At 52.6% G+C, this 115,343-nt stretch carries 83 protein-coding genes and 1 pseudogene (1 of these 84 running past the window's edge); 13 read left to right on the top strand and 71 right to left on the bottom strand.

What is annotated here, in order from left to right; translation table 11 throughout:
- The 5 genes in view from AC0YNV_RS04070 to AC0YNV_RS04050 are tightly spaced (at most 31 nt apart) and all read right to left on the bottom strand, a layout consistent with a single transcriptional unit that may run on beyond the window.
- A protein-coding gene (locus AC0YNV_RS04070; RefSeq protein WP_475766033.1) for an AMP-binding protein crosses the window boundary here: on the bottom strand, positions 1-753 show its beginning. 930 nt of this gene lie to the left of the window's left edge; the window shows 753 of its 1,683 coding nt (coding positions 1-753); its start codon is at positions 751-753; its stop codon lies off the left edge, out of view.
- Between the two features lie 31 nt (positions 754-784).
- Positions 785-2,566 carry an acyl-CoA dehydrogenase family protein gene (locus tag AC0YNV_RS04065; protein WP_475766031.1) on the bottom strand — a complete coding sequence of 594 codons (1,782 nt, stop codon included), beginning with the start codon at positions 2,564-2,566 and terminating at the stop codon, positions 785-787.
- Between the two features lie 24 nt (positions 2,567-2,590).
- The gene (locus AC0YNV_RS04060) at positions 2,591-3,775 is read right to left on the bottom strand and encodes an acetyl-CoA C-acyltransferase (RefSeq protein ID WP_475766029.1); all 1,185 of its coding nucleotides are present in this window, start codon (positions 3,773-3,775) and stop codon (positions 2,591-2,593) included.
- 29 nt (positions 3,776-3,804) lie between these two features.
- Positions 3,805-6,201 carry a 3-hydroxyacyl-CoA dehydrogenase/enoyl-CoA hydratase family protein gene (locus AC0YNV_RS04055; protein WP_475766027.1) on the bottom strand — a complete coding sequence of 799 codons (2,397 nt, stop codon included), beginning with the start codon at positions 6,199-6,201 and terminating at the stop codon, positions 3,805-3,807.
- Between the two features lie 29 nt (positions 6,202-6,230).
- The gene (locus tag AC0YNV_RS04050) at positions 6,231-8,408 is read right to left on the bottom strand and encodes a heterodisulfide reductase-related iron-sulfur binding cluster (protein WP_475766025.1); all 2,178 of its coding nucleotides are present in this window, start codon (positions 8,406-8,408) and stop codon (positions 6,231-6,233) included.
- A 169-nt stretch (positions 8,409-8,577) separates the two neighbouring features.
- On the opposite strand from AC0YNV_RS04050, the gene AC0YNV_RS04045 reads away from it, so the two are divergent.
- From AC0YNV_RS04045 to AC0YNV_RS04025, 5 genes are all read left to right on the top strand, one after another.
- Positions 8,578-9,162 carry a TetR/AcrR family transcriptional regulator gene (locus AC0YNV_RS04045; protein ID WP_475766023.1) on the top strand — a complete coding sequence of 195 codons (585 nt, stop codon included), beginning with the start codon at positions 8,578-8,580 and terminating at the stop codon, positions 9,160-9,162.
- Between the two features lie 41 nt (positions 9,163-9,203).
- On the top strand, positions 9,204-9,974 hold the full coding sequence (locus AC0YNV_RS04040) for an electron transfer flavoprotein subunit beta/FixA family protein (protein ID WP_475766021.1): 771 nt from the start codon (positions 9,204-9,206) through the stop codon (positions 9,972-9,974).
- Positions 9,971-10,951: an electron transfer flavoprotein subunit alpha/FixB family protein gene (locus AC0YNV_RS04035; protein ID WP_475766019.1), complete on the top strand. Its 981-nt coding sequence runs from the start codon at positions 9,971-9,973 to the stop codon at positions 10,949-10,951. The genes AC0YNV_RS04040 and AC0YNV_RS04035 overlap by 4 nt, the downstream gene beginning before the upstream one ends.
- A 4-nt stretch (positions 10,952-10,955) precedes the next feature.
- A complete protein-coding gene (locus tag AC0YNV_RS04030) occupies positions 10,956-11,810 on the top strand; it encodes an SDR family oxidoreductase (protein ID WP_475766017.1) in 855 nt (284 codons plus the stop codon).
- 164 nt (positions 11,811-11,974) lie between these two features.
- Positions 11,975-12,442: a hypothetical protein gene (locus AC0YNV_RS04025; protein WP_475766015.1), complete on the top strand. Its 468-nt coding sequence runs from the start codon at positions 11,975-11,977 to the stop codon at positions 12,440-12,442.
- A 99-nt stretch (positions 12,443-12,541) separates the two neighbouring features.
- Here AC0YNV_RS04025 and AC0YNV_RS04020 read toward each other — a convergent pair whose 3' ends face one another.
- Positions 12,542-13,972, bottom strand: coding sequence for an MFS transporter (locus AC0YNV_RS04020; RefSeq protein ID WP_475766013.1), 1,431 nt, complete (start codon positions 13,970-13,972; stop codon positions 12,542-12,544).
- 215 nt (positions 13,973-14,187) lie between these two features.
- Here AC0YNV_RS04020 and AC0YNV_RS04015 point away from each other — a divergent pair, with 215 nt between their 5' ends.
- Positions 14,188-14,553 (top strand): ArsR/SmtB family transcription factor, encoded by a 366-nt coding sequence (locus AC0YNV_RS04015; RefSeq protein ID WP_475766010.1) that lies wholly within the window; start codon positions 14,188-14,190, stop codon positions 14,551-14,553.
- Between the two features lie 330 nt (positions 14,554-14,883).
- On the opposite strand, the gene AC0YNV_RS04010 is transcribed toward AC0YNV_RS04015, so the two are convergent.
- The 6 genes from AC0YNV_RS04010 to AC0YNV_RS03985 all read right to left on the bottom strand — a co-directional run bounded on the left by AC0YNV_RS04010 (position 14,884) and on the right by AC0YNV_RS03985 (position 24,334).
- A complete protein-coding gene (locus AC0YNV_RS04010; RefSeq protein WP_475766008.1) occupies positions 14,884-17,931 on the bottom strand; it encodes an efflux RND transporter permease subunit in 3,048 nt (1,015 codons plus the stop codon).
- Positions 17,932-18,086: 155 nt separating this feature from the next.
- Positions 18,087-18,824 (bottom strand): hypothetical protein, encoded by a 738-nt coding sequence (locus AC0YNV_RS04005; protein WP_475766006.1) that lies wholly within the window; start codon positions 18,822-18,824, stop codon positions 18,087-18,089.
- A gap of 285 nt (positions 18,825-19,109) precedes the next feature.
- Positions 19,110-20,342, bottom strand: coding sequence for a Ger(x)C family spore germination protein (locus tag AC0YNV_RS04000; RefSeq protein WP_475766004.1), 1,233 nt, complete (start codon positions 20,340-20,342; stop codon positions 19,110-19,112).
- A 384-nt stretch (positions 20,343-20,726) separates the two neighbouring features.
- Complete coding sequence (locus AC0YNV_RS03995; protein WP_475766002.1) at positions 20,727-22,106, bottom strand: sensor histidine kinase; 1,380 nt, start codon at positions 22,104-22,106, stop codon at positions 20,727-20,729.
- A complete protein-coding gene (locus AC0YNV_RS03990) occupies positions 22,099-22,782 on the bottom strand; it encodes a response regulator transcription factor (protein ID WP_475766000.1) in 684 nt (227 codons plus the stop codon). The genes AC0YNV_RS03995 and AC0YNV_RS03990 overlap by 8 nt, the downstream gene beginning before the upstream one ends.
- Before the next feature lie 202 nt (positions 22,783-22,984).
- The gene (locus AC0YNV_RS03985) at positions 22,985-24,334 is read right to left on the bottom strand and encodes a PDZ domain-containing protein (RefSeq protein WP_475765998.1); all 1,350 of its coding nucleotides are present in this window, start codon (positions 24,332-24,334) and stop codon (positions 22,985-22,987) included.
- Between the two features lie 236 nt (positions 24,335-24,570).
- Here AC0YNV_RS03985 and AC0YNV_RS03980 point away from each other — a divergent pair, with 236 nt between their 5' ends.
- Positions 24,571-25,080 carry a Crp/Fnr family transcriptional regulator gene (locus AC0YNV_RS03980; protein WP_475765995.1) on the top strand — a complete coding sequence of 170 codons (510 nt, stop codon included), beginning with the start codon at positions 24,571-24,573 and terminating at the stop codon, positions 25,078-25,080.
- Here AC0YNV_RS03980 and hmpA read toward each other — a convergent pair.
- The 3 genes from hmpA to AC0YNV_RS03965 all read right to left on the bottom strand — a co-directional run bounded on the left by hmpA (position 25,077) and on the right by AC0YNV_RS03965 (position 29,705).
- The gene (hmpA, locus tag AC0YNV_RS03975; RefSeq protein ID WP_475765993.1) at positions 25,077-26,333 is read right to left on the bottom strand and encodes an NO-inducible flavohemoprotein; all 1,257 of its coding nucleotides are present in this window, start codon (positions 26,331-26,333) and stop codon (positions 25,077-25,079) included. The two genes, AC0YNV_RS03980 and hmpA, sit on opposite strands and share 4 nt — an antisense overlap.
- 109 nt (positions 26,334-26,442) lie before the next feature.
- Positions 26,443-27,312, bottom strand: coding sequence for an NAD-dependent epimerase/dehydratase family protein (locus tag AC0YNV_RS03970; protein WP_475765990.1), 870 nt, complete (start codon positions 27,310-27,312; stop codon positions 26,443-26,445).
- Between the two features lie 2 nt (positions 27,313-27,314).
- Positions 27,315-29,705 (bottom strand): glycosyl hydrolase family 95 catalytic domain-containing protein, encoded by a 2,391-nt coding sequence (locus tag AC0YNV_RS03965; RefSeq protein ID WP_475765988.1) that lies wholly within the window; start codon positions 29,703-29,705, stop codon positions 27,315-27,317.
- Positions 29,706-29,935: 230 nt separating this feature from the next.
- On the opposite strand from AC0YNV_RS03965, the gene AC0YNV_RS03960 reads away from it, so the two are divergent.
- Entirely contained in the window at positions 29,936-30,808 is an 873-nt protein-coding gene (locus AC0YNV_RS03960; protein ID WP_475765986.1) for a helix-turn-helix domain-containing protein, read from the top strand.
- A gap of 188 nt (positions 30,809-30,996) precedes the next feature.
- Here AC0YNV_RS03960 and AC0YNV_RS03955 read toward each other — a convergent pair.
- From AC0YNV_RS03955 to AC0YNV_RS03875, 17 genes and pseudogenes are all read right to left on the bottom strand, one after another.
- Positions 30,997-32,205 (bottom strand): annotated as a pseudogene (locus AC0YNV_RS03955) (MFS transporter).
- Between the two features lie 372 nt (positions 32,206-32,577).
- Positions 32,578-34,188, bottom strand: a complete 1,611-nt coding sequence (locus AC0YNV_RS03950) for a response regulator transcription factor (protein ID WP_475765984.1) — start codon at positions 34,186-34,188, stop codon at positions 32,578-32,580.
- Between the two features lie 18 nt (positions 34,189-34,206).
- Entirely contained in the window at positions 34,207-35,946 is a 1,740-nt protein-coding gene (locus AC0YNV_RS03945) for a sensor histidine kinase (RefSeq protein WP_475765982.1), read from the bottom strand.
- A gap of 27 nt (positions 35,947-35,973) precedes the next feature.
- Positions 35,974-37,557, bottom strand: a complete 1,584-nt coding sequence (locus tag AC0YNV_RS03940; RefSeq protein WP_475765980.1) for an ABC transporter substrate-binding protein — start codon at positions 37,555-37,557, stop codon at positions 35,974-35,976.
- Positions 37,558-37,686: 129 nt separating this feature from the next.
- Positions 37,687-38,088: a GNAT family N-acetyltransferase gene (locus AC0YNV_RS03935; RefSeq protein ID WP_475765978.1), complete on the bottom strand. Its 402-nt coding sequence runs from the start codon at positions 38,086-38,088 to the stop codon at positions 37,687-37,689.
- Between the two features lie 270 nt (positions 38,089-38,358).
- On the bottom strand, positions 38,359-38,937 hold the full coding sequence (locus AC0YNV_RS03930; RefSeq protein WP_475765976.1) for a cupin domain-containing protein: 579 nt from the start codon (positions 38,935-38,937) through the stop codon (positions 38,359-38,361).
- 67 nt (positions 38,938-39,004) lie between these two features.
- On the bottom strand, positions 39,005-39,847 hold the full coding sequence (locus tag AC0YNV_RS03925; RefSeq protein WP_475765974.1) for a sugar ABC transporter permease: 843 nt from the start codon (positions 39,845-39,847) through the stop codon (positions 39,005-39,007).
- A 1-nt stretch (position 39,848) separates the two neighbouring features.
- A complete protein-coding gene (locus tag AC0YNV_RS03920; RefSeq protein ID WP_475765972.1) occupies positions 39,849-41,153 on the bottom strand; it encodes a carbohydrate ABC transporter permease in 1,305 nt (434 codons plus the stop codon).
- Positions 41,154-41,240: 87 nt separating this feature from the next.
- Positions 41,241-42,572, bottom strand: coding sequence for an extracellular solute-binding protein (locus AC0YNV_RS03915; protein WP_475765970.1), 1,332 nt, complete (start codon positions 42,570-42,572; stop codon positions 41,241-41,243).
- Positions 42,573-42,915: 343 nt separating this feature from the next.
- Positions 42,916-43,983 (bottom strand): undecaprenyldiphospho-muramoylpentapeptide beta-N-acetylglucosaminyltransferase, encoded by a 1,068-nt coding sequence (locus AC0YNV_RS03910; RefSeq protein WP_475765968.1) that lies wholly within the window; start codon positions 43,981-43,983, stop codon positions 42,916-42,918.
- Positions 43,984-44,061: 78 nt separating this feature from the next.
- The gene (locus AC0YNV_RS03905) at positions 44,062-45,051 is read right to left on the bottom strand and encodes an MsnO8 family LLM class oxidoreductase (protein ID WP_475765966.1); all 990 of its coding nucleotides are present in this window, start codon (positions 45,049-45,051) and stop codon (positions 44,062-44,064) included.
- Positions 45,052-45,153: 102 nt separating this feature from the next.
- Positions 45,154-45,801, bottom strand: a complete 648-nt coding sequence (locus tag AC0YNV_RS03900) for an HAD family hydrolase (protein ID WP_475765964.1) — start codon at positions 45,799-45,801, stop codon at positions 45,154-45,156.
- A gap of 39 nt (positions 45,802-45,840) precedes the next feature.
- Positions 45,841-46,404, bottom strand: coding sequence for a 5' nucleotidase, NT5C type (locus AC0YNV_RS03895; protein WP_475765962.1), 564 nt, complete (start codon positions 46,402-46,404; stop codon positions 45,841-45,843).
- A gap of 335 nt (positions 46,405-46,739) precedes the next feature.
- Complete coding sequence (locus AC0YNV_RS03890) at positions 46,740-47,945, bottom strand: MFS transporter (RefSeq protein ID WP_475765960.1); 1,206 nt, start codon at positions 47,943-47,945, stop codon at positions 46,740-46,742.
- 69 nt (positions 47,946-48,014) lie between these two features.
- Positions 48,015-48,296, bottom strand: a complete 282-nt coding sequence (locus AC0YNV_RS03885; RefSeq protein WP_210043998.1) for an ArsR/SmtB family transcription factor — start codon at positions 48,294-48,296, stop codon at positions 48,015-48,017.
- Between the two features lie 91 nt (positions 48,297-48,387).
- Positions 48,388-49,623, bottom strand: a complete 1,236-nt coding sequence (locus AC0YNV_RS03880; protein ID WP_475765957.1) for a winged helix-turn-helix domain-containing protein — start codon at positions 49,621-49,623, stop codon at positions 48,388-48,390.
- Between the two features lie 161 nt (positions 49,624-49,784).
- The gene (locus tag AC0YNV_RS03875) at positions 49,785-50,252 is read right to left on the bottom strand and encodes a hypothetical protein (protein WP_475765955.1); all 468 of its coding nucleotides are present in this window, start codon (positions 50,250-50,252) and stop codon (positions 49,785-49,787) included.
- Positions 50,253-50,497: 245 nt separating this feature from the next.
- Between AC0YNV_RS03875 and AC0YNV_RS03870 the strand changes: the two genes are divergently transcribed.
- A complete protein-coding gene (locus AC0YNV_RS03870; RefSeq protein WP_475765953.1) occupies positions 50,498-51,667 on the top strand; it encodes an MFS transporter in 1,170 nt (389 codons plus the stop codon).
- 139 nt (positions 51,668-51,806) lie between these two features.
- On the opposite strand, the gene AC0YNV_RS03865 is transcribed toward AC0YNV_RS03870, so the two are convergent.
- Positions 51,807-53,267 carry an MDR family MFS transporter gene (locus tag AC0YNV_RS03865; protein ID WP_475765951.1) on the bottom strand — a complete coding sequence of 487 codons (1,461 nt, stop codon included), beginning with the start codon at positions 53,265-53,267 and terminating at the stop codon, positions 51,807-51,809.
- Between the two features lie 139 nt (positions 53,268-53,406).
- Between AC0YNV_RS03865 and AC0YNV_RS03860 the strand changes: the two genes are divergently transcribed.
- Positions 53,407-53,964: a PadR family transcriptional regulator gene (locus AC0YNV_RS03860; RefSeq protein ID WP_475765949.1), complete on the top strand. Its 558-nt coding sequence runs from the start codon at positions 53,407-53,409 to the stop codon at positions 53,962-53,964.
- A 142-nt stretch (positions 53,965-54,106) separates the two neighbouring features.
- Here AC0YNV_RS03860 and AC0YNV_RS03855 read toward each other — a convergent pair whose 3' ends face one another.
- From AC0YNV_RS03855 to AC0YNV_RS03835, 5 genes are all read right to left on the bottom strand, one after another.
- Entirely contained in the window at positions 54,107-55,324 is a 1,218-nt protein-coding gene (locus AC0YNV_RS03855) for an MFS transporter (protein ID WP_475765947.1), read from the bottom strand.
- 738 nt (positions 55,325-56,062) lie between these two features.
- Positions 56,063-58,567, bottom strand: coding sequence for an excinuclease ABC subunit UvrA (gene uvrA / locus AC0YNV_RS03850; RefSeq protein ID WP_475765945.1), 2,505 nt, complete (start codon positions 58,565-58,567; stop codon positions 56,063-56,065).
- Positions 58,568-58,810: 243 nt separating this feature from the next.
- On the bottom strand, positions 58,811-59,680 hold the full coding sequence (locus tag AC0YNV_RS03845; RefSeq protein WP_475765943.1) for an AraC family transcriptional regulator: 870 nt from the start codon (positions 59,678-59,680) through the stop codon (positions 58,811-58,813).
- 299 nt (positions 59,681-59,979) lie between these two features.
- Positions 59,980-60,591 carry a GNAT family N-acetyltransferase gene (locus AC0YNV_RS03840; protein ID WP_475765942.1) on the bottom strand — a complete coding sequence of 204 codons (612 nt, stop codon included), beginning with the start codon at positions 60,589-60,591 and terminating at the stop codon, positions 59,980-59,982.
- A 314-nt stretch (positions 60,592-60,905) separates the two neighbouring features.
- Entirely contained in the window at positions 60,906-61,787 is an 882-nt protein-coding gene (locus tag AC0YNV_RS03835) for an SDR family oxidoreductase (RefSeq protein WP_210044007.1), read from the bottom strand.
- A gap of 97 nt (positions 61,788-61,884) precedes the next feature.
- Between AC0YNV_RS03835 and AC0YNV_RS03830 the strand changes: the two genes are divergently transcribed.
- The 3 genes from AC0YNV_RS03830 to AC0YNV_RS03820 all read left to right on the top strand — a co-directional run bounded on the left by AC0YNV_RS03830 (position 61,885) and on the right by AC0YNV_RS03820 (position 64,144).
- Positions 61,885-62,793 (top strand): helix-turn-helix transcriptional regulator, encoded by a 909-nt coding sequence (locus AC0YNV_RS03830; RefSeq protein ID WP_475765940.1) that lies wholly within the window; start codon positions 61,885-61,887, stop codon positions 62,791-62,793.
- Positions 62,794-62,865: 72 nt separating this feature from the next.
- The gene (locus AC0YNV_RS03825) at positions 62,866-63,819 is read left to right on the top strand and encodes an alpha/beta fold hydrolase (protein ID WP_475765938.1); all 954 of its coding nucleotides are present in this window, start codon (positions 62,866-62,868) and stop codon (positions 63,817-63,819) included.
- Entirely contained in the window at positions 63,800-64,144 is a 345-nt protein-coding gene (locus AC0YNV_RS03820; RefSeq protein WP_475765936.1) for a hypothetical protein, read from the top strand. Before AC0YNV_RS03825 ends, AC0YNV_RS03820 begins: the two co-directional genes overlap by 20 nt.
- 325 nt (positions 64,145-64,469) lie before the next feature.
- On the opposite strand, the gene AC0YNV_RS03815 is transcribed toward AC0YNV_RS03820, so the two are convergent.
- From AC0YNV_RS03815 to AC0YNV_RS03655, 33 genes are all read right to left on the bottom strand, one after another.
- The gene (locus tag AC0YNV_RS03815; RefSeq protein ID WP_475765934.1) at positions 64,470-65,471 is read right to left on the bottom strand and encodes an ABC transporter substrate-binding protein; all 1,002 of its coding nucleotides are present in this window, start codon (positions 65,469-65,471) and stop codon (positions 64,470-64,472) included.
- A gap of 28 nt (positions 65,472-65,499) precedes the next feature.
- On the bottom strand, positions 65,500-66,525 hold the full coding sequence (locus AC0YNV_RS03810; RefSeq protein WP_475765932.1) for a FecCD family ABC transporter permease: 1,026 nt from the start codon (positions 66,523-66,525) through the stop codon (positions 65,500-65,502).
- The gene (locus tag AC0YNV_RS03805; protein ID WP_210044012.1) at positions 66,526-67,578 is read right to left on the bottom strand and encodes a FecCD family ABC transporter permease; all 1,053 of its coding nucleotides are present in this window, start codon (positions 67,576-67,578) and stop codon (positions 66,526-66,528) included. It lies immediately after the preceding gene.
- 460 nt (positions 67,579-68,038) lie between these two features.
- Positions 68,039-69,484: a serine hydrolase domain-containing protein gene (locus AC0YNV_RS03800; RefSeq protein WP_475765930.1), complete on the bottom strand. Its 1,446-nt coding sequence runs from the start codon at positions 69,482-69,484 to the stop codon at positions 68,039-68,041.
- Between the two features lie 89 nt (positions 69,485-69,573).
- On the bottom strand, positions 69,574-70,611 hold the full coding sequence (locus tag AC0YNV_RS03795; protein WP_475765928.1) for a dienelactone hydrolase family protein: 1,038 nt from the start codon (positions 70,609-70,611) through the stop codon (positions 69,574-69,576).
- 75 nt (positions 70,612-70,686) lie between these two features.
- On the bottom strand, positions 70,687-71,907 hold the full coding sequence (locus AC0YNV_RS03790) for a mandelate racemase/muconate lactonizing enzyme family protein (protein WP_475765926.1): 1,221 nt from the start codon (positions 71,905-71,907) through the stop codon (positions 70,687-70,689).
- Between the two features lie 22 nt (positions 71,908-71,929).
- Positions 71,930-74,221, bottom strand: a complete 2,292-nt coding sequence (locus AC0YNV_RS03785) for a helix-turn-helix domain-containing protein (RefSeq protein WP_475765924.1) — start codon at positions 74,219-74,221, stop codon at positions 71,930-71,932.
- A gap of 133 nt (positions 74,222-74,354) precedes the next feature.
- Positions 74,355-75,872 (bottom strand): extracellular solute-binding protein, encoded by a 1,518-nt coding sequence (locus AC0YNV_RS03780; protein ID WP_475765922.1) that lies wholly within the window; start codon positions 75,870-75,872, stop codon positions 74,355-74,357.
- A gap of 67 nt (positions 75,873-75,939) precedes the next feature.
- Positions 75,940-76,818 (bottom strand): carbohydrate ABC transporter permease, encoded by an 879-nt coding sequence (locus AC0YNV_RS03775; RefSeq protein WP_210044017.1) that lies wholly within the window; start codon positions 76,816-76,818, stop codon positions 75,940-75,942.
- Between the two features lie 21 nt (positions 76,819-76,839).
- Positions 76,840-77,700, bottom strand: a complete 861-nt coding sequence (locus AC0YNV_RS03770; RefSeq protein WP_475767290.1) for an ABC transporter permease — start codon at positions 77,698-77,700, stop codon at positions 76,840-76,842.
- A gap of 52 nt (positions 77,701-77,752) precedes the next feature.
- On the bottom strand, positions 77,753-79,087 hold the full coding sequence (locus AC0YNV_RS03765) for a Gfo/Idh/MocA family protein (protein WP_475765920.1): 1,335 nt from the start codon (positions 79,085-79,087) through the stop codon (positions 77,753-77,755).
- A gap of 338 nt (positions 79,088-79,425) precedes the next feature.
- A complete protein-coding gene (locus AC0YNV_RS03760) occupies positions 79,426-80,511 on the bottom strand; it encodes a mandelate racemase/muconate lactonizing enzyme family protein (RefSeq protein WP_475765918.1) in 1,086 nt (361 codons plus the stop codon).
- Between the two features lie 78 nt (positions 80,512-80,589).
- Complete coding sequence (locus AC0YNV_RS03755; protein ID WP_475765917.1) at positions 80,590-82,116, bottom strand: extracellular solute-binding protein; 1,527 nt, start codon at positions 82,114-82,116, stop codon at positions 80,590-80,592.
- 24 nt (positions 82,117-82,140) lie between these two features.
- The gene (locus AC0YNV_RS03750; RefSeq protein ID WP_475765915.1) at positions 82,141-83,019 is read right to left on the bottom strand and encodes a carbohydrate ABC transporter permease; all 879 of its coding nucleotides are present in this window, start codon (positions 83,017-83,019) and stop codon (positions 82,141-82,143) included.
- Positions 83,020-83,074: 55 nt separating this feature from the next.
- Positions 83,075-83,998 (bottom strand): ABC transporter permease, encoded by a 924-nt coding sequence (locus AC0YNV_RS03745; RefSeq protein WP_475767288.1) that lies wholly within the window; start codon positions 83,996-83,998, stop codon positions 83,075-83,077.
- 195 nt (positions 83,999-84,193) lie between these two features.
- Positions 84,194-86,494, bottom strand: a complete 2,301-nt coding sequence (locus AC0YNV_RS03740) for a helix-turn-helix domain-containing protein (RefSeq protein ID WP_475765913.1) — start codon at positions 86,492-86,494, stop codon at positions 84,194-84,196.
- 221 nt (positions 86,495-86,715) lie between these two features.
- Positions 86,716-88,473, bottom strand: a complete 1,758-nt coding sequence (locus AC0YNV_RS03735) for an extracellular solute-binding protein (RefSeq protein ID WP_475765911.1) — start codon at positions 88,471-88,473, stop codon at positions 86,716-86,718.
- A 121-nt stretch (positions 88,474-88,594) separates the two neighbouring features.
- Complete coding sequence (locus AC0YNV_RS03730; protein ID WP_210044024.1) at positions 88,595-89,494, bottom strand: carbohydrate ABC transporter permease; 900 nt, start codon at positions 89,492-89,494, stop codon at positions 88,595-88,597.
- A 26-nt stretch (positions 89,495-89,520) separates the two neighbouring features.
- Positions 89,521-90,495, bottom strand: a complete 975-nt coding sequence (locus AC0YNV_RS03725) for an ABC transporter permease (protein ID WP_475765909.1) — start codon at positions 90,493-90,495, stop codon at positions 89,521-89,523.
- A gap of 274 nt (positions 90,496-90,769) precedes the next feature.
- Positions 90,770-91,954, bottom strand: a complete 1,185-nt coding sequence (locus AC0YNV_RS03720) for an iron-containing alcohol dehydrogenase (protein WP_475767286.1) — start codon at positions 91,952-91,954, stop codon at positions 90,770-90,772.
- Positions 91,955-91,996: 42 nt separating this feature from the next.
- Positions 91,997-94,015 (bottom strand): alpha-amylase family protein, encoded by a 2,019-nt coding sequence (locus AC0YNV_RS03715; RefSeq protein WP_475765907.1) that lies wholly within the window; start codon positions 94,013-94,015, stop codon positions 91,997-91,999.
- A gap of 158 nt (positions 94,016-94,173) precedes the next feature.
- Positions 94,174-96,192: an alpha-amylase family protein gene (locus AC0YNV_RS03710; protein ID WP_475765906.1), complete on the bottom strand. Its 2,019-nt coding sequence runs from the start codon at positions 96,190-96,192 to the stop codon at positions 94,174-94,176.
- A gap of 171 nt (positions 96,193-96,363) precedes the next feature.
- Positions 96,364-97,926: a type 2 periplasmic-binding domain-containing protein gene (locus AC0YNV_RS03705; RefSeq protein ID WP_475765904.1), complete on the bottom strand. Its 1,563-nt coding sequence runs from the start codon at positions 97,924-97,926 to the stop codon at positions 96,364-96,366.
- 44 nt (positions 97,927-97,970) lie between these two features.
- On the bottom strand, positions 97,971-98,852 hold the full coding sequence (locus AC0YNV_RS03700; RefSeq protein WP_210044029.1) for a carbohydrate ABC transporter permease: 882 nt from the start codon (positions 98,850-98,852) through the stop codon (positions 97,971-97,973).
- Between the two features lie 17 nt (positions 98,853-98,869).
- Positions 98,870-99,835 (bottom strand): ABC transporter permease, encoded by a 966-nt coding sequence (locus AC0YNV_RS03695; RefSeq protein WP_210044030.1) that lies wholly within the window; start codon positions 99,833-99,835, stop codon positions 98,870-98,872.
- A gap of 455 nt (positions 99,836-100,290) precedes the next feature.
- On the bottom strand, positions 100,291-101,088 hold the full coding sequence (locus AC0YNV_RS03690) for a DUF817 domain-containing protein (protein WP_475765902.1): 798 nt from the start codon (positions 101,086-101,088) through the stop codon (positions 100,291-100,293).
- A 430-nt stretch (positions 101,089-101,518) separates the two neighbouring features.
- The gene (locus AC0YNV_RS03685) at positions 101,519-103,627 is read right to left on the bottom strand and encodes a hypothetical protein (protein WP_475765900.1); all 2,109 of its coding nucleotides are present in this window, start codon (positions 103,625-103,627) and stop codon (positions 101,519-101,521) included.
- 109 nt (positions 103,628-103,736) lie between these two features.
- The gene (locus AC0YNV_RS03680) at positions 103,737-106,370 is read right to left on the bottom strand and encodes a hypothetical protein (protein WP_475765899.1); all 2,634 of its coding nucleotides are present in this window, start codon (positions 106,368-106,370) and stop codon (positions 103,737-103,739) included.
- A gap of 20 nt (positions 106,371-106,390) precedes the next feature.
- Positions 106,391-107,479 (bottom strand): mandelate racemase/muconate lactonizing enzyme family protein, encoded by a 1,089-nt coding sequence (locus AC0YNV_RS03675; RefSeq protein ID WP_475765897.1) that lies wholly within the window; start codon positions 107,477-107,479, stop codon positions 106,391-106,393.
- A complete protein-coding gene (locus tag AC0YNV_RS03670) occupies positions 107,476-109,674 on the bottom strand; it encodes a beta-galactosidase (RefSeq protein WP_475765896.1) in 2,199 nt (732 codons plus the stop codon). Before AC0YNV_RS03670 ends, AC0YNV_RS03675 begins: the two co-directional genes overlap by 4 nt.
- Before the next feature lie 196 nt (positions 109,675-109,870).
- Entirely contained in the window at positions 109,871-112,201 is a 2,331-nt protein-coding gene (locus tag AC0YNV_RS03665; RefSeq protein ID WP_475765894.1) for a helix-turn-helix domain-containing protein, read from the bottom strand.
- 216 nt (positions 112,202-112,417) lie between these two features.
- Positions 112,418-113,476 carry a TolB family protein gene (locus AC0YNV_RS03660; RefSeq protein ID WP_475765893.1) on the bottom strand — a complete coding sequence of 353 codons (1,059 nt, stop codon included), beginning with the start codon at positions 113,474-113,476 and terminating at the stop codon, positions 112,418-112,420.
- Between the two features lie 28 nt (positions 113,477-113,504).
- Positions 113,505-115,061 (bottom strand): extracellular solute-binding protein, encoded by a 1,557-nt coding sequence (locus tag AC0YNV_RS03655; protein WP_210044039.1) that lies wholly within the window; start codon positions 115,059-115,061, stop codon positions 113,505-113,507.
- Between the last annotated feature and the right edge of the window lie 282 nt (positions 115,062-115,343).

The raw sequence follows: 115,343 nt of genomic DNA, 5'->3' as shown, positions 1-115,343 counted from the left end.
GTAACGTTCTTTGCCGGGCTTGCTCCGGTAAGCCCACAGACTGGTTTGGATCGTGTTGACGATCACATTGTAATGCGTAAGCATGACGCCCTTCGCCAGCCCCGTCGTCCCGCCCGTATACTGGAGCAGGGCCAAATCATTCTCGGCATCCACATCCGTATGCACGGGCGATCGGGAGGAATCATGCATCAGCTTGACGAAGGAATGGACCCCGTCTTCATAGGCGACATCCAGATTCATTCCGTCCTTCTTCGCCTTGAGCGGGTACAGCAGATTCTTCGGGAACGGCAGATAATCCTTGATCGATGTGATAATAACATGCCGAAGCCCCGTTTGCGGTAAAATATCCTTCACCTTCCGGTGCAGCAGATCCAGCGTCAGAATGACGGAAGCGCCTGAATCCCGCAGCTGATGCTGAAGCTCCCGCGGCATATAGAGGGGATTGGTCATCACCACGACGGCTCCGGCCAGCAGAACGCCATAATAGGCAATAACCAGCTGGGGACAATTGGGCAGCATAATGGCCACCCTGTCCCCCCGTGCGACACCCAGCTTGCGGACGACATGAGCGAACCGGTACGCCCCCTCGAGCAAGTCGGCATATTTCATGTCCTTCCCCATAAAATGCAGCGCCGTATGATTCGGATAATTGGCCGTTGACTGAATGAGAAAGTCGGCGAGATTTTTTTTGGGATACGGATAGGTTGACGGTACTTCCTTCGGATAATGAGACAACCACGGTCTATGTGCCATGCCCCTTCACCTCATTGGTATGGAATTCGGGTTAATGCACGTAGCTTTCTGACTGAATGACCAGGGCTGCGATCTGACGTTTCTCCTGAATGGTGTTCAGGGATGTGCGGCGCGTCAGCTTCTTGAGAACCGAGAGCTGGGTGCGGAGCATATCTCCCACCTCAATGGCGGATAAGGTTTCCTTGGCATAACCTTCAATTGCCTGGAAGGCCTCGTGAATAAAGATCCGGGTCATCCGGATTGCCGCGGCCGACTTCTCTTCGCCTCTCCTGGCGATTCTCTGCTGCGTCCGAAGAAGCGCGCTTTCCATGGCATAAAGCTGAATCATGATATCCGCCAGATGGCTGAGCACCTCCTGCTCCTCCTCGAGCTTCGTCTGGAACTTCTGAACGGCCGCTCCGCCTGTCATCAGAAAAATTTTCTTGGCCATGGAGACCAGATGGACTTCCTCCCCCAGGAGACTATCGAACGTTTGTCCCGGCACCAGCTGCAGCAGCTCCGCCTGAAGCGCCTGCGCCTTCTGGAGCAGTGGAAGCTCGCCCTTCATCGCCCGCTTGATCAGCGTCCCCGGAATCAGCAGACGGTTGATTTCATTCGTACCCTCAAAAATGCGGTTAATGCGGGAATCGCGGTAGATGCGCTCGATGGCATATTCCTGAATGAAGCCGTAGCCGCCATGAATTTGTACGCCTTCATCCGCGATTTGATCCAATGTTTCGGAACCGAACACCTTGTTGATCGAATACTCCAGCGCATACTCGGCAATGGCTTTGGCGGACTGGACACCGGCTTCCGGGCTGTCGTGATCGATTTGGCTGAGTCCGGCATCCATCAAGCCGGCAGTCCGGTAAACCATGCTTTCCAGCACATAGGTTCGGATATTCATCTCTGCCAGCTTCTTGCCGATCAATGGGAAGGAGGAAATCGGTTTGCCGAACTGCGTTCGCTGATTGGCATATTGGGCGCTGATCTCAATCGCCTGCTTGCATGCGCCGAGGCATCCGGCAGCCAGCTTGAAGCGCCCGATATTCAGAATATTGAAGGCGATCAAATGGCCTTTGCCAACCTCCCACAGCAGGTTTTGGACCGGCACATGCACATCCTCCAGAATAAGCGGACGCGTTGACGAGCCCTTGATGCCCATCTTCTTCTCTTCGGGACCGAAGCTGACACCCTCCATGGTGCGCTCCACGATAAAGGTGCTGAAATCCTTGCCGTTTACCTTCGCATAGACGATGAAAATATCCGCAAAGCCGGCGTTTGTAATGAACTGCTTCGTGCCGTTCAGCACGTAATGAGTGCCGTCCCCGGACAAGCGCGCCGTTGTTTTGGCGCCAAGCGCATCCGATCCCGAGGAGGGCTCTGTCAGGCAGTAAGCGGCGATTCGCGTGCCCGCCGCCAGATCCGGCAAATATTTCTTCTTCTGCTCTGCCGTACCGAAGTAGACGATCGGCAATGTTCCGATTCCCACATGGGCGCCGATCGTGAGCGCGAATGATGACGCTTTGGACAAGCGCTCGCTGATCAGCGTGGAGCTGACCTTATCCAGGCCCAGCCCCTCATAGGCTTCCGGCACATCCGCGCCCAGCAGGCCGAGCTCGCCGGCTTTTCGCATCAGCTTTACGGTCAGCTCGTAATCCAGCTTTTCGATTTGACCGTCGACCGGAATGATCTCCCCCTCCACAAAATCGGACGTCGTCTGCGCGATCATGCGCTGTTCCTCCGTCAGTTCATCCGGGGTAACGATCAGGCTGTAATCCAGATCGTCGATGACGAAGCTTCCGCCTATTACTTTCTTGCCTGTTTGTTCCATCCTTTTCACGTCTCCCTTCTATGGTTATTCGGGATACACTTCAAATACGCCCGCCGCGCCCATTCCCCCGCCAATGCACATGGAGACCACGCCAAATCCGCCTCCGCGGCGGCGCAGCTCATAAATAAGGCTTGCAGCAAGCTTCGTGCCCGTGCATCCCAGCGGATGGCCTAGCGCGATGGCTCCCCCGTTCACGTTGACCAGCTTCTCGTCAAGCTCAAGCTCTCTGATTATATGCAGACACTGCGATGCGAACGCTTCATTGATTTCAAATAAACCGATGTCCGCTGTGCGCAGTCCTGCCCGCCGGAGCGCTTTCGGAATGGCCTCCACCGGTCCAACTCCCATGATTTCAGGGTCTACGCCCGCCAGAGCAAAGGACTTGAAGGCAGCCAGCGGCTTCAGACCAAGCTCCTCGGCCTTCTCCCTGCTCATCACCAATACGGCTGCCGCCCCGTCGCTCATCTGGGATGCGTTGCCTGCCGTAACCGTGCCGCTCTCCTTGAAGGCAGGCTTCAGCCTTGCCAATCCCTCAGGCGTGGTATCTGCACGGACGCCTTCATCCTTCTCAAGAACAAGCGGTCTCACCCACGGTTTCCCGTCCTCGCCGAAGCCCCTTTGCGATGTGGCTACCGGAATAATCTCATCCCGGAAAATGTCCAACCCCAGAGCCGCCGCCGCTTTCCGGTGGCTTTCCGCAGCAAAACGATCCTGATCCGCTCTGGAAATACCGAACCGCTCGGCAACATTTTCCGCCGTGTGGCCCATTGCGATGTATACCTCCGGCATCTCATCCACGATAGCCGGATGGGGAGATGGCTTGAAGCCGGTCATGGGCACATGGCTCATGCTTTCCACACCCCCGGCGATGACAATATCGGCGCCGCCCGTCATAATCCGTTCTGCTGCGAATGCGATGGACTGCAGGCCGGAGGAGCAGAACCGGTTAATGGTCAGAGCCGGTACGGTTGAAGGAAATCCGGCATACAGCGACATGATGCGGGCAAAATTCAGGCCCTGCTCCCCTTCGGGCATCGCACAGCCGATCATAATATCCTCCACGTCCTCCTTATTCACGCCCGGAGCGCGGTCGATGACGGCCTGAAGCACAACTTTCCCCAGGTCTTCCGCTCTCGTATGAATGAAGCTTCCTTTCTTCGCCTTCCCTACCGGGGTTCGTACAGCGGATACGATAACAGCCTCTCTCATTTATGAACTCACCTTCCTTCTTAAGTGGATTAATTGCGGAGAGCCTTGCCCTTCGCAAGCATATGCTGCATCCGGTGCTGCGTCTTCGGTTCCCCGCACAGGCTGAGGAAGGCTTCACGCTCCAGGTCCAGCAGGTACTGCTCGGTTACCATTGTTCCGGCGGGAACGCTGCCGCCGCTGATGACATGGGCCAGCTTCCCCGCAATGAGCAGATCGTGGTCGCTGATAGTTCCGCTCTGCTTCATGGCAATTGCACCCAGCTTCAGCACGGCTTTGCCGTCTTCGCCGATGACTCTGATCTTCTCCGGCCGTGCTGCCCGATAGCCGGACTGCGCCAGCCGCAGCGCAGACTGCTTCGCTTCATGAATCAGATAATCCTGATTGGCGACAATCCGGTCGCTTGGGCGCAAATACCGCAGCCTCTTCGCGTCATGGGCACTGGTAGAGACCTTCGCCATACCGATGTTCATATACATCTCATTGACGTAAGGCTGCAGATCGATCTCCGGCTGCGGATGAGCCTGGCTGATGCGCAGAGCCATTTCCTTGCAGCCGCCTCCGGCGGGTATGAGTCCGACTCCGACCTCGACCAGTCCGTAATACGTTTCCGCATTCGCGCATACTTCGTCCGCCGGCAGACAAACCTCGACGCCTCCCCCGAGTGTCATGCGATGCGGCGCGGCAACAACCGGCTTCTCAAAATGCTTGAGCTTCATCATCGTGTCCTGGAACAGCCGGATGATATGATCGACCTCATCCCATTCCTCATCCTGCGCTTCCATCAGAAGCAGCATAATATTGGCTCCGACGCAGAAGTTGCGCCCTTCGTTGGCAATAATCAGCGCATCATAATTGCGGCGGACCTCTTCCACGGTTTGCTGGATCATCATCAGAATGTCAGCGCCAATCGCATTGTTCGGCGAATGGAATTCCAGACAAGCCACGCCGCTGCCCACATCGATCAGACTGGCCCCGCTGTTCCCCAGGATCACCCTGTTCTGCTGCTTGAGGCGGGCAAGCGAAATGATTTCCGGAGGCTGCTCTTCCTGGCGGTACCGTCCTTCATGAACATAGAAAGATACTCCCGCTTCCCGCTGATAGAAGGAGCTGTTGCCCGCCGCAATCCAATCCTTCACCCAGGCGGGAACAGCCGTCCCTTCGGCTTCCATACGGGCAGCGGATGGAATGAGGCCGATCTCATCCCACAATTCGAATGGCCCCCTCTCCCAGCTGAAGCCCCATTTCATCGCCTTGTCGACATCGGCAATCGAGCCTGCAATTTCATTGGCCCTATCGGCGGCATACACAAGTGTCTGCTTCAGAATCTCCCATGCCAAGCCGGAGTAGCGGTCCTTCCCGCCAAGCAGCGCCTTCGTCTTATTGCCAGCTCCTTTGGCAGCTCTTGCCGCTTCCAGAGAAGCAGAGGTTATCCTCCTGCTCTTGGCATACGTCATCGTGCTCAGGTCGAGCGACAGGATCTCACTGCCCTGTTCCCCCTTGATTTTCTTGTAAAAGCCCCCTCCCGCCTTCTCCCCGATCCAGCCGCGCTCCACCATATCCTTCAATACCTGCGGCAGCGCAAAAGCTGACTTCTCCGCTTGGCTGTCCGTTCTCTCCGCCACGTTATTGGCCACATGCACGAAGGTGTCCAGCCCAACCAGGTCAAGCGTCCGGAAAGTGGCGCTCTTGGGCCGTCCCATCGCCGGGCCGGTCACGGCATCCACTTCATCGACGGTAAAGCCTTTCTCCTCCATAATCTGCATCGCCGCAAGCAGACCATAGGTTCCAATCCGGTTGGCGATAAAATTAGGCGTATCCTTCGCGATGACGACCCCTTTGCCAAGCAATCTTTCCCCGCATTCCACAATCCGGCTCACAATATCGGGATCGGTGCTTTCACCCGGAATAACCTCCAGCAGCTTCATGTACCGGGGAGGATTAAAGAAATGAGTGCCGAGAAAATGGCTTTTGAACGCCTCGGAACGGCCTTCCGCCATCGCATGGATGGAGATGCCCGATGTGTTGGAGCTGACGATGATTCCCGGCTTCCACCGGCTTTCAATCTTCCGCAGCAGCTCCTGCTTGATGGCCAGATTCTCCACAACGACCTCAATGACCCAGTCCACGTCCCCGATCCGGTCCAGATGATCGTCGATGTTCCCGGGTGTTATCAGGCTCGCCAATGAATCATCATACAGCGGGGACGGTTTGATCCCCGGGAGCTTCGCCAGCGCGCCTGCCGCCAGCCGGCTGCGGACCTCCGGATGCGCAAGCGTCAAGCCGCGGGCCTCCTCCTCCGGCGTCAATAGGGTCGGAACGATATCAAGCAGCAGGACGGATAGGCCGGCATTGGCCAGATGTGCCGCTATGCTTGCGCCCATAACGCCGGAGCCGATAACGGCGGCTTTGGTGATGTTGGCTGTCATATGTTCTCTGCCTCCTTATAGAGTTTTGGTCACTGATGCAACAAAGTCTGGTTAGACGCAGGCCCGAAAACGGCCAGCTCCAGAATTTCCGCGATATCCCGCGCCTTTACATGCTCATCCGCCTCCTTCTGCTTGGTGCCGTCCTCCAGCATCGTGAGGCAGAATGGACAGGCGCTGCTGATAAGCGTCGGCCTGGTTACGAGCGCCTGCTCGACCCTGGCCAAATTCACCCGCTTGCCCGCGGTCTCTTCCATCCACATCATGCCCCCGCCCGCTCCGCAGCACATCCCGTTTTCCCGCGAACGCTCCATCTCCATCAGCTCCACGCCGGGAATCGCCCGCAGAATGTTCCGCGGCTGGTCGTAAACATTGTTGTAGCGGCCCAGATAACAGGAATCATGGTAAGTAATCCGTTCATGCACAGCATGCTCCGGCTTCAGGATACCGGTACGAATCAGCTCGTCAAGAAGCTGCGTATGGTGAAGCACCTCTACCCCCTCCATCCCGAATTCGGGATATTCATTCTTGAGCGTATTGAAGGTATGCGGACAGGCGGTGACAATCCGTTTGACGCCGTATTTGCGGAAGGTTTCTATATTCTCGGCGCATAGCTGCTGGAACAGCAGCTCATTGCCCATCCTGCGCGGCGTATCGCCTGAATTCTTCTCCTCATTGCCGAGAATGGCAAAACGGATGCCTGCCTTGTGCATGAGCCGGACCAGCGCGCGGGTAATCTTGCGGGAGCGGTTATCGTAGGAGCCCATGGAGCCGACAAAGAAAAGCAGCTCGAAATCCGGCGCATCCTTAACCGTCGGGACGGCTATTCCTGCAAGCTCCTCCACCCATCTGCTCCGCTCGCTGCGGCTGATTCCCCATGGATTCCCCTGCCGCTCGATGTTTTGCATGGCGCGCTGACCTTCCTGGGGGATGCTCCCTTCCATGAGCACAAGATGACGGCGCAGATCGATGATTTTATCCACATGCTCGTTGCCCACCGGGCATTGATCCTCGCAGTTGCGGCAGGTTGTGCAGGCCCATATCTCCTCCTCCGTCATTACGTCGCCGATCAATGCCAGCTCTTCCGGCTTCTTCTCCGAGTGCTGCCAGCTTTCTTTATGCCAGTCCATGGTCGGGGAGATATCCGTTATTTCGGCCGTATCCATCATGAAGCGCGGATGCTCTCCTTCCTGTCCGCCTGCGGCAACGGCGTGGGCTCCTCCTCCTGCCGGGAAGGCGAAAGCAGGAACCCAAGGCGATTTGGAGGTGATTGCTGCGCCCTTCTCCGTCAGATGGTCGCGGAGCTTCACGATCAGATGCATCGGGGACAGCGCTTTGCCGGTATTTGAGGCCGGACAGACATTCGTGCAGCGCCCGCATTCCACACAGGCATAGAAATCCAGCATCTGCTTGCGGGTAAAATCTTCGATTTTGCCAACGCCGAACGCTTCTGCCTCCTCATCCTCCAGATCAAGCTTGCGCAGTCTTCCCGGAGGCCGGCTGCGGCCAAGAAACAGATTGAGCGGCGCGGTAATGAGATGAAAGTGCTTGGATTGCGGAATATAGACGAGGAATGCAAGCAGAATGATCAGATGCGCCCACCAGAACAGGAAGAATACAGCCTTGGCCGCCCCCGGCGAAATTCCGGTAACAAGCTGAGCAATCAAGGAGGATGCCGGTGCATATGCGGAAGCCTCATAACCAAGCCAAACGCGGTGAAAGCCAAGACTGAGCAGGACCGACAGCATCAGAAAAAAAATCAGAAACAAAACGATGCTCGGCTTCCAGTCATTCTTCAGCCGCTTCAGCTTCTCGCCGTATCTTCGATAAGCGGCGTAACCGGTCGCAAGCAGAATAAGCAAAACGGTGATTTCCTGCGAAAGCCCAAAGACGGCGTGACCGGGAATCGGAAGCGGATGCCCCCCGGACAGCCCCGTGTAGATCAGATCAAGCGCCCCGAACTGCAAGATAATAAAGCCGTAAAAAATAATCAGGTGCATGATCCCGCTCCTCCGGTCCTTCAGGAGTACGCGGTGACCCAGAGCCTGGGAAACAAGATCCCCCACCCTGCTTTTCCAGTCAAAAGGACGGTTCTCCGGCTGCCCCAGCTTCACATACAAATAACGGTGATAAACCGCTCTGTAAAAGAAAGAAAGGGCAGCACCGACAACAATCAAAAATAAAAGATAATGCAGCCACGACCAGAACATGAGCACACGTCCTTCCGCATAGTTATGGATGTAAGCGCTTAGAATCGGGCTTCAAAAAAATCTTATGTTCTCAGGCGTTGACAATACGCGAAGGATTTCATAAGATGGAACCAGAAAATGAATGATGATTCATTCAGTTTTGTTTAGATTCTAGCATCGGGGTGAATGCATGACAAGTAAAAAAATGGATAAATTCGAAAGGATTATCGGCGCAGCCGTCAAGGTGTTTGCCGAGACCGGCTTTCACGGCTCCCAGGTATCGAAGATCGCACGTGAAGCCGGAGTTGCGGATGGAACCATATATTTATATTTCAAAAGTAAAGAAGATATACTTGTGTCGCTTTTCCGCGAGCGTCTTGGCGAGCTTATCGGCAAGCTCAAGGAAAGCGTTGCGGACTCCGCAACCGCAGCCGATGCGATCCGTAAAATTTGCGAGCTTCATTACACCGAGCTTGAGAAAAATCCGGATCTGGCTTATGTCACCCAGATTGAGCTCCGCCAAAGCTCCCTTGAGCTTCGCAAATCAATCGGCCAGGCGGTCAAACCGTATATACAATTGATCGAAACCGTTCTGATTCAAGGCATGGAGGAAGGAACCTTCCGCAAAGATCTGGATGTTAAATTGACGCGCCTGCTCATATTCGGCGCCATGGACGAAGCCGTTACCTCCTGGCTTATTTCCGGCCGGAAGTATTCCCTCAGCGCCCAGGTGGATAAGTCTGTAGAGTTCTTTTTGATGGCGCTGCGCCCTTAAACGATCTGCCCATTTTCGCAAATTGGAGAGGAGCATCCCTAATGAATGTGTATGTGATTCTAAAGCAAACCTTCGATACCGAGGAGACAATCACCATTCAGGATGGCAGGATATCCGAGGATGGGGTGAAATTTGTCATAAACCCCTATGATGAGTATGCAGTAGAGGAAGCCATCCGGATCAAGGAGCAGGAAGGCGGGCTTGTTGTTGCCGTTTCAGTAGGCCCGCAGCGAAGCGCCGAGGCGCTGCGAACCGCTCTGGCCATGGGGGCGGATGAGGCCGTCCTGGTCTGCGATGAGCGCATTCCAGCTGACGAGTATTCAATCTCGTCCGTGCTTTCGGCCTATTTTGCAGGTCAATCGTATGACCTTATCCTGGGCGGCAACTTCTCCGTGGACAATGGCGCAGGGCAGGTTGCTATCCGTCTGGCCGGACTGCTTGGCATTCCCCATGCCTCTTCCATCACCAGCCTTGCTCTATCGGACCGGAACGCGAAAGCAGAGCGCGATGCCGAAGGCGATCTTGAGCTGCTCGAGATCTCCCTTCCCGCACTGTTCACGGCGCAGCAGGGTCTGAATGAACCCCGTTATCCCTCCCTCCCCGGCATTATGAAAGCAAAGAAGAAGCCTTTTCGGCATCTCACGCTGGATGATCTTGGGATCACCCCTGAGCAGCTGGCGCCGAAAACAATGCGGATCGATCTGAGCCTTCCTCCGGCGAGGGCAGCGGGCCGGATTCTGCAGGGCGAGCTGCCGGAGCAGGCGGCTGAGCTCGTCCGGATGCTTCACAGCGAAGGAGGAATTCATTCATGAGCAGAACATATTTGATTGTTGCGGAGCACCGGGAAGGAAAAATTCGTCAAGTGACGCTGGAGGCGCTTCAAGCCGCTGCAAGCTCAGCCGCAGACGGGGACCGGATGACCGCCGTCCTCATCGGAAGCGGACTTGATTCCATGGCAAATGAGCTGTCCGCCTACCCTTTATCCGAAATTCACCTGATTGAGCATGCAGGTCTGCAGCATTACAACCCTGAGTCTTATACGGCAGCGCTCCTTCCCGTCATAGAAAATATCCGCCCCGACGCGGTGTTCTTGGGACATACCGCTCTGGGACGCGACCTTGCACCTGCCTTGGGAGCGAAGCTTCAAGCGGGCCAGCTTTCCGATGTCATTACGCTTACTGGTACCGGCGAGGATACAGTTTTCACCAGAGCGATCTTTGCCGGCAAAGCATTCGAGAAGAAACGGTTTAACGGTTACCCCTGGGTCGTCACGGTCCGCCCGAACAATTTCCCTGCACTGCCTCCCTCCTCATCCCCGCAACCGGCGCAGATAGTCAAGGCCGATTATGCACCCTCCTCATCACTGCGAACGATCGTACAGGATGTTGTCAGACAAACCGGCGGCAAAATCGATCTGACCGAGGCGAAAATCGTCGTGTCCGGCGGACGCGGCGTCAAAAGCCGCGATGGCTTCAAGCCGCTTGAAGAGCTGGCAGGCGTCCTGAACGGCGCGGTCGGCGCATCGCGCGGAGCCTGCGATGCCGGTTACTGCGATTACGCGCTGCAAATCGGCCAGACCGGCAAGGTGGTCACGCCCGAAATCTATATTGCATGCGGCATCAGCGGGGCGATCCAGCATCTGGCCGGGATGAGCCAATCGCGGGTCATTGTTGCGATCAACAAGGACCCGGAAGCCCCAATCTTTAAAGTGGCGGATTACGGGATTGTAGGTGATTTGTTCGAGGTTGTACCGCTATTGACCGAGGAATTCCGGAAAGTTTTGGGCTGACGGAATGGGACCATTCGATAAAGACCTTCTGGACGGCAGGGTCGTACTGATCACTGGCGGCGCTACCGGCCTGGGCCGCGCGATGGGCGAGAAGTTCCTGTCACTCGGAGCCAAGCTTGCGATAGCCGGCCGCCGCGAAGAGGTTTTGCAGACGGCTGCGGCAGACATGACCGCAATGGGTGGCGAGGTTTTCCATAAAAGCTGCGATGTGCGGGACCCGGCTCAAATCCATGAGCTTGTCGATGCGGTGGAGCAGCGGTTCGGCCGTATCGACGTGCTTGTCAATAATGCGGCGGGAAATTTCATTAGCCCGACAGAGCGTCTGTCCCCGCGCGCGGTGGACGCTGTCTTGAATATTGTGCTGCACGGCACCTTCTATATGACGCTGGAAGTCGGAAAACGCTGGATTGAACAGGGGATCGGCGGCACGATGCTGAATATTGTGACCACATATGCTTCCACAGGCTCGGGGTATGTCGTTCCGTCTGCAGCGGCCAAAGCCGGCGTACTGGCCCTCACCCGCTCCCTTGCAGTAGAATGGGCCCGCTACGGCATCCGCCAGGTTGCCATTGCTCCGGGACCCTTTCCCACGGAAGGCGCCTGGTCGAGGCTTTCCCCCACGCCAGAGCTCGCGGAAAAGCTGATTGGCCGCGTTCCCTTGAAGCGGGCCGGAGAGCCGGAAGAGCTCGCGAATCTTGCGGCGTTCCTGATCTCTGAATATGCCGGATACATTAATGGCGAGGTGATCACGATTGACGGCGGTGAATGGCTGCAGGGAGCCGGTGAATTCAACAGGCTAAGCGATGTTACGAAGGAGCAGTGGGACAGCTTGGCTGAGCTCACCAAACGCGGGAAATAACCTTTTTCCGTTACGGCAGCGGAACTCTGAACATTTTCCCGTGTTTAATGACAAAAAAAGTTATAATCATTATCCAGAATACAGCAAACTTTTCAGGCATAGTTATATAGAATGAACAGCGGATCAAAAAATATACGCAGCCGAAGGAGTTTGTTGTCCACAAGATGATGAAAAATGAAATGATGGAGCACGCAGCGCTGAATGTGACCGTTTCTTATCTGGTTAAGGCAAAAAGCAAAGCACATGCCCTCGACATGGCCCGTTTTCAACTCAATGAAGAGACGATCAGTCTGGATCGGATCCAGCTGGTAAACGATCAGGGAATGAAAAGATTGCTCAAGGTCGAGCATGTGGAATTCATTCATTGGATGGCTGCCGAGTCCTCCGAATTCTGCGATCAATTCAAGGTCATCGGACATTTCCGCCTTGCACTGCGCCTCAGTCATGCTGAGGAGCCGTATGAAGAAAACATCCACAAGCATCACTATCGTCTCCCCAGATCCGCTATTCAGGATAAGACCGTATGGGTGATTCCAACGCTGCATCAGCCCGCATTCACGCAAGTAATCAGCCAGACGCTGGAATGGAAAACGAAAGCCAGGGAAACAACAGCCTTAATAACAGCTGTGTAAAATAGTTCCGTGTCCGCAAAAAATCCCGCCGGCAGAAACAGAAACCGGCGGGGATTTTTGTTTTTCAGACCTGACAATCATCCAGGGCGAGTTGATCCTTCACGCTGCAGCTGCTTTTCTTTGCCGCCTGCCTCCGCGCTGTCTCAGGTACAGGAACGAAAACAGAACACCGAGAGCCGACACGAGCGACATTCCCCAAAAGATATCGGTATAGGCCTGCGAGAGCGGCAGCGAGCCCATCCACACGAGGGCGGTCCCGATTATGGCTGTTGTCAGCGCCCCGCTGAAGAACTGGGCCAACTGGAATAATCCCATGCCTGCTCCGACTTCCCCTCCCGTCAGCAGCACGGACATCTCGTTGGAAACTCCTGCGGTCAGGGCTGACACGGCGAGACTGAGCGGAATATAGATGATCAGAATAGCTATATAAGCATGAACGGCCAGTGTAGCCAGCAAAATGGCGGAGGCCGTCAGCAGCCACGGTCCGAACCGCAGCATGACACCATTGCCCTGACGGTCGATTATCCGGCCGATGCTTCTGGCAGCCAGCATCGAGAGAATGGCCCCGGGAAATATAATCAGCCCGGATTGCAGGGAAGACAGGCCAAACAGATGCACCAGAATTTGCGGCATCAGAAACAGCACCGCGAAATTGTTCATATAGGAAGCCATGCCAAGCGCCGCGAGGCTCAGATATGGACGGTTGCCGAATAAGGATGGAGCGACGAACGGGTTGCTGGCGCTCCGGATGCGCAGAATGAACAATCCTACTGCAACAAGGCCGATAACAAGCATTTCCCATCTTTGCGTCGTCAAAAACAACAGCAGGCCCGTTGTTCCAATACCCGTCAGTAGAGCGCCCCACGCATCGAATGTGCCGCTCCCCGCCTTTTCCCGCGGCAGCAGAATCAGGTACAGCGGAATTAGGGGCAGCACCAGCGCTGTGACCGCAAACAAGTCATTCCAGCCCCAGAATTGCATAATTGCGCCGCCCAGCACCGGACCAAGACCAAAGCCGAGCGAGCTTGAGGATATGACGAAAGAAATCGCTTTTCCCCTTCGCTGCTCCGGAACGTTGCGGGTTATCAGAATAATGGACATACTGAGAATGGAGCCCGCGCCTGAGGCTTGCAGCAATCTGGCAAGCAGCAGCACGGGGAAGCTGCTGCTGAACAAACCAATAAGCGACGCCAGGCCCAATAACAATAAACCGATGGTAAAGAGCGTCCGTAATGGAACAAAATCCGAAAGCCGGCTGTAGGTGATGGACGATATGGCAAATACGATGGAGTATCCCGTTACGATCCATGAGGCTACGGTTGCCGTAAGCTCGAATTGCAGTGTAATGGAAGGCAGGGCCAGATTGAACATCATCGTATTCATAATAACAATCATGACCGTCAATGCCAGCAGCGGCACCGTCCATTTTTCATTAAAAACCCGCTTGCCCATCTGTGCCTGGGCCTCTTCAGCCGGCATTGTCCGAGGCGTGATCGTCTCCGCTTCTGCCGGTGCATTTGTCTGTGACATGTCAAACCCACCTCCAGATTGGTTCTCTTCTCCAATTCGCTCAGCCGCCATCTAGACGGGCAGTCTGATTTCATAAAGGTCATGATCCTTTATGTAAAGTTCGATAATTAACGAACAATAGAAATATAGCATGGAATATGGTATCATTCAAGTATTGATTTATTCGAACGCTTGATCCTAATTAATCCTCCTCTACACGAAAGGTGGCCGCAGCTATGAAATATTTATTCCATCCTGTGCCCGAAGATATACAGCTGTCGTCGGTCCTTAATGCCTTAAGCGATCCGATCCGGCTGAACCTTGCGAAGGAATTGAGCATTTACGGGGAAATGGCCTGTGGCGGCCTGTCTGCTCCGGTTGTCAAATCGACGTTGTCGCATCATGTGCGTACCCTTCGGGAAGCGGGAGTGGTCCGGGTCCGCAGCCAGGGGACGCAGCGGCTGGTGACGCTTCGGGACGTTGAACTCGAGCAGCGGTTTCCCGGCGTCCTCTCCGCTATTCTCCGCTCTACCGAATTCTCCCGGAATTTGACTGCCGATCCCGAACCGGTAGATGTCGACGCGCATCCCCGGCAGCATTAATCAAGGACTGCCCCTGCATATGGGCAGTCTTCATTATAACCGTCATATGAAATATAATTTGCACCAAGATGGATTCCATTATGGATGCGCTTCGGCCCGAAAGCTTTTTTTGCCTTTCCTAACCATTCCCACTGACATGAATTCGCAGTAAGCAGGAACGGCTAAAGCCGTCCCCAGGCTGCTGAAGAAGATGTCTTCCCCTTCATAAAGGTCATTTACAAAAAAGACGCTCCCATCCCCACCGACAAGGTGGTTTTGGAAGCGTCTTTGCATGTTTATCAGGACAGAAGCGCTCACTGTTACTCTTTTGAAACTGCCCCTTATAATGGTCTAGAAAGTTTCCACTTCCTTGACTTTCCGCTTCTTCCAGGCTAATTCATAAATAACCGGAAGAACGATCAGCGTAAGCAATGTCGAGGTGAACAATCCGCCTATGACTGTAACGGCCAGACCGCCTGAAATCAGGCTGGTCGTCGATCCGGACAGCGCGAGCGGAACCAGGGCAAGCATCGTCGCCAGCGCCGTCATCAGAATCGGGCGAAGGCGCGTTTTGGATGCCTCCACTATCGATTCGGTTATCGGCATGCCGGATTTGCGGTTTTTCTCCACCCGGTCAAGCAAAACGACCGCATTGGTGACGACAATTCCGACGAGCATGAGCATTCCGATCATGGCGCTCATCGTCAATGCCTGGCCGGTTACGAGCAGCGCGGTCAGCGATCCGACCGGGATGAATACGAGAGAGGATAATATAATCAGCGGCGTAACCAGCCCGCCGAATGTCATGCTCATGACGAGGAAAACAAGCCCAATAGCCACGGCCATCGCAATTCCGATGCTCACGAAGCCTTCCTGGATCATCTGCTGCCCGCCGCCGATACTCACCTCCACGCCTGCCGGAAACGACATGCTGCGGATCGCCGTTTCGACTTGATTCGTAACGCTTGAAACATTATCCGGGTTCTTGACCGTGCCGCTGATCTGCGCGGCCATCTTGCCGTCATCATGATTGACCTTAACCCAGGCATTCTGCTCGGTGATGTCGGCAACGTCTTTGAGGTTCTTCATTCCGCTTGACGTCATAATCGGGATGTTCTCCAATTCCTCCCTGGATGTGATCTGCTGCCGATAAGACAGCATAATCTCCCGGGCTTCATTATCAATGGTATACATGCCTGCATCAAGCGGGCGCAGCTGTTCGCTTGCAAGCTGCATGACCATGAGCGGATTTACATTCGCGTCAATCCCCTGCCGGTTGAGCGTGAGCACCCATTTTGGCGTCACTTCGTTCATATTATTCGTAACGTCCTTCAAGTCGCTGTTCTGCTTCATGAGATCGCCAATCTGCAGGGCTGATTTCGCGAGCAGATCCGGATCGTCGGCATACACACTCACATCAATCGTATTGCCAGTAGGAGGTCCTTGCTGCTCTCCTGCCTTTACATTGATCGTTGAACCCGCTTCCTCTGCCGCCACAATAGCCGGCAGCTCGGCATTAATACGATCGACGATCATATCCATATCCGTTTCTTTCACGAACTGTGCGGTTATGGTTGCCTTGTTTCTGGCTCCTGAAGATTGGAGCGGATTGCCCGATGAGCTGCCGATGGACGTATCATAGCGCTCCACCCCATCCATGTTTTTCACATAATCCTCCACTTTGCCGCTGACTTGATCGGTACGGGCAAGACTGCTCTTCGTCGGCAAAGTAAGCTCGATGGAAGCCGTCGGGGTTGAGCCTGCCGGCAGAAAAGCGACGCCGAGAAGCGGAATAAGACTAAGCGACCCGACCAGCAGCAGTACGGACAAACTGATGACGAGGCCTTTGCGTTTAAGCGAGCTGCGAATGATTCTCTCGAAGCTGTCCGCAAGCTTTCCGCCCTGCTTGTGAGGCTTGATGTTCTTGAAAAACGCCGCTCCCAATATGGGAATAAGCATCATGGCAACGAGCAGCGAAGTGAGAATGGAGATAACAACCGACAGGGAGAACGGCCGGAAGAACTCCCCGATAATTCCGCTGACAAAAGCGAGAGGCGCGAATACGACAACCATCGCGACCGTAGACGAAGAGACGGCGCTGATGACTTCCCGTGTAGCCTGGTAAGCAAGCGCCTTGCCTTTGAGCTGCTCCCCTTTTTCCTGCCGCCAGCGGAAGATATTTTCGATCACGACTATGCTGTCATCCACAATTCGACCGACCGAAACTGCGATACCGCCAAGCGTCATGATATTGAGCGTATATCCCATTTGATTCATGATGGCAATCGTTGCAAAAATTGATATCGGCAGTGAAAGAATCGAGATAATCGTAGCTCTCACGTTCCGCAGGAAAAGGAAGATAATAATGACGCAGAACAAGGTGCCGAACAAGCCTTCTTTGATCAGCCCGGATACCGACTCTTTGATATCCTCTCCTTGATCCTGAATAACGTGAACATTCAGCTCTCCCTTATCCTGATATGTGCCCAGAACCTCCTTAACCTCATCCGAGACATCCGCCGTATTCGCGTCCTGGTTCTTGACGACCTCCAGGACAAAACTTGGTTCGCCGTTAAAACGGGTAATCTCAGCATGGGTTGATACGGTTTTAATTTCGGCTATGTCCGACAGCAGGGTAACGCCTTGCGCCGCGCCGCCGGCACCCGTGACCAGCCTCAACGACTTGATCTGGCCGAGGGAGCTGACTTTGCCGTTGAGACGAATCGGAATCGCCGTCTCCTCCTGCTGGATCGTTCCAAGCGGAAGCGCATAGTCGAGCGATTGCAGGGCGCTCTGGATGGCGCTTAAGGTAATGCCCCGCTGGGCAGCTTTTGATTTATCGACGGTGATATTTAGTTGTTCGGAGCCTGTTCCCTTCAGATTGACAGAACTGACTCCGTCGAGCTTTTGCAGCTGGGGTACAATCTCGCTCTGCAGCTTCTCGGACAGGGCCTGCGATTGTGCGCCTTCGGTGAACACGGCCGCCTGATAGATCGGCTGCGCCCCGGCCGACAGGCGCTGGACCGTTAATGCCGCCTTATCCGGCAGCTTCACCTTGCTAAGCGCTGATTCAATTTCCCCGGACAGCTTGTCCATATCCGAGCCAAACGGGAATTGAATCACGATGCTGGCGGCATTTTCCGATGACGTGCTGGTGATGGAATCGTAGCCCTTGATGTTTTTCAAGCTGTCTTCCACCGGATTCGTAACGCCGGACTCTATTTCTTCTGTGGATACGCCGGGTTGAACAATCTGCACAAACACGGCCGGAAACTCCAGATCCGGAAACGTCTGCTGTTTGATCTGTGTGGCAGAATACAAACCATAGCCTAATACAAGTATGCAAAGAATAACGACGGCAACGCTATTTTTCAAACTGATCCTCGTTAATCCACTCACTTTTTTCTCTCTCCCTCCGTAACTGAATTCAGTATATAACCTGAATTTGTACTCCCTGTGTACGGAGAGAACTTTTATTGACCAGTCATATTGTTAACCACCTCATTAATATGTCTATATCGTGGTCGGCTGCGGATAAGCGGCGGCGCAGCCGGTTATCCGGCCTGACCTAAGAAGTAAAAGAAGCCGATCAGCGCGGCAGATAGGGCGATCCAACACGACAAGGCAGTGGCCGAAGGTTTGGGACCGTCTCGCAGTACCTTGACGCCGAAAGGCAACAACGCGGCGCACAACCCGATTGTTGCGACGACGGAGAATGTGGTACTGCCCTTCAGCACACCCAGCGGAAGAGAAGACATAAGGGCTAAGCCAATGCATTGGTAAATTGTTAATGCGCGGGATAAATAGGAGCCAATCGCAAGGACAATCCATCCTAACATAACGGCCAAATTAAACGTCTTAAAAATATGGAACGCGCTGTAGGAATCCGCGATGACCTGGGTCGCGGCATCCGCACTTTGCTGGCGAACAAGTTGGAAAGCCAGATGGTCGACGCCGGCGTGAAAGGTGCGAGTGAATAAACCGAAGACCGAGAACGTCGCTCCCCAGAACGCCCAATGCGGTCTGCGGCCGGCGATTCTTTTGGCCAGCAGAATGACCGCCGGCAACATCAACACATTGCCGGCGGCGAACGCGCTGTATGAAGCTGTCAATAAAGCCGGATAATCCTGAAACGCAGCCAGTTGATCCGGGAAGAAAAAATGGAAACGATAGCGGAGAGCGACTCCGGTCAGCATAAGCAGCGGACCAAAAATTAGCGCCGCTCCACCAAGCCATCGACCCGGAAAATCATAGTTTTTTTTTAAGTTTTGCTCTAGGGTTATGTCGGACATTCTGATCTTCTCCTCTTTCTTTTTGGGATATGCCATAATTATAGGAATCCGGCGGGACTGATGATACCCGTCACGGCTTACATTATGCCGCCGAAAGCTTACGATTTTGTCACTTAAGCACCTACTCATTAAGTCAGAATAAAAAAAGCTTCCTGCTGGATGAAATCCAATCGGAAGCGGAAGTAATTATTTGATTGAGAACCTACTTCGGGCTCACGCGCACCCGCATTTCTTCAAAGTCCCAGAGGCACAGATTAATGATTAGTCCTGCTGATTCAAGTTTATTCAGCTTGCCTTCATCCCGACCCTCCGAATATGTACTTCACACTGGATATCAACGGACAATGTTCTGAATACCTCCGTCCATTTCTCATCCGTCCGTATATTGCGATTCCAGTAGCCCGGCATCTTCGCCCGAAACTGTTCGCCAAAGCCGAATATATCCGATCCTGCGAGCTGCAAATTTTTAATTAATTCATTGTAGCCCTTCACTCCCATATCAGCGGATGTTTTGGCAAGCTCTTTCAGGTTTTCCTCTTTGTCGATTCTGAATTTTTCATTAGGATTTTCCTCTATGTTTTCTTCCAGGCTCACATGCACCCGCACCTGCGGCTTTCCATTCTTCATTGACACCTGCGTCGTTGTTTTCCGCCGCATAATTCTGATCATAACCATTTCCTTGCTTCCCGGATGTCTTGGAATAAAGGCAGTGTATCCCCCTTGTTTCTTGCCTGTTACCGCCATATAAAACCCGATTTCAAGCTGTTTGGTCTTTCCAACCATTTTATCCTTTAAAAAATAGGCAAGGCCTGCGATTTCAATGCTTCCTTCCTTATTCATATTGAGTAACGGAAGGATCGGTTCTACCCCTTTGCTTGTACTCTTACTCCAGAACATCCCGATAAATTCTTCGGGGTATTTTCCCATCTCGACAGCATGATCAAACATAGCGAGCAGATAAAGTCCAGGAACCCTTTCCAGTTGGGGCGAGGCCCTCACAACCTTTTCCGCCCTGCCTTTGGAGATACTAAGCCAGGCAAGTCTTCGGACTTCCGTATTTCGTCTTAAATAATCGTTTAAATCCTCAAGTCCTTTACGAGCGACCTTCTCGGAGACGATAATGACACGAAGATGCCCAAGGAACAACTTATCCGCCAACTGCTGCTGCATCACACTGATGGCATCATCCAAGGTATGCCCGCTTGCCGATAGAACCCAGACCGGCGATGAACCGCCTCCCCCTCCTTCATTGCCGGGACCCAGAGGAATACGCCCTGGCACGGCAATCTGCGCGGTAATCTGATAGCCTATTCCCGCTGGTTCGGGAAAGGAATTCTTCACACTCGTTACCTCCGACTCCTCCTCCAAGCCACTTGGGGTCGCAGCATCAACAGCAATTGCAAGAACAACAGCCCGTTCTTCAATTTCCAGACGGTCCCAACAGCCTGTTAGCAACGGACATAAAATGCATGCAAGCAGAATGCATAAATTCAAGCGAATTGATATGGTCTTGAACATTGCCACACTCCAGATAAACGTTTTATTTTTAATGGGGCTTATCTATAATCCATATTCTTCCCGTGATATTTACTGTTATGTATTAATGTCGGGCAGCGAGCTGGAAAATAAGAAGACCAGCTGCAATTAAATGAAGACACTAAACCCTATATAAAAAAATAACCCCGCCAGCCATAGGCCAGCGGGATCTTCATTTTTTTATTCCCCTACAGGATTGTCATATTCATCTACGGTATAAGTCAGAATCTTGTCAAGATCACATTCTCTGTTCGGATGGTAAACGGACCCTTATTCCAAGTTTTATTATACGAATATCGAGACGAGCCGGTGCCGCTTTGACTTTCGGCCAGTAGATTGATCCTTGATTACGGAGAGAAAGAGAAATTATTTTCTTCCTTTATGGAAGAGAGGCAGGGTAACAGTAATGGTCGTTCCCTGACCAATCCGGCTCTTCACGTCAATTTCTCCCTGATGGAGATCGACGATCCGCTTGACGATGGACAAGCCGATGCCGCTGCCCGGAATGGTGCGGTCTCTGGATTTGTCCGCTTTATAGAACGGCTTGAATATATGGTGGATCTCATCTTCCGGTATTCCATGGCCATCGTCCGTCAAGGATACCTCTATGGCATTGTTGTCCTTCTTGGCTTTAATCCAGATGCTGCCTCGTTCCTCTGTAAATTTGATGCTGTTGCCAATAAGATTGCTCCACAGCTGATTAAGCTTGTCCTGATCCCCTTCGATAAGAATTTCATCCAATTCGAGCTCAAAATTTAATCTTTTGGACGACCACTGCGGCTCGTAAGCAATAACGACATTGCGAATTTGTTCATCCAGACGGTACTCGCTCCGGTTTAATTGGAGATGCTCGAATTCCAGCGCGTTTAATTGAAGCAGGTTCTCACTTAATCGGGACAGGCGGTTGCTTTCCTCCTCTATGATGCGGAGCAGCCGCATACGGCTGGATTCATCCATCTGTTTATGCTGGAGCGCCTGGGTAAATCCGATTATGGATGTTAAAGGCGATTGAATTTCGTGTGAGACATCCGATATGAACTGCCGCCTGATGTTGTCCAGCATCCCCAGTTCAAGCGCCATCTGGTTAAAGCTTGCGGTTAATTGGCCAATTTCATCCTTACGTCTGGTGGTCAGCCGGATACTGAAATCGCCTTTTGCCATTCTTCGTGTTGCTTTGGTCAAATGCTGGATCGGCTGGACGATATAACGGGCGGAGATCACAATGAAAACAATACCGAACAGCAGAACAATGAACAGCTGTTTTTTCAGAAATCCGCTAATTAAATCGATGGCGCTCCCGAATTCCGACGCCGCGAATAACGCATAGGGCTTATCATTAATGCTGAAAGGCAGACCCACCATCATATCCTGGAAACCGTGTCCTTCAAGATCGCGATAAACACCGCCGTTTAATACGATATTAATCTGGTCCGCGCTGACTTCCATCGGCCTGTCCGTTGATTCGCCTTCATTTCTGTCTTCAAGCGGTCTGCCGTCGGGATCAAAAACGCGAATGGAATAGTTGGGCAGCGACATCATGCCTTTCATCAAGGCATCCACATTGTCGGGATTGGATTGCTGGTACGACTGAACGATTGCTTTGACATTAATGACCACATTATCCTGTATATAATTCCTGAGCTGATTGCCGTAGAGCCTTCCGTTGATGATAAATCCGAATATCATGCTGATGATCATAGTCGCGAGGAACGTAATGATCAGCCGGATATAGAGGTATTTAATCACGGTATACCTCCAGACGGTACCCCAACCCGCGGAGCGTCACAATGCGGAAGTCTTTCTCGAATGCGGAGAACCGGTCCCGAAGACGTTTGATATGCGTATCGACGGTCCGCTCGTCGCCTTCATAGCCGTATCCCCAAATATTCCGGATCAGCGCGTCCCGCGTATACAGCTTGCCGGGATGGCTTGCCAGTATGATGAGCAGCTCAAATTCCTTGCGCGGAATCGATTCGCCTTCACCGGTATCTTTATAACGGATCTCGTAATTGGTTTTATCAAGTGTCACATTACCGAGCTTGATGGTTTGCGAAATGGAGATCCGGTATCGTTTCAGCAAAGCTTTTACCCGCATGACGAGCTCCATCGGCTCAAAAGGCTTGACCAGATAATCGTCTGTGCCAAGCTGGAAGCCTTTGATCCGGTCCAGAGGCTCACCCTTGGCTGTAATCATAAGAATGGGCTTGTCCCCCGCCTCCCTCAGTCTCCGGCATAATTCCCATCCGTTCATCCGCGGCATCATGACATCAAGCACGATCAAATCTACGGTATGTTTGGTGTAATAGTGCCATGCCTCTTCCCCGTTGGCCTGCTCAATGATATCTATTCCTTCATCCTCCAGATATAAGCGGACCAATTCGCGTATATGCTTCTCATCATCCACCACCATAACCGTCGTCATGACAAATCCCCCTTGAACCTTCAGTATCTCCATTATACGTCTTGAATTTGTACATAGTTTGAACAGATGATGCAAGCAAGGCGGTACGAACAAGGAGAAACAGCTTCGCGAGTCCTCCGGCGGCCAAGCATGGCAATAAAAAAGCAGTCCAAATCCGAAAAAAAAGATTTGGATTGCTTATAAGCCTGAAGCATGAATGATTTTATGCCCTGGGATGTGATTTCAGCCAATTCAGGATCTCATCCAGGGTGTGAACAGGCACAATATTCAGGTCCGGCGCCCCTTTGCGCGCATCCTGCTCCTGACCGGCAGGCACGAAGAAGACGTCGGCGTCTGTCTGGTCGACAGCGTATGCCTTCTGTTCAATTCCACCAATAGGCCCGACCGAACCTGCCGCGTCGAGCGTGCCCGTACCCGCTACCCGATTGCCGTAGGTCACACCGCCGGGCGTGAGCTGATTGATCAGCGTAAGGGCCAGAATCGCGCCATGTGAAGGACCTCCCTGGTAAACCAGGTAAGAGCGAAAATCAACTCTCTTCGGCAGATCGGCCTGAACCCGGTCCTCTACCTGAATGCCAAATACCGCCCGCTTCGGATCGTCTGCGCTGGCCATCGTCTTCACGGCTGCATCCGTGGTATTCCCGTCCCGCTTGAGCTTCACGGCCACCTCTGCGCCCGGGTTCACTTCCCCCATACGGGCAGTCAGCTCCGCAGCGGACCGAACCGGATGTCCATCAATCGCCAGCAGCTGATCGCCAGGCTTGAGCTGCCCTTCGGCCGGACTCTCCGGCATCACTTGTGCAATCTGGACACCGGTCGGAATGATGCCACGTCCAATTCCAAGCTTCCGGAAAGCCACCGCGCTGCTGATCTGGTTTGCATCGGCCCGCTGGTCATTTGCCGCCCGCTGCATCTCGCCAAGCGAGATGCTCGTATCTCTTTTCCCGATCTGAATATGGGGAAGCAGGGCTGCGTACAGCCAATCGATTGGAAAAGCCGGGCGGTCAATGACCAGAACACCCTCGATGGAGCCTTGGGGCACACCGCCCTCCACATGGGCGAAACGGTTCATATTCAATGTAAAACCCGGTGAAGTAATCCCGTAAGGCGTTGGCCAGAACAGCCCTGCCGCGATTATCACAAAGGTAACCAGCAAAGCTGTGATCCGCCGCAGCCATCGATCACCGCGGCGCTTCTCCATGACGATAATATCGAGCATAGTCAGCAGCAGGGTAATCAGAATGATCAGCAGCGCGGCTGCCAAATGGTTCGGAATCTGAAAAATGGCAATTCCCGAGGCTATACTGCCGGCTGCGATCAGGAATCTGAGCGCCAGCTGCCACAGCTGCCCGCGGCGTTCAGCGGCAATACCGGCCGCAGCGCCAAGCAACCAAAGCAGGGGAATCAGCGCCAGCAGGTTGACCAGCCATTCGATCCGGTCAATCCAATAGATATCTCCCGAGCGGATCGGGTCCCCCAGCCAAATCAATTCACCGATAACGGATATAATGGCGGCAAGGCCGTATCCGGCGATGTACAAGCGCTTTCCCATCTTCACCATACTCCCCCTTTTATCCATTAAATGTATCATGATCGGAGCTGACATACTAATACCCCCGATGATTTCAGCCAAAAAAGCGGCGGGTTGAGGAATCGATGCTGTGCCTGTCCGCTTCAGGAGTCATTCAATAGTTTGGTTATTTCCGTCCATATGTACTAGTATAGAAAGAAAAACGCCCGGCGCAATCAAGCGCTGAGCGTTCTGTTATGAGGAAGGTGAGCACTGGCATGCTGCTTCACAAAGGGGAAACCCTTTTTCGCCAAGGAGAGACCGGGCCGCTTTATCATGTAAGGAAAGGCCTGCTCAAAATTATCCGCATTCACGAGGACGGCAGCCCGATCCTCATGAATATTATTGTAGCCGATGAAATGATCCCGCATCATTCCTTAATTACACACAAGCAGTATCATGGAACAGCAATCGCGCTGGTCACCTGTGAAATCGACGTCATTCCGTCCCGAGACTGGTATGATTCCCTGGAGCAAAATCCCCAAAAATGCCTGGAGATTGCGCTGCTCCTGCAGAACAAGCTCCGGATGATGCAGCAGCGGATCGACCAATTGACCCAAACCTCCTCTGCCGAAAAACTGCGCAGCCTTCAGCAATGGTTTGAACTTTATATTGGCCCGGCGGCTTTGGAGGATGTCCTCACCCAGGACGAAATCGGCCAATTGATTGGACTCCGCCGGGAAACGGTCAACCGCCTGCTGCGGGCGCAAGCTGCTGGCGGCCGTTAAGAACTGACTGCGGATTGAGGCTCTTGCTCATCTGTTCCCTCCAGGCTTCCGGAAGGTCCAAAAAACTCATAATGCCTGTCATCGGCCCCCACCCCGCAGGCGGTCAACGCCTGGTTCACCACCTTCATGAACGGCTGCGGACCGCAGAAGTAAAAGCCCGCATCCATCGTAGGAATAACGGATTCCAGCCAGGGCAGGTCGATAGCGCCTTCCCGGTGATAGTCCTGCAATTCCCTGTCCCGCTCCGTCGGCTGGCGATAGCAATAGTGAACCGTCAGCTGAGGATGACGGCGGGCGAGCTCTGAGACATGCTCCTTCATGGCATGAACGTCCCCGTTCGATGCGGCATGGATGAACGTGACCTGACGCTGCGGATCATGGTGCACCAAGGTGTTGAGCATGCTGATCATCGGCGTCAGGCCAACGCCCCCGCTGATGAGCACCACAGGGCGCCGGTCCTCGCGGTCCAGTGTAAAATCCCCGGCTGGGGCCGACAGCCACAGCACATCCCCTTCCTGGAGCGACTGATGCAGCATCACGGAAACTTTACCTTCTGGCCGGTCCTTATTGGCATCCTCACGTTTTACGGAGATCCGGTAATAGGGTTTCCCCGGCGCATCGGACAGGCTGTATTGGCGAATATGCGTAAACCCGTCTTCCTGGGCATCCGTCTTGATGCTGACATACTGGCCGGGCTCAAAAGCTGCAATGGCTCCCCCGTCCCGTGGAACCAGATATAATGAGGTGATGACTTCGCTCTCTTTCACCTTGCTTTCCACTACGAAGGGTCTGAACCCCTCCCAGCCTCCAACCTGCGCCTTCGTCTCTTCAACCATCGCTTGTTCCACGCCGATGAAGGCGTCTGCAATCATGCCGTAGGCTTCCGACCAGGCTTGCAAAATTTCATCCGTCGCAGCAGCTCCAAGCACCTCCTTGATCGCCGCCAGCAAATATTTCCCCACGACCGGGTAATGCTCCGGCTGTACGCCAAGGCTGCGGTGCTTGTGCGAAATTTGTCTGACCGCCGGGAGAATGTTCTCCAGATGGTCAATATGAAGCGCTGCGGCATACACCGCATTGGCAAGCGCCGCCTGCTGTTTCCCCTTTTTCTGGTTCGCATGGTTGAAGATATTCAGCAGCTCCGGATGGTTCAGAAATAATAATTGATAAAACCGGGTCGTAATTGCCGTTCCATGGACTTCCAATACCGGTACTGTCGACTTGATTATGGCTATGCTCTCAATGCTCAGCATCTTGCATTCTCCTCACTTGATTGGGCTGATCTTTCTAAACCCATTATAGGCAGCAAGCGAGGCCATGCCCTGTGATCGAGATCACATCAAAAGTCAACGATCTGTGACATTACAGCATGCTGTTATCTTCAATGGCCCGTGTCAGCTTCACCGGAGAGAAGCCAAACTCTTGCTTCATCCGGCGCATATCATACAAGGGCAAATATTTGCCCTCCGGCTCCCTGTACGCGGAAAGATCAAAATCCGCCGCTTGATCCCCAAGCAGCGCCTCCAGCATCTCAATCGATGAGACGGTTGATCCGCTGTCGGGACCAACAAAATTGCAATTCAGCACCCTGTCTGCAGGCGGCGCCTCCACGATGCGGACAAGCCCCTCCACAATATCGCTGGCAAAGACCCGTCCAAGCAGCACATACGGAGCATTCAGCCTGGCATCCGTTCCGATCACGGGAGGAGTCCAGCTCTCGTCGGGCACGACTGAGCCAAAACGCAGGTTGATGAACTCGCTCCCCGGCGTGATCCGGTGGAAATACCGGGTCACCTCTTCTACCATAGCTTTGCTCAGTCCGTAGGCATCCTTGGCCAGGCACGTGTGATCATCAGTTATCGGAAGCTGTTGGGGAATAAAACCGGCGTCCAGACATCCCACCGCGGCAATCGAGCTGGCTGTTATAAATCTCCGGCAGCCTTGACCGATCAGATACCGGTACAATCTTCTTGTGCCCTGCACATTGACGGCCAGGCCATCCTCTTCGGAGCAGCCCCCGGTCACGGCGGCCAGATGAATAACGGCATCGATCTGCTCGCCGTCCAGCTTCTGCAAATCCTCCGGATTATCGAAGGAGCCCTGCACGAATTGCATGGAAGCCGGCTCTTCAATCGGACTTCGGGCCATTCCCAGAACCGTGTGCGTTCCGGCCAGCCTTCGGGCCAGTCTCTCGCCGATAAATCCGCTTACGCCTGTAATCAAAATTTTCATCTTCATGCTCCCCTTGAATCAGATTGGCTGTGTTTCACGATGCGGATGGTCTCGCCTGCCGTTGTCGGAAGCTCGCCGATTTCACCGCTCAGGCGCTTCTCGCCGAAGGAACCGGTGCAGAATGCCCCTTCCGGCCAAGGAATATGAAAGGTCAATGTGGACCCGGCTTCGCTGATGATCTCCACAGCCTGCACTTCGCCTGCCTCAACAGACGCGCTCACCAGGAAACCGCCAACGGCCCGGAGCGTATGAAACTCCGCCCTCTTGTCCTTGGGCCAGTTCGGGAACAAACGCAGCTCGCCGTTATAGCTTTGCAGCAGGCATTCATTAATGACCGCCGGTAGGGCAAAATTCTCAAACCAGATTCCCATTCCCGACATAAAATCAAAGTTGGTTGCAGCGGCGTAGCGCCCCCCGGTCATCAGCACCCGGTCGGTGCAGGTGCCGTTCGGCAGCAGGCAGTAATGAATTTGCCGCTTGAACCGTTCCAGATCGAGGATGCCAAGCCTGGCTCCGGCAAAATTATAGAATACAAGCTCATTCCCGCCTTCGTTGCGGTGATTCAGGAAGGAGTTGACCGCAATTTGATACGCTTCAGGATCGGAATGCAGCCCATGCTCTTCCCCGGGAAATACCGTCGTGATCGGATTCGGCACATTATAGACCACCTCGGCATCCTCGCCTGTTACGGAGACGAATACGGTCCCCCTGGAGGATTCGGCTGTCGGATAGTCCGGGAAGTTCGCCAGAATGTCCTTCACATCGTGCAGCAGGGCAGTCTCGGCTTCCTCTTCGCCAAGAACGCCGCAGGCCCGGACAAAGGCATGAAATAGAAACTTCGTCAAAGTCAGGTCCACGAGACAGTCGCTGTTCTTGGCAAATCCGGGCGACAGCTCATACAGCTCCGGTACTACAGTAGGGAAAATGTGATAGTTGTCATCTCCCCAGCGCCCGCCCCGGGCCTCGGGCCGTTTCATGTAGTCAACCATGAACAAGGCCGCTTCCTTAATCGGGACATAAGCCCGATCGCGCAGGAAGGTCTCGTCCATGGAATACAGGTAATGCCACCAGAGGCTTTGCACCGTCCATGGCGTTTCACAGATCTCCCATCCCCAGTGGGGCACGGGATAAGGCATCATCGTCATGTCAACCGGATAGGCAGAGTGCGGATAATAAGCGCCGCGCAAGCCGTAATATTCCTGCGCCCATTTGCGGCTGACCGGCAGCACATGATCAACCATATCGACATAAGGCAGATGCTTGTCCAGGTGGTTGCTGGAGAAAGCCAGCCAGAACGGCTGCTGCGTATTATAGTTCATATGATAATCGCCATGCCAGGCGGAGCCGATCGAGCTGAAGCTCCAGTTGGCGAACAACCCCGGACAGGTTACGCCCTCTTTTACCGAACAATTGAAGAAATACAGATTCCAATACCAGGTGCGCTCCAGCAGTTCATCCTCCAGCGCAACCGCGGAACGGCTCCAATAATCTCTCCAGCTTTCCTCCGTACCGGATTCGGCGTCGTTCCAGGCCTCCTGACCGGGGGGCAGCTTGTCTGAAACAGCAGCTATTTCGGAATTCAACCCTTCCCACAGCTCGACACATGCGGAGAAGCCGTTTTGCGTGTCCAGCTTCAGCGATAGCGGCTGGTCCTTGGAGGAAGCAGCGAAGCCGCCGGATGTCCTGACTGCCAGCCGGAAGGCTTTGTCTTTCACATGTCCTCCGTAATCAGCGCCAGGCTTCTCCACATAAGGCAGATGCTGCGTAAAGGCAACAGTGCACGCATCTCCGTCCACGAAGGAAGCAGCTTTGGGGAATTCCTGCGGCGTCTCGGGATCCGGAATGAGCGTCAACGCGTGGAACAACGGAATCTCTCTTCCCGTTTCCGTATCTGCCGCCCGCAGCCAGAGGCGGTCATGCTCCTGCTCCACGAATAACTCCAGCTGCGCGGGATTTCCGCCGGCCAGAAAATCAATCCTGCACCGCCCATTGGAGATATCAAGGGTATGTCCGAGCACTTCGGTTTCGCGCCGGTCGAACTGGAGCAGCAGCGAGCCGCAGGGCATCGGTCTCGGATAGGATTTCCGGTAATTTTCTCCGGTCATTTCACAGTATTCCCGGTACCAGGAATCCTCTGTCAGCGAGGACAAATGGTCCGGAATGTCCTTGAGCCTGTTGTATACGTCCTGGAAGGTGCCGATCTCATCGGCGTGATCCTCTGCAATGCGGATATCCCATACATTATTATGCCCGAAGTGGATCATGACGGCATCGGGCCGGGTGGTAACCACTACGCCAAGTCCGCCGTTCCCGAGCAGCGCTCCTTCGAAGAAATCCGGTGCGGGACCGGTGAACGTAATGGGATGCTTCCTGGCTTGTTCAAATGGCTTCATCTAAGCATCTGCCTTTCTTAACTGGAAATAAATTTGTCTTAAAGCGCTGTCATGGATTTGTTCCCCAGTCCACGATTACCGGTAAGCTTGCAATCTGTACTCCATCTACGATAGTCTTGCAGTACAGTATTTAATCTATCTGAACTGCAGAACAATGTATTTAGCAGCCGGTCATTTATTTGCACAATAGTCAGATCAATTCAGATTTTCAACCATCTGGGGGCAGCCGCATGAATTTTTCCGCATTCCATCCGTATGTCTATTATGCATCCCGCTATCCGTTCTCCAGGGGCCAGTCCAGCGCTCCCCGGATCTGCTATTCCAGCTCCATTTATATGGTCAGCGAGGGCTATGGCGTTCTGCTGACAGGAGGAGAAGCCTACCAGGCCGGACCGGGCTCGCTGATGTATGTGCCTGCCGGGCAGCCGCATGAGTGGGTAGCGGATTCCATCGATCCGATGGTGCATGTCTGCTGTTATTTTGACTGGAGTTATGTGGAGAGAAGAGCTCTTTCCGATTGGTCCACACCCATCTGCTACAACCCGGAAGAGCTGCAGACTGCTTTCATTGGCCCGGACTTCCCTTTTCCAATCCCCGTTGCCGCTGCCGTGGACTCCCTCCGCCCGTGGATCGATCTGTTCCAGAGCTTCTACAAGTCCGGCGATTACACCAGCGATCGGACCTTCATGAGGAGCTTGACGACACAGCGGAATTTCCAAAGCTTCATTGATTATTTCCTTCAGCATATGCTGAAGGACACCCATATCCCGGACCCCAGAATCAGCCATATGCTGGATCGGATGGAAAGAGATCTGCTCAGCGTTCCGCCGAAGCCGCTGGAGCAGTATTACAGCAGCTTGAATATGAGCCGGGGGCATTTTTTCGAGCTCTTCAAGCAGGCGACCGGATATTCCCCCGTCCAGTATATGAACGGGTTCCGGATCGGCCGGGCCATGGAGGATTTGCTCCGTACCTCGTTAACCATTACGGAAATCGCCGACAAGTATCATTTCAGCTCCGTACATTACTTCTCGCGGTTGTTTCACAAGCAAACCGGACAATCTCCGCGGGAATTCCGTGCAGCGGGCAAGCTGAATAAATGAGAATCAGCCTGGTGCAGTTCGTCCCGCTGCGCCATAACAAAGACCGCATGCGGATACTAGGCATGCGGTCAGATACAGGGATAGAGTATATATGTGCAGTTTATTTTGTTCACCTGCAAATCTTTGCTTTCAATGAATATGCACTAGATACCATATATATGGCTCAAGGAATGCTTCTTCCATATGAGCTACAGCGTTTGTGAATGATTTTGAGCGGTACGTTTTTTTTGAATGAGGGGAGCTAACAGAAGGGCACCGATTACAAGCAGGCAGCCGCTTGCGGCAAACACCGCAAGGAGAGAAAATGCATCCTTCAAATAGCCCGAAGCTGCCATGCCCACTACCATCATCCCCATAAATATCGGTGTAATCGCTCCCCCGACACGGCCGATCAGCGCACCCTCTGTATTGGTCATAATAAGCGTCTGGATGCCGACTTGAATACACGGATAAAATAATCCATTCATGATCTGCAGCACCAATGTCAATGCAATGAATGTCGATATACCAACTCCAATTGTACAAAAGGCAGTCACAAGCAGACCGGCCGCAAGCAAAATCTGCGGTTTGACCTTTTTTGCGACGCCCATGATGACAATCCCGCCCGCCAGCATCGCCGCACCGTTCGCCATAAGCAGATACTGCAGGAACTCCTTGCCTTGTCCCAGTTTCTCAATCGATATAAACAGCATCAACGGCTGGATCATGCCTGCTGCAAGTCCCGTAGCTGCGAATGTTGCGCTCAGCGTTCGTAGCGGGCGATTGGTCCATAAATATCGAAGGCCTGTCAGCATTTCCTGCATCAAACCCCCGGATCCGTTTGACTGCGGTTCATCCGTATCCCGCGGCAGCCGCGACAATATTAAAGCCGATCCCAGAAACATAATAGCCGTCAGGATGAGGGAAACCTGAATGCCGTACTGCAAAAAAACAAAAGTGCCGATAACCGGTCCCAGAACCGTAAACACAGCCACCAGGGACTGGGACATCGCCATAACGCCCTGCAGCTGTTCAGCAGGCACATGTCTCATATACAGCTTCATCGCGGAAGGCTGCGAGAATTGGGATAGGCTTGCGGAAACAAACGTGCCCGCCAGCAGCGCATACTATGCACCGCTCTCAAGTACAAGCAGCACGATGAATACAGACAGAGCAGAGATCAGATCGCTTCCTGCCATCGTTCGTTTGGGCTTCCACCGGTCGGCGAATGTTCCTCCAATGATGGCAAATATAAAGATCGGCGCAAATTCAACAACGGAAATGAGAGCTACATAGTGCGGGTCATTATTTGTCAAATCCGTTACATACAGCAGGATAGCAAAATTTCTGATCCAGATTCCAAGCTGCAAGAGCACTCTGGACAGGATGATGGTTCGTACATAGCTGTTTTGAAGCATTCTTTTCATTCCCTTTTTCTTTGATTTAACAGACATCGACGGCCGACATCTATTCTTTTCAAGTTTATGCTGCTCCGGATCAGTACTTCGTTTCATTGCTGCGTCCCTGTATTCGCTGTGCCCTTCTGACTTATGATCAAATAATGGACACGCCCGGAAAATCGAGGTTCACAAAAACCAAACAATATATCGATATATCGTAAATTATATAGACGTTTTATTATATTGTCTATATATTTATCTGAATCCCCGATCAATAAACAAGAAAACCATTCACATTTTTCAGTAAAACAACAAACAACTCCATCCATTGTTTTGTTTTTTTGCTCAATCACGTAAAACAAAAGCCGCCATGAGCGGCGGCTTCGGGATTTATGATCTTCTGAAGGGCTTGCGGTAATCATGCGGCGTTACGCCGTGCACCTTGCGGAATAATCGGGCGAAATAGGAGAAGTTATTGTAATGAAGACCGTCCGCAATCTCGCTGATGCTCCGGTCAGTCGTCGCGAGCAGATCAGCAGCTTTGCGCATTTTCTCCTGAAGGATATAATCCGTCAGCACGATCCCCGTCTCCTTGCGGAACAATCGCGACAGATATGCGGGATTGACGAAGGCGACCGCTGCCAATTGTTCACGGGTCAGGTCCTCGCCAAGATGCCCGGAGATATGGGCTTTCACCTTCTGGACCACGGGACTTACTGCCAGCGGCTTCGAGAACAGACTGCCCGCAGCCTCGCCAATAGAGTGTACCCATGCTTTGAACTGAATCACAGAACGGGTAGCCGGCTCTTTTTCCGGGCTGTTCAAATTCTCATAAAGCTGCTTCGCTTGAAGACCTTTGCGGTGCATGGCATAGTAGATCACCTGCAGAAGAGCGTGATAGGCACCAGTCAGCGTCTCGACCGATGCCGGTCTTGAGTCGAGCCGGCCTGCCCATTCCTCGAGCTTGGCTGTAAACTCCATTAATAAGCCCTGCTCCAGCAGATCCGCCCAATCCAGCATGGAATCTGTCATCATAGGAGCTGGCTTCGGCACAGCGCTTTCCTCCGCGTCCCCGCTCCATATAATTTCATTGGTCAAGCTGACATTGCGGTATTCCTTGTTAAGGAGGGCCAAATAACTACTCAACACCGCTGTCACAGCTGTCAGTTCTCCAATGTAGCAGGACAGCCTGCAGTAGAAATAACGCCTGCTGGCATTCAGGTATTCACGGCACCGGGCCTCGATTTCTTCCCTCGCTGCCTCCCGCTCCCCGAGATGCAGCACTACCAGGATATTGCCCCGGTTATCCTGAATGACATTACCCGGCACGCCGGCGAGCAGCAGTTCTTCCGCCGCTTTGCGCAGGGCGAATTCCATAATCAGCTCATCCCGCTCGTTCAGCGGTTTGTCCCAGCTCTCAACACTTATCAGAATGAGTCTGATCGTGGCTACCGAGCTTAGACTCATCCCATATGGGGCAAGCGAGCTCTCGATCGACGTTGTATGCGGAGGTATCCGCCGCTCGAGAAGATCCTGCCAGAACCTCTCCACCAGCATGGGCCTGCGGCTGTTCCACAGCTCTACGATCTTGTTGTACTGATCGTCCGTCTCGCTTACCCTCCGCTTCTCCGCCACCTTGCCGATTGCCGTCACCAGCACCTGCTCCAGCTCGGAATAGATGACCGGCTTCAGCAAATAGTCGAAGCTTCCCAGATGGATCGCCTTCTGCGCATACGCGAATTCGGAGTGGCAGGTCAGCACGATGGTTTCCGGCGCAAGTCCGGCCCCCTTCACCCACTCCATCAGCTCGAGTCCGCTTGTCTCCGGCATCTCGATATCGCAGATGACGATATCGATATCATGCTCCTGAAGCACCTGCCGGGCCATCGGAGCATGATAAGCCTCGTATACCTCGGCAACTCCAATCAGCTCCCACCTTACTCCCGAGCGGAGGCCCTTAACGGCATAGATTTCATCATCCACAATCAATACCCGTATCATATTTGCTTCACCCTGCCCCTAATTTGCTTTGCTGCCCGGCAGCTGCAATGTAATAAGCGCACCCTGCGGGTCCGCACCGGAGAACTGCATCCTGACCGGACCATTGTAATAGAGCCTGCATCGCCGGACGACATTCCACAGCCCCAGGCTTCCATCGCCCGGCTCCTGCTCATGAACCTTATCCTGCAGCCGGTCAGCCTGCCCCTCAGACAGTCCTTTTCCGTTATCCTCCACCTCGATGAGCAGCCCCTTCACTTCCCCATCCCCCATTGGCGATATTTTTACCCGAATGCGGAACGGGCTTCCGGTACGGATCGAGAAGCCGTGCACCATGGCGTTCTCCACGAGGGGCTGGATAATCAGCGGAGGAATTGCGGCTGATTCCACGGAAGGATCCACTTCAAAATCAAACGCCAGCGATTCGGGAAAACGGTATTTCTGAATCGAGAGATAGTGAAAAATATGCTCGACTTCTTCCTTGACCGTAATCGTGGATAGCTGTGTGCGGGTCGTGTATCTGAAATAACGGACCAGATGCAGGGCCATGCTTTGTATGACCTCATAGTCGCGGATTTGCGCAAGCTGGTACACAATATTCAGGGAATTCATGAAGAAATGGGGATGGATCTGCGCTTGCAAATGCTTAAGCTCGGCCTTCTGGGTGCGGATCTGCTCCTCGTAGATATCAATTTTCAAATATTCGATCTGCTGGGCCATGCCGTTGAAGGTTTCCTTGAGCGCAATAAACTCCAGCAGCTTGTTGTCCTCCATGCGGACGCTCAGATCCCCGGAGCGGATTTTGCGCATTCCTTTGATGAACTGGTGGATGGGCTTCACGATCGAGTTTTGCAGAAACAGCAAATACAAGCCCAGTATAATTGCGGCCAGCATCGGGATCAGATAAGTCAGATTGCGAAAGAACGGCAAGCCCTCCAGCAGCGTCCGCTCCGGAAGCATAAGCAGCAGATCCATGTCCGCCATCCTTGAGCTTTTGGCCACAAGCAGATAGGGTTTATCCAGCTTCACGATATTATAGGCTGCGCTTCCGTCGTCCAGATAGCCGCTTAAATCCAAAGACGCAAGCTCGCCCTGAATATTGGCGCCGATCCCCGACAGCGGCACCCCCTCGCCCGAAACAAGCAGCGCTTCGCCTTTGCCTCCTTGACTGAGCAGCCGCATCGGCTCCATGAGACTGTTCAGATCGACCCAGGCTCCGATATAGGAGTCATAATTCGTATCCACCACTCTAAGCAGGGCGTAGCCGCCGTTCTGCTCCACCAGCTGCCAGCCTCTGCGGCTGCCAAGTTCCTTCCCGGGAAGCATTTGCTTCAGCTTCTGCTGGATGATTTGCTTGCGTTCGTAGGTGACGGACTGCTGCTGGGCGGTGAACAGCTCCCCGTATTTGGAGCTGTAGGCAAACAGAACTTCAGCCGCTTCGTAATAATTGATATTCACGTTCAGATCATTCGCCGCCTGCGTCGTGGACAAATAATACTCCCAGCTGTCCCTGTCGTATTGGCTTAGCGAGATCAGGCTTTGGTCCTGTTCTGCCGTCTTGTATAAATAATTCTCGATTTCCCCGAGCACCTGGTCCATATCGTTCATGTACATGGTGAGCATGTTCCGGTTGGATTGCGCCACCTGCGAATGGACCACCTTCGTCGCGTACAGGTTATTCCACAGCAGCACGATGACAAGAGGGACTGTGACAAGCCCAAAGCCGAGGATCAGTCTGGAACGTATTGTAGCTTGCCTCATCGTTTTCCCCTTCCCTTGCCCGGTCGTCTACCTGCCGCCAGCCAGCCACTGGTCAAGCTGGCGCTGTTTTTCCGCCACGACTTTTGCCGAGCCGGCAGCCTTCAGCTTCTCCAGATACATGGGCATAATCTGATCGGGATCAATTGCACCCGTATTCAAGGCGGGCATAAATTCCTTCTCGACCAGGATGGAAGCCGCAATCTCCGCCTTGACCTTCCCGGGATTGAAGACGAACCCGAGCGCTTTGGATTTGTCGGCCTGCTCGTTGAAGCGGCGGTATTCTTCCCATAAGCCCGGATTCTCGTTATCCCATAAGTAGGAGTTCAACTGATTGCCGAACATCCATGGCTGGTTCAAATTGTAGCCGACCGTCTTGGCGTCCACGCCGGGGGGATATTCGATGACGTTGTTATCTTTCTTGATATAATGGACGCCCTCCACTCCCCAGTCGAGCAGATTCAACAGATAGGGATCGGTATACAGCAAATTCAGCAGCATCATCGATTTCTCCGGATACCTGGCGCTTCGGGTAATAGCGAACATGGCGCTGGTCGTATCGGCTGTTGTCGTGTACGGCTTGGTCAGCTCCACGCTCACCATCGGGTAGCCCGTATCCCGCGAAGCTTGGATCTCAAAGCCGGGCTTGATCGACTCCGCGTAAGAGAATGCATTGCCTGCCTTGACGGCATCGTACTCGTTGTCCTTGGATGTGGTTGCATCCGCGTTCAGGTAGCCGGCACGGTTCCATTCATACATCAGTTTCACGTATTCCCTGAATTCGGCCGTCTCGGCCATATTCACAACCTCCGTCGTATTGCCGCTGCGGTTAAGCACGCCTGGTCCTTCGCCCAGCATATCGAATATGCCGTACTGCATCATGAAGGTGAGCGGGCTTCTGTCCGCACGCACCTGCAGGGGAGCCATGCCCGGCTCCTTCCTCCTGACCTCTTCGAAGACAGGGCCCAGATCAGCCAGCTTCCTGACCTGCGTCAGGTCAAGATCCAGCTTTTCCACGATATCCTGCCGCAGGACCAGCCCTTTGCTGGAGGCAAACTCCTTGTTCGTCACGATCCCGTAGAGGCTGCCATTGATTCTGCTCGCCTCCAGAATGGAAGGATCGAGAATTTCGCGAATCCCTTCCCCATACCGGTCAAGCAGGTCATCAAGCGGCAGATACCGGCCCTTCGCCACCTCGTCTCCGAAGCGCATCCATCCCGCCGTGAAGAGGATATCGATCTGTTCGCCGGAAGCGAACATAAGGCCCGTTTTGTCCCACCAGGCACCCATATCGATCGTGCGGATATCCAATGCTGCATTGATTTTTTTCAACAAATACCGGTTAATCGTCTGCTCGACGAGTGCAAGATCCTTCGGCTCATTGCCGGCGGGAAATACCATGACCAGATTGTCCGGAGGACCTTCGGAATGGATTGCCGTCCCGCTCGCGACCGATGCGGCGGCTGATTGAGCGGCTGACGGCATCGCCGGTTGTCTGCCGCTGCCGGAGCCGGGCCACTGCCCGCCCAGCATGAAATAAACGGTTAGGATTGAAGCGATAAGTACCATCGCAATCGCATATGTAAACGTTTTCCTTTTAGTCCTGTTGAACATCGCGATCCCGCCCTTATATCACTTCGCTCCATCCACCCATCATACAATGGCCCTTCATGATACGGCTACTATAATTGTAACTCCCTATGCTAAGATTGTGACTTTCGCCAAGCGCTGCCGGCTATTGTTCTACAACATTAGTGACATGCCGTATAATTCCGGATACACAAGCTTAAAATCATGCTTTTGATAAAAGGCAAGGTTCGCTGCATCAGCCATTACGATAATATCGGCATCTTTCGGAGCGTTATGATTCAAGTATCCCTTGATCTCATGGATGATGAGTTCGTTCAGCGCCACATCCCGGAATGCGGGATTGACGATAATATCCACAATTTGAAAGGTACAGCCTCCATCGCCGATGACCCGGCCCATCCCCATAAGCTCCGATTCGTTGCTTCTTATGACTATCGAAAAAAGCGAATGGCTTAAAGCCCTCGCCGCCGCGGAGTCGTCCTTTGTGCTGAGGCCGGCAGCCGTTCTTAACGCATGATATTCCTTGACGTCCGGAGCTTCATAATAAAGTTTCATTTGGCATTCTCCTTTTTACCCAAAGTTTTTTTCTGCTCTTTTTTGCCCTGCTGCCTCTAGTCTACAACACTCATGCAAGTGATAAGATTCTGCTCCATGCTGCCTGAAGCTGCATGTAAATAGATGAAATAAGTTTATCGTAGCACTTTAGGCTTTTTCTGCAGAGATTATCCGGCTTGAATGAAAAAGAAACGAAAATCAGCCTGACGGCGAGATTCGTTTCTCTCTCAAGACCTATTCGGATTGCTAACTCCCCCGTATGGATGATTTCTATGCGTAGGGGCCGGCATAAATTGCTTGCTGGACGCCCATCGTATTCTGGAAGCATCCGGGGGGAGGCCCCAGAATGACTGATTCCCTGATTGGCGCGACCGCTTTGGCGTAATCCTCCTCATTGATGCAATAAGCCCGCTGCATCACTTCCTTGGGTATACTGCGCAGGAAATCCGATCCAAAAACAATATCAGGAGTTGGCTGATCAAAAATAGTAAGAATATGAGCGTGGTCGGATTCGCAAATAATCCAGTGGAACCAGCCTTTGGGGAACAAGGACACCTGTCCCGGCTTCAGGCAATAGGTCATCAGCTTTTGTGTAAAGGGGTTAAAAACCGATGTAATCACTTCTCCGCTAATGACAATAACCATCTCCGTCACATTGGTGTGCCAATGAGGCTGGACTATAATCCCCTTGCTCACATGGACGTTGAAAAAACCGTTTTTTATTGCGGGAAACTGCGCGCCGAACAGCTGGGTTATATAATTTTGCGGATCGCGTTTATAATTGAGCACCCGGTTGGAATCGGCCGCCAGGCTTAAGTCGGGGGATTGCAGAACTGCATCTGTCATCATGGTGTTTCCTCCTTAATGGGTATACGTCTATTCAATGTATGCCCTGAAGGGTTAAAACGAAACAACATTAACCTTTCGTGGCCCCGTCGGCCAGACCCGAGATGAGGAACCGCTGCAGCAGAAGGAATACCGTCGCAATCGGAATGGCAATCAGGATTGTTCCCGCCGCGAAAATAGTGAAGTTGTTGGCGAACTTATCATTGATGAAGTTATACAAACCCAGCGCCAAAGTGAATTTCTCCGGACTGCGGATAATAATCCGGGGCGTGAGAAAGTCGAAGAACGGCGCCATGAAGGTGAACAGGGCGACGACCGCGATGATCGGCCTTGCGAGCGGGACCAGTATGCGGAAGAATATCGTCAGATAGCCCGCTCCGTCCATTTTGGCGGATTCGTCCAGGTCGCGGGGTATCGTGTCCAGGTACCCTTTTACAAGGAATACGTTCATCGGCAGCCCGCCGAATACGTAGATCAGAATCAGACCGGTAAACGTATCCAGCAGATTCACTGTATTGAGGAGCAGATAAATCGCCACCATCCCCATCAGCACAGGGAACATCTGCAGAAGCAGAAATGTATATATGCTGTTCTTCCGGCCGACGAACCGGAATCGCGAGAATACATAAGCGATAATGGACACGAGACAGACCGAAGCCAGGCCGTTCGCGAAGGCTACGATCAGCGTGTTTTTGTACCAGAGGGTGTAGTTGCTCTGCGGATCTGTAAACAGCCAAATGTAATGCTCCAGCGACCAGTTGTCGGGAATAAGCTTCAAGGCGAACAGGCTCGTGCCGGGATTCAGCGACATGCTGAACGCCCACACCAGGGGATAGAGAATAACGGCGAACATAATCAGGACCACCAGGTAAATCCCCGATACTTCCACAGCGGATTTCAAGGAGCGCTTCATATCAGTACATATCCTCCTCTTTGAAAGAGCGGGTTTTGCGGAACTGGTAGAAGGCGAACGCCGCGACGACGAGGCCCATTATAATGGAAATGGCCGCTGCCATTTTGTAGTTGTTCTCATTGAAGGTCAGGCTGTACACCCACGAAATCAGAATATCCGTGGCGCCCGAGTTCTGGCCCGGGACAGGCGGACCGCCTTTGTTGAACAGGTAAATAAGATTGAAATTGTTGAAATTGAACGAGTACTGCATGATGAGCAGCGGCGCAGTCGCATATAGAACATGCGGCATCGTGATATAGCGGAATTTTTTGATGCGGGAGCCCCCGTCCACATCCGCTGCTTCGTACCAATCCTTGGAGATGCTTTGCAGCACGCCGGTAATAAGGGTGAATACATAAGGGAAGCCCAGCCATACCTGAATGCCGATTATCGCAATTCTCGCCCATAACGGGTCCGACAGCCACGGAATGACCAACCCGAAGCGGGAGAAAATATCCCGGTTGATAGCGCCGAAGGTATCGTTGAACATCGCCGTGAACACGAGGACAGTCATAAAGGAAGGCACCGCCCAAGGCAGAATGAGAACGGTGCGGATTGCCCGCTTGAATTTCACCCGGCTGTCGTTGACCAGCACGGCCAGGAAGAAGGCAAGCGTGATTTGCAGCGTTGTCGCGACCAGGGTCCAGACGACCGTCCAGGATAATACGGAGAGCAGGCTTTTACTCCAGACCGCTTCCGTGAACAAGGCCTTGAAGTTGGCGAATCCGACCCAATCCAGCAGATGCGCAGGCGGGGAATTGTACAGGTTATAGTTGGTGAAAGCGAGCGAGATCATAAACAGCAGAGGGAAAATAACGATCAGCGCCATCATAATAAAATTGGGGATAACGACGAAATACGGGAAGCCGTGCTCCCAGCTGTCCAGGAACGCCTGCCGTACGGACGGGGTGCGGATACCCTCCTGCCGCTTCCTGGCGTCCTTGTGCGCATCCAATAAATTGAATGCATACAGCCCCAGGACAATGACAAGCAGTATTACGGATAAAATGCCCTGAACAAGCAGACTGCGGGAATCGTCCGTTTCCTGATTATCGCCAAGACTTATTAAGCCTGCGATGCCGTTGAATACCGGTACGTAGAGAGAGTAGATCAGGCTCAAGCCCAGTATGAGGAGCAGAATCCCCTTGATCCAGCGGCGGTTGTACAGCTGCCCAAGACCCGGAATCAGGGATAGCATCGCGGCCATTGCCGGACTATGCTGGCTATAAGTGAGCGTATTCTGACCGGTTGCGTGCTTGATGTTCATGATGGTTGCACCTTTCATAGCTTTCGCAGATAGAGGAAAAGGGACTGCGAAAGAGCCCCTTTTCCCCGCCTGCGGTTCGCAGTATCGTTATTTCACGCCGGCCATCTTCATCTTGTCGTTAATTAATTTGACCGCATCATCGAGCGAAGTTTGTGTATCCTTGCCGTCCGTGATGAATTTCAGGGCGTTCGCCATGGGATCCCATACATGATCGAGCTCAGGGACGGTCGGGAACGGCTGGCCGTATTGGATTTGGCTGGAGAATCCGGAAACCAGGGGATCTCCCGTCAATACAGGGTTGTTCAGCACAGTCTTCACGGGAGGTACCTCGCCCGTCTTCTTGAAGTATTCGAGCGCATTCTCTTCGTTCGTCAGGAATGCGGCGAAGTCGCTTGCCCATTCCGGATTCTTGGAGAATTTGGACAGCATCCAGCCCTTGACGCCGATGAAGGAGGTCGGGTGAGCGCCGTCTTCAAGCGTCGGAAGCGGTGCTACCGCGAGGTCGTCGCCCAATGCCTTCTTGTAATCCGTAATGGCCCACGGCCCGTTGACAACGGCAGCCACTTTGCCTTGCGTGAACAGGCCGCCGACCGTATCGCCGTTGATGCCTTTGGGCAGATAGCCTTTCGTGAACCAGCTCTGGATCAGGTTGGCGCCCTTGACGACGCCTTCCTTGTTCAAGCCGATATCGCTGATATCAAAAACGCCTGCATTGTCCTTGAAAATATAGCCGCCGCTGCCGCCCAGAAAGCCCCAGGCAAAGTAGAAGTCAGTTGCAGCGAACAGGAAGCCGTACTCTTGCTTCTTGTCGTCCGTTTTCTCCTTCATTACCGTTTCGAGTTCGGCTATCGTCGCCGGAGCCTGCGGAATCAGCTTCTTGTTATAGAATAACGCGTAAGTTTCAGTCACGTTCGGAAGACCATACAGCACGCCATCCTGGCTCAGCGCCTGCAGAGCTTCCGGCGTATACAACTCCTTGGCGGCATCATCCGTTTTGACCTCCTGCACGAGACCTTTCACCACAAGACTGCCAATTCCGGGCTGATAGAACAGATCCGGACCTTTGCCGGCCGGCCCGTCAAGCGCCAGCACATCCGGCTGGTCGTTCATCGCCACCGGCTTGATATTGATAATGATGCCGGTCTTCTCCGTGTATTTCCTGGCCGCCTCTTCGATAACGGCAACCTTGTCGGCATTGTCATCCGGCCAGATCGTCAGCTCAGCCGGCTTGGCCGGACCGGTGCTTTCAGCCTCGGCCCCGGCGACATTCGCATTCGTGGATTCGACCGGAGCCTCTGCCGTGTTCGCAGGCTCCTGGGGACTGCTGCCGGATTCGGCATTGTTGTTCGTTCCGCCGCAAGCCGCCAGCGTTAACGCGACGAGCATCAGGCACAGGGTTACAATCATCTTTTTCTTCATGAACATGTTGGAACTCCCTTCTCTTTGCATACCCGTTGATGTTGTCGTTCCCCGGTCATTGCCGGAGTTCTTGTATATCATTGTAAGATCCGGGCGAACCCCCAAACCACCAATCTCGTGACCTGAAAGGCTAAGATTGTGACTTGTCGATGGATATAGAACTCCACTGCCATGAAACAGAAAAAAGCCGGGGAAACCCAGGCTTTTGGCGCCTTGGCTTCTCGCGGCTTAAAAAAAGAACAGAATGATATATGGCATGATGCAGTTGGATAATTGGATGACACCGATACTGCTGTTTCAAAAAAACCTTTCCCTAAAATTCCCTAGATGGTTACCGGACCGATCAGCTCTTGGCAATTCCCTTAATGAAACCAAATACGTCCGCTAGAGCATCCCTTTCGGGATAGTCATTCATTCTGTCGATGAACAGACGTCGTTCATTAAACAATTCCTTGACCCCGGCTGTTAAGGTCTCTGCGGATAATTGTTCTTCGTACAGCACTTTACTAAAGCCTGATTGGTGAAACGATTGCGCATTCAGCAGCTGGTCTCCGCGGCTCTGATTCCGTGTAAGGGGGATAAGCAGCATCGGCTTGCGAATAGCCAGAAACTCAAAGATCGAATTCGCGCCTGCCCGGGAAACCACCACATCCGACATAGCCAGAACATCTGCCAGCTCCTGATTGATGTATTCATATTGTCTGTACTCGCGAATCTGCAGGGATGGATCAAGCTGCCCTTTGCCGCAGAGATGCACGATATTAAAGGTTTGGGCCAGCTCTGTCAACGATTCGCGCACGGCTTGATTGATGGCTCTGGACCCCAGGCTGCCTCCCATGACAAGCAAAACGGGCTTATTCGTACGGAAGCCGCAGAAATCCCTTCCCCTGCGGGCATTCCCCCGCTTGATCTCCTCACGGATAACAGCGCCGACATACCGGGCCTTGCCGCTCTTCAGGTGACCGGCTGTCTCTTGGAAGGTCGTACAAATCCTGTCGGCAAAAGGCATGCACAGCCTGTTCGCCAATCCCGGGGTAATATCCGATTCATGAATAATAACCGGGACCTTGTTCAGCCAGGCGGCGAACACCACAGGCACCGAAACGAAGCCGCCTTTGGAGAACAGGACATCGGGCTTGCTTTTTCGGATCAACCGATATGCCTGATAAGCGCCTTTTATTACCTTGAAAGGATCCTTCAGGTTCTGCAAATCAAAATAACGCCTCAGCTTGCCGGTCTTGATCGCATAATACGTGACATGCTGAATCGGAGTAACCAGCTGTTTCTCGATGCCCGTCTCCGAGCCCATGTATTCGACAGACCAGCCTGATTCAAGAAAACGCGGAATAAGCGCCAAATTTACCGAAACATGACCCGATGAACCCCCGCCGGTAAACAATATCTTTTTCAACCGCGTTCACCTGTGAAGAAGTTAATTCGCTCGTAACATGAACTTGAATCCTCCGGCACAACTCCACCCGGCTCAGAATTACCGGCCATTAAATCCACCTCTCTCTTTGTCTTGATTCTGCAACCCGCCGCTGCTCCACATACTGCGTGCAAGCAGTTCGAACGACCGGAGCCGCTTGCGGTAATCGGGAATCATCGTGACCAGCATAAATTCATCCACCCCGTACTGGAGCGACATCTCCTCCAGCCGCATTGTCAGAGCTTCGGGCGTGCCTGCCAATAATTTGCGGGCTGCAAGCGCAGCAAGCTCTTCCGTGCTGATATTATTCTGGAACAAGCTCATACCGGCAGCTGCCAGCTCCCGGGCTTCTTCTTCCGTATCCGCACAAACAAAACCGACCGTCACGATGGCTCTGGGCCCGGGGCATCTGGGGGAAGGCTTGAACGCATTCCGGTAGGACTGCAGAACCTCTACTCCATCCCGGTCGCTCATGAATTGGCCGAACACATAACCCATTCCAAACTCGGCTGCATAAGCCGCGCTCTTGCTGTTCGTTCCCAGCATCCACAATTCCGGCGGCTGCGGAGGGATCGGTCGGGCGGTTACCGGATAGCCGTCATATTCATAATTCTGCTCTAGCAGCTCCGTTATCGCTCTCAGCTTATCCGGTATCTGCGCTACATTCTCAATGAAATTGCCGCTTAACGCCATGCTTGCATGCGCCTGGCCGCCAGGTGCCCGGCCCATTCCGAGATCGACACGCCCGGGGTACAAGCTGGCCAGCATATGGAAGGATTCCGCCACCTTGAGCGGCTTATAATGCGGCAGCAGCAGCGCTCCCGAGCCGATGCGGATGCGCTCGGTTCTCGCTCCGATATGGGAGAGGAGCACCTCCGGCGAGGTGCAGGCCAGACCCGGCATATCATGATGCTCGGCTGTCCAGTAGCGGGTGAAGCCAAGCCGTTCGGCTGTTTGGGCAAGCTCGGCCGCCTGGCCGAGCGCATAAGCGGCGTCCTTATTTTCGAATAAAGGTACAAGGTCCAGCACACTAAGCTTGATGGATGGCATGGTATTCACCCCTCCTGTTCTTCCATCTTCGTATTCCGTCTTCGTTAAGAAGAAACGGTTTTCTTATACTTTCAGTCCAGGGAAGCTCCCGCTTCCTTTTCATCATATAAATTGAAGAATGTCACGGATGTGCCCGATCCATCCTTCCGGGAAGACGCCTGCTTTATTCATATGTTCCAGCTCCGTCTGATAGGCAATAAAGGTCATTCCCGCCTGCTCCGAAGCCTTCCCGTCAATCCATGCATCTCCAACGGACAGCCATTCCTGCGGCTCCGTATCCGGATAAGCGTTCAGAAGATAGAGAAAACCGTCCGGCGACGGCTTCAGGCTGTTTACCATTTCCCTGCCTACAATATGATCAAAAAAATGCAAAATTTGATGATCCGAGAGCGCCTTATGCGCAGCCTGGCAGGCATTGTTGGTGACGACGGCCAAATGGAACCGGCCATGCAGCTCCTCCAGCAGCTTCGCGGCCCCCGGCTCAAGCTCGGCGCCCTCCATCCCCATCAATTCGTGTCTGCTGACCGTGCTCCACATCTCCTCCATAAGCGCTGCGCTCATTGCCGATGTCCGGACAGCTGCCTGGATCAGGGTTGCGGTCGTATGGAGTGCCAGCGGAAAATCTTCCGGAAGAATTCCTTGGCTAGCGAGGAACCGGAAGGTCTCCGCCTTCATTAATGGAAAGTCGATATGTGACCGCAGCAGGGTATTATCCATATCAAACGCAATGCCTTTATATTTTGACTTCATTAGCAGCCTCACTTTATCGTCTTTCGTGAACCATGGACCTTATTCGGGCAGCAGGCTCATCAATTCATCCCAATTCGTAATCCGTGGAATATCTACATGCCTGTTGTAGGAATTGTCTTTGACGTAAACGTTCATTGCCAAATCTGTGAGCGTCTCCAACACGGCAGGCTTATCGTCAAAATAATAATCCAATCCCAGCCTGCGGATAATATGCACCTTATCCGTATCGCTCATCCCGCAATAAAAGTTACCGTCCTGTACCGGAAATCTCGCCTGAATGAGCCATTTCTTCGTTCTTTCGCAATGCTCGGCTGTCCGTGCGGTAATATAATAGACCTCGTGGCCCAGGCGTACGAGCTCATGCAGAACCTCTACCGCACCCGGAAAAGGCGGACAAGAGGAATAATAAATTTCTTCCCTGCTGCTGTTCCACATTTGTTTTCCCTCTTCAGCCGTCATGCCGAACAGCTCATGGATGGGAATCATATTCAAAGCCTGAAACTTGTTCAGCGCTACCTGCCTGTTCAGCTTCTTATTGTAGAGATGAAAGGCATGTTCCCTTAAATTGATGAGTGTGTCGTCAACGTCAAAGCCAAATTTCATCCAGGGCTCTCCTTCTTCTGCTTCTTTTCCATTTAAGGTCATACTGTTATCTTATCAGAACTCTTTTCCATTTAGTATCGTACGTGGAACCATAGTCAAATACCTCCAGTCTTCATCAGTAATAAAAGAGCATGCAGCCATCTTCGCGGAAAAAATGGCATGCATGCTCTAAAAGTGCGCCAATCGTTATTTTTCAATTCGACAAATGATCCTGATCATAAATGACGACCTCCGCCGCCTGTGTGCCAAAGGCGATACCGCTGATTTCAAGGAACAAAGCCCAGCCGTTTGAACGGCTGGACCTTGTTCAATCATGAATTACCCGGTGAAAGGGATCAGGCGCCCAGCTCCTGCAGGTTTTTCTCCTCCACAGTCTTCTGGAGGGAAGCTGACCGGCTGCGGGAAAGTCTGAGCGATATGGTGGCAATACCCGCAGAGACGGCGACTCCCGCTGCTCCTATCCAGCTGATGGAGGCAAGCGAGGTCTGCTCGACGATGACTCCCCCAATTCCTGCACCTGCGGCCATGGCCAACTGCAGCACGGAGCTGTTCAGACTAAGCATAATGCCGGAAGCTTCCGGAGCAAGCGAAATTAAGTGATACTGCTGGGTTGGCCCTGAAGACCATGCCGAGAATGACCAGAGCATAAGCAGCATGAACACGATAACGGGAGAATGGGCTGCGAGCGTCAGCAGCACCAGAGCCGCCGCATGAAACAGCATTCCGCCGATCAGGGTACGGGGAGCTCCCCATCTGTCCGTACTGAAGCCTCCGAGCTTGGATCCGATCAAGCTAAAGATACCAAAAGCGAACAGGCCGATGCTGACCCACTTTTCACTCATGCCTGTTATTTCAAGCAAAAATGGTGAAATATAAGTGTAAACGATGGAATATCCGCCAATCCAGAAGAAGGTCACGGTTAGAGCGATAGCAATTTTCGGCTGCTTCAAGAGCGCCAGCTGCTGCCGGATAGGGACAGGCTGCTCGCTCTCCGTTTGCGGAATGGTGAAATAAATCATGAGCATGGCAAGCAGCCCAAGAATGCCGATGCCTCCGAAGATCAACCTCCAGTCATAAGCGGAGGCAACTACCCTACCCAGCGGAACGCCGATAATGAGTGCGGTGCTGAAGCCCATGACGAGAGTGGCAATCGCGCTTGCCTGCTTGCCTGCGGGAGCTATCTTGGCTGCCACAGTCAGCGCCGTTACGACGAATACCCCGGTGCCAAGAGCCAATATGATCCGTGAGCCCATAAGAAAGCCAAACCCGGAGAATGCGATGGCTACTCCGTTTCCGATCACGAATACAAGCAGCGAGTACAGGAGCAGCTTGCGCCTCTCCATTCGTGCCGTAACGCCCATCAGGAGCGGCGTGCCGAAAGCATAAGCAAGGGAAAAAACGGTGATGAGCTGTCCGGCTGCGGACAATGAAACGCCGATATCCGATGCCACTTTATCCAGTATGCCCGCGATGATAAACTCGGATGTGCCAACCAGAAAGCTCACAATCGCCAGCATGTATATTTTCCATGTATTCGACATGTTTTAAGTACCTCTCTCCACTTTAATGATTTTATATTTCTAAAAATATAGAAATTAGGAATAAAAAAATTATGCCAGCAGATACGGCGCATATTTATGGGCCATCTCGTGGTTTACACTGTAATAAATATAGGTTCCATCCTTACGGAGATTCAACAAGCCGCAATCTGTCAACTGCTTCAGATGATGCGAGAGCGTCGAGCCGGCGACCGTCTCCAGCTTGCTTCCAATATCGGAGCAGCATAAATTTCTCTCTTCTGTAAGCAGCATGGCGATTTTGAGACGGGTCGGTTCGCCAAGAGCCTTGTATACCCGTACAGCCTGTCGTACTTCCTCCGTATCTTCAAGCATAAATATCTCCTCCTTTGTCTAAGCCTATATTTCTAAAAGCATAGAAATAAGATAGCACATCCGGACGGTGCAAGTAAATAGCTTTTGTTTATTAATTTTCCCGAGAAAACCGTTCTACCGATACGGTTGATGCCCCGTGTGCATGAGCAAACGCTTCGAGCTCCCTGTGCACGTGTTGGCTAAGACGTTCCGTAAAGTCAATTTCCGGATCGATTTGCAATAATTGAACCGATAAATGTCTTTGCTTTTTATCCAGGCGCGGGTCCATGCGTCCGATCAAGCGGTCGCCGGCTAATATCGGCATCGCGTAATAACCGTATTTACGCTTGATGGCTGGCGTATAGATTTCCCACCGGTATTCAAAATCGAATAAATCCTCCAGCCTCTTGCGGCTCCACAATAAGTTGTCCAGGGGCGGGAGAAAGTGAATCGGCACATCATCATCTTCCCCGCTTGTCCGCACGCCATCTTCTTTCTGATGCACGGAGAAGCTTTCTACATCCGAAGCCAACAGGTAATAGTGCCGTTTAAGCCCTTCGACCTCGACAGGTACAACTTCTCCCGATTCAATGTACCGGTCGATGGCTTCCCGCCGTTCTTTTGCGCTTAACCGCTGCCAGCCAAGACGCGGGTCGCTTGGTTCAAATACTCTATAGGCTTGAAAATATTTGCGCAGCATCCTGTCATGCGCTTCCGCGGGGTTGATTTGGTCGGCCAGTTGCTGCAGCGGGGCAGGGATACTGCGGCTGGTCACATCGAAAAGGCGCTGGTTTCCTTCTCTGCCGACAATTCTGATCTGCGCGGCGTCCATTAATAAATTCAGCGCATGGGATGTAGCCTTGGTCTTGGCGTTCACATTATCCCAATACCCGTATACCCGCTGTTCGGATTCGAACGACTTTGCCGGAAGCGGGCCTTCGCTCTCCAGCTTATGCAGCACTTGTTCAATGACCGGCTGAATCAAGTCGATTGAAGCACTTGTCCGCTCCCGCAGACGCTGCCGGACCGGCTCAAAAATAGGGTAATGTTCCATCGGAATAATACAGGCCGCGTTTGCAAAATATTCAAAAACCTCGTTTTCCCGCAGCAGCTCGTTTAGTATTTCCTGATCATAACCGGCAATTCTTGCTGCCAGCGTCAAGTGCTGATTGGGACTGACGGCAGACACCGGATCGATTTGAACGCATTCCAGCTGTCTGATCACATCCATAACACGCTTGCGCAACTCCTCCGCAGAGCTTGCGCGTTCTTCGCGGGGATAAAGCAAAAGCTGCTTCTCAAGCAAAAATCGCCTGAGCACCCGTTTTGACGTCTGTATCGGTTTCATCCCTTCACCTCCGAATCGCATATTTTTTACAATACGGCATGTTATCGAATTCTGCAAATAAGAAACTTTGTTATATGACAAAAAAAGACCACACAGCAGGCATTTGCCGCATGTGTGATCTTCCTCTGGTCCATAATAACAATAGTGCTGGCCTTCTAAAATTAACGTCTTGGAAAATATCCGATAAATTCCTTCGTATTAAAGTTGAAGGCGAGTGTAACGGGACCCAGCAAGGCATCCTGATCCGTGTTGTACGTTACCGTTACCAGCTTGCCGCCCGCGGCTTGAAGAGCTTCCAGGCTTTTCTTCTGTGCATCCGTAGTGGCAAGAACTCCTGAGCCTTGAGCATCCACCAGTTCTACTTTGGCATCATTTTGCTTCGTGGTCAGATGGGATTTGTCTTTAACCAGATGCCATGCCATTCCCCGGTACGCTTTGATCGCGTCCGCGGTCAAAACATTCGTGTTGCCCATCACATGATTGTCCAGTACAACCATATAGTAGAGCGGGCCTTCCGGCATCTTGTTGTCGGTGTAGTTCGGACCATAATAGACACGTACTTTGTTTCCGACCTTCACATCTTCCCCTTGTGCCGCATTCAGGCATACCGATTTTTTGGTGAGCTGCATTAAAAATGCACTTGACGAATCTTTTTTTCAATGAGATAGTTATACATGCATCTAACTGTTATACGGTTATCTAAATGACAAAAAGGAGGATGTCTCGACGTGATCAAGCTGTTTGTACGGCGATAGCGACTTCAAAGAGCTGGCGCCATAACCAAAGGAATCATTCTGCACGCGATCAATTGATCATACCGGGATTTCCCTGACTTGTTTTACCATTCCAGACCTCCAGGAGATGAAATAAAAAGGTGATTAAATCTAAAGCTTTAATTGTATACATTCTCGCTTTCGGTATTTTCGGCATTATCAATACTGAGATGGGCATAATCGGCATTCTGCCTCTGATTGCTGAGAACTTTGAGATAAGCGTATCCCAGGCAGGTCTGCTTGTCAGTCTTTTCGCACTGGCTGTAGCTATAGCCGGGCCGTTCCTGCCATTGCTTTTCTCGGGAATGAACCGCAAGTCGGCCATGTTATTGGTACTCGGATTGTTCGTCGCCACCAATGTTATTTCTATTTTTGCCCCTAACTTTACCATTGCCTTGATCGCCCGGGTTATTCCTGCATTCCTGCATCCCGTATATTTCTCGGTAGCCTTTACGGCAGCCGCCAGTTCCGTCAGCAAGGATCAGGCTCCCAAGGCCATATCCAGAGTATTTATGGGCGTTACTGCCGGAATGGTAATCGGGATACCGATCACGTCTTTAATCGCAGAAGTGTCATCGCTGGAAATAGCCATGTTATTTTTTGCGATCGTTAATGCGGCCGCGTTTGTGGCCATCCTTATTTTCGTTCCGTCTATGCCGGTAACAGAAAGACTATCCTACGGGACACAGCTCGGCGTCTTGAAAAAACCTCTTACCTGGATTGCCATTGCAACCGTCATTTTTATTAATTCCGGCATGTATGCTGTTTACAGTTTTTTTGCCGAGTACATGGATGCCGTCACCCGCATGACCGGAGGTCAAGTGAGCCTTATGCTGGTTTTATTCGGCGCAACTGGCATTGCGGGCAATATTCTTGCCGGTAAATTGCTGACTAACAATGCTATGAAAACAGCAATTGTATTTCCTTTCGTGTTTGGAGCTATCTATTTGCTCGTCTATTTTTTGGGGAATTTCACGGTTCCGATGGCGGTTCTTATTGCGTTTTGGGGCGTCCTATTCACCTTTGGACTCAATATTTCGCAATACTGGATTACTTCTGCAGCTCCGGAAGCACCGGATTTCTCGAACGGCTTGTTCGTCGCTTTCGCTAATTTAGGCGTTACGGTCGGCACGTCGGTCGGCGGTTTTTTTATTTCAGGAATGGGAACACGGCATGTCATATGGGCCGGAATGATTTTCCTTGTGCTTGGTTTATTGACCATTATGCTGAGAACCTCGATTTATCATCCCAAAAAAGTGAAAACCGTTTAAAGCATCATCTTGGCAAATCAGTATTTCCCTTCACTATCCGGTTGAATTTCATAAGGAAATCGCCTTATTGTATTCCTGACATCCCGCAAAATAAAGGCCGTTCCTCAATCGGAACGGCCTTATCTTCATGATATGAAACTTATGATTGAACAGCTTTCTTCTGACTCAATACCGACTTGGCCCTGCTTTGCCGGATAAAATAACTGAGCGGCAGAGCGGCAAGCACGATCACGGTAGCGATGAGATAGACGTCGTCGATACTCATCGTATAAGCCATACCGGGGATTTGCAGCTTGTCGGTCGTGCCGCCGGCAGCAAGCTCCGAGGCATGTTTGCCGGATTGGGAAGAAAGCAGCGAAGTAAACAGCGCAATTGCGAACGAACCGAATACATTGCGCAGCCAGTTGGAAATGGAAGATGCGTGACCGCTGAGTTCCGGCGGAATCTCCTCCATGCCGGCATTGCTTGCGGGCATGATCATCAGCGAAACTCCCACATTGCGTACGATCATCCAGAACAGAATATAGCCATGTGAGATGTCGACGCTGAGCCAGCAGAGCGGCAAACTGCCGCCTGCGAGCAGCACGGTGCCTACAATTAACAGCACCCGGGGGCCAATTTTGGCGTACAGCTTGCCGGTAAACATCGTAATGACCGCCATCATAAGCGAGGCCGGAAGCAGAACAAGACCTGTGTCAAGCGGTGTGACCTTCTGTACATTTTGCAGAAAAACGGGTGTTAGCAGCGTGCCGGAATAAAAGCTGATCGTCGTAATGCACAGAATGGCCGACGTTAAGGTGAACCGTGCATTCTTCAGTACACGCAGTTGAAGCAGCGGCGATTGCGCAGTAAGCTCGCGCCAGATGAACAGGACCAGAAATACAAGGCCCCCTCCAAGCAGCAGCAAGGTCTTCGCCGAGCCCCAACCCCATGAATTTCCTTGCGACAACGCAACAAGAATAGTGGAGCTGCTGATAATGACCGTAATCAGTCCGATGAGATCAAGCTTCTTGGGAACATTAAGCCGGTAATAAGGTATAAACACAAGAACCATGGTGATGGCAATCAGTCCGAACGGCACGTTCACCCAGAACAGCCACTGCCAGGTGAAATGCTGGAGCATCCACCCCGCGAAAGTCGGCCCGATTGCCGGAGCAAGACTCGTTGCAGCTGCCCAAAGGCTTATGGCGACCGGCTGTTTTTCCCGCGGGATAATCTGATAAATGATCGCCATGGCGGTTGGAATAACCACACCGCAGAAAGCACCCTGCAGAATTCGGAAAGCAATCAGCACCGGAGCATTCCACGATATCGCACAAAGTATGGACGCAACCGTCATCCCGATGAGCGCGGTTAGAAATAAACGTTTATAGCTGAACCTCTCGCCAAAATATCCCGTCACCGGAGCGAAAGTGCCCATTGCAAGCATAAATCCGGTCAGCGTCCATTGGACAACGCTGAGCTCGGCGGCAAATTCCTGCTGCAGCACCGGAATAACGATATTGATCGTACTAACGTTCAGGACAGAGACAAAACTGCCAAAAAATATAGCCAAAATAATGGGAGTAGTCTTGATCTGCCTGCCTTCTTCCTGATGCATCGGATACTCTCCTCGCCCTTGTTAGTATGTTGATTTTCACATATAATCAACTGTAGGCAACATCATAACTCCATATCTACTGTTATGTCAATATTAACATATCCTTTACAAGCTAAAATTTTTATTAGGGGATGAATGTATGAGTATAAACACACTTTCCTATGGCCTGCTCAGCGCGATTTCTACCGATTCATGCTCCGGGTATGACCTTATAGCGCGAATGAAGCTTTTCTGGAAAGCTGACCATAGTCAGATCTACCCCCTTCTCGCCAAATTGGTGGATAAGGGTTATGTCCGTTTTGAAACCATGCAGCAGACCGGTAAACCGGACAAAAAAATATACTTTATAACCGACAGCGGCTCGGAAGTCTTGAAAAATTGGATGGCTGAACCAACGGCCGAGCCTGTGATCCGCGATGAATTTGCTTTGAAAATGTACAGCATCCGGATGTTTGACGACGAACAGGCTGTGCGGTTGCTGGAGGAAAGGCGCACGCTGTATGAGCAGCGGTTGGCGGAGCTGGAAGAAACAGCGGAGAAGATCAGGATCAAGCGCGCAAGGCTCGCCGAGGAAGGAAGCGAGCCGGGATCGCATGTATTAGGCGCTTATTTTCTGTTCGACCGGGAAATACGAAATGCGCAAACGGAGCTGCAATGGTGTGATTGGGCATTGGAGACCATACGTCAGGGGATATAAGGGCTGCCTGTCGGCCCTCATTTTGCTGTGGAAGCAATGATGAATAAATTTCCGACGAAGTCTCCGCTTCGCTGCCCATTGAGTCTGGAACAGGATGATTCAAAGTGAATACATCCCCGTCCCTCGAAAAGACCTCCAAAATTTATACTGTATCGGGATCCGTCCCCTTCGTTTCCTTCCCCAGGAACAAGATCGCAAGAGCCCCGATGACAATGGCGATGAAAAATATCATAAATACCGTCGTAATGGCAGTCCCGCCAGCCACGAGAATTCCGACCAGATAAGGGCCGATCACTCCTCCAATACGTCCGAAGGATGCGGCAAAGCCTACTCCGGTCGCCCGGACGGAGGTCGGATACAGCTCCGGAGTGTAGGCATACATCGCACCCCATGCCCCGAGATTGAAGAAGGACAGGCTGATGCCGGCCCCCAGAATCATACCGGTTGTATCCGCATTACTGAACCAAACAGCGCTCACAGCGGTCAGCAGCAGGTATGTAACGAGTACGAATTTCCGTCCGAATTTCTCGATGAAGTAAGCGGCTGTAAAGTAACCGGGCAGCTGGGCGAGGGTAATAATCAGGACATATTGAAAGCTTTTGACCAGATCAAAGCCCTTCAGCACCATAACTGTCGGCAGCCATAGAAATATCCCGTAATAGGAAAAGACGACAGTGAACCATAAAATCCAGAGCGCAATCGTCGATTTTCTGTATTTTTGCGACCATAAGGAGCTCATCCTTTCCTTTAGCGAAAGCTTCCTGTGCCGCTGCTCCAAAAAACGCGGCGAGTCCTGAATAGCTCTTCTGAGGTAGAGAGCATACAACGCGGGCAAAGCGCCGATGACCAATGCGATTCTCCAGCCGTATACCGGAATGATGAAATAGGATATCAGCGCAGCCAGAATCCAGCCGCCCGCCCAGAAGCTCTCCAGCAGGACTATAGCTCTTCCTCTTTCCTTTGCGGGAACCGATTCGGATACCAAAGTCGAGGCTACCGGAAGCTCCCCGCCAAGCCCGAAGCCTGTAACGAAACGCAGTATACAAAGCATCACAAAGCCCGTCGCGAGTGCGGATAGCCCGCTGGCGGCAGAGAAAATAAGCAGGGTCCACAGCAGAATCGTCCTGCGCCCGAAACGGTCCGCCAGTGAACCGGCCACGGCGGCGCCTGCAGCCATCCCGATGGAATTGATGGCCGTCAATAAACCGACCTGTTGGGCTCCAAGCTGCCACTCTACGCTTAGCGCGGCTACGATAAACGAAAGCAAGCCCACATCCATCGCATCAAACAGCCAGCTCAAGCCTGCGCTGAACAGCAGATTGCGTTGTTTTTTATCCTGAAGCAGAGTCGGTTGGTTCACGCCGCATCATTCCCCCTGAAACGCGATTTATGGTTATTATCCATTTGCCGGTCGCTGCAATGGTGGACAGCCTTTAATTCAAAATCCATCACGGAAAAATTTAGCGCCATTCAATTCGGACTATGCTTGAAACAAATTTCATATTTCCTGACTCACTGCTTGGAATACCACTTAAAAAACCCTGCATCCGCTCCTGCCATGGGCCGGACTACTTAGAGATGAACCCAACAAGCACATCATGTGTTTACAACCGCAAATGAACCCGCTGCTCCCGTTTTTTTTCGTGCACACTCACTTACTTAATAACGTATATCCAAATTCCGGTCTTGGCGACACAGGCTATTGGTCCAGGCGACTCCAACAAGGAAAAACCTTACTCCAGCGCCGCTACATTCGCTGTTTCCTTGTTTGCACGTAAAATCGCACATAACGCGCACACCGATCTTGTCCCACATAATGCCATCGGACGTCGCCTTTTACTATTCCTATTTTTAGTATTCCTTAAAAAGGGAATTTCAACAAAGCTTAACCAAACTTCGTTCAATCAAGAGCGGCAAGGCGGACCAGCGGAACAGCAGAACTGGTTTTCCCATATGCTCGTAATTCACGCCTATCAGGGCAGGAGCTGACGGTGCCGAATTACAAGACTTCGACCGGCCCCGCATTTCGTCGTACTCTCACAATAAAATAAAGCCCCCGCTCCGTCGGATGCCGGAAACGTGGGCTTTACAAGAGTTGTTATTGAAGCAAAGCTTCACGCAGGAAGCGTCCGGTATGAGAGGCGCTGACGGCTCCAACCGCTTCAGGCGTGCCTGAGGCAACGACTTCACCGCCTCCGTCTCCGCCTTCGGGGCCGATGTCCACAACCCAGTCGCATTCGCGGATTATATCGAGATTATGCTCTACGACGATCACGGTATTGCCGGCGTCGACCAGCTTGTTCAGCAGCACCAGCAGCTGCCGGGTATCGCGCGGATGGAGTCCGGTCGACGGCTCGTCCAGCAAATACAGCGAGTGGCGTTTGGTTTTGCCGCCCAGCTCCTTGGCGAGCCGGATCCGCTGGCCTTCCCCTCCCGACAGCGTCCGGACCGACTGGCCCCAATGCAAATATCCAAGCCCAACCTCGTTCAATAAAGCGATCTGTCCGTCCATCTTGATCAGGCCCTGAAGCAGCGGCAGGCTCTCCTGGACGGTCATGTCCAGCAGATCGGAGATCGAAAGCCCGCTGCTGGTGATGCGCAGCACCTCTTCCTTGAAACGTTTGCCCCGGCAAACCGGGCAGCGGACCTCCAGCCCGGGCATGAAGAACATATCCATCGGCACGACACCAAGCCCGAGGCAATGCTCGCATCGTCCGCCCGGCGTGTTGAACGAGAAATGCTTGGGAGTAAGCCCCGCCCGCTTCGCTTCCGGCAAGCCTGCGTACAGGTTGCGCATGGAGGTGAACACGTCGGTGTAAGTCGCAACATTGGAGCGGCTCATCCGCCCAATCGGCGACTGGTCAACCGTCACAATATTGCCGATGCCGCCAAAGCCGGTGATGCTCCCGCACCCGCTTCGCTGCTGCTCGTCGCGTCCGCCCGCAGCCACGAGATCGAAGAGCAGCGTCGATTTGCCAGAGCCGGATACGCCCGTGACAGCGACAAGACAGCCAAGCGGAAACTTGACGTCGATATGCTTCAGATTCCGTTCATAAGCATCGCGGACATCCAGGAATGTGCCGTTTCCCGACCGTCTTTCACGCGGCCCTGTCCGGCTTCCCGCTTCCCGCAGGAAAGCGCCCGTGACCGATTCCGGATTGTCCATCAGCTCGCGCAGCGTCCCTTCCCCAACGACGCTCCCGCCAAAGCTGCCAGCGCCCGGCCCCATGTCGATCACATGATCGGCAGCCTGCATCATTTCGATATCATGCTCGATCACAAGCACGGTATTGCCCAAATCCCGCAGCTGCTTCAGCACATGAATCAGGCCCGCCGTATCGCGGGGATGCAGCCCGGCGGTCGGCTCATCGAGAATATACAGCACCCCGGTAAGACCCGATCCGAGAATGGAAGCGAGCCGAAGCCGCTGCGCCTCACCGCCGGACAGTGACACCGACTGGCGGCTGAGCGAAAGATAGCCGAGTCCCACATCGACGATCCGCTTCGTTCGGACGGTCAGATCATGCAGCAGCGTTTCCACCTGCTCCCTTTCATCAGACTGCAGCCTCCCCATCAGTCCGTCCAGCCAGACGAGCGCGTCCTGCAGCGCCCAACCGGAAATATCGGAGATGGAAGCGCCGCCCACGGTTACCCGGCGGATTTCCTCCTTCAGCCGCGCGCCCTGGCATGCCCCGCATATTTGCTCGCGGAACAATGCCGCTTCGCCTGATTCGCCGCCTTTCTCCTTGTACCTCCTCCAGATTCCGGTAATAACACCTTCAAATTTGCCCCCTGTAACCGACTTGGGCGGTTTTACGCCGGGATAATGAGCGGAGAATGCCTCGCTCTCGACGCCGTAATACAGCAGATCGCGCTGCACAACGTCAAAATTTTTGAGCGGAAGGTCGGCATCGAATACAAAACCGTAATAATCGGCAGCCGCCTTCAGGATGGAGCTGTTGTATTTGGTGATCATGTCGTACCAGATCGTGACGCAGCCTTCGCTGAGACTCCTCCCTTCATCGAAGATGGCCTCCAGGTTCAGTGTGACGGTGTGACCGAGTCCGTCGCATGTTTCGCATGCGCCTTCCGGCGTGTTGTAGGAGAAATGCCTGCGCGTCAAACGCTCCGTCTCTCCCCCGCAGTGGGGGCAGCGAATGGCGGACTGCCTCTCATCCTCTTCCCCATCCCCGATTGCCGCGCCGGCCGCACCGCTCTCCGGACCGGGAACAAACCGGCTGCCGCAGTGGGGACAAAGCCGTTCGCCCAGCTTCTCGTAGATGACGCGCAGATACGTATGGATATCCGTTATCGTGCCGACCGTCGACCGCGGATTCCGGTTGGTAACATGCTGCCCAACGCTGATTGAAGGGGACAAGCCCACAATCGCGTCGACCTTCGGCTTGGCCACGGCTTCCGAAGTCATTCCCATCGATTCCATGTACTGCCGCTGGCATTCCCGCTGAAGCGTATCCATGGCGAGCGTCGATTTGCCTGAACCGGATGGGCCGGTCAGGACAACCAGCTTGTGTTTCGGGATGCGGAGCGTAATATCCTTCAAATTGTTTTCCCGGGCTCCCCGGATCTCGATGGCGCTGTTCATCAGTAAATCCTCCATTCCAGTTGTATTGTTTCGATCTTCACCTACAGAGTCCATTTTATAACACTAATGCAAGTGAGAAGGTAAGGATTGATTTCCCTAAATACAATCCAGTTATGATCTGGGAACCCTGTCATAGGACTTTATGGTTTTTCTATACTGTTTCTCTGTGCTTGAGCCGAAAAAAACAAAGACCAAGGAAGGCCGAAGCCATCCCTGGTCTTGTAATGCTGCTCTGAAGCGATCCTATTTTTTCACAATGGGGGTCCAAATCTCGCAGCGGTAGTCATCTGCAGCCACATCACCCGGCAGATATACCTCCATTTCCGGCGCCCCGGAATGTTCATATCCCGTGGCCGGAAACCACTCTTGATAGATTCGGCCGAACATATCCTGAATCGCTCCGGGCACCGGCCCGACACAAACGAATATCGCCCAAGTGGAAGCGGGGATTTCCCCCGATGTGAACCCTTCTGCAGGTGATGCGCTGTCTGCTGCTTTGGTGGCAATCATGTAATGATAATCCTCTTTACCCGCTTCCATGCCCGTCATAATTCCAAACAGGATTCCGTCCTCACTCATGGAAGCAAGTCTGTGAACGGTGCCGTCCCGTTGACATTCCTCCCAGAAGCTCGAGATTTGCCGCATATGCTCATTATCCTGGCATGTGACAGCAGCAGACTTTCCCACAACAGCAAAAGCCTCTTTCTCCTCAATGCGATAATCCACGTTCGTATCTCCTTTCAGTGATAATTGGAAGGAAATGCGGGGAAATGCTTTAAGAACAACACCCGGATTACGTGCCTCCGATGGAGCGATGCCGTGAATTTTCCGGAAAGCCTTGGCGAAGGACTCGGGCGAGTCATAGCCGTATTTGAGCGCTACATCCACTACCTTCGAGGATGAGACCGCGAGCTCCTGCGCGGCTATGGTCAATTTGCGTTTACGCATATACTCGGCCACCGTCATTCCCGTCAACATATGAAACATGCGCTGAAAATGAAACGGGGACGAAAAAGCCGCTTTCGCAATTTCTTCGATTCCCAGAGGCTCCTCTATTCTATTCTCCATCAGGTCCAGGGCATTTTTCATCCGTGTCAGCCAATCCAACCGCATAACCTCCCTTTGTTATTCATTCTATCACCGACTTATCGGGCATGCCTGTCATTGCGTGCTTTCCGCGAACCGGTTCGGTTTCCACAAGCATGAAGCTTCTTTACGATAAACAAAAAAATCCTGTCTCCCTATTTTCACTCACAAAGGGTGCCAAGATTTCTTGTGGATTGCAGTATTGCGTCACGGGAACACAATTTTTGCCCATTTAGTCAAAATATCAGATCTACTAATTTTCGGCTCCGCGCCGACGAAGCTGCCCAGAGTGTACGAGTCGATTCTGGTTCAGCCTCAAAACAGCCTCAATCCTGATGGTTACCGTCAAACGCAGATTCCGGTTCCAAGCTGCGTTTCCCGAGCAAATCCTTCAGCACCGGACTCACAAAGTCCGCTGCCTGGCAGCTCATCGTAAGTTGATAGGACGCTTGTCCATCGACATCCCCAGCTGGTGATCGTTTAACTTCCTCTTTGAAGCCTGCTTTCTTGTATGCTTGAATAGCCCCGGGATTGGATTCATCCACGACTAATGAAACCTGCCGCAATCCCAATACCGTGAAAGCATAATCCAGTACTAATTGAGCGGCTTCCGTACCAATTCCTCTGCCTTGATGCTGTTCTTCGCCAATAATAATAGCAAACTCCGCGAGAGCATCTTCCCTTTCCAGATACGCAATTCCGATCGGGAGCGCGGGTTCTTTGTCATAGATTGTGAAGAATATGTAACGCGGATTGGACGAAAAATCACGGTAGGCTTCCTCCTGCTCCTCCGGCGTTAACGGGTCCGGTTTGTCGATGTTCCGGTCATGGACAAAATGCCTGTTCCATCTGTAATACAGCTCTATATACTCCGCACGCAGCGGTCCCAGTCCGACCTTCGAGCCGCCAAATTGGATAACAGGATGCTTTCCCTTCATATGGAACCCCCTTGTATTACCTTTTTTTTAAAAAAAGTCGAGTGAAATGAAGACTCCGGTTTATCACAGGCCTTCCCGGAGCCTGGAGGGTTTGTGCTGCAATTAGAAGAAGAAACCGCTGAAGCCGTCCTTGACGGCTGAGTTAGTTTCTTCCCTCAAACCATATAGAACATTATAGGCGTGAACCCTATACATTTTATATAGTCAAAAAGAAACGGCTCCGCCGTCCTATGGTGGAGCCGCTAGTTTCTTCCCTCAGAAATATAAGCAAAGGTTAATGGAATTTTATCGTTCAGGCTGCTCCAGGCTCGAGTCTACTCCGTATGAGGAAAGCCGTGCTTTTTGGCATAGTTCCCCCAATGGGGTTTTCTGCCGTCCACATCAACAAAGCCATACTCGTCGGATAGCTGCCAGCTGCCAAAGACCTTCCCGGACTTTTCCGATACGTCAGGGTCCGCAGCGAGCGCGGCGACTCCTTGTCCGAGAAGATACGGCGTTTCCGATTCCGCGTAATGGGGTTCCTGCTTAACCGCATCCATCCAGTTCGCTTCTTGTACCCCAAAATGCTCCAGCATCTGCTCCGAGCGAAGAAATCCGGGGGTGACTGCAAGCGCAGTGACCTGGTAGGGACGAAGCTCTTCAGCCATTGCAGCCGCCAGGTGAATAGCCGAGATTTTGGCCAGGCTGTAATATAAATTCACACGGTACCCATATCCAATCCCATCGGTCACTTCGATGATTAATCCCTGTTTTCTCGCAGCCATTAATGGTGCGGCATAATAACTGGTAATCATATGCGTGCGTACTCCGCGGTCCTGCATTAACAAACCGTTGGACAAGGAATGCTCCCAGAAGGGCGTATTCCATTCAAACAGCTTTTCCCCGCCCCAGATATCATTAACGAGAATATCCAGAACACCGTTTTGTTCTGCTTTCACCCGTTCGAACAATAACTTCACTTCTTCCTCCACGGTATGGTCCACCCGAACGGGAATTCCCGTACCGCCGGCAGCCGTCACCATCTCCGCCGTTTCTTGAATCGTTTCCGGCCGGTTGATGTCCGACGGATTTCCTCTGACGCTGCGGCCCGTGCAATACACCGTCGCACCCGCCGCTCCAAGCATCACCGCGATCGCCCTCCCCGCCCCGCGGGTCGAACCGGCCACTACGGCTATTTTACCATGCAAAGGTTTCATCGGCATGTCCTCCTTCATATTCATCCTTCATCGCTCCCTTCAGAAATTTATGTTACAGTATATCTACGACAAATTATGACGTAATTAGGTGATGGAAATGAACAAAAGAAGAATAGCCATGATGCAGATCATCGATTCCCGGAAAAAATTCACCGCCAGAGAGCTGGCTGAGCGCTTTGACGTATCGGTCCGCACCATTCAGCGGGATCTCGACCATTTGCAGCAAATGGGTTTCCCGCTTTACACGGAGGTTGGGCCCCACGGTGGCTACCGCGCCCTGCCGAACCGGATTCTGCCTCCTCTGCAGCTTACGCAAAATGAAGCCTTCGGCTTGTTCCTGATGCTCCAGGCACTGGAAAAAATACCGGATTTCCCGTTCGAATCCACCCGCTCCCATTTGGCGGAGCAGTATTACGCCAGCCTCCCGGTCGATACCCAGGACGGCATTGATCGGATGAGAAAGCATATTGTCTTCAATCAGCAGCGGCCGCCTGCCGCATCCCCGTTTACGACAGTGCTCCTGCAGGCAGCCATGGACAAGAGATCCATCGAGTTTCTCTATCATTCCCGGGCAGGCAGGAAGAAAACGCAAGTGTATCCGCTGGGCATCTACTATGAAAACGGACTTTGGTACATGCCTGCCCGGAATAAGGAGCGGATACTCCTCTACCGCGTTGATCGAATTGAACAAGCCGCCGTGCTTGCCGGTACGGATGACAGCCTTCCCACGCTTACAGAATGGATGGCTTCCAGCGATAATCGTCCAGGTGTTGAGGTTCTGCTGCATTTCACTGCCGAAGGAGCAAGGCTCGCCCAATTCGAACAGCTTTTTCATACAGTGGCCGATAGAGGCAAGTGGCGGGAGGATGTGCCTCTCGAGGAGCTGCCGTTCCTTGCACGTCAGCTGCTCAAGTTCGGTCCTGAAGTGAAAGTTGTTCTGCCAACACAGCTTCAAGAGCTTGTTGTGGATATGCTCCAGCGTAATTTGAGTCAATATCTGCGTTAAGAGAATATGAATAACCGACTGGGCGATCGCCGCATATATTGAAGCATCTATCCGCGAAGGGATTAAAAGCTTATGAATCGATATGTACCATCAGGGTACGGCGGCTATCACCGGAATTCCTTGATGCCGCTGCCTGTTTCTCCATATTTCTGGCCGTATCCATACTACCCGCTATATCCCGGCGATTTGCGCCTCAATTCCCGCTTTCCCTTTGCTCCTATGCCGACGTGGTCTGCGCCGGTTCCCGAATCGCTGCCCTCTGCGGCATACCAGGAGAAATGGTCCGCGCAGCGCCTTACTTTTGTACTGATTCATGGAGCCTGGGCCGATGCGGGCTTCTGGAACGGGATTGCCGCGCATCTTCGCAAAATGGGCCACACGGTTTATACACCTGACAATCCGGGTCATGGCCCGGATACCAATAAAGATGTCACACATGCGATGATTACCCGATCCGTTGCCGATTTTATCACGTCAAGAGATCTGCAGAATATCGTCCTTGTGGGACACAGCTTTGGCGGTTCGGTCGTCCAAACCGTTGCCCAGCTTATGCCGGAACGCATCAAGCGGCTGGTCTTCTACAACGCCTTCATTATCAAAGACGGAGAAGCGGTAGCCGATGAGTTTCCGCCCGATGCGCTCGAGGTCTTCCGGAAGCTGAGAGAAAGCTCAATGGACGATACGATTATGCTTCCCTTTCCCTTCTTTCGCGAAACCTTCGTCAATCTGGCCAGCCTGGAAACAGCCCGCCGCATTTACAGCGGCATCGCGCCCGAACCTGCCAAGCCTTCTTACGACAAGCTGGACCTCAAGAAATTTTACTCGCAGAATTTCCCGGCAAGCTATGTATACTTTACGGAGGATAATGTGCTGCCTCAAGGGAACAGCGAGTACGGCTGGCATCCCCATATGTCCAGCAGGCTGGGGCTGTTCCGTCTCCTCAAGGGCCAAGGCGACCATTTGACCACAGCCAAAACAGACCCGGGCCTGGTAGCTGCCCGGATCTATGAAGCCGGAAGGGATTAAGCTGCCGGAGAAATTATTGAATGACGCCCGCTTTTTTCAAATCGTCCAGCATCGCTTCGCGCACTTCATTGCCTTTATACTTCTCGTCATGCGTCGTCTCTCCCACTGGCTGCACAAATATTTCGGCGTGTCGGTCCTATTCGGCATCGGTCCGGCTGCTTCCGGCATCATTCCGGCTTGCATCCCTCTCAACCTCGGGAATCAGCACGCAATAAGGAAAAACCGTGCTGCCGCGCCAAGACAGCGTTCAGATAGCCCGAACGGCCGCTCCAGCAAGGAATTTCCGGCTTGCATCCCTTTCAACCTCGGGAATCAAGCACGCTAGAAGGAAAAACCGTACTGCCGCGCCAAGACAGCGTCAGATTGCCCGAACGGCCGCTCCAGCAAGGAATTTCCGGCTTGCCTCCTCTCAGCCTCGAGAATCGAGCACGCTAGAAGGAAAAATCGTGCTGTATCATTAATTCCTTTGCTGTCTCCTCGCCGACTGCAAAAAAGTGAAACTTATAGCCCCTTTATGGTCAAAAAAAGCACTCTCGTCTCCACGTTATACGTGGTTCCGAAGGTGCTTTCGTTTGTTTAAGGGGCAGTCTTCATAAGATCCTGTCCAAATAGACAGCCCATACCTTACCTAAACCCGCTCTCGCTGACGTTTACTTGGCAAACAGTTTCTCGGCGTCATCCAGAGCCATGCTTTGACCCATGGAGGAATAATCCAGCCATCTTTGTCCGTCAAGGATATAAACATGTTTGTTTTTGACGGCTTTCAGGTTTTGCCACACCGCATTTTTCTCCATTTCTTCGAAATTGCTCTTCGCTTCGCTTCCGACGCTGATAATCACGAAGATCGCATCCGCGTCAAAATCCGGAAGGACCTCTTTGGAAATAACTTCGAAGGGCTTATCCGCGGCAATTTTCTCCACGCCGCTCGCCGGCTTCAGCTTCAGATCATCGAACATAATCGGCCCTACAGGATTTCCGGTGCTCATGACGCGCAGCTCCTTGGCTGTCATGCGAATGGCCATTACCTTGGCGTCCGCGCCGAGCTCACTATGAACCAGCGTCTGAACCCGCTCCGCCTTGGCAGCATAATCCTCGATAAAGGCTTCCGCTTCCTTCTCTTTCCCCACATGCTGGGCAAGGAGCTTCAGATGGTCGCGCCATGTGCCTTTATTCATATCCACAACGATCGTCGGGGCAATTTTCTCGAATTTGGAGACGTCCTTGCCTGAATATTCTTCATCGAGATAGATGTAATCGGGCTTCGAGGCGAGCAGAGCTTCCATATCCGGATCGGAAACGGTCCCATATTTCGTCGCACCCTTCAGAAGATCCGCGACATGGGGCAGAAAATCCTTCACATCGCCGCCTACCACCGAACCGATTGGCGTGATGCCAAGAGCAAGCAGGTTGCTGGTAATATGGATGGACAAAGAAGCAATTTTTGCATTCGCATCGTGCACGATAAAGTCCGGTGCCGGAGCCTCCGTATCCGTCGAGGTGTTCTCAGGAGCTGCGCCCTCATTCGTCGCGCCTTCAGTAGTGTTTCCTGCTGTATTTTGCGGTGCCGGTTGGTTGGAGTCCGCCGATTGCCCGCAAGCGGCCAATAGACCAATTATCATAATCATGGATACGAGTACCAAAACCTTCTTCATTGTCGATGTTCCTCCATTGATGTGTAATTTATTTGTCTGTTTTGAAGAGCAGGTAGAGAAAATAGGGTCCTCCAATGGCTGCGACCACAACCCCCGCCGGAATCGCATTGGGATGAAAAATCGACCGTCCTATGGTGTCGGCTGCGACGAGAATGACCAGACCCACCAGCGCCGCTACCGGCAGAAAATGCCGATGCTGCGGACCGGCGAGCCGTTTGGCGATATGGGGCGCCGCCAGTCCGATAAAGCCGATCCCGCCGGCCATCGAGACGCTGACGCAGGAGAGCGCCACCGCAAGCGACAGCATGAGCAGCCGGTTTTTCGTCACATGGCTGCCTACGCCTGACGCAACATCGTCGCCCAAGGCGAAGATATCCAGTGTCCGGGAGCGCATATAGATGAAGGGAACGATCAGTACAATCCACGGCAGCAGCGCCCATACGTGAATCCAGTCTCTTCCCCAGACGCTGCCGGCCAGCCAGCTGGCCGCGAAGGAATAGGTATCCTCATCAAGCCGCAAGGACAACAGCAGCGTAACGGAGCTGATTCCGGCCGCAACGGCGATGCCAACCAGTATCAGGCGGATCGGCAGCAAGCCTCTGTACCGGTCATAGGCGAATATGAAAATGATAACAGCCGTCGCTGCTCCCCCTGCAAAGGTAAACATCGGAATCATGAGCGCGGACGGGCCCTCCATCGTGCGGAAGAAGGACACGAAGATCATAAGTCCGAATGCCGCTCCTGCATGAATACCGAGTATGCCGGGATCGGCAAGCGAATTTCGGGAAACCCCCTGAAGCACAGCGCCGGAGATGCCAAGTCCAATGCCTGCAAGCATCGTGATCAGGATACGGGGAAGCCGGAAATCGAACATGATCATCGTTTCATCCGTTGAGCCGTTCCCGAGCAGCGTCCGTCCCACGGCTAACGGGGATAAGCGGATCGTGCCCGTATTCAGGCTGATGAGCACAACCGCCAGTGCAATCAGGAACAGGATAAGACTGGCATAAAATGCTCGTCTTGCTCTTTTTTTGGCCTGCGCCTCGATGTCCATCTACAAATCTCTCCTTTCTTTACGCGCCAGGTAAAGAAAGAAAGGCACACCTACAAGTGAAACCATTGCCCCGATCGCAAATTCCCTGGGAGGGCTGACCATCCGGGACGCGAAATCCGCCCAAATGAGCAGCACCGCTCCCAGCATAGCGGATAAGGGTATCAATATCCGGTAATCCACTCCGATCAGCCGCCGCGCGATATGCGGAACAACGAGGCCGACAAACCCGATGGAGCCTGCAGCCGATACGGATGTTCCGGCCAGAATGACGGCAGCCGTCATACCGAGCAGACGGATTCTCCCGGTCCGCACACCTAAACTCACAGCTGACTCCTCCCCCAGCGACAGGAAGGTAATGGAGCGTCCCATCGTAACGGACCAGATCAAAGTAAGCATAATCACAGGAACCAGCACCCTCAGATGCTCCCAGGTGACACCCGCTACCCCGCCGGCATACCAGAAAGCCAGATCCTGACTCAAGTCGAAGTAGATCGCAATTCCGGTGCTGAGTGAATGAAGCATGGCTGCGACAACCGCTCCTGCTATCGTGAGCCGCAGGGAAGTAAGTCCGCCTTTCGCAGCCGAGCCGAGCCCCATTATAAACAAGGTAGTCAGCGCCGCCCCGATGAATGAGAAGATCATCAGCATGGAGTAGGACAAGCCGGGCAGGAAAGCAAAGCAGAGCGCAACAACGAACGCTGCCCCCGCATTGACGCCAAGGATGCCGCTGTCCGCCATCGGATTTCTCGTGACACCCTGCATAAGCGCACCTGACACCGCAAAAGCCATGCCTGTAATCATGGCCCCCAATACGCGGGGAAGCCTGAATTCATGAATGATCTGATGGGTTGTCACGGTGGAATCATAATGAAAAACGGCCGCCCATACTGTGGCAAGCGTCATATCCTTGGCGCCGTAGGAAATAGCAAAAAACATGCTGAGAAGTAATACTGCCGCAGCAGCGGCAAACCATATTCCTGTGATGAATCCTTTACTCCATTTCATAGCGGACGAGTCGGAAGGCCTCCCTCTAGCAATAATACTGATAATCATTATCAATGACTTTTTCTATCTTACCACAGAAAAAGTTGCCCCGCATTAATCAAGCTTTGTAATCCGCAATTTTTTTTACGGGCGGCGGCCGATATGGGACAAATCAGCCAAATGAGCCGCTTTTTTGTGGCAAATTGATGACAGAGAAATCGAAAAGGCCGCCGGATTGCTCCGGCAGCCTTGTTCCATTGTTCAAGAAGAAACGGCGGTCGCCGTCCTTTTGGCGGCACAGCAGGCTTCTTCCCTGGGACCTTATCGAAATAGATATATGTGAAATTTATATTCTATAAGGTTAAGAAGTACCGGCTTCGTCGTCCTTTTGACGGGAAAGCCAGTTTCTTCCGTCAGCCTTATAGAAATTTATAGGTGTGAAACTTTTACATTCGATAAGGTGAGCTATTAGCAATAGCCAGGACCGCGCATTGCTGAAACGTCTTCCGCCTGCACAGTCGCCGGACCACTACGCCAATTCCGTTAACCGTCCGCGGATTTCAGCCTGAGCGGCGGATAAAACGTTTGAATTCTGCTTCAACAGGATATTGTCCCCGTCAAACAGGATCTGGCTGTTAATAGAAAATGGCGTTTCGACAAACCTCAGCGTCAATTGAAGCGTGTCCGGCTGCTGCCACGTAAAGCTCGCAGCGAGGCGTTTATCCTGATCCTGAAGCAGCCGCGTGGAGCCTTCCACCCACTCGCCCCGGCCCAGGTTAATGCTGTATTCATTGTCCTGTTTACGGAGAACGATGGTTGCACCCTTGTCTTCGAAGGAGACGGATAGGCTCTTCCACTTCTGTTCATTATCTTCAAGCTCATATTCCCTGCCGGAGAAAGCTTCTTCCAGAGGGGAATCCGGCTGCAGCCGCGGCAGTTGGATGGCCAGCGCCTCCAGTCGGGATTCAAGCTGCGCCTGCGATTGCGGATCCGGAGAAAGCGGCGACGGCTGCATCGCAGGGAGCAAGTGATCCCAGACGGCGTTCATGACACCCTGCATATCGTTGGTGCCGCTTGTGATTGCGATAACGGCGTCCTGCTCCGGCATCACGATACAGAATTGCCCGAATGCGCCGTCACCGCGATATACCCCATGCCTGCAGCGCCAGAACTGATAGCCGTAGCCCTGCGCCCAATCATTAACTCCGCCGTCTCCGTTGGATATTTGGCTGGACGTCGCTTCCTCGATCCACTCCTCTGTCAAGAGGCGCTGTCCATTCCACATCCCTTTCTGAAGATATAACTGGCCGAACCTGGCGATATCCTCTGTGGTAACGTTTAATCCCCAGCCTCCGACATTGATTCCCCGGGGACAGACATCCCAGGCCGCTCCCTTTATGCCAAGCGGTTCGAACAGGCGCGGCTGCAAATATTCCAGCAGGGTCTGGCCTGTAACCTTCTGCAGGATGGCGGAGAGCATATAGGTAGCTCCGCTGTTGTAGACAAAATGAGTACCGGGCTCATGCTCGACGGGAGCCGCAAGAAAGGCTTTTGCCCAATTGCCGTCTTCGCTCTGCTGCATCCCGCTTGTGGTGTCCTTGTCATTGCCCGTTCCCATCATGAGCAAATGGCGGATGCGCATAGCCGCCAAATTCGGTTCGATTGCCGCAGGGGCATCGTCCGGGAAGAACGATAGAACAGCATCATCCACTGACAGCAACCCTTCCGCAGCGGCGAAGCCGATGGCGGTGGAGGTAAAGCTTTTGCTGAGCGAGAACAGCATATGGGGAAGATGGGATGCATAGGGAGCCCACCAGCCCTCCGCTGTTACCTGGCCGTGCCTGAGTATCATCAGACTGTGCAGCTCCAGATCTCGTTCTTGCACGGCATTCAAAAAATCAATTACAGCTGCGGAGGGAATTCCTTGTGCTTCCGGCTGACTTCTGGGTAGATGCAGATTTGTCCGTTCCATCATTTCATTCCTCCTTTATACTACTAACGTACTGCAGCGCCAGAGGAATGGCAAGCATTTTTGTGTGCGCTTTCATTATCATGCTGTACGCATTATCCGCAATCAGGCCTTCCATTCAATTTAGCCTCAAGCCAGTCGAATGCAAGGCGTCCGGAAACCTCGTGTTTTCCCGAATGAATATCCTGAACCAGCTCTTCTTCCGCATTCGCTGCACGATAAATGGAACGCAAATGTTCTATCGCCTTTACCGCTCCCTGAATCGGAAATCCGCTATCTTCCTGGCCCGCCTCTATCAGCAGCGGCCTGGGCGCGATCAAGCCCCAAATATCCGGCATTTCGGCATATTGCAGAAGCCCGGGAATGTAATTGTCGGCACAATGAGGCTTTGCCAGAATGCTGTCTCTGAAGGTGTTGGTATACCCGCTGATAACAACCGGGCCGATTCTGTCATCGATGGCAGCCGTTAATGCCGTGACCAGCCCTCCTCCCGAGAATCCCATGCTTCCGATTCTGCCTGGGACCGTGTCGCTGCGGGATACTAGATAGTCGGCACAGCAGATCATTTCATGCACACGGTACCCGGCAAGCGTTTTTCCGGCCATCAGCAGGTTCGTCGCCAACCGGAAGCATGAATTTTCTTTGGGGTCCTTGGCCTGGTCCTGCTCCAGCCTCCTGTCCCCGAGTCCCAATAATTCGGGAACGATTACCAGTATTCCCCGTTTGACCAGCTCGACGGGATAATCCTTGTAGCTTCCCGGTTCTCCGGCCCGGTCGCTTCCGTCGGGGAGCAGGCCGATCAGCTGTTTATAACCGTATCCGTGACCGGGACAGGCGATCACTGCCGGATAAGGCGGCACCGCATTTTTAGGTATCAGCAAATAACACGGCATTGTTAAATGGGGAGCCGTATGGAGCAGTAAATGCTCCCGGACGTATGCTCCATAATCCTCCCGCCCGAGAACAACCGGGTCCGGATTGACAGCTTCTGCAGCAGGCAGAACGATGGCCTTTTTCAAAGCATGAACAAGTGCCGGCCTCCAATCCGCCCATTCTGCATATGTTCCCGATTTGAAAGAATAATCGGGAGTACGCTCATAGAATTGTTCGAGGAAAGCGTCAGGGGTCCACATGACAGATGCTCCTTCTCCCTTCAAGCCCCGGTGAAAACCTGCGGACTGCGTTCATTTTTTTAACAGTTGTTCCGGTTAAACCAGGAAAGCCTTACGCAGCACGCGGTTAACCTCTGTGTGGTCCATACCCAGCCCCGGGCCTGTCGGCGCCTTCATCACACCGTCCTTGACTTCCATTTGCGGAGCGAACAGGCTGCCGGTTTCCTTAACCCCGGTTTTGTTTTCCTGAAATTTCCCGATATTCGGGATATAGGAAGCAAAATGAAGCACATATACGTAGCCGTACCCGCTGGATATGTGCGGAGTGACGGCGATCCCCTTCAGAGCGGCCATTCTGGCGACCCTGGTATTTCTGATAAAGCCTCCGTTATACTGTAGATCCGGCTGCACGACCTGAGCGGCGTCATTGTCGATGATCCACCTGAATCGCCGCATGCTTGTCTCCTGCTCTCCGAATGCCAGAGGGACAGCAAGGGCGTCCGCAACCTCCCTGGTATCCTCCAGATGCTCGAAGGGACAGGGCTCTTCATAGAAGAATGCGTTGATTTCCTCCAGCATTTTGCCGTATTCGATTGCCTTGGGCGGATCGTAAGAGCCGTTCCCATCCGCATGAATGGTCATGTCCTCGCCAAATACTTTTCGCGTCAGGTAGATCAGGCTTTCCGAGCGCCCTTGAATCGAATCGGCGTTTTTGCTCATTCGGCCGCCTACCTTGAACTTAATCGCTTTTGCGCCCGTTTCTGCGACTTTGCCCTGCAGCACCTCGATTTCTTCTTCGGGCGTCGTTCCCCTGTTGCCGCTGGCTACATAAATGGGCACCTCGCTGCGGATAACGCCTCCCAGAAGGTCTCCGACCGGCTTGCCGCTTATGCGGCCCAGCATATCGAGCAGACTCGCTTCGACCCATGAGATGCAGCACCATAATGCAAGACCGGACAGCTTATAATTGCTCTCATGAACGTAAACGCCATCCAGCAGCTTTTCAAGATCACGCGCGTCTTTGCCTATAAAATACGGAATGATCAGCTGCTTCAGCAGAGGATGCAGATACTCGGCGCGTTCGCTTGCCACTGCCACCCCTTCCGAGCCGTCCTTGGACCGGGCCCTGAGGAAATACAGCCCATTATTGAAGAGAAGCTCCATGGATTCTATAATGACCGGCGATTGAATATCATCCACCTGCAGCACCCGTGAATTGGCCGCCGCTTCCAGCTCGTCAGTGCCCACGCTGATCTTGCCCTGGTTAAGAGAGCCGTCCAAATGCAAATAGGATAAGTCCGAATAGCTGTTCTTCATCGTTGTTTCCTCCCTGAATCATTCATTCATTGTCATTGCAGCACATTTCCCGATATTGGCCCGGCGTCATGCCTGTAACCTTTTTGAAATAACGGATGAAATTTTGCGGATTATTGTATTGAAGCTTCTTGGACATATCGGCAATCCTCATTTCCGTGTCGGTCAGCCACTTCTTGGCGACCTCCATCCGGTATGCCAGCAAATAATCGGTAAAATTGGTATTCATGCTTTTCTTCAAAGCGCGCCGGATATAACTGGGATGATAATTAAGCCTTGATGCGCATTCCTCCTGGGTCAGCTCACGGTCGTATTCGCTCTGAATAATGCGGACAACCTCATTGGCTATTTTGTGAAACGGACCCTCGTTGCTCATTTCCCCCATGCGAATGGCGGGTTCGACAATTTGCCGGAGGAACCAAAGCTCGATTTCCTGAACCGTATTAAGCCTCTTAAGCTGTTCAGACAATTGAATCGCATTCGCATTGAGCTGGGAGGAGGCGGCGTCGGACTGCTCCGTAATATACAGCAAATCGAGCAGCAGCTTGATCAGCCAGTTCTGCATCTGATTGTGCGTAAGCTCCCGGTTGGACAAAATCTGCAGAAATTCACCCAATAAGACTGCGGCCCGTCTCTCATCCGAAAATCGCACAGCCTCGACAAGCTGCTTCTCCAAATGCTCTGGAAAAAACACCATCTGCAGCTCAGGCTCCTCATCCTCAATAAAGAGGATCGTTTCGGTATCCTTCGTAATCCGGTATTTCAGCGCATCGAGCCCTTCCGCGTACGCCTTTGGCGTGGCACCGTAGGTTTTGTAAGGACGGCTGATTCCCGCACTGACGGATAGCCCCAGATACGCCTGTATATTTTGTTGAACCTGCCTGATTGTGTCCAGCAGGAATGCCTTGAATCCATCCGTGGATTCCTGATCGCCTCTGATGACCGTAACCTGCGATTGCTCGATGACGACAGGGCTCAATCGATGCTCGAAAGACACCGTTTCCTCGACGATGTTGCTGATTGCAAACAGCAGCAAATCGCGATCGCCTTCCAGGTACCGGGTGCCTTCCAGCGCATTGATCTGTATGGTCACAACCGCAAGCCAGTTGAATCCTTGTGAATAGCCGAACAGCTCAAGCTGCTCCTCGATTTCCTTGTCCGGCAATCCGCCCTGCACCAGCTTGAAAATCATGAACGGCTTTAACTGCTGCTGCAGCTTCTGAACGCTGCTGGTCATATCCATATTGCTTCGGAACATCCTCTCCATCCGCCGTTCGATGACCCTGAACTCGTCGTTCCGCTCCTGGGGATCCAAGACCTCTGCCGGATCGGCCATCTTCTGATAGAGCGTGCGAAGAGGCGAATAGAGCTTACTGGTCCCCCGCAGAGACAGGATAATGATCATGGCGATAATGATAACGCAAGCCCATACTGTCGCCCAGCCGATAGCCTGCGATTCGCGGCCAATGCTGTCCAGCGAAACGATCAGCAGGTAAGTCCAGCCGTTATAGGATGACTTCCGGAATGTAAATCCGTATTTTTCCTGGCCGATTTGACCCGTCCGGTAGCCGCTCATTTCAGCTGCCTGCTTGATGTCTGCGAGCTGGGGCGAATCTTGCAGAGACCTGTTCATTCCTGACTTCGGACTGCTGGCGATCAGATTTCCTTTATCATCCAAAATGACCATGAATCCCAGATTGCTGCTTGTCGGCAGCAGCTTGAAAAGCTCCTGGCTCGACATTTCCGTCACAAGCAGCGCATGAGGGCTTCCCGAATAGCTCGGAAACCGCTTGACCAGGTATATATCCGAGCTTCCCGGTTTCCCGCCGCTGGCATCCGATAATTCCGTTGTCCACGCCAAGGGCTTATCGATCGCCGAGAACGATGAGATCCGGTCCGCGTCTGCGGATTCGTCCAGCCTGGCATATCCCTTGTTGCTGATCATCCATTGATGATCGATATTGATCAGATGGATATCGCGAATCCCCAGCTCGTAGATCTGGATGCGCTGCAGCATATCCAGCAATTTATCGACAAGCGGGAAATCCCTGGCTTGAATCGGCTTCTGAAGGACATCGCTAACCTCCTGCGAATTTGCAAATTGAAAGATGGAGAAGTCGACGACCTTCAATGTATTCTCGAGCTGAGTCTGGATCTGGAGCAGCAGCTGGTCGTTTCCCTGCAGCACCTTGTCTTCAATCAAACCCGATGATTTGGCATAAGAAAAAATGCCCAGCACCACGACGGGAATGGCGCCGAGCAGCAAGCATAATGTAAACAGTTTGACTTGATAACGGGACAAATTCAGCAGCTTCATGTCGGTCTCTCTTTCTTTAAGCCGAGTATTACAACCGCTTACATTATCGCATAAAGAAGCGATGAAATTCTATAAATCTTCAAAGCCGCAATCTGCAGGAGCAAGTAGAACGAACAGATTTATTCTCCGCTGTCTACTTATTCATTGTTTTGGCATAATCGCTTTCATATTCGGAAATCACCTGGTCGCCGCCATTCTTCCGCCAGTTGGCTATCGCCTGCTCAAAGCCTTTCTCATCCAATTCGCCAATGATGAACTTGGTCCGGGCATCCATAATAATCTGCTCAAGCTGGCTTCCTTTCTCCATATAAGTCTGTGACAGGAGCGGCAGGGCCGGATTTGGAACGGCGTATTGCTCGTTATCCTGAATCAGCTGGTTGTATTTGGCAACATTCGGATCCAGATCGCCCGCAAGAGCCTTCTTGCCGTCAAACACCATCAGTTGGAACAACTCGTTATAGACCTCATTGGTGTAAATTTGCTCGTCGACACGCACCGCTTTGCTGCTTTCCACCTTGTAATGCTTTCCTTCGATTCCCCATGACATCAGGTTCTGTACCTTCTCGTCGCCGAGTTTATCGAGAAAGGACAATACTTCCTTCAGATCGTCCTCGGTTTTGACGCTCGTCTTCGGAATCATGAAGACGCTGTTATAGCCTGTTCCCCCCTGTACTCTGATGCCGTCAGGTCCGCTGACATTCGGAATGGGATCCAGTTTGGCATCCGGGTTCAATTTGAATAAATCGGTAAACCGTGCGTTCAAATCATCGTAGGCTCCGATATAGACACCCGCCTTGCCTTGATTAATCAGTACCGTACGGTCCTTAACAACAGGAAAATCACTGTTGAACACTTTATCGGTATACATCTGTTTGAGCATCTTGAGCGTATCCATATACGGCTTCGTCATGAAATCCGGAGTCATCTTCCCGTCCTCATAGGCCCAGAGATTCGGACCTCCCATGATGGACAGGAAATGGTTAAACTGTGCGCTGTTCGAGTCGAACGAGATGCCGAATGTATCATTCTTTCCGTTTTTGTCCGGATCGTCGTAAGTAAACGCTTTAATAACGTTCAGCAGCTCGTCGATCGTTTTGGGTTCCTGCAGGCCCAGGTTATCCAGCCAGTCCTTGCGGATAATGATTCCGTTGCGGGCAATGGCTCTCCAGCGGTAGACACCGTATACTTTACCGTCTATGGAAATGTTGGATAACCGTGCGGGGTCCAAGGATTGCAGATTCGGATAGTCCTTCAGATAAGGTCCCAATTCCCAGAACAAGCCTGCCCGGGCCGCATCGATGATAGCCGGATTGCGGTCATCCTTCACCAGCAGCAGCTTCGGCAAATCTCCGGCAACGGCAATCGAAGCCGTGACTTTCTCGCTGTAGCTCGAGCTGGGAACCCAGGTCACATTCAAGCTGGCATCCGTATATTCCTGGAGCAGCTTCATCGGCTCGCTATCCATATTTGGCGGCTCTGCCGTTAAATACTGATTCATCATCGTAATTTCTGACGGGCTTGACGATTCTGCTGGCACAGAGGCAGCGCCCTCGTTCGTTTCCCCATTGCTGCTGGCGCATGCCGAAGTGATGACCAGCGACAGAACTCCTGCAGCGAGCAGGCCTTGTTTAAGATAACGCGGAATAGCCATGAATAATTCCCCTTCCCATTTTCCTGAATATATTTTGATGAGCTGCTTGCTGCTTCAGCCTTCCATCCTAGCCTTTGACGGAGCCGAGCAGTACCCCTTTGGCAAAATGCTTTTGCAGAAACGGATAAACCAGCAAAATCGGTACGGTCGAGACTACAATTACCGCCATCTTGATCACTTCGCCGGGAGGAGCCACATAGTCGCTCCCCATATTCTGCGAGTCTCCGACACCTCCTTGCGACAAGATCACAATTTGCCGCAGCCATACCTGAATCGGCCATTTCGCATTATCGTTAATATACAGGATAGCATTAAAGAACGTATTCCAATGGCCTACAGCGTAAAATAATGCGAAGGTAGCCATGGCCGGAAGGGAAAGCGGCAGCACAATGCGGAACAAAATCTGAAAATCGTTACAGCCGTCAATCTTGGCCGATTCCTCCAGCCCGTCAGGCAGCTGCTGAAAGAAGTTTCTCAGAATAATCAGATTAAACGCGCTGATCGCGCTCGGGATTAACAGCGACCAGAAGCTGTCGAGCATGCCGAAAGATTTGACTACGAGAAATGTCGGAATCATCCCCCCGCTGAACAGCATGGTAAACAAGATGAGCAGCATGATGGGTCCCCGGCCCATAAATTCATTCCTGGCCAGCGGATAGGCAGTCAGCGTCGTGAAGAAGAGGTTGATGAACGTCCCTGCAACGGTAATGAAGACCGTCACGCCCAGACTTCTCAGAATCGTCTCCGCCGAGAAGATATAGCGGTAGCCTTCGAGCGATAATTTGGTCGGAAATAGGACAACCCCCCGGTTCAACAGCTCTTCGGAAGCAGTGAACGATCCCGACAATACAAACAAGAACGGAATGATGGCAATTAATGCGAAAACGATCAGAACCCCGGCATTCACCAGATCGAAAAAACGCGAACCAAGCGATGAACGGATCATGGCAGCAGCCTCCTTTCTTCGTTAGTAGACACCTTGTTCTCCTGCCTTCTTGGCTAATTTATTGGCTGCCAGCACCAGCATCAGACCCACAAGCGACTTGAACAGGCCGACAGCGGTGCTGAAGCTGAACTGCCCTTGCTGAACGCCGGTCGTGTACACGTAAGTATCAAACACTTCGCCAACCTCACGGTTGGTGGAATTGAGCATAAGGAAGATCTGCTCGAACCCCGTATCCAGAAAAGTGCCCAGCCGCAAAATGAACAAAATGATAATAGTACTGCGGATCGCCGGCAGCGTAATATGCCACAGCTGTCTGATCCGTCCCGCACCGTCCATCTTGGCTGCCTCATACAGCGTGGGATCGACCCCCGATAGGGCGGCGAGAAAAATAATGGTTCCCCAGCCTGATTCCTTCCAGATGGATTCAAGAATAATCATCGGCCTGAACCAGCTGTTGGACATCAGGAAGTTAACCTTGTTCATCCCTGCATCAACGAGCATATCCGTGAAGATGCCGCCTTCGGACGAGAAGAAGGTATAGGCCATGCCGACAACGACTACCCACGACACAAAGTGCGGAATATAGATGAAGGTCTGTATGCTTCTCTTGAACCATTCCCGGCGCAGCTCATTAAGCATAAGCGCAATCAGAATCGGGAACGGGAAGAAAAAGATGATATTGTAAATGGCCAGAATCAGTGTGTTTTCGAACAGAGTCCAAAATACCGGATCGTGGAAAAAACGGTCAAAATGCTTAAAGCCGACCCACGGGCTGTTCCAGAAGCCGCGAAAGGGCAGATAGTCCTTAAAGGCAATGAGGATCCCCCACATCGGCAAATATTTGAACAGGGCAAAATAAAGCAGGCCTGGCGTCACCATCATATACAAATAACGGCTCTTGACGAATCGGCCCCAGAGCACACCGGCTTTGCGGTTACGGACGGACTGCGCCGCGTGCGTCACTTGCGTTTTCAAGCGCAACGCCTCCTTCAAGCACATCATCGATCTGGATCGGCCGATTCTCCCTGACCGATCTCCAGACCGCTTCACCGGTACCGACCGCATAAGCGCCGTCCCATGAGCCGGACAGAATGTCAAAGGTCCGATTCGGATCGGGACCCAGAAATATATTCTCCAGCAGCGCCGGGTCGCCGCCGCCATGCCCGCCTTCCCTGTGAACGACATGCACGGTTTCTTTGGCTCCAAACAGAGGAAAATAATCGATGGTCTGCGCCGGAACAGGAAACGGGACTCTGCCGGAAGAGTGGTATTCCATCGTTTCGATGCGCCCGCGGGTTCCGTTTATGGCAAGCCGATAGCCTTCATAGGGAAGGGAGAAATTGACGGAATACGTGAGCAGCGCCCCTCCGTTATACTTCACGTTCGCCGAATAGGTGTCCTCGATGTTGATTTCGGAATCGAAGATGCAGGCATCTGTCCGATAGTGGCTGTACGGTGCCTCTGCTCCGCCGGAATCCGGCGAACCAATATGGTCGTCCTTCACATGAACCTCCTTGCTGCGCGAGGACCAGCGCATATAATAACGGCAATCCTGCTTGACCTCGCAGGTCCCGCAATGCCGGCCGTCCTCTTTCTTCGGATTCATCTCTCCCCCGGGACCGTAATAGTTGAGTGCCCCGAAAGCGAATACCTCTATCGGCTGCTGGCCGATCCACCAGTTGACCAGATCGAAATGATGGGAGCTTTTATGAATGGAAAGCCCCCCGGATTGCTCGCGTAAGCGGTTCCAACGTTTGAAATAGCTGGCTCCGTGATACGTGTCGATATACCAGTTCAGATCGACCGAGGTGACTCTGCCCACCTTTCCTTCCAGCACCATCTCTTTGATCCGGCTGTGTATGGGCGTAAAGCGGTAATTAAAGGCAACCGTCACTTTCCCTCTGCTCCTGTTCTCAGCTTCAATAATCCGGCGGCAATCGGCGCCGGTTGTCGCCATCGGCTTCTCTGTCAGCACATCCAGATCGCACGCCAGCGCCTGAACAATATAAGAAGCATGGGTATCGTCGCGCCCCGTTACGATAATTACATCGGGACTGGTCTGTTCCACCATCGTACCGAAATCATCCGGACCGAATTCCGGGACAGGCCCAAGCCCGGGAAATTTTTGCTTGCAGACCTCGAACCTCCTTGGATCGATATCAAGCAATCCGACAATCTCGGCCTGATTGGAGAAGGTATTCATCATGGGACCGATGAACATCTTCATGCTTCGATTGCTGACCCCGCAAATTACATATCTTCTTTTCATATTTCACCCCGCTGTTGATAGTTGTGAGCCATACCCGTGACCGGCCTTTTCATTATTCCGTACAGCCCGGTAAATGACTACAATCCTGAAAGCGACAATTGCCCTCCCCGCTCATTCGGACCTCCATATTCAGACTTTATAATCCCGATAATCCTTAAAGCTACTCATCATAATCCTTAGAGATACCCGCAGAGTACGCGATATCTCTCATTCACAGTTTTCCTGTACGCCGCCATCGCAGCTTCAGGTTAAAAAACATAAAGGAGCTGCATCTGCTGCAGCTCCTTCACGAATCGGATATGATACGGGCTCATGCTCCATACCTTACACATACGGCGCTATTTCACGACAGTAAGCATGCTGTTCATTTTCTCTTCATCCAGCTCAATGCCAAGACCCGGTCCATCGGGCACATGAATGCGTCCTTCGCTTACTTTGAATTCCGTCTTCAGCATTTGGCCGCGCAGATTGCTTTTCTCGATTGAATACTCATAGTAGCTGGTGCACTCCGGCGTGCTGGCCGCCAGATGCAGAGCTGCCGCAAAGCCGATGCCGCGGGTCGTATTATGCGGCACATAATGGATGCCGAATGCTCTGCACAAAGTGGCGGCTCTCTTCGCGCTCAGCAGCCCCCCGCATTTGATCGGGTCGGCCGCATACAGATGACAGCCGCCGCGGGCGATAAAATCGCGGAAGGTGAAGATATTCCAGTCCTGTTCGCCCACATGGATCGGCACAGGTATCGTTTGCGCCAGCTTCACATAGGCTTCGATATCGAAATAGGGGCAGGGCTCCTCGAAATGATGAATACCGTAATCCTTCACTTTTTCGTACAGCTGAACCGCCTGAATATAAGTATAAGAGCTGTTGCCGTCGATCATGAGCCGGACATGCGGCCCGATGGCCTCCCGCACTCTCCGCACCTTCTCCGCATCCTCGTCCAGATCGACAGGCAGTCCGCTGCCGAATCTCGGACCAACCTTGATCTTGACGGCGCCGAAATGATAGTCGGCAATCCCCTCCTTCAGCTTCTCGACCTCCTGGTCGTGGGTGAGATCGCGGCTCATGCTGGATCCGTAGAGCGGAATCGTCTCCCGGTATTTGCCGCCGAGCAAATTATACAACGGCTGCTTCAAAAATTTCGCTTTCGCATCCCAGAGCGCGATCTCCACTCCGCTGTAGGCGGCTGCCAGCATCTGGCCGGACATTTTATAATGCTTGCGCATCACGTTCTCTTCGATCTTCTCGATGTTGAACGGATCGCTGCCGATGATTTGCGGTTTGATGATCTGCTGGATGATCTCCACCAGAATTTCCGGGCGCATCGGGCTGCATTCCCCGAATCCGGAGACCCCTTCATCCGTATCCGCTTTTACATACAGCAGTCCGCTTGCCACATAACAGGTCAAATCCGTAACTTTCATTGTGTTTTCCTCCCATTGGACTTCTATTCCGCCAGCTTGCCGTCGGGACGGCAGCGTGCAGGTCTTGTCTTGCCTTGACTACTTGTCTGTATCCTTGGCATATTGTTCGTTTAATTCCTCCGTCACTTGGCCGCCGCCGGCCTTATCCCAGCTTGACACCGCGTCCTTCCAGCCTGCTTCGTCGAGCTGGCCCATAATGTATTTAATGCGCGCATCGTTGATGATTTTGTTCAAATCGGCGCTCTTCTGGTTAAACGTATCGGAAATATAGGCAGCTGCCGGATTGACCACCAGATTGCCCGCAACCGCGTTCTTCGCGTCTTTGTATTTCTGAACGTAAGGATCGATGCTGCCCTGCATGGCTCTTGACCCGTCCGCTACCTCCAGCGTTTGCTCAAGCTGGACGACTTCCGCATTGTACTTGTCCGTCTGCTCCTGCGTCCGCACCGGTTTGCCGTCTTTCATCGTGTAGTGAATGCCTTCAATTCCCCATTCAAAAATATTTTGGGCGGTTTCATCGGAAATTTTGTCAAAGTAAGCAAGAATTTGCCTAAGCTGCGCTTCCGTCTTCACGCTGGATTTGGGAAATACGAATTCCCCGGTATAGCCTGTGCTCATCAGCGTGCGAACGCCCTTGCTCCCGTTAATTGAAGCGGAAACGTCCAGCTCCGCCTTCGGGTTGATCTTGAACAGCTGCGAATGGCGCGTGATTTGGTCCGGATCGCCCAGCCGCATGCCGTATGTGCCCTTATCCATGTTGTCGATATTTTGCGGACGGGTGGCGATCGCAAAGTCCTGATTGATCAGCTTCTCCTGATACAGCTTGCGGTAGAAATTCAAGGCGTCCATGTACTCCTGGCTGTATAGGGTCGACACCAGCTTGCCGTCCTTCACGTCCCACAAATTCCCGCCCCCGAAGGCCCCCAGGATGAAATTAAAGCCGCGCAGCAGGGACTCTTCGGCGACGCCGACCGTGTTGTTCTTCCCGTCCTTATCCGGATCGTCTAACGTAAATGCCTTTATCGTATTGTACAGCTCATCCGTCGTGGTCGGCGCTTTCAACCCCAGATTGTCCAGCCAATCCTTCCTGAAGATCATCCCGTCCCCGACGAGCGAACGGCTGCGGAAAATAGAATAAATTTTGCCGTCCAGCGAGACATTCTTCAATACCTGCTTGTTCAAGGACCGCTCCAGATTCGGATAATCCTTCAGGAATGGACCAATTTCCCAGAAATAGCCCGACCGCATCGCATTGACCACGGACTCCTGCCTGTCCTGAAGCAGAACCACCATCGGAAGCGAACCGGAGGCGATCGTAGCGTTCAGCTTGTCGGGATAGGTCGTGCCTGGCACCCATTGAATATCCAGCTTCGTATTCGTATATTCCTCGATCGCCTTGATGATGGGATCATCCGGACTTGGCGGCTCCGCCACGATGCTTTGATTCATCATCGTAATCTCGAACGGCTCCGTGGACTTGGCAGCGCTCTGATTCCCGGCTTGCCCGCTGCCCGTCCCGCCGCTGCAGGCTGTCGCCGCGACCATTATGCTGGCCATTGCTGCGGCCAGGAACGGTTTTCTCAATCTTTTTCCTAATCTGGACATGGTTTACCCCCTGCATCATATTTATTAACCTTTAACGGAACCCAGCATGGCGCCTTTGGCAAAATGCTTTTGCAGAAACGGATACACGCATAAGATTGGTACGGTTGAAACAACAATGACAGCCATCTTCACGATTTGCGACGGCGGTGTTATATAGGTGCTGTCGAAGGTGGCGGAATCGCCCATGCCGCCCTGCGATAAGATGACGATTTGTCTTAACCAGACCTGAACGGGCCATTTCAAATTATCATTGATGTACAGAACCGCATGGAAAAAGGAGTTCCAATGCCCCACCGCATAAAAGAGTGTGAATGTAGCCATGGCGGGAAGCGACAGCGGAATGATAATTTGCCACAGGATTCTCAAATCGTTGCAACCGTCGATTTTGGCTGCTTCCTCCAGTCCTTCCGGCAGCTGCTGAAAGAAATTCCGCAGGACGATCAGATTGAAGGCGTTGATCGCGTTCGGCAGCAGCAAGGACCAGTAGCTGTTCAGCAGGCCAAGCGATTTTACAATAAGAAATGTCGGAATCATCCCGCCGCTGAACAGCATCGAGAATGTCACCATCAGCATAATCGTCCTGCGGCCGTCCAGCTCCTTCCTCGCCAGCGGGTACGCCATCAGAGAGGTAAAAAGCAGATTGATCAGCGTTCCCGCAACCGTAATGAAGACCGTGACGCCCAGGCTTCTGAAAATAATACTCGATGAAAAAATATACTGATAGCCTGCCAATGAGAAATGCGTCGGAAACAGAATGATAGGCTTGGAGATAAACTCCTCCGGCGCAGTAAACGAACCGGCGATAATATAAATAAAGGGCAGCAGCGTGCATAGGCCAAAAAACAATAACAGCGCATAATTCACAGCATCAAATGACCGGCTTCCCAGCGTTCGATCCTTCATTCGTGGTCACCTCTTTCCGTGTAAACTAACTTATCGCCGATGAACCGAATCCGCATCAGTAGATGCCCTCTTCGCCTGCCTTCTTGGCCAGATAATTCGCTCCCAGGACAAGTACGATGCCCACCGCCGACTTGAACAGATTCGCCGCCGTCGCATAGCTGAAATGCCCCTGCTGCAGGCCGCTCGTATAAACGAACGTATCGAACACTTCTCCTACCTCGCGGTTCATCGGATTAAGCATCAGAAACACTTGTTCGAATCCGGAATCCATGAAGCTGCCCAGCCTCAAAATCAGGAGAATAATGACCGTGCTCTTGATCGCCGGCAGCGTAATATGCCACAGCTGTCTCCACCGGTTGGCGCCGTCCATGCGGGCCGCTTCATACAGCTGCGTATCAACATCTGAAAGCGCTGCCAAAAATAAAATCGTTCCCCAGCCCGTTTCCTTCCAGAGCACCTGGCCGATAATCATCGGTCTGAACCATTCGTTGCTGAGCAGGAAATTGATCTTCTCGCCGCCCATTCCGATCAGGAGGTTGTTGATAAGTCCATTTTCCGGCGTAAACAAAATGTAGGCGATGCCTACGACCACAACCCAGGAAATAAAATGCGGGATGTAGATCAAGGTCTGTATGAAGCGTTTGAAAACCTCGATACGCAGCTCGTTGAGCATCAACGCGATAATAATCGGCAGCGGAAAGAAAAAAACCAGATTATAAACCGCCAGGATGATCGTGTTGCGGAAGATGAGGGCGAAGGAGTCATCCTTGAAAAATTGCAGGAAGTTGTCAAAGCCTACCCATGGACTCCCTGCAAAACCCGAGAACGGCGAATAATCCTGGAAGGCGATAAGCACGCCCCACATCGGTAAATATTTGAAGATAATAAAGTACAGCACTCCCGGAAGCAGCATGAGATAAAGCCAGCGGTTCTTGAGCAATCTTTTTGCCAATGCGGAGTTCGGACGGTAGGCTTTCAATTCTCCGGATGCTTCACTGATCAAGCTAATCCCCCTTTGCTATGCAGGTTATCGTTCACCCGTCTACCCTACCATTGGGGCGGATAACTTCATAGGCTCACAGGATAACCAACGCAAATACCCCGGTATTACCGCATACCGGGCAGGGGAATAATCACTAGATGAACTGCCGGTAATCAGGAGCCAACCTGCCGATTATCCGCTGAACCCCTTCAGATGCTGCTCGCGGTAGGCTCCCGGGGTCATGCCGACCATTTTGCGGAAATACCGGATGAAATTCTGCGAGTTATGATAGCGCAGCTTCTCAGCGATTTGGGAAATTTTCAAATCGGTTTCCTCCAGCATTTTTTTGGCGACGTCCAGCCGGTGACGGGCGAGGCATTCGCTGAAGTTCAGGCCGACTTCATTTTTCAGCACCCGGCTTATATAGGTGGGATGATAATGCAGACGGGAAGCGCATATTTCCAGCGTGAGGTCCGTATCGTATTCGTTCTGAATCATGTGAACGATTTCATAGGAAAGGCTCTGAAATTTGGTTTTCTTGCGTTCCTCGAACAGCGGGATCACCGGTTTAATGAGTTTGTTCCGGAACCAGTCCCGGATTTCATCGACCGTATGAAGCTCGAACAACTCCTGAAGCGGCAGCTTGTTCTCGCCGTATATGGCGTGCAGCGACAGGTCAGATTCCTGCAGCAGCTTGGCGAGATCGGCAAAAAAGCGGATAAAAGAAACCTGATAATCGATATAATTGCCGCTCTGCTTCGTAATATCCTGAATCAGCTGCTCGATGAGCGGATCCAGCGTTTCGGCTTCGGCGTATTTGATCGCCTGGATCAGCTGCTTTTCCGTTTCCTCGGGAAATGAAATGCTCTTGTTATCCTCCAGATTGATGTCTTCATAATAGAGGATCATCTTGTCAAAGGAGAGAAGCCGGTATTTGAGCGCTTCTTTGGCTTCAGCATAAGCTTGAACCGCATCCTTCAGCTGCGGATAAGCCCGGCTGACGCCGATGCTGACAGGAAGGCTCAAGTAACGCTGAACCTCCAGCTTTATTTTTTCCGCCATCGCGGCGATAAACGTCTGAAACAGCTCCAGGGATTCGTGATGCGTGTGCACAACGTTCACCTGATTCTCCTTGACGATAATGGGCAGCAGGCTTTGCTTGCCCGGAATAATGTCGCCAACCATATTATTGATGGCAAAAAGCAGCAGCTCGCGGTCCTTCTCTTCGAACCGGGTTCCTTCGAGCGTATCGATCTGCAGGACGATCACACCCATCCATTTGAGATCGGCGGGCGGGTTATGGACCATGACGGAGAGCTTGCCGTCAATTTCCGAGGGATGGAATTCTCCCTGCACAAGCTTAAGTACGAACAATTCCTGAAGCTGCCTGACCTGGCCCTGGATCTGCTGCGTCATCTGGATTTGCACATCCTGCAGGCGCACGATATTTTCGTTAATAATATCGAATTCGTTGACTTTATGACCATGCGTTCTGCCGATATTGTTGAAGCACAGCTCATACAGGCGTTGAATCGGCGAGTACAAGCGCCGCGTGAACAGGAATGCGGTTACATTGGCCAGGACGAGCAGTCCCAGACAAACCAGCAGAATCATCCAGCTTGTTCTCCATGACTCTTTCTTGATGTCCTCGAGCGGAATAAGCGATAGATAGAGCCACTGGTTGTAGGAGGACTTTTGAAATTCGATCCCTACCTTGTGATGATTGAGCTCCGCTGTCGCATGGCCCGATGACTGCTTCTCCAGATCTATGCTATGCATGAACGTCTCAATCTCCGAGGGGGGATATGGCGTTTTTTTGTTCTGCTTGACCAGCAATTGGTCCGCCGCGTCAAAAATAAAGATCTCGCCTAATGAATTGTTTTGCGATATGAACCGGTACAATTCATGAGTTGAAATTTCGGCGATGAGCAAGCCGTCCGGGTTATCCGAAATCAGGGGGATTTTTTTGACAAGACTGACGGTACTCTCGCCGGGGCTCATTGTGTTCCTGGCCAGACTGCCTTTATCGGTGGTCCAGAAAGAGTTGCCCGATAGATTGACATACTGCTTGATGCGTTCATTATTCGTGATTGCGCTTACACGCTGAAGTCCGTAATTGCTCAATATCCAGCCGTTTTGCAGTCCGATCAAGTCGACATCCTGAAGACCGAAATCAAACCGCTGTACCTGATTCAACCTCGAGGACAAGGCCAGCGTGAATTGAAAATTCGCTGGAGATAAATCCCGGCTCATGGACTGAACCACGTTATCATCATCAACAAGCCTCTGTAGGGATAAGTCCACCCCCTGCAGCACCTGCTCCACCCGGAGCCGGGTTTGCTCCAATATATGCCGGTTGCCTTCGTTTACCTTATCCTGGATCGACTGCGAGAACTCATAATAAAACAAAATCCCGAGTACGATAATTGGAATCGTACAAACACATGTGCTGAAGATCAGCAGCTTGGTTTGATATCTGTTTAACCGGTACATTCCAGCGCCACCTGCTTTAACTGTCGGATTTTATCATTCTATCGCATTCTAAAAATCTAGTCACGATAAATAGGAGATTACATCACTTTAAGTTTGTGAGCGGCTGGTCTTAAATTTTTCCTTTACATATAAAAAAAGCCCGCTATGATAGCGGACTTCATTCGAACCTTATTCTTGAACGCAGCAGCCATTACCTTCCCGGGCATCAATCCCCTGTTTACTCAAGAATTTAGTTTGCGCTGCTCGAAAACCTTTTTGGTTTGATCAGCCTGCCAGCTGATGAGCTCGTCATAGCCCAGACCTTTTGCTTTATTGATCATTTCGGTTTTCAGCTTGTCGTAATCCTGGTCGTTTTTGGCAAAGACCATTCTCCATGAGTATTGCTTGATGACGGTTGCCACCTGGTTCAGCTTTTGATTCAATGTTTGATCCATAATGGCAGCCGGCTCGGGCAACTGCTGATTCACAGCAATTTGACCGTTTTTCTCCAGCAGCTCATGCGGGGTCAAAGATCCTACTGCTTCCCGCCACGATTTGTCAACCGGATTCGGGTTGTCTTCCAGCACCGAGGACCAGCTGTTCCAGTCATACGGCTCGTTCGTGTTTGGATTGATATTGCTGACCTTGAGCGAAGTGTTGTTCATTTGGTTCGTGCCGTCCTTGTACTGGCCGCCGCCGAATTCGTCCGGCACCTGCGTCGTTGTATCCTTCAACGCCTTTTTGCCAAAGTCCGTCAGCACCGCTTTACCGTCCTTCATTTCCCACGTCAGGCCTTCCGGGCCATTCGTTTGTGTCATCACGCCTTCGGGAGAGTACATCCAGTTCAGGAATTCCATGATCCGTTCCGGCTGCTTCGCCTTCGAGCCGATCGCCCACAACCGGTTGCCGCCATATGGATTTTGTCCGTACGAATAAATCTTCTGATTATCAAAGCCTACCATTGCGAAGCCTTTTCCTGCATCGGTATGATTCGGCGTATTGTATGCGCTGTCGAGCCACGGGAACCAGGAATACAGCACTTGTCCGTCGCGGAACTTGTTGCTGACGTCATCGAACTTCTGCGTCAGGGAGTCCGGGTCCACCAGGCCCATTTGGTTCGCGTCATAATACAGCTTCAGCGTCCGCAAGTAGTAGCCGTCTTCAGACAGAAGGTCCTGGTATTTCTCTTCATCCGCCGAAACGAGGAGCAGACCGCTCTCGTCATAGCCCTGCATGGCCGCAAATTGCTTCGCCAACGTCATCATGTTGCCGTCCCAATCGGCCCAGAGGGAGAAGGCGTATGTCGGACGGCCGCTGTCGCTCTTGGGCTCAAGCTCCTGCATCTTCTTGAGTACGGGAAGAATGGCTTCCATGTTCTCTATTTTCGGACTTCCCAGCTTCTGATACAGATCCCAGCGCATGTCGGACTGATACGTCATTGTGTTTCCGTCAGCAGAGCCTGTTGCACCATCCGCCGCTGCATCGAAGCCGACGCCATACACGGCTTTGCCGTCTCCGAAGTACGTTTTGTTCTTTTCGATCGCTTTGGGCACATTCGCCATAAGATCTTTGCCATACTGGTCAAGCAGACCGTTCTGTGTCCAATCGAGCACCATGCCCGCTTTGATCGCATCGCGGTAGTCCTGGCCGTCCGAGCCGAAAACAACGAGATCGCCGAGGTTGCCGGATGCCATCGTCGTAGCAAATTTGTTCGCGCCGCCTTCCAGGTTTTGCGAGATAATGTTCACTTCAAGGCCGAACTTGTCCTTCAGAACTTTGGCGAACCAGCCGCCCTGCTTCCCCGAGAAGTTTGCCAGTTGAGAGTAAACATTGATTTTATAAAGCTCCTTCGCGTCCGCCGGCTTCGTGCCATTCGCGGTGTCCGTGCCGCTGCCTGCATTGTTTGCCGCATTGTTATTGCCTTCGGAACAAGCAGCCAAACCCACGAGAAGGATGGATGCCATCAGCACGGTTGATGCTTTTTTTATAATGCTTTTCATGTCTTTACTCGACCTCCCAATAAATTCAATAATGGTTTAACAGGCACTTCCGTTTCCAATCTCATGCGGCAAAGCGCATTAAACATCACTCCTTTTCTCTAGCCGGCCCTTCAACGAATGGTCAGCCTTTGACGGCTCCGATCATGATCCCCTTGACGAAATAGCGCTGGAAATAGGGATACACAAGCAGAATCGGGAACACGACTATCATGGTTACCGTAGTGCGGATCGACGTCGGCGTTTGCATGCTGGACAGATCGATCGCCTGGCCGCCTCCCTGCGAATTCCGGATGATCGCTGCCAGCGAGTTAGCCTCATTAATATATTTGTAAAGCACAAACTGCAGCGTATACAGCTTCGGATTTGCCATCAGGAACAACGTATCGGTAAAAGAATTCCACTGGCCGACTGCCGAAAAGATGGCGATCGTTGCCAGGATGGGAGTAATAAGCGGGAAAACGATCCGGGTAAAAATAATCCAGTAGCCCGCTCCGTCGATCATCGCCGACTCCTGCAGAGCTATCGGGAGCGACTCGACAAAGGTTTTGACCAGAATAACGAAAAACGGCGATACGACGCCCGGTATGATGTAAGCAAGGAAATTATTGGTCATGTGGAGGTTCATCATCGTGATATACCACGGGATAATACCGGCATTGAAATACATGGTGACGACAACAAACCTGTACCAGAACGTCCGTCCCCACATCTCTCTCTTTGTAAATATGAATCCGAGCAGAGCGGAGCCTCCCACTGTGAGCACGGTACCCAGGACCGTCCTTGACAGCGACATAAACGCAGCCTGTCCGAAGCCGGGAATTTGCAGCACCTCTATGTAGTTCGTGAAATGCAGCTCTCTGGGATAGAAGGATATCAACCCGCGACTGCTGAGGTCGTTGTTGCTGATTGTATTGATGAACAAATAATAAAAAGGAAAAATGCAAAGCAGTGCAAGGATTGCAAATACGAGATAGTTGAGCGTATGAAACGTCAGATCTCCCGCTGAGCGTTTATTCCGCATGGTTACGACCTCCTGGCTGTTCGGGATTATACGATACTCTCGCCGCGGACGACTTTTGATAGTGTGTTGGCAAAAAAGAGCAGGATGATGCTGATGATCGACTTCAGCATGCTGACCGCCGTAGCGAATGAAAAGTTGGAGCCAAGCAGGCCGATATTATATACGTAAAGGTCCAGAACCTCGATATGATCCTTGTTAATGGCATTCTGGAATACAAAATACTGGTCCAGCCCGTTGTTGATGAAGTTGGCGATTGTCAGCATCAGCAGAACAAAATAGGTGGGCATGATACCTGGAATTGTAATATGCCAGATCGAGCGGAACCGCCCTGCGCCGTCCACCCTTGCCGCTTCATATTGCTCCTGGTCGATGCCGGAAATAGCGGCGATGTACAGAATCGCTCCCCAGCCCAGCCCTTTCCACAGGCCCCATAGTGTCATCGAAAGCCAGGTATGGCTGTCGGACGCGAGAAAATTGATCCCTCTGTCGGTCAGGCCAAGGTTGATCAGGATATGATTGATAAGACCGTTATCAACGGAAAAAAGCATAAAAGCGAAGGAGTAAACAAGCACCCAGCTGATAAAATTGGGGAGCGTAGTGAGAATCTGCACCCATTTCTTGAAGCGGGCCGATCGCATTTCGGAAAGAAAGACTGCGAAAATGACCGGAAGGAAAGAGGTCAGGATGCCAAGCGAGCTCATGGCCATCGTATTTTTCAAGACGCGCATGACCTCGGCCGTTTGTGTAGGATTGCTGAACATGGACTTGAACCACTGCATGCCTACATATTCGGTTTCAGATAGCGGAATCCCCGGACGAAAGTTATAGAAGGAATAGACCCATCCATACAATGGCAAATAGGAAAATAAAAAAACAAGAATCATGAACGGAAATGCCATCAAAAACAATTTGTATTTGCCGGGAATATCATGCCAGATCCGCGGCTTCGGGCCCGGGTTCGCAACCGCTTTCATTTCACTGCTGATACTTGTCGATTTCAATGCTCTCATCTCCACTACTTGTAATCAAATAACACTTCTATACTATATACAAAACCGGTTTCGCGGTAATAGTAGACAATATTATGAAACTGATGGATTTATTTAACTATTTTCGTATCATCCAATTATTTCCTTATCATTTCGGCTTGCAGAGCCGTATACGTATACATACAAAAAAATCCTTATACCGCAGCCAGCCGCGATACAAGGATTCTATTAAGATTCCATTCCATTCGAAAGACATGTGATTCAGTATCCGGTACACGTTCTTCTTCTAGCCTTGCCTCTCTCCCCCGGACATATCATAATCAAAACAAATCCGGTACAGCTCCACGAGCTCATGATGCTCAGGTATGCGCGGGTTATTAGCCGGGCTGCCGCTTGCCAGCGCATCGCCGGCCATTTTGGACAAGTTCTGCTCAAAGAGCTCCCGGTCAATCCCCCAGCCGCTCAAATTCGGAATGTGCAATTTGCGGCAAAGCCGCTTCAATTCCTCGACGGCCGCATCCGCTTTGGCTCCGGCAGGCAGAGCGGCAAGCGCAGGATTCAGCAATTCTCCTATGCCGCCGAGACGGCCAACTGCGCTTGGCTTTGTAAATTCCATAACGGCAGGAAGCAGCATGGCATTGCTTAGTCCGTGGGGCACATGAAACAATGCTCCGATCGGACGTGACATCCCGTGCACGAGGGTGACCGAGGCGTTGGAGAAGGCCATTCCGGCCATCATCGAGCCAACGGCCATTTGTTCTCTGGCTTTGGCATCCGTACCATCCTCGAAAGCTTTAACCAAACCCTCTTTAATGAATTTTATAGCCCCAATGGCAAGTGAATCCGTTAATGGATGCGCTTGGCGGGACAGATACGCCTCAATCGCATGACATAATGCGTCGATTCCGGTTGCGGCCGTAACAGCGGGCGGACAGGAAACCGTCAGCAGCGGATCGACGAAAGCGGCGCGCGGAAGCAGCTCCGGCTGCTTGATCATCATCTTCACCTCATTGTCCGGATCGATGATGACGGTGATCTGGGTTACTTCAGAGCCAGTCCCGGCCGTGGTCGGTACCGCCACCAATGGCAGCGGCGGCATCCTGAACCGGGTTCCTCCCACATAATCCCTGAGGCTGCCCGGGTTCCCGGCCATCACCGCGATGGCCTTGGCCGTGTCCAGGCAGCTTCCCCCTCCAACGGCAAGAATTACATTGCATCCTTCCCGCCGGAGGATATCCAGGCCTTGCTCTACATGGATGAGCGTAGGTTCCGTGTGAATGTCGGCGTACAACGCTGCGGACAAGCCTGCTGACCGCAGCATCTCCATGCAACGGTCGGCAATCCCCAGACCAACCATCGCCGGATCCGTGACAAGCAGAGCATGATTCCCATATGATCCCACAGTCTCCGCAACGCTATCAAATACGCCGGGACCGTATTTTACCTGCTGAGGCACCAATAACGAACCTATCATCTTGAACCTCCCTTCAAAGACATGAACAGATCATTATCCTCATTCCACCGAAATCAGGAAAGCCGCAAAATCATTTAACACCGGAAGCGCAAGGAGCGCATCCTCCTTGTTCATGGTCACGCTGAGCCTGGTTTGATCAACCAGATTCAGAGCTTCGCGGCATGCGCCAATCCCGTGAAGCTCAATCCGGATGTCATGGATGGGAAGCGGCTCGAAATAAGAGACGCCATTAAATCCGGAGAGATTCAATAGATGAAGAATGAACTTGCGGTCATCCAGACGATGAAAGAAAATCTCAGTATGGGGCGGCGCATTCGTCGTTAATCTGACGCTGCCGCCAAGGCTGTGCTTCAACAGATCGGACACGATGCTCTTATGATCCGCGAACCCATGGCGATAATAGAGTTCTCCCGGCTGCCAGGGCAGATGAACGGCCAGACGACCTGATTCGGCACGAATCCCCGCTCCGAACTGCGTCCCGGAGATCCGGTGTCCGGACGCCCGCTCCGGCGGACCGTAGGTGGACGGACTGACGAGCGGAAGCTGCTTCTGAATATGCGGCCCGTATTCCACATCATAGAAGGCTCCATCCAGAAACACCCAGTCGCGGCTCTCAAAGCTCGGGAACAGCTGCTTGTCCTCTGTCTGCAAATAAGCCGCTTCCCTGTTCAGGACTCGAAAGCCTCCTTGGGGCTTCGCACCGAAAACCCGCTCCAGAAATGCCTTGTTGGCATCGTCTTCCGTAAACGACAGCCCTGTGCTGATCAGCTTCACGCCTTGGGCATGAACCTCCTCCAGAATATGAAGCTCGTCGTCCGCAAAGCTGGCGATATCGGGGATGATCAGCAGCTTATATTGAAGCAGAGCCTCTTTTTTGGCGGCCAGATTGTTTTGGTGGATCACATCGAAAACGACATGTTCCTCCTTCAGCATTTTATACAGGCCCAAATACTCCGTTCTGTTTTTTTGCCGGAGATTGCCCGGCTTGATCAATGCGGCATCGGCCATGGACAGAAAATGGCCGTAATATCGCTCATTCTCCCGGTGATACTGGAATATGTCGGCCACAGTCTCGAGATTGTCCCTATCCGGGTAATCGTCAAATACGCCAATGATACAAAAATCCAGCCCCGAGCCGCTGGCCAGGCTCTCCTTCAACCGGATATTCACCTCATGCCGGGATACTCCCGCGAATCGGTGAACCAGATCGACGGCATTGATACAGCAGTTGCTGACCAGCTTGTCGTCCCATGCATCCTCCAGCGACTGGACATTTTCCGATGCGGAGTACAGCCATACGGGGTGTGCCCGGCCTTTATCGGTGTTGGATTCCTTGCGGACGATGTCCACCTTATGCTCATGATAAGTGGAGATGGCAATTTCCTTGTTCTTCCCTTTCACAAAAGCGTGAATCCGGTCCAGCATCTCTCTGGTCGTCTGCTCCTGGAACTCCCTGTAGGCCCGGTATGCGGGATCGCCTTGATCCTCAGTCTCCGGCAGTTCCATCCCGTATGCTTCATTGAACCGTGACCGGCAGCTGCCGCAGTAACAAATTCCGTAGTTCCGGCCGCTGTAGTCGCGGGTCTGATAGCCGAACATATTGAAGAATATGCCGTCCACATCGTAATGGCTGATGACTTCATCAATGAGCTTCAGCGAATACTCGCGCTGGTAATAGCCGTTGATGCAGGTATGGACGATGCCGAAGTAATTGACTTCCCGCCCTTCCTTCGTCCGGTAAAACCATTCCGGCTGTTTCCTGAAGATCGATTCATGCGCTTTGCTGAAATCAAATCTGGCGATGAATTTCATCCCGTTGGCATGGGCTTGGTCTATGGCTTCCTTCAGCAAATCCTTCTGCTGCCCCATCGCCCTGTAATGATAGTCCAGCTTGGTGGGATAAAAGGCGACGATCCCTCCCGCATTCATCATCAGGACGTTGGCCGATAGCTTCTTCAAGTCCACGATTAACCGGTCCACGTCCAGGTTAGCGTCTGTTTCTCTAAGATTATTTTGAATCAGTCTCAGATTGTTAGCTGTCCACCACGAAGCTTCCATCGATGCACCCGGCCTCTCGCTAGTAGAGTTTATCAAAGGTCCTTCTGCTTATCCTGCTTACATACGGGACTCTCCTTGACTTATTCGCCACAGCCGACGGTGAGACCTGTAAGCGGTCACAATTTCCCTGCTGTGAGCAAGTATGTCTACCAGTACCGTCATTCAAGTTCAACCATTATGCATTCCCATACATCCAGACGCGGGAGGGTAATAGTCAGCCGCTCTTGATCGGAGATACAGCGAAGCGTCTGACCCGAGATCAGCGCCTTCACATCCTTCGCCGGCAAGCCGCTTACGCCCAGCTTCACTTCGAGATCAAGGAGCGGTACCGAATGGGCAAGCGGCCTTCGGCCGACTCCGTTAACCAGATGAATCAGCAGCTTGTTGTTATTCTCGAACAAAGTCACCTGGAGACCCTGGATAGGGGTCACTTCAATAAACCGCCCCTGGCCAAGCGTCATATCAATGGCATTCTTCAGTAATTGGTAATGCTCGCCAAGCTTATATTCATTAATGAGTGCGCTAAGCGAGAAAGGAAGATACAAGGAACCTCCCTGACCTGTTTTATTGCTGATAGCCAAAGGGATATCTGTATGGCTCACGGGCAGGCTGGCTCTCTCCGGCGGCGCGCCAACGCTTTCGAGCGGCGAGAAGGGAGGAACCAGCGTAGCGAGCACCTGTGCGCTTGAGCTGGATACCCTCGTATAGTTCACCCTTCCGCGGTGGGCGATCAGTCCGGTGGTCTCCATTCCTTTCTTCAGCGGATTCGAATCCCCTTCGAAGCGCAGATAAGAGGCCGTGAGAGGCTCGCTGACGGAAGCTTCGCTGGATATGCCAAGCAGCGCAAGCAGTTCCTCCTGCTCCGGAACGATTCCTTCGATGACAATATTCCCGCCTTGCTTCACGTAAGCAGTCAAGACGGACACCCAATCTTCCGCAAGATTCATGCCACCGGGAATAATAAGCGCCCCGTATTGGGAGAGTCTTTCCAATGTCGCCTGCTCCTGAAGCAGGACATCAAACGGTATCTGATTGTTGATCAGCCCATCCGCCCAGCCCTCTGCCGAGGCTTCGGCCGTCCACATCAGGGCCGTCTGAGACTTCGGCATCGCACCGTCCATGAAGGCTTCGATCTTCTGAACATTCCGGTTGAAGTCGGACACGGTCTCCAGAATCCGTTTATCCTCGATCGTATCGGGGATTCCCGTCAAGGAGTGCCAGATGCTGCCGCCATGAGCGGGGATTTGCGAGAGCCAGAACCTGTATTCCGCAGGCGGCAATCCGGTATGGCGCCAATCCATTCCGGGACTGGAATGGACGATTCCGAAGGGCGCCGGACGTTCGGGAAGCGATCGCCCCAGTTTGATGCTCAGCGCCGGCTTCCAGAATTCAGGGATATGCTGATGGCCTAACGACAATACATCCTGCGGCTCCGTACAGAGCATATCCGTTGTCCGCTCACGGTCGAACAGATTATCCCGATACAGATTGTAATAAAGAATCATGGGGATATCGGCTTTCTTCTGCTTAATGAAGGAATAGATCTTATCCATGTTGTCGCGCATACAAGAGGATGCCCATTCCGGCATATACTCGCTGCGGTCCGCCGGGAGCTCCCTGCCGTAGGCTTCGCGGTATTTCCGGCGGCAGCCCTCACAGCTGCAGGGAATAAATCCCGGCGCATTGAAGAAAATACCGTCGATTCCGTATCGGGTGATGACTTCCTCTAGTACCGGAATGGCCACCGACTCGTTGCGGTATGCCCCGTTAATGCAAGTCGACATCAGGAGCGACCAGCTCCCCGGCCGCTTCGAACCGAGAATTTCCGGCTCTCCCGAGGGCTTCCTGACGAACCACTCCGGTCTTTGCAGAAATATCCGGTCCTCCGCTTTGCTGAAGTCAAAACGGGCAATAAAGCGGATATCCTGTTTATGGCAGGCCTGTATAACCTCTTCAAGCAAATCGAAGGACGTCGGCAGAAACTCGTTCACGGTATGATGGGCCACCTTGGTCGGATACCAGGCGTAAATGCCCCCGACGTTGAACACGATCGTATTTGCGCCCATTTCCTTCATTTGGGAAGCAAGACGTTCGGGATCGATCGCCCCCGTGTCCCTGATCTGAAGATTGGGTTGAATGACTCTGAGCGGCTCCCGCCACCATGCTTTTCTGTTCATACGTTTTAGTTCCCCTCCCGGGACGAAATGGATGACGCTGTTTTGCAGCAGCTAGTTGTTCACCTTGGAAAAATAAGCAAAGTACAGCTCAGATTTTTTACTTTCTTATATCTGAAAAAAAAGGTGGCGCAGAGGCCACCGAATGGTTGGTATGCTTTGCGGTTTGAGGGGCTATTCCCCGTTGAAGGCTTTGTAGGATTCGGCAAACTCCTGATACGCCTGCTTTATCTCCGGCAGGTTGTTCAACTTATCCACATAGGCCCGGTAATCGTCCATTGTGATCTGCCCTACTATGGCCTTGGTCACCATCGTCTCCCATTCATTCTCATATTTGGGCCATGTATCATTCCAGGTATTGGAGAACGAGTATTTGAAGGGACTTACTTTGCCGACCTGGTCGAAAATTTCCACGGCTTTCTTCTTCGCGTCGTTATACTCCTTGCTGCCAGAAGCGCTTTCCACTTTGCCCCACATGGAATAGGCAAGTACGCCTGCGCCCTTGCTGGTCGTATTGACCTCCTTCACACCCTGCTCCGTGAGCACCTTCTGTCCATCCACCACTGTGTGGTGAATGCCTTCGAGCCCATAGTAAGCGAAGTCCGTCATTTCATCGGAAGCGGTGTAGTCAAAATACTTGAGCAGCTGCCTGACCTTCTCCTCCGGCACCTTTTTGGAAATATAATAACCGCCGGACACTCCGGTTTCGAGGGAAATCGCATCGTCGCCGCTAGGTCCCTGCAGATGTAGGTTGAGTATTTCAGGATCCGGCTGCGTTCTGGCGATGGAGTCCTCGAACTCCTTATCCCACCAGATGCTCCTTGCATAAGAAGCTGCTCTGCCGGTTTTGAAGGCTTCCTCCGCCTGGGTTTTCTTCATGACGGAAAACTCCTTGGAAAGTACCCCGTTATCGAACATTCCTTTGAACCATGCAACCATATCCGTATACTGCGGGGTCAAACGGGAATGGATCAGTCCGCCATCCTCATTATAGGTGGGGTCGAGCGCACCGAAGCCTGCGGCAAAGGCGTCGTCGCCGTCATTCACAATGACGCCGTGTCCGATCAAGCCAAGCGTGTCCTTCTTCCCGTTGCCGTCCGGATCGCCTTCCACGATTGTTTTCAAAGCCGCCGCATACTCATCCAATGTCTTTGGTACAGGAATGTTAAGCTTCTTCAGCCAATCCGCACGTATTTTGACACCGAGGTCGATGCGGGAGCGGGAACGGGGAACCGCATAAATTTTGCCGTCGATCGCCAAATATTTCTCCCAGTCCTTCGCCAAATTCTCCTTCAGATTCGGATATTCGCTGAAATCGCCCAGCAGCGGCGTCAAATCCCAGAAAGCGCCGTTTCTGGCCGCGCTGCGCAAGGTGGGCCAGCTGAAATCCGGCGATGAGATAACCTCGGGCAGATCGCCGGAAGCAAACAGCAGGTCGGCCTTGGTTTTGAGATCGCCGTCGGGCACCCACTCGATATCCAGCTTCGTGTTCGTTCTTTTTTGCCATTCGGTCCAATAGGCATTGTTCATGTCCGGGACTTCATTATAGAGGCCGGCGAACATCTGGATCGTTAAGGGCTCGTTGTCCCCGCTGGCTTCTCCGCTTGGGTTATTGCCGGAAGCGGGGTCGTCCGTATTGGCCGTCCCCGCATTGTCGCTGGCGCAGCCGGCAAGCAGCGAGAGAATGAGCAGGAAGAACACCCCCGCGGATACCGCCCTGGCTTTTGTTCTTTTCATCTTTTTCCATCCTCCCTGATCAATGAAATGGTCAACATATTAACTCATCCTTTAACCGAGCCCAGCATCACTCCCTTGGCAAAATGCTTTTGCAAAAAAGGATAAACGATCAGAATGGGAACCATCGCCAGCACAATCGACGCCATGCGGATCGTTTCCTGGGGTATGACCCGGTCGTCCCCGCCTGCTCCTGCCTGGCCCACCCCGTTCGAATCGGAGTCGATGACGAGCGTCTTGATCAATACCTGCAGCGTCCATTTTTTGGAATCGGAGATATAGATCAGCGCGTTGAAATAGGTGTTCCAGTGCGAGACCGCAAAAAACAAAGTAAACGCGGCAATCGCCGGCATGGAGAGCGGAATTACGATGCGCAGAAACACGCCCAGGTCCGAGCAGCCGTCGATCCGCGCCGAATCCTCAAGCTCTGCAGGCAGTGATTCCAGGAAGCTCTTGATGACAATGAGGCTCCATGCATTGGTTAAAGCCGGCCAGATTAAGGACCAGTAGGAATTCAGCAGCCCCAATTCCTTGATCAGCAAATAGCTGGGAATAATGCCCGCATTAAACACGAGGGCGAAGATGACAGCGCTGATCATAATCCCCCGGCCTGGCATTGCCTTTTTCGTCAGCGCATAGGCCAGCGAGAATGATACGATGACATTCAGCGCGGTACCCACCACGGTAATAAACACAGTGCTCTTCAGCGCATTGATGAAGCTGTTGGTCGACAAAATGTACCTGTAGGAAGAAAGCGACCACTGCTCCGGGAACACATAGAACTTCAGGGGAACATACACTTTGGGATCGGTAAAGGAAACGCTGAATACGTAAATGAAAGGGAAAATGCAAATGAGCGAGATCAGGGAAAGCAGCGAATAGTTAACCCAGTCGAACAGCGTCAGTTTCTTGCGCGAGACAAAACTCATAACCGTACCTCCCACCGTTAATAAATGCCCTCGTGCCCCATTCGTTTGACTATATAATTGCTCGATAAGACCAGCACGAGCCCGACAACGCCTTTAAACATGCCCACAGTAATCCCGGCGCTGATCTGCCCCCTCAGAATACCCTGCGTATACGCGTACGTGTCGAATACTTCTGCCACCGACATGACCAGGGGATTCTGCATCAGCAGCACCTGCTCGAAGCCGACGTCCACCATTTGGCCCAGCCGTAAAATCAGCAGAATAATAATGGTGGGTCGAATAGCCGGCAGCGTAATATTCCAGATTTGCCTCCAGCGGCTCGCACCGTCCATAACGGCCGCCTCGTACCGCTGCGGGTCGACCCCGGCCATCGCCGCTAGAAAGATTATGGTGCCCCAGCCTGCTTCCTTCCACATATTCTGAGCCGTCATCAGCCCCCAAAAGTAATTCGGGTTCGATAGAAACGAGACACTTTCGCGGCCCGACTCCGTTATCAGCTTATTGACAATGCCGACATCCGTGGATAGCACAAAAAACGTCATGCTGGCTACGACCACCCAGGATAAAAAGTGCGGCATATATACAATGGACTGGTTAAACCGCTTGAAGGCCTCATGTCTGACCTCGTTCAACATCACGGCAAGAATGATCGGCACAGGGAACATGAAGACTAATCCGAAAATATTAATCGTTAAGGTATTGCGGAGCATCAAATAGAAATTATGGTCTGCAAACAGGTCGTTGAACTGCTTCATCCCGGTCCATTCGCTGCCCCAGAAGCCGCTGTACGGATTGTAATCCTTAAAGGCGATCAGCAGTCCCCACATCGGCAGAAATTTGAAAATCAGGAAATAAAGGATTCCGGGCAAAGCAAGCAAATACAAATATTTGTACTGCAATATTCGCACCCATAGACGGGAGTTTCCACTCTTCATGACGCGGTTCGGCAAACCGGCTTGCGCCGCAGCCGCTGGGTCCTTCATAGCCTTACACCTCTCTCTCATCACGGATATGTTGGTTAACCTTCCATCTAAACCTCCTGTGCCCTGATCATAAGGCAGCGGTTATGGGCATAAAAGAGACAAATCTTGAATTGAGGGGCTGCGGGGCCGATCCGAAATTTCTGTCCAGTCCGATAATACCGGAAACTCTTCTATACTGCGGTTCAAGCGGTCGGGAAGCGGACAGCTGCAGGTAGAGCAGAGCAAGAAATGTCCGGCCGCCCTTGCATTATGTTTCGTATATGACCTCCTATTGAACGAAATATCCCATCGATACTTACAAGATAAAATGAGCGAAAAAAAACCGGCTCCGCCGTCCATTGACGGCGAAACCGGTTCTTCCAATACGTTCAGGGTTAGTCACAGAAAACAATTGTTGGACCAGGTTCTTGCCCCATTAGTGAATTTCATGGTCGTTAAGCAAATCAAGCTCTATATCAGCTTAATTTTTCGCTGCACCGTGAATCATTTGTTTTCCTGCCAGCCTTGACATGTTTGAGCTGGGCGACAATGATGACGCTGATAATGACCAGAAGGAACCATGAACTGATTTTACTGAAGCCAACCATCTGCCAGCCTTGTTGCTGGTCAGGATATTTCCAGGCATTAAAAAATGTGGCTATATTTTCGGCTAACCAGATAAAAAAACCGACAATGAAAAAAGCAAGTGTCAGGGGCATTCGATAAGTAGTGGTCCGGACCCGATAGATGATCCATGTTTTCCAAAAAACAAGAAGCACTAGCGCCGTCAGCCACCAACGAAAATCAGGAATAAAATGATGGGTGAAAAAATTCAGATAAATAGCTCCTCCCAGTAATCCCGCAGAAGCAAGCCCCGGCCAGCCGGTCATATCCATCTTGAGCCTGCGCCATACCTGACACATAAAGCTTGCTACACTTGCATACATAAATCCGCTATAGAGCGGTACACCGAGGATCTTCGTAAACCCGGGCTCAGGGTATGACCATGATCCCATCCTTACCTTGTAGATTTCCAGCAGCAGGCCGATAACATGAAAGACACAGATCACTTTAATCTCATCGCGTGTCTCCAATCCGCTGCGGTACATCACGTACTGCACTGCAAGCAGGATGAGAAGAATGGCATCATAACGGTAAATGACGGGCAGCTCTACTACGCTGGAAAGTGCCAAAGTTCCGAAGACCGCAATAGGAAATATGCAGCTCATCGCCTGATGATAGCCAAAATGCAGCAGTTGTACAACTGGTTTCATTGACGTTATCTCCCCGAATGGCTTGCCATTTTAAAAGGAAAGCGGAGTGTGTTTCGATAGTCTTGATTAATCGCCATATTGTTCACCTCAGGCCGTTTAAAAAAGTGTTGTTCCTCGTTCCATAAAGTACACCTCACTTAGCTAGTGATAATTTGAATTTAACACACGATTTATCGTTTTACAATATATTTTAGTTGTTACACAATGTATTAACCCTTTCCATCTTACGGGCAATGGCCCATGATGACCCCCCAATCGCTGGCCGATCGCAAGCGTCGAACAGCCGAGTTGACAGAGGGCCTCCAATTGACCGCGTTCGACTATTATAAATGCTGCAAGCTCAATAAAAAGCCTGCGGCCGCTTGGTAAACTGCGGTCGCAGGCTTCGTTCATCTGACAATCCACTCATTCTCGCGGCTGATATGATTACCTATTCTTCGGCCGCATCCTGCGGACCGGCGAATCCTCTTGCCAGCTCAATATCCTGGCGCACATCCTCCAGATAGTACGGATAGCCGAATGTTTGTTTGACTCTAGCCATATAATAGGGCTTGTTGTGCAGACTCCAATAATGGCCCAAGCGCTCCCAATGCCCGGCGGCCTGCTCCAGCAGCGCAACCGCTTGCTCCCTGTGCTGCCCGTTGCCGTCTCGCCTGTACCGGTTCAGCTCAAGCGCGGCGGCAAATTTGCACTCGTAGTAACGGCCCATCTGCGCATATGCCTTCAGATCATATAACGTGCATTCCGCATGTCCGCCGCGCAGCCCCCCAAGCTCCGATTCCAGTCTGCTTGCGGCTTGTTCGGCCTGCGCGGATGACTCTCTTAACATCCCGATAATGTTAATCGGCGTTTCCTCATAGCTTCCCGCCGCTTGCTCCAATATGCCTTCATGCTCCGCTTTTGCATACTCGGAAATTCCCATCACGCCGACTCCCGGCATCGGAACACCGTCTGCGAAATCAAGAATGGTCTTAAAGCCGGTGACCTGCGACAAGCAGCTTTCCGCATGCCATTGAAAGTCATAATCGATCCAGAACAAGCGGTTGACCGCCGGAATGATCCGCGAGGCATGACGGAGTCCCTGCAGGAAAAGAGGAGCGTGCCGGGGGCCATATTGCTTTTCGAGCAAATAGGTCCATACCCGGTCATCCGTGTCCGGGTTATAGGAAAGCCGTCCCCATAATTGAAATTGAAACAGATGCCGCTCGTAATCATAGGTCCACGTCTTATGCCCGTGATCGACATGCTGGAAATCCCGCCCCCATACATACCCATCCGATCCCCAGTAGAAGCCTTTGACGTATGGCTTTTGCATGCCCTTCACATAGGAACGGACATAGTCCGGGTCACCCCAGCGGTGTGTAAATACATCGTCATTGCGCACCGTAAACAGCACTTGGGTCGATTCCAGATCGATCCCCTCCCAGGCTCCCCACAGCTCCTCGAATCGGGGCACCGGGTGGGAGTAGCAGTGGGCGTTCGAATATTTCCAGCTGATATAAAAGAGTTTGGGATCAAACTGGCTTTGCACCATGTCTTTGATTTCCTTGCCCGCATTTTGCATATTCGTGCGGTGAATGAACGGAATGGCTCTGCCGGACTGCTTGATCGCTTCCACATAGGTTTCCACAATCCAGTTCTCCCGCTCATAGCCGCTGCCGTCCATCCATTCGCTGGCGGAGGTGCCCAGTCCCTTCAGCTCGGGGTACGTAATCAACAGCTGCAGCACCATCTCGCGGATGTAGTCCCTGATTAACTCCGACTGCCCGCGGAACCGGTTGAGCGGCAGACCGACCCGATGGATTAGGTTATCATACATATTGCCGAAATCCCCTACGTTCTCCGGCAAGCCGAGACCGCGCGCCGCTTCGGGAGTCAGACGGATATTCCAGGTGAACAGATAAATGTCAATGCCCCTGTCCGCCGCATGCCGGAACAGCTCGCGGAAAAACCGGATATTCCGGTCGATCTCCACATCGCTGAACGGATTCGCCGCTCTGTATTTGGACGAGACGACCATAAGATGGTAGGGGTGCTCGCTCCACATGCTCAGGCAGTTATATCGGTTAAGTGCCAGCATATCCAGATAGGATCTCCAAAAGGCGATATCCATGCAGGTCTGTTCATTAAGCACGAACGGATCTCCGGAATCGAACGGTACATACGGCAGATTATATTTGATCCCGCGTATGCCAAGCGCAGGCTTCTGGCTGATTTCCTCGCCATCCGCAAGCTCCGTGCCTGTCGCAAGCCGTTCGGCCCATTCCAGACAACCATACATCACACCGCGCGAATCGGAGCCTTCTATATAAACAAGCCCGCCCTCCCGGTATATCCGGAACGACTGGTCTTCATAACGGGGGGCCTTCCCCCGCTGTGCCGGCACTCTTCTGGCAAGAATGCCCTCCGCAGGCAGCCGTACCGTCCCATGACCGGAAAACTGCTCGATGAAAAACAAACCGCTCCGCTCGAGACTTTGCTTAAGCTGCTCTGCGCCGAATGAAATGACCGGGTCTTTATGATCGTATATGAGCTTCAATGGGGGTTCCCTCCAATTAATAGTACTAACGCTGATGGTCCACTCTGTTTTGCGTGGCAAGCCACAGGAAAGACCGCAGCGCACATGTCTGTGCTGCGGTCTGGTCCATTTATGATTCCTGCCTTAGAAGATAGTACGGCTGGTTGGACAGTGCTTCGTTGAAGCCGGGGGAGAGCCATGCATGCCCTGAACCATCCCTGAGCTCGAAGAAATAGATGATCGGATAAGGCGTGTCCGTATACCCTTCCGGTATACTCGCGACATACTGTTCTCGCTCCCGCTTCATATCGGTTACTTGATAGCTCTCTACTTGATTCGCATGCCGGTAATGAAGCTGAATTTGCCACTCCGCCGGAGCCTTCGGTACGGATAAGGACAGTTTAACAGCCTCACCCTTGCGGAACACCGCCGGCGGAGTATGTTCCACTGCCGGTTTTTCAGCAGCGGATGGCGTAAATACGCCCGCGCTTGCTGTCTCCTTCTCCTGCGGGACGGCAGGGCCGGCTTCTTCCAGCTCCTGTTCCAGCGCCGCGATATCCTCCTCGATTAGAGGCAGGCGGTCAGCCCAATGCCCTCTCATATAAGGCACATATCCGAAGGTGATATCTTCACGGTATACTCCCTGAGTGCTTTCGATGACACTCACCCAGGCTTCTTTGGCAGACTGGTAGAATCGCAGCGCCTCCTGCAGCTGGGCCGGGTCTCCGGTTCGTTCGAACAAGGCGTAGGCAACGCCTGCGCGAAGCTTGCCGGCAAAGAAGTGACCCAGGCCCGCCTGCGCCGATACGTCTATCTTCCAGCGTATGAATGAAGGAGACTCCGGGTCGTTAATTTGAGACAGCGCCCCGGCGAGCTCAGTCATGGCCCTATCTGCAAATCCGGTTAGTTTTGCGGCAACATCAAGCGGGGAGTATTTGCCGCTGCGGTTCCCCTGCAGCAGGTCATCGGCAAAATCGTCAATCCGGTAAAACATGGCCGGATCAAGCGGGCTGACCGCACCGAACGTTTTGGGCTCCGGCGTGTCTCCGTATTGGACCAGCTTGCCGGCAGACTTGGCAATGGGCATATTGGCATACATCTCCGGCCAATAATGGTTGTTGGCCGCAGAAGGCAGATGCGCTGCCGTCACAAGCGGCAGAATCCGGCTGGCATGCGCCAGGGCCTCTTCCGCGGCAGGAGCCGCTTCGCCGAATTCAAACCGCAGATACCGCCGCCAGGAGTCAGGCCGGGCATCCGGATTATACAGCAGCCGACCCCACAGCCTGTAGGTGTACAGGTATTTCTTCCACTCCGAGCCTGCAAATCCGAGCGAAGCATCGGCGTAAGGCTCGCGTCCTCCCGGCGATCCGGTTCCTTTTCTGGCTTTGAAGGCTAATGGCTCGCATAATTCCACGCCCAATCCGCCGCCGAAGCTGCCGAGCCGCCCATATCCAGCCGCCATGGCGGGATCACCCCACAGCAGCACCCGCTGCGTGCCCGGCCAAATCCGGTACAGCACGCCGTATTTGCGGTCTTCCTTCAAGAAATCCCCATAACCGTAACGGGTGAATTTTCTGTACGTGGCGGTAATCGCCATCAGGTCCGGCCGGTCCGTATCCTCGGCTGGAAGCTCGGTCTGACGGATTGCCGCCTGATGGTATGGAGGGCCCATATGCTCCGCCCAATATTTCGGCGACACGACGACGGGAAGACCCGTTTCGACCGCCACCTGCAGCATCTGGTCATCCACACCCTTGGCATGCAGATCAAGCTCCACCGGGCGGCCGGCTTTCAGAATACCGGAGAACACAATCTTCCAGAACTCATGGGCCGGCTCGGGGATGCCGCCCTCATAATGGGTGCGTATCGTAATGCCTTCCACGTCCGGACAAGCCTGAATCAAGGCCCCAAGCGCATCCCGGCAATAAGCGGCATGGTTGTCAGGGTTAACCCCTTCGATCAGGTAATTGGCGTCGGGACTATCGCTGGGATCGTAGGCATGTGTCCAGATGCCTAACTGAAAATGAACGCCTCTGAGCCTGGCTTCCCCGCTGATAAAGCGCAGCATATCCAAATTCCGCTCCGCTTCTCCCTGCGGCAGCCCTTTCACTTTGACATCATAGCCTGGCAAATCCAGCAAATAGGGGTAGGCAAAGCAGAAATAATTGTCCTTGACCCCGGGATCATGCCCGTAATCGTACCCCATGCCCAAAGCAAGGTGGAGGCGGTTGAACCGGTGTGTGGCCAATTCGGTCAAATATTCAAGCCAGAACGCTTTATCATAAAACCATGGTTTGTCCTCTACCTCGCTCACGAATAAACGGTTGATGCTGCGGACAGGTGCAGCGGGTTTTTCCGCATAAGGCTTGATTTGCGACAGCCCGGCCAGAGGATCCGCGGAATACTTCACGATATCCGCCAGCTCCAGAATGGCATATACAATCCCTTGCGGGTCGCTCCCGGCAGCGTTAAGAACCGGTCTGCCTTCTGCATTCTGCCAGGACAGACCAAATGACTCCGCTTCCTGCGGGACGCTCACGCTGTCGGCAGCCCCATGCTCTGGATCGGGGCCGGAAACAAGGATGCAAAGGCCCGCACCGTGCCCGGACAATGCTTCGATTCCCTTCTTTTCAGTTACAGTAATGCCCTGCTGACGGCAGGTCTCCGCCAAGTATCCGATTGCCCAGTCCACCGAGCGGTCATGGGCGGCAGAATCCGCTGAATGCCTCACCAGTGACAGCGTCATTTCCGCATGATTATCCATAAGAACATCTCCTCATATAATCAGATTTGACTGATTCTATATTCAGCTTTGGCCAGCCATTCGGGATGAATGGTGACGCCCCATCCGGGACCGTCCGGCACATGCACCTTGCCGTCCTCCACCTTAAGACCGGAGGTGAACAGCCCTTCCGTCCAGTGATCGGGCTCGATGGAGAACTCCACGAACCGGCCAGCATTAGGTACAGCAGCAGCCATATGCAGGGTAAAAATAGTCACCATCGACAAGTTGGCCGCGTGGGGGGTACAGGTCATTCCGGCCGCCTCCGCCATCTGTGCTACCTTCAAGGCCCGGCTCAAGCCCCCGATGTAACAAATATCGGGCTGAACGATATCCACCGCATGCATGGAGATCATCCTCTGAAATTGCGCCAGATCCGTATCCTGTTCCCCGCCGGTAACGGGAAGCTCCAGCGCATCGGCCACCTGCTTCGTCCATTCCAGCTGCGGATAGGGACAAGGCTCCTCGTAGTGGCAGACGCCGTACTGCCCCAGCATATGTCCGACCTCGATGGCCCTGGCCGGTGTAAATCCGCTGTTCGCGTCCACATAGAGATCAGTTCTGTCTCCAATGGCTCTGCGGACAGCCGGTACGATCTCCTCCGTCCTGCCCGGGTAAACGTCCGTATCGCTGCCGAAATTTTTGCCGATACGGATTTTGAACGCCTGGTAGCCATGCGCATCCTGAAGCCTCTGCAGGCGGTCCGCTTCCTCTGCGGGGGAAATATCCCGCCGCATGCTGGAGCCATATACCGGAACAGCCCGCGGCTGGCCTCCAAGCAGCTCGCATACGCTTTTCCCGAGCCGCTTCCCTTTCAAATCCCATAAAGCCGTATCCAGTCCGCCGACGGCTCTGCATATGTAGGAGCCCGGGAACTTATGCTCCGCTTCCACGCACCGCTCCGCCAGCGCGGCAATGTCTTCCGCATCCGCGCCAAGCGCGTGCGGAGCAATTTGCTGATGCAGCACCAATGCCGAGATATTGGCATGATAAGGCGCGATTTGCCCGAAGCCTTCCTGCCCGTCCTCGGTTCTCACCCGCACGCAGCTGATCTGCTTATTGGTAAAGGTTTCAATGCTTTTGATTTTCATGGCTCTATCCTCCCGTTCGCTTCCGCCGCATCGGCAGAGGTGGATTCCCTGGGAGTTGATCCCGATCCCGGTCCCGATCCCAGTTTCAGCACCAGCGCATCCCTGCCGTGCAGCGTCATCTGCAGCCTTTGTTCTTTCCGCGCATAAACCGCTTCTCCCCAATACCTGCAAATGACAGCAAGACCATCCAAGCCTTGGGACAGCTCCACTTCCGCTGTCCGTTCTTCCCTATCCGGATTAAGAATCCACAGATACAATCCGCCGTCCTTGCCTGCGGAGAGCCGGGCTTGAACCCGGTGATCGGTGACCCGTACATGCTGTTCGACGCCTGCCCAGGCTAATACCTCCAGGAAATACTTGCGGTTTACCGGATCTTGCGTCCGGTAATAAGCCTCTGAAGGGAATGTTCCGATGAGCAGCGTTCTTCCGCTGCCATAAGCATGCTCGATGACCGCCGCGCTGCCATCCCCATAGCGCCCCCGCACCTGCCCGCCGGAGAGGGCGGCATAGGACTGGGAATAGATCCCTCCGCGCACCCGTCTTCCATCCCAATCCAGCTCCAGCGTGCCCGAGATATCCGGCATAAACTCGACATGTGTTTCAGCGGCTCCGAACAGTTCATTCAGCCCGTAATTAGGCTGCTGCGCTCCCGCTCTGCCCCTGTCTCCGAAGTAAGCCGGACAGCCTTCACTGATCAATATCCCCCCGCTTCGCACCCACTCCTGTATCCTTTGCGAGTGCTGCCGGGTCGCCATAATCGGATAAGGCCAATAAAGCACCTTGTAATCTTCAATATGATCGATATGCACCCAGTCTGCCTGGATGTTGTTGTCGAAGAAGCCCTGATAGGCTCCCCACATCGACTGGCTGTACCATTCGCCCCGCATTTCACGATTCAGCAAATAATCGAATGTTTGCGTTTCCGGCATGACCAGAATCCCTATATCACCTCGGATAGGCTCCGCTTCGAGCAAATCCTTCTGGGCTTCATCGTTTGTCCAACGGGCCAGCCTGCTTGCCATAGACGAGCGGTCCGTCCGTGAGCCGTCCATGGCATAAGCGCCGAAGGCACCGAACAGGGGGCCGTCGAGCAGCGGACGCCACCTTGGAAACAAGAGCCCGCGGGCGCCTCCGGCAAACGAGATCATCTGCCAGATCCGGATATCCTCCGGCTCTGTCATTCTTCCATCCTCTCTCGGGCGGCAGATAACCTGGGGCTGCAGCCAAAGCGGACCGCCCTGAGCCTCCGCATGCCAGAACGGTTTGCCGCGCGAGGCAGAGCGCACCAGATCGACGGCATGCCACTGCTTCCAGGGCTCGCCGCCCTTGCGGGAGGCTACCCAGGTAAACCCGTAAACGTCCACTTTAGAGGCTGCGAGCCAGTCATCCGCCCCCATGGACGCCATAATGTGAAGACTGCCGGCAATCCCGTGCGCCGTGATCAGATTTTGGTCATCGAGGCTGCGGATCAGATCGATCCTCCACTGCATATGCTCGTAGAAATTGTCTTTCTTGAACGCCAACCAGTCCATACATTCCGGGTAAGGTGCGGTTTGCGCCGGAGGCTCCACCTGCTCCCAGGCGGTATAGCTGTACCTGTGCCAGGCCTGATTCAATTCCTGCAGGCTTGAATATTTTTCCTTGAGCCATTGACGGAACTTATCCTTCGTAAAACGGCAGTAACAAATATGCGGAGAATAATTGCACTCATTCCATACGTCATAACCCGCCATTGCTTCATGATCCTTGTAGCGGAGCACCAGATTCGTCAGGAAGCGCCCGGCAAGCTCCTTCGCTTCCGGACAATCCAGACACAAGACGCCCGAGGAGCCGTCACCAAAGCCTCCAGTGGCGCTGCTGCCGCTCAATTGTGTCTTGAGACGGCTTCCGTCCGATCGCATATGCACCGCTTCCGGCATTGCATGCACCGCCCATTCCGGAACGGATGTGATCATCTCGGCGGCGATGGTCTGAATGCCGTGCTGCGCCGCCAAATCCATCTGCCGGTCGTAATCGGTCCAATCATACACGCCGGGGGCCGTTTCGATGGCTCCCCACATGAACCAGTGCCGGAACGTATTCATTCCGTCCTCACCGGCGGCCGCATAATCGCGCTGCCAGTCTTCGCCGGGCGGATTCGATTTGCGGAAATATACCGCACCGTAAGGCAGCTGCGGTTTTCGTTTTTGAACCATAGCCATTCGGCCTCCTTCCATCCATAAACGAGGAACAGCGCTTCATTCCACGTTTAACGATGATGCTGCTCGCTGCTAACCTGATATTATCGATACCTCCGTCTGCATGTAAGGGACAATTCTTGACCAACTTCCCGTTTCCGGCCGGTTCACAATTTCCGTCCGGCAAGGGCAAAAACTGTCTAACCCTCCCTTTCTACCGGTTTCTTGACCTGAATGCGCTGGGGGTCATGCGCGAATATCGCTGGAAGATACGGTTTAAATTCCGCTCCGAATATCCGATCGCCGTCGCGATATCGCTGACGGTCCGATCCGATTCGAGCAGCAGCCTTTTCGCCTCTACAACCTTGCAGTCGACGACAAAATCGAGAAAATTCATGCCCATTTCTTTTTTGAACAGCCGGCTCAAATAAGAAGGGCTCATCCCCACCATATCCGCACAGCTCACCAGCGAGAGGTCGTTGTTGCAGTTCTCCTTGATATGCCGGCATACCTGCTTGACTGCCGATTGGCCTGCCTCGCTCCTGTAGTTCTCCGCCAGCCACTTGTAGAGAGGAAAGATGCTCTCGACGAACCAATCGTAGATTTCCCGGGATGTTTGCTTGTTCTTGAGATGTCCGAATAAATTATGCTCCAGGATGTCAACGAGGCTGCCCCCCTGCCTTTCCAGAGAATGAATCACGGCGGACAGCAGCACATAATAGCTTTGATAGACCAATATATAGGAATGGGAGCTGCGGAGCGTTTCGGAGAACTGGGATAAATGGCGGCCCGCTTCTCCAGGATCTCCGGTCTCCAATGCCTCGACAATGGCTGTTTCCAATTCCTGCGGATAACGGAACAACGCCTGTTTCTTGCTGCGTTCCATATCGTCAATGAACAAGACATGCTCGGATAAACGAAAAATCCGGTTCTGCAGCGCGATCTCCGCCTCTTTGTAAGAAACCGGGACATCGGCTGTATGGGAGTAGAACCGCCCGACGCCTACAGACACGTCAAAGGACAGGACATTCTTGAGCGAGGCGCATACAGAGTTCGCATACTCAAGAGTCTGACTGCGCATAACCGACAGCTCGGTATCCTGACCGAACTGCAGCAGGGCGACGCCCCTTCCCTGAAAGGGGATGACATAGCCTTGAATACGGGCATCCGATTGAAGCAGCTCCTGCATGACATTGGCGATGGCAAACGCGATAATGCTTCTCTCATCAGGCAGGAAACGTTTGTCCTTCGAGATATTCTCCACTTCTGCAATCAGCACGACATTGGTGGAATCAACGGATATCCCGTACGTGATGGAATCGCGAATGAGAGAATCATTTCTGACATAATCGCCGCTCAGCAGCTGCTGCAGGCATTTTTCCCTAAGCGAAGGCTCGATTTGCTCCATGAAGGTGCCCAGCTTTTCGGCCTCGTTATTCAAGAAGTCCAGACATTCCTTGATATAGTCGAACTCATTGTCTTTATTCTGGATTCTCCCGAAGCTTAAGGTTCTGCTGTGCTTGATCAGCTCCCCGATCGGGTTGTACGCTTTCTTCGTATTGAAGTAAGTCAGCAGAACGCCCACGGCAATGAAAAACAACAGCACAAGCAGCGTAACTCCCCGGATCCAGTTGATTTGTCCGGCGATGATTTTCTCGGGAATCACCGTCACGTAGGTGCGTCCGAAAACATTTTTCTGGTACAGATACTGCGCCCGGTCCCCGTCAATCCCTTCCGCGAAGAAGCTGTCGGTCGTTTTGCCGGAGGTGCGGATTTTCTCGAGGCTTTCCATCTGATTAAGCTTTGAATAGATGTCTTCCGAACCTGTATTGCCGTTTTGGAAAAGCTTCTGATAATTCAGTACGAATAAGTCCTTTTCCTTCGGAACTATAATTGTATCCGTTTGCAAAAATTTGCTGATTGCGGAGGTTTCAATTTCAAACGCCAATACTCCCTGCGCCTTCCCGCTTCCCAAAATAGGCAGCAGCCGGGCGAATGTGATGTAGCCGTCCTTCTTCCCGGCAGGCATAATCGTCCACTGGGACAGATTGCCGTCCAGGATGAGCCGGTCGATGTCTTCCCCATATGGATATTTTTCCTTATCGACCGTGCCGTAGCGGTTGGACAACACAGTTTCTTCCGCCCTGTTATAAAAAAAAATCTCATCGATAAAGCTGTTGGTATTTTTGAACATGGCGATTTTATCCAAAATATTCTGATGCCAGATGATGCCGGATTCCTGATCAGGCTTGGTAAAAAAATTCGTAAGGGCAGGATCGAGCGCCAGCTGAAGCGATTCCTGCTCTATCCCCTGCAGAATGCGTTCGGACCTGTCTTTCATCATCGTGAGGGATGAGCGGCTTTCGCTGAGCATCTGTTGATTCATCCGGTTCATGGAAAATTGATAGTAAACCAGGCTGGCCAATAGGACGGGAACACAGACGGATATGCACCCAAGCCAAATTAACTTGTATAAATATTTTCCGCGGTTGGCAGCAAGCATGGAACCCGGCTGGCGTACCAGGGCTTCAATCCAGTTAACCATTATGACCCCCCAAACGATAATATTTTCGTCCGCTATCCTACTACAATTCGATGCCCGCATTGTCGAATCCTTGGGAGAATATGCACTATTTTTGACGATGCAGGCAGAGACTTGCGGAATAACCGATAAAAAACGGTCCTGTTCGCAAGTTTGCGAGAGAACCGTTTTTGTTGTTAACCCCGAATTTCATCGAACCGCCCAAGCTGATTTTCGCCCTTACTGCCGCGTCGCAGCTCTGGATTCCGGTGTTTCCCACTGCGCCGCATACTCGCTTTTTTCCCACTCCTCCAAATTCATCAGTCCCAGACCCATTCCAAATCCCGGCTCGCTTGTGTAGGTGTTGACCATGAATGCCAGCCATTTGCCGTCCGGGCTTACATTGGAATTGCTGGCTCTCCAGGGAGAACGGTCAAAGAAGCGCGTCATCCGAACCCGCCTGCCGGTACCGTCCAGCTTCAGCTTCCATAAATCAAAGGGAGGGAACTGATTCACCAGATCGCAGGAGGATTCCAGGCAAATATGCTCGTGATCCGGAAAGATTCCTTCGCATTCATTATGCGTCTGCTCCTCTGTGATGTAAGTGCGCACGTCGAGGGTCTTAAGATCAATGCCCCTTGTTACAGCCTTCCAATTATCCGGAGTCCTGTAGGGACTGCCGATATATTCGGCCATGATCACTTCCGTATCGTTATGGCGAAAATCCTGAGGCTCCGGATGGAAGCCGCGCACATTGCGGTAGATGACCCGGTCATCCCCAAGCTCCGGACCCTCCGGTCCATAAACGATGTCCGTCACATGACATTCGTAGTCCTCGGTTGTGCCGATACGCGGATCATGTCCTCCATGCATGGAGTATGTGATCCGGTTCGCTACTGCCGATACCCCCGCTCCTTCGGAAATTCTCCGGCCCAGCGGCTTGGGCGGAGAGCTGGCATCCTTATCCATGATCCAAAGCTCTGACTCCAGATATCTGCTGGTGCGGCGGTCTTTGAATTCTTTGGGACCGATGAGCAGATAATCTCCGTTTGCGAGGAACAGAACCCGCAGGAAGGAATGATGGTTTCCCAGATTTTTGGTCAAATTGCGGACCTCTCTGGTGGCCATATCCATTTCGCAAACATCCCCGTAATTCCGCTCGATAAAGGCAAGCCGTTTGCCGTCCGGAGACCAGTACGGGCGCTCGCCGTAATCAAGCAGCTTCTCATGAAACGGGGGAGGGTTATCCAGCACATGCTCTCCTTCATAGGCTTTATTGTCCGTGTTATAGATGGGCACAACAAATTCCTCCTTGGTTCATGCGGTTTTATTCTCCGAAATACTCTTTGTACATCGCGGCATATTCCTGGTACGCCTGCTTGAATTCCGGCATGGCGTTCAGCTTATCGACATAGGCCTTGTACTCGTCCATGGAGATTTGACCCACAATAGCTTTGGTGGCCATCGACTGCCACTCCTTCTCATATTTGGGCCAGACCTCCGTCCACTTGACCGAGGCGATGATGTTGAACACATTGGTTTTGCCAACCTCGCCGTACACCTCGGCATCCTTCAGCTTGGCGTCGTTATAGGCTTTGGGGGCCGAGGCATTAAACACCTTCATTTTATTGTTGAAGGCCAATGCGAATACCTGGTTGGCGTTTGTAGTCACCTCTTTGATCCCAAGCTCGGTCAGCTGCGGCTGTCCGTCGACCAATGTATGATGAACGCCTTCGATGCCAAAATAGTTGAAATCCGTGTATTCCATTGTGGTCGTTTCCTCAAAATAATCGAGAATTTGTTTAACCTTCTCCTCCGGCACCTTCTTGGAAATGTAATTCGCCCCGAAGAATGGCGGCACGAGCTGCACGCTGACCCCCTTGGGACCCTGCATGGGAGGAAGCGTAATGATTTCGGCATCAGGCTGCGTTTTCTTGTTCTCCTGCTCCCATGTGTAATCGCGCCAAATATTCCGGGTATAAGAGGCTGCGCGGCCGGTGGCGAACATTTCTTCCGCCTGCGTTTTCTTGATCGTCGTGAATTCCTTCGCGAGGATGCCGTCCGCATACAGCTTACGGAACCATTCCACCATATCCGTGTAATTAGGGGTTAATAAATCGCGAACCAATCCGCCCTCCTGATTGTAAAAAGGGTCCAATGCGCCAAAAGCAGCCTCATAAGAGCCGTCCCCATCAGCCAGAAGGTAGCCGTGACCGATGATGCCGATCGTATCCTTTTTCCCGTTGCCGTCGGGGTCCCCGTCTACAATTTTCTTGAGAGCTGCGGCATACTCATCGAGCGTCTTGGGTATGGGCAGATTTAATTTATCCAGCCAGTCCTTTCTTATCTTGATGCCGGGATCAATGACAGGACGGTTGCGGGGAATCCCGTAGATTTTCCCGTCGGATTTCATATACGTCCAGACATTCTGCTCGCTGTTGTTCTTGAGGTTAGGGTACTTGCTGAAGTCGCCAAGGAACGGCGTAAGATCCCAGAACGCACCCTGCTTGATGGCCATCTGCAGCGTGGGCCGTGTCACATTCTGGGCGACAATGATTTCCGGGAGATTGCCGGACGCCAGCACCAGGTCAAACTTCGTATCGTAATCTCCGGATGGGATCCACTCGACGTCAAGCGATGTGTTCGTCCGCTTCTGCCACTCCGTCCAATACTGGTCGTTCATGTCGGGAACCTCTGCAAACGAGGGCACCATAAACTGGAGCTTCAACGCTTCTGCAGCTGCGGCTGGTTCCGCGGCATTCGGAGTCCCCTCTTCGCTACTGTCAACAGCGGGCTCGTTCCCGTTTCCACCTGAACATCCTGCAAGCAGACCTATGAACAGGACCATGGACAGGGCATAACCATACAGCTTTCCTGCAATCATGCAAAACCTCCTCAAATATGAATTCTTTTCGGGCGCCACAGCATTTGACGGCGCTTTCCATTCATATAGTAGCCCATTCACCAGCCGCAGGTTAGCGACAGTTCTTGCTCCTTTGCAGAATCGCAAGTTTTGTCCCTTTCGTTAATAAATTGTCTGTTCTATGATTGAAACAGAAGACCGCCTGGTTGCGGCGTACCTTGTAACGTTTGCGTTCCATTATTCTTCTTTCGCCAAAGCAAGAAGAGCCGGCTGCGCCGTCTTTTGGCGGCAAAGTTAGTTTCT

Source organism: Paenibacillus sp. JT31N11, assembly GCF_056269285.1.
This window is presented reverse-complemented; position numbering and strand designations above follow the sequence as displayed.

What these genes read in the sequence shown, in the direction of transcription:
- AC0YNV_RS03935 (WP_475765978.1), bottom strand. Translation starts at nt 38,088, where the DNA reads ATGAAACTTTATTATGAAGCTCCGGACGTCAAGGAATATCATGCGTTA.
- AC0YNV_RS03670 (WP_475765896.1), bottom strand. Translation starts at nt 109,674, where the DNA reads ATGGTTCAAAAACGAAAACCGCAGCTGCCTTACGGTGCGGTATATTTC.
- AC0YNV_RS03835 (WP_210044007.1), bottom strand. Translation starts at nt 61,787, where the DNA reads ATGAAACCTTTGCATGGTAAAATAGCCGTAGTGGCCGGTTCGACCCGC.
- AC0YNV_RS03940 (WP_475765980.1), bottom strand. Translation starts at nt 37,557, where the DNA reads ATGTTCAACAGGACTAAAAGGAAAACGTTTACATATGCGATTGCGATG.
- AC0YNV_RS03735 (WP_475765911.1), bottom strand. Translation starts at nt 88,473, where the DNA reads ATGAAAAGCATTATAAAAAAAGCATCAACCGTGCTGATGGCATCCATC.
- AC0YNV_RS03675 (WP_475765897.1), bottom strand. Translation starts at nt 107,479, where the DNA reads ATGAAAATCAAAAGCATTGAAACCTTTACCAATAAGCAGATCAGCTGC.
- AC0YNV_RS04005 (WP_475766006.1), bottom strand. Translation starts at nt 18,824, where the DNA reads ATGTCCGACATAACCCTAGAGCAAAACTTAAAAAAAAACTATGATTTT.
- AC0YNV_RS03765 (WP_475765920.1), bottom strand. Translation starts at nt 79,087, where the DNA reads ATGAAAAGAAGATATGTAATTTGCGGGGTCAGCAATCGAAGCATGAAG.
- AC0YNV_RS04050 (WP_475766025.1), bottom strand. Translation starts at nt 8,408, where the DNA reads ATGTTCTGGTCGTGGCTGCATTATCTTTTATTTTTGATTGTTGTCGGT.
- hmpA (WP_475765993.1), bottom strand. Translation starts at nt 26,333, where the DNA reads ATGCTGAGCATTGAGAGCATAGCCATAATCAAGTCGACAGTACCGGTA.
- AC0YNV_RS03810 (WP_475765932.1), bottom strand. Translation starts at nt 66,525, where the DNA reads ATGGACATCGAGGCGCAGGCCAAAAAAAGAGCAAGACGAGCATTTTAT.
- AC0YNV_RS03815 (WP_475765934.1), bottom strand. Translation starts at nt 65,471, where the DNA reads ATGAAGAAGGTTTTGGTACTCGTATCCATGATTATGATAATTGGTCTA.
- AC0YNV_RS04045 (WP_475766023.1), top strand. Translation starts at nt 8,578, where the DNA reads ATGACAAGTAAAAAAATGGATAAATTCGAAAGGATTATCGGCGCAGCC.
- AC0YNV_RS04040 (WP_475766021.1), top strand. Translation starts at nt 9,204, where the DNA reads ATGAATGTGTATGTGATTCTAAAGCAAACCTTCGATACCGAGGAGACA.
- AC0YNV_RS03905 (WP_475765966.1), bottom strand. Translation starts at nt 45,051, where the DNA reads ATGCCATCCATCAAGCTTAGTGTGCTGGACCTTGTACCTTTATTCGAA.
- AC0YNV_RS03920 (WP_475765972.1), bottom strand. Translation starts at nt 41,153, where the DNA reads ATGAACATCAAGCACGCAACCGGTCAGAATACGCTCACTTATAGCCAG.
- AC0YNV_RS03860 (WP_475765949.1), top strand. Translation starts at nt 53,407, where the DNA reads ATGAGTATAAACACACTTTCCTATGGCCTGCTCAGCGCGATTTCTACC.
- AC0YNV_RS03820 (WP_475765936.1), top strand. Translation starts at nt 63,800, where the DNA reads ATGAAGCCGGAAGGGATTAAGCTGCCGGAGAAATTATTGAATGACGCC.
- AC0YNV_RS03895 (WP_475765962.1), bottom strand. Translation starts at nt 46,404, where the DNA reads ATGAAATTTGGCTTTGACGTTGACGACACACTCATCAATTTAAGGGAA.
- AC0YNV_RS03710 (WP_475765906.1), bottom strand. Translation starts at nt 96,192, where the DNA reads ATGAACAGAAAAGCATGGTGGCGGGAGCCGCTCAGAGTCATTCAACCC.
- AC0YNV_RS03900 (WP_475765964.1), bottom strand. Translation starts at nt 45,801, where the DNA reads ATGAAGTCAAAATATAAAGGCATTGCGTTTGATATGGATAATACCCTG.
- AC0YNV_RS04035 (WP_475766019.1), top strand. Translation starts at nt 9,971, where the DNA reads ATGAGCAGAACATATTTGATTGTTGCGGAGCACCGGGAAGGAAAAATT.
- AC0YNV_RS03715 (WP_475765907.1), bottom strand. Translation starts at nt 94,015, where the DNA reads ATGGAAGCTTCGTGGTGGACAGCTAACAATCTGAGACTGATTCAAAAT.
- AC0YNV_RS03990 (WP_475766000.1), bottom strand. Translation starts at nt 22,782, where the DNA reads ATGACGACGGTTATGGTGGTGGATGATGAGAAGCATATACGCGAATTG.
- AC0YNV_RS03680 (WP_475765899.1), bottom strand. Translation starts at nt 106,370, where the DNA reads ATGGATAATCATGCGGAAATGACGCTGTCACTGGTGAGGCATTCAGCG.
- AC0YNV_RS03770 (WP_475767290.1), bottom strand. Translation starts at nt 77,700, where the DNA reads ATGATGGTGACGCCAGGCCTGCTTTATTTTGCCCTGTTCAAATATTTG.
- AC0YNV_RS03980 (WP_475765995.1), top strand. Translation starts at nt 24,571, where the DNA reads ATGCTGCTTCACAAAGGGGAAACCCTTTTTCGCCAAGGAGAGACCGGG.
- AC0YNV_RS03695 (WP_210044030.1), bottom strand. Translation starts at nt 99,835, where the DNA reads ATGAAGGACCCAGCGGCTGCGGCGCAAGCCGGTTTGCCGAACCGCGTC.
- AC0YNV_RS04065 (WP_475766031.1), bottom strand. Translation starts at nt 2,566, where the DNA reads ATGGAACAAACAGGCAAGAAAGTAATAGGCGGAAGCTTCGTCATCGAC.
- AC0YNV_RS03825 (WP_475765938.1), top strand. Translation starts at nt 62,866, where the DNA reads ATGAATCGATATGTACCATCAGGGTACGGCGGCTATCACCGGAATTCC.
- AC0YNV_RS03805 (WP_210044012.1), bottom strand. Translation starts at nt 67,578, where the DNA reads ATGATTATCAGTATTATTGCTAGAGGGAGGCCTTCCGACTCGTCCGCT.
- AC0YNV_RS03795 (WP_475765928.1), bottom strand. Translation starts at nt 70,611, where the DNA reads ATGTGGACCCCTGACGCTTTCCTCGAACAATTCTATGAGCGTACTCCC.
- AC0YNV_RS03875 (WP_475765955.1), bottom strand. Translation starts at nt 50,252, where the DNA reads ATGCAGCTCACCAAAAAATCGGTATGCCTGAATGCGGCACAAGGGGAA.
- AC0YNV_RS03830 (WP_475765940.1), top strand. Translation starts at nt 61,885, where the DNA reads ATGAACAAAAGAAGAATAGCCATGATGCAGATCATCGATTCCCGGAAA.
- AC0YNV_RS03885 (WP_210043998.1), bottom strand. Translation starts at nt 48,296, where the DNA reads ATGCTTGAAGATACGGAGGAAGTACGACAGGCTGTACGGGTATACAAG.
- AC0YNV_RS03965 (WP_475765988.1), bottom strand. Translation starts at nt 29,705, where the DNA reads ATGAAGCCATTTGAACAAGCCAGGAAGCATCCCATTACGTTCACCGGT.
- AC0YNV_RS03780 (WP_475765922.1), bottom strand. Translation starts at nt 75,872, where the DNA reads ATGGCTATTCCGCGTTATCTTAAACAAGGCCTGCTCGCTGCAGGAGTT.
- AC0YNV_RS04055 (WP_475766027.1), bottom strand. Translation starts at nt 6,201, where the DNA reads ATGACAGCCAACATCACCAAAGCCGCCGTTATCGGCTCCGGCGTTATG.
- AC0YNV_RS04020 (WP_475766013.1), bottom strand. Translation starts at nt 13,972, where the DNA reads ATGTCACAGACAAATGCACCGGCAGAAGCGGAGACGATCACGCCTCGG.
- AC0YNV_RS04000 (WP_475766004.1), bottom strand. Translation starts at nt 20,342, where the DNA reads ATGTTCAAGACCATATCAATTCGCTTGAATTTATGCATTCTGCTTGCA.
- AC0YNV_RS03950 (WP_475765984.1), bottom strand. Translation starts at nt 34,188, where the DNA reads ATGATACGGGTATTGATTGTGGATGATGAAATCTATGCCGTTAAGGGC.
- AC0YNV_RS03790 (WP_475765926.1), bottom strand. Translation starts at nt 71,907, where the DNA reads ATGAAGAACAGCTATTCGGACTTATCCTATTTGCATTTGGACGGCTCT.
- AC0YNV_RS03775 (WP_210044017.1), bottom strand. Translation starts at nt 76,818, where the DNA reads ATGATCCGTTCATCGCTTGGTTCGCGTTTTTTCGATCTGGTGAATGCC.
- AC0YNV_RS03985 (WP_475765998.1), bottom strand. Translation starts at nt 24,334, where the DNA reads ATGGGAAAGCGCTTGTACATCGCCGGATACGGCCTTGCCGCCATTATA.
- AC0YNV_RS03730 (WP_210044024.1), bottom strand. Translation starts at nt 89,494, where the DNA reads ATGCGGAATAAACGCTCAGCGGGAGATCTGACGTTTCATACGCTCAAC.
- AC0YNV_RS03890 (WP_475765960.1), bottom strand. Translation starts at nt 47,945, where the DNA reads ATGTCGAATACATGGAAAATATACATGCTGGCGATTGTGAGCTTTCTG.
- AC0YNV_RS03915 (WP_475765970.1), bottom strand. Translation starts at nt 42,572, where the DNA reads ATGAAGAAAAAGATGATTGTAACCCTGTGCCTGATGCTCGTCGCGTTA.
- AC0YNV_RS04030 (WP_475766017.1), top strand. Translation starts at nt 10,956, where the DNA reads ATGGGACCATTCGATAAAGACCTTCTGGACGGCAGGGTCGTACTGATC.
- AC0YNV_RS03755 (WP_475765917.1), bottom strand. Translation starts at nt 82,116, where the DNA reads ATGTCCAGATTAGGAAAAAGATTGAGAAAACCGTTCCTGGCCGCAGCA.
- AC0YNV_RS04025 (WP_475766015.1), top strand. Translation starts at nt 11,975, where the DNA reads ATGATGAAAAATGAAATGATGGAGCACGCAGCGCTGAATGTGACCGTT.
- AC0YNV_RS03960 (WP_475765986.1), top strand. Translation starts at nt 29,936, where the DNA reads ATGAATTTTTCCGCATTCCATCCGTATGTCTATTATGCATCCCGCTAT.
- AC0YNV_RS03930 (WP_475765976.1), bottom strand. Translation starts at nt 38,937, where the DNA reads ATGATGACAGATGCAGTTCTGCAATCCCCCGACTTAAGCCTGGCGGCC.
- AC0YNV_RS03800 (WP_475765930.1), bottom strand. Translation starts at nt 69,484, where the DNA reads ATGATGGAACGGACAAATCTGCATCTACCCAGAAGTCAGCCGGAAGCA.
- AC0YNV_RS03785 (WP_475765924.1), bottom strand. Translation starts at nt 74,221, where the DNA reads ATGAAGCTGCTGAATTTGTCCCGTTATCAAGTCAAACTGTTTACATTA.
- AC0YNV_RS03840 (WP_475765942.1), bottom strand. Translation starts at nt 60,591, where the DNA reads ATGAAGGGAAAGCATCCTGTTATCCAATTTGGCGGCTCGAAGGTCGGA.
- uvrA (WP_475765945.1), bottom strand. Translation starts at nt 58,567, where the DNA reads ATGAACAGCGCCATCGAGATCCGGGGAGCCCGGGAAAACAATTTGAAG.
- AC0YNV_RS04060 (WP_475766029.1), bottom strand. Translation starts at nt 3,775, where the DNA reads ATGAGAGAGGCTGTTATCGTATCCGCTGTACGAACCCCGGTAGGGAAG.
- AC0YNV_RS03700 (WP_210044029.1), bottom strand. Translation starts at nt 98,852, where the DNA reads ATGAGTTTTGTCTCGCGCAAGAAACTGACGCTGTTCGACTGGGTTAAC.
- AC0YNV_RS04015 (WP_475766010.1), top strand. Translation starts at nt 14,188, where the DNA reads ATGAAATATTTATTCCATCCTGTGCCCGAAGATATACAGCTGTCGTCG.
- AC0YNV_RS03760 (WP_475765918.1), bottom strand. Translation starts at nt 80,511, where the DNA reads ATGAAAGTTACGGATTTGACCTGTTATGTGGCAAGCGGACTGCTGTAT.
- AC0YNV_RS03655 (WP_210044039.1), bottom strand. Translation starts at nt 115,061, where the DNA reads ATGATTGCAGGAAAGCTGTATGGTTATGCCCTGTCCATGGTCCTGTTC.
- AC0YNV_RS03740 (WP_475765913.1), bottom strand. Translation starts at nt 86,494, where the DNA reads ATGTACCGGTTAAACAGATATCAAACCAAGCTGCTGATCTTCAGCACA.
- AC0YNV_RS03880 (WP_475765957.1), bottom strand. Translation starts at nt 49,623, where the DNA reads ATGAAACCGATACAGACGTCAAAACGGGTGCTCAGGCGATTTTTGCTT.
- AC0YNV_RS03750 (WP_475765915.1), bottom strand. Translation starts at nt 83,019, where the DNA reads ATGAAGGATCGAACGCTGGGAAGCCGGTCATTTGATGCTGTGAATTAT.
- AC0YNV_RS03690 (WP_475765902.1), bottom strand. Translation starts at nt 101,088, where the DNA reads ATGAAACCAGTTGTACAACTGCTGCATTTTGGCTATCATCAGGCGATG.
- AC0YNV_RS03705 (WP_475765904.1), bottom strand. Translation starts at nt 97,926, where the DNA reads ATGAAAAGAACAAAAGCCAGGGCGGTATCCGCGGGGGTGTTCTTCCTG.
- AC0YNV_RS03945 (WP_475765982.1), bottom strand. Translation starts at nt 35,946, where the DNA reads ATGAGGCAAGCTACAATACGTTCCAGACTGATCCTCGGCTTTGGGCTT.
- AC0YNV_RS03970 (WP_475765990.1), bottom strand. Translation starts at nt 27,312, where the DNA reads ATGAAAATTTTGATTACAGGCGTAAGCGGATTTATCGGCGAGAGACTG.
- AC0YNV_RS03845 (WP_475765943.1), bottom strand. Translation starts at nt 59,680, where the DNA reads ATGCGGTTGGATTGGCTGACACGGATGAAAAATGCCCTGGACCTGATG.
- AC0YNV_RS03665 (WP_475765894.1), bottom strand. Translation starts at nt 112,201, where the DNA reads ATGGTTAACTGGATTGAAGCCCTGGTACGCCAGCCGGGTTCCATGCTT.
- AC0YNV_RS03925 (WP_475765974.1), bottom strand. Translation starts at nt 39,847, where the DNA reads ATGAAGCGCTCCTTGAAATCCGCTGTGGAAGTATCGGGGATTTACCTG.
- AC0YNV_RS03865 (WP_475765951.1), bottom strand. Translation starts at nt 53,267, where the DNA reads ATGCATCAGGAAGAAGGCAGGCAGATCAAGACTACTCCCATTATTTTG.